Origin of the sequence: Pseudomonas putida, from assembly GCF_016406145.1 — a bacterium.
GTDB classification, from domain to species: domain Bacteria; phylum Pseudomonadota; class Gammaproteobacteria; order Pseudomonadales; family Pseudomonadaceae; genus Aquipseudomonas; species Aquipseudomonas putida_E.
This window is the reverse complement of the sequence record NZ_CP066306.1, coordinates 4,456,005-4,569,383: the sequence shown is the minus strand read 5'-3', so window position 1 is coordinate 4,569,383 and position 113,379 is coordinate 4,456,005. Positions and strand designations below refer to the sequence as shown.

At 61.8% G+C, this 113,379-nt stretch carries 109 protein-coding genes and 1 pseudogene (2 of these 110 running past the window's edge); 77 read left to right on the top strand and 33 right to left on the bottom strand.

Annotation, left to right across the window (positions count from 1 at the left end):
* A protein-coding gene (recJ, locus tag JET17_RS21070; RefSeq protein ID WP_012315958.1) for a single-stranded-DNA-specific exonuclease RecJ crosses the window boundary here: on the top strand, window positions 1-822 show its final stretch. 888 nt of this gene lie to the left of the window's left edge; 822 of the gene's 1,710 nt are visible here — the last part of the coding sequence; its start codon lies beyond the left edge, outside the window; its stop codon occupies window positions 820-822.
* Between the two features lie 286 nt (window positions 823-1,108).
* Here the strand turns inward: recJ and JET17_RS21065 are convergent, their stop codons facing one another.
* Complete coding sequence (locus JET17_RS21065) at window positions 1,109-1,390, bottom strand: hypothetical protein (protein ID WP_012315956.1); 282 nt, start codon at window positions 1,388-1,390, stop codon at window positions 1,109-1,111.
* Between the two features lie 452 nt (window positions 1,391-1,842).
* Here JET17_RS21065 and JET17_RS21060 point away from each other — a divergent pair, with 452 nt between their 5' ends.
* Entirely contained in the window at window positions 1,843-2,949 is a 1,107-nt protein-coding gene (locus tag JET17_RS21060; RefSeq protein WP_012315955.1) for an NADH:flavin oxidoreductase/NADH oxidase, read from the top strand.
* Window positions 2,950-2,958: 9 nt separating this feature from the next.
* Here JET17_RS21060 and JET17_RS21055 read toward each other — a convergent pair whose 3' ends face one another.
* The 7 genes from JET17_RS21055 to ydcS all read right to left on the bottom strand — a co-directional run bounded on the left by JET17_RS21055 (window position 2,959) and on the right by ydcS (window position 9,181).
* Window positions 2,959-3,291 (bottom strand): type II toxin-antitoxin system HicB family antitoxin, encoded by a 333-nt coding sequence (locus JET17_RS21055; RefSeq protein ID WP_012315954.1) that lies wholly within the window; start codon window positions 3,289-3,291, stop codon window positions 2,959-2,961.
* A complete protein-coding gene (locus JET17_RS21050) occupies window positions 3,288-3,542 on the bottom strand; it encodes a type II toxin-antitoxin system HicA family toxin (protein WP_080516493.1) in 255 nt (84 codons plus the stop codon). The genes JET17_RS21055 and JET17_RS21050 overlap by 4 nt, the downstream gene beginning before the upstream one ends.
* A 168-nt stretch (window positions 3,543-3,710) precedes the next feature.
* Window positions 3,711-5,135 (bottom strand): gamma-aminobutyraldehyde dehydrogenase, encoded by a 1,425-nt coding sequence (locus JET17_RS21045; protein WP_012315952.1) that lies wholly within the window; start codon window positions 5,133-5,135, stop codon window positions 3,711-3,713.
* A gap of 17 nt (window positions 5,136-5,152) precedes the next feature.
* Complete coding sequence (locus tag JET17_RS21040; protein WP_012315951.1) at window positions 5,153-5,959, bottom strand: ABC transporter permease; 807 nt, start codon at window positions 5,957-5,959, stop codon at window positions 5,153-5,155.
* Window positions 5,949-6,872 (bottom strand): ABC transporter permease, encoded by a 924-nt coding sequence (locus JET17_RS21035; protein ID WP_012315950.1) that lies wholly within the window; start codon window positions 6,870-6,872, stop codon window positions 5,949-5,951. Before JET17_RS21035 ends, JET17_RS21040 begins: the two co-directional genes overlap by 11 nt.
* A gap of 1 nt (window position 6,873) precedes the next feature.
* Window positions 6,874-7,914, bottom strand: coding sequence for an ABC transporter ATP-binding protein (locus JET17_RS21030; protein WP_012315949.1), 1,041 nt, complete (start codon window positions 7,912-7,914; stop codon window positions 6,874-6,876).
* Window positions 7,915-8,029: 115 nt separating this feature from the next.
* Entirely contained in the window at window positions 8,030-9,181 is a 1,152-nt protein-coding gene (gene ydcS / locus JET17_RS21025) for a putative ABC transporter substrate-binding protein YdcS (RefSeq protein WP_012315948.1), read from the bottom strand.
* Window positions 9,182-9,385: 204 nt separating this feature from the next.
* Between ydcS and JET17_RS21020 the strand changes: the two genes are divergently transcribed.
* From JET17_RS21020 to wspR, 8 genes are all read left to right on the top strand, one after another.
* Entirely contained in the window at window positions 9,386-10,072 is a 687-nt protein-coding gene (locus JET17_RS21020) for a tellurite resistance TerB family protein (protein ID WP_012315947.1), read from the top strand.
* 189 nt (window positions 10,073-10,261) lie between these two features.
* Window positions 10,262-11,824: a methyl-accepting chemotaxis protein gene (locus JET17_RS21015; RefSeq protein WP_420094557.1), complete on the top strand. Its 1,563-nt coding sequence runs from the start codon at window positions 10,262-10,264 to the stop codon at window positions 11,822-11,824.
* A 5-nt stretch (window positions 11,825-11,829) separates the two neighbouring features.
* Window positions 11,830-12,336 carry a chemotaxis protein CheW gene (locus JET17_RS21010; protein WP_012315945.1) on the top strand — a complete coding sequence of 169 codons (507 nt, stop codon included), beginning with the start codon at window positions 11,830-11,832 and terminating at the stop codon, window positions 12,334-12,336.
* Window positions 12,333-13,577: a CheR family methyltransferase gene (locus tag JET17_RS21005; RefSeq protein ID WP_012315944.1), complete on the top strand. Its 1,245-nt coding sequence runs from the start codon at window positions 12,333-12,335 to the stop codon at window positions 13,575-13,577. The genes JET17_RS21010 and JET17_RS21005 overlap by 4 nt, the downstream gene beginning before the upstream one ends.
* Window positions 13,574-14,239, top strand: coding sequence for a chemotaxis protein CheW (locus JET17_RS21000; protein WP_012315943.1), 666 nt, complete (start codon window positions 13,574-13,576; stop codon window positions 14,237-14,239). Before JET17_RS21005 ends, JET17_RS21000 begins: the two co-directional genes overlap by 4 nt.
* Window positions 14,236-16,503: a hybrid sensor histidine kinase/response regulator gene (locus JET17_RS20995; RefSeq protein WP_012315942.1), complete on the top strand. Its 2,268-nt coding sequence runs from the start codon at window positions 14,236-14,238 to the stop codon at window positions 16,501-16,503. The genes JET17_RS21000 and JET17_RS20995 overlap by 4 nt, the downstream gene beginning before the upstream one ends.
* Complete coding sequence (locus JET17_RS20990) at window positions 16,500-17,513, top strand: chemotaxis response regulator protein-glutamate methylesterase (RefSeq protein WP_012315941.1); 1,014 nt, start codon at window positions 16,500-16,502, stop codon at window positions 17,511-17,513. The genes JET17_RS20995 and JET17_RS20990 overlap by 4 nt, the downstream gene beginning before the upstream one ends.
* Before the next feature lie 51 nt (window positions 17,514-17,564).
* Window positions 17,565-18,569 carry a Wsp signal transduction system regulator diguanylate cyclase WspR gene (gene wspR / locus JET17_RS20985; RefSeq protein WP_012315940.1) on the top strand — a complete coding sequence of 335 codons (1,005 nt, stop codon included), beginning with the start codon at window positions 17,565-17,567 and terminating at the stop codon, window positions 18,567-18,569.
* 40 nt (window positions 18,570-18,609) lie between these two features.
* Here the strand turns inward: wspR and JET17_RS20980 are convergent, their stop codons facing one another.
* Window positions 18,610-19,005 carry a hypothetical protein gene (locus JET17_RS20980; protein WP_012315939.1) on the bottom strand — a complete coding sequence of 132 codons (396 nt, stop codon included), beginning with the start codon at window positions 19,003-19,005 and terminating at the stop codon, window positions 18,610-18,612.
* Window positions 19,006-19,215: 210 nt separating this feature from the next.
* Between JET17_RS20980 and prfB the strand changes: the two genes are divergently transcribed.
* From prfB to JET17_RS20945, 7 genes are all read left to right on the top strand, one after another.
* Window positions 19,216-20,311 (top strand): peptide chain release factor 2 gene (gene prfB / locus JET17_RS20975; RefSeq protein ID WP_115274014.1). Its coding sequence is split into 2 segments (ribosomal slippage): window positions 19,216-19,287 and window positions 19,289-20,311, totalling 1,095 coding nucleotides; the frame shifts between segments, so codons are not numbered across the junction.
* An 89-nt stretch (window positions 20,312-20,400) separates the two neighbouring features.
* Window positions 20,401-21,903 carry a lysine--tRNA ligase gene (gene lysS, locus JET17_RS20970; RefSeq protein WP_012315937.1) on the top strand — a complete coding sequence of 501 codons (1,503 nt, stop codon included), beginning with the start codon at window positions 20,401-20,403 and terminating at the stop codon, window positions 21,901-21,903.
* A 143-nt stretch (window positions 21,904-22,046) separates the two neighbouring features.
* The gene (locus tag JET17_RS20965) at window positions 22,047-22,751 is read left to right on the top strand and encodes a TetR/AcrR family transcriptional regulator (RefSeq protein ID WP_012315936.1); all 705 of its coding nucleotides are present in this window, start codon (window positions 22,047-22,049) and stop codon (window positions 22,749-22,751) included.
* A 29-nt stretch (window positions 22,752-22,780) separates the two neighbouring features.
* Window positions 22,781-23,329 (top strand): hypothetical protein, encoded by a 549-nt coding sequence (locus tag JET17_RS20960; RefSeq protein ID WP_012315935.1) that lies wholly within the window; start codon window positions 22,781-22,783, stop codon window positions 23,327-23,329.
* Window positions 23,330-23,383: 54 nt separating this feature from the next.
* Complete coding sequence (locus JET17_RS20955; protein WP_012315934.1) at window positions 23,384-24,661, top strand: flavohemoglobin expression-modulating QEGLA motif protein; 1,278 nt, start codon at window positions 23,384-23,386, stop codon at window positions 24,659-24,661.
* Window positions 24,633-25,556, top strand: coding sequence for an alpha/beta hydrolase (locus JET17_RS20950; protein WP_012315933.1), 924 nt, complete (start codon window positions 24,633-24,635; stop codon window positions 25,554-25,556). Before JET17_RS20955 ends, JET17_RS20950 begins: the two co-directional genes overlap by 29 nt.
* The gene (locus JET17_RS20945) at window positions 25,553-25,879 is read left to right on the top strand and encodes a hypothetical protein (RefSeq protein WP_012315932.1); all 327 of its coding nucleotides are present in this window, start codon (window positions 25,553-25,555) and stop codon (window positions 25,877-25,879) included. Before JET17_RS20950 ends, JET17_RS20945 begins: the two co-directional genes overlap by 4 nt.
* Window positions 25,880-25,951: 72 nt before the next feature.
* On the opposite strand, the gene JET17_RS20940 is transcribed toward JET17_RS20945, so the two are convergent.
* The 3 genes from JET17_RS20940 to JET17_RS20930 form a co-directional block, all read right to left on the bottom strand.
* On the bottom strand, window positions 25,952-26,740 hold the full coding sequence (locus JET17_RS20940; protein ID WP_012315931.1) for an OmpA family protein: 789 nt from the start codon (window positions 26,738-26,740) through the stop codon (window positions 25,952-25,954).
* Between the two features lie 50 nt (window positions 26,741-26,790).
* The gene (locus JET17_RS20935) at window positions 26,791-27,204 is read right to left on the bottom strand and encodes a DUF4398 domain-containing protein (protein WP_012315930.1); all 414 of its coding nucleotides are present in this window, start codon (window positions 27,202-27,204) and stop codon (window positions 26,791-26,793) included.
* Window positions 27,205-27,475: 271 nt separating this feature from the next.
* Window positions 27,476-27,820, bottom strand: coding sequence for a hypothetical protein (locus JET17_RS20930; protein WP_012315929.1), 345 nt, complete (start codon window positions 27,818-27,820; stop codon window positions 27,476-27,478).
* Window positions 27,821-27,990: 170 nt separating this feature from the next.
* On the opposite strand from JET17_RS20930, the gene ppc reads away from it, so the two are divergent.
* The 7 genes from ppc (at window position 27,991) to JET17_RS20895 (ending at window position 35,131) form a co-directional block, all read left to right on the top strand.
* On the top strand, window positions 27,991-30,618 hold the full coding sequence (ppc, locus tag JET17_RS20925) for a phosphoenolpyruvate carboxylase (protein WP_012315928.1): 2,628 nt from the start codon (window positions 27,991-27,993) through the stop codon (window positions 30,616-30,618).
* A gap of 257 nt (window positions 30,619-30,875) precedes the next feature.
* Window positions 30,876-31,526: an adenylate kinase gene (gene adk / locus JET17_RS20920; RefSeq protein ID WP_012270800.1), complete on the top strand. Its 651-nt coding sequence runs from the start codon at window positions 30,876-30,878 to the stop codon at window positions 31,524-31,526.
* An 87-nt stretch (window positions 31,527-31,613) separates the two neighbouring features.
* Window positions 31,614-32,288 carry a tRNA (adenosine(37)-N6)-threonylcarbamoyltransferase complex dimerization subunit type 1 TsaB gene (gene tsaB / locus JET17_RS20915; RefSeq protein WP_012315927.1) on the top strand — a complete coding sequence of 225 codons (675 nt, stop codon included), beginning with the start codon at window positions 31,614-31,616 and terminating at the stop codon, window positions 32,286-32,288.
* Window positions 32,289-32,417: 129 nt separating this feature from the next.
* A complete protein-coding gene (locus JET17_RS20910; protein ID WP_012315926.1) occupies window positions 32,418-32,705 on the top strand; it encodes a hypothetical protein in 288 nt (95 codons plus the stop codon).
* Between the two features lie 3 nt (window positions 32,706-32,708).
* Entirely contained in the window at window positions 32,709-33,578 is an 870-nt protein-coding gene (locus JET17_RS20905; RefSeq protein ID WP_012315925.1) for a DUF72 domain-containing protein, read from the top strand.
* Between the two features lie 29 nt (window positions 33,579-33,607).
* Entirely contained in the window at window positions 33,608-34,438 is an 831-nt protein-coding gene (locus JET17_RS20900; protein WP_012315924.1) for an isocitrate lyase/PEP mutase family protein, read from the top strand.
* 6 nt (window positions 34,439-34,444) lie between these two features.
* The gene (locus JET17_RS20895) at window positions 34,445-35,131 is read left to right on the top strand and encodes an extensin family protein (protein ID WP_042111695.1); all 687 of its coding nucleotides are present in this window, start codon (window positions 34,445-34,447) and stop codon (window positions 35,129-35,131) included.
* A 2-nt stretch (window positions 35,132-35,133) separates the two neighbouring features.
* On the opposite strand, the gene JET17_RS20890 is transcribed toward JET17_RS20895, so the two are convergent.
* Window positions 35,134-35,754 carry a hypothetical protein gene (locus tag JET17_RS20890; protein WP_012315922.1) on the bottom strand — a complete coding sequence of 207 codons (621 nt, stop codon included), beginning with the start codon at window positions 35,752-35,754 and terminating at the stop codon, window positions 35,134-35,136.
* A 104-nt stretch (window positions 35,755-35,858) separates the two neighbouring features.
* On the opposite strand from JET17_RS20890, the gene JET17_RS20885 reads away from it, so the two are divergent.
* On the top strand, window positions 35,859-36,635 hold the full coding sequence (locus tag JET17_RS20885; RefSeq protein ID WP_012315921.1) for a class I SAM-dependent methyltransferase: 777 nt from the start codon (window positions 35,859-35,861) through the stop codon (window positions 36,633-36,635).
* A gap of 55 nt (window positions 36,636-36,690) precedes the next feature.
* Here the strand turns inward: JET17_RS20885 and JET17_RS20880 are convergent, their stop codons facing one another.
* Window positions 36,691-37,326, bottom strand: coding sequence for a TetR/AcrR family transcriptional regulator (locus tag JET17_RS20880; RefSeq protein WP_198823182.1), 636 nt, complete (start codon window positions 37,324-37,326; stop codon window positions 36,691-36,693).
* Window positions 37,327-37,507: 181 nt separating this feature from the next.
* Between JET17_RS20880 and JET17_RS20875 the strand changes: the two genes are divergently transcribed.
* Both JET17_RS20875 and JET17_RS20870 read left to right on the top strand, forming a co-directional pair.
* The gene (locus JET17_RS20875; protein WP_012315919.1) at window positions 37,508-38,608 is read left to right on the top strand and encodes an efflux RND transporter periplasmic adaptor subunit; all 1,101 of its coding nucleotides are present in this window, start codon (window positions 37,508-37,510) and stop codon (window positions 38,606-38,608) included.
* Between the two features lie 6 nt (window positions 38,609-38,614).
* Window positions 38,615-41,680, top strand: a complete 3,066-nt coding sequence (locus tag JET17_RS20870) for an efflux RND transporter permease subunit (RefSeq protein WP_012315918.1) — start codon at window positions 38,615-38,617, stop codon at window positions 41,678-41,680.
* A gap of 36 nt (window positions 41,681-41,716) precedes the next feature.
* Here JET17_RS20870 and JET17_RS20865 read toward each other — a convergent pair whose 3' ends face one another.
* The 3 genes from JET17_RS20865 to plsB form a co-directional block, all read right to left on the bottom strand.
* On the bottom strand, window positions 41,717-42,406 hold the full coding sequence (locus JET17_RS20865) for a DUF4197 domain-containing protein (RefSeq protein WP_012315917.1): 690 nt from the start codon (window positions 42,404-42,406) through the stop codon (window positions 41,717-41,719).
* A 33-nt stretch (window positions 42,407-42,439) separates the two neighbouring features.
* Window positions 42,440-42,838: a YbaY family lipoprotein gene (locus JET17_RS20860; protein WP_012315916.1), complete on the bottom strand. Its 399-nt coding sequence runs from the start codon at window positions 42,836-42,838 to the stop codon at window positions 42,440-42,442.
* Between the two features lie 75 nt (window positions 42,839-42,913).
* On the bottom strand, window positions 42,914-45,400 hold the full coding sequence (plsB, locus tag JET17_RS20855; protein WP_012315915.1) for a glycerol-3-phosphate 1-O-acyltransferase PlsB: 2,487 nt from the start codon (window positions 45,398-45,400) through the stop codon (window positions 42,914-42,916).
* A 231-nt stretch (window positions 45,401-45,631) separates the two neighbouring features.
* Between plsB and JET17_RS20850 the strand changes: the two genes are divergently transcribed.
* A complete protein-coding gene (locus JET17_RS20850) occupies window positions 45,632-45,841 on the top strand; it encodes a cold-shock protein (protein WP_012315914.1) in 210 nt (69 codons plus the stop codon).
* Between the two features lie 99 nt (window positions 45,842-45,940).
* On the opposite strand, the gene JET17_RS20845 is transcribed toward JET17_RS20850, so the two are convergent.
* The 4 genes from JET17_RS20845 to JET17_RS20830 form a co-directional block, all read right to left on the bottom strand.
* On the bottom strand, window positions 45,941-46,318 hold the full coding sequence (locus tag JET17_RS20845; RefSeq protein WP_012315913.1) for a hypothetical protein: 378 nt from the start codon (window positions 46,316-46,318) through the stop codon (window positions 45,941-45,943).
* A gap of 17 nt (window positions 46,319-46,335) precedes the next feature.
* The gene (locus JET17_RS20840; protein ID WP_012315912.1) at window positions 46,336-47,148 is read right to left on the bottom strand and encodes a putative RNA methyltransferase; all 813 of its coding nucleotides are present in this window, start codon (window positions 47,146-47,148) and stop codon (window positions 46,336-46,338) included.
* Window positions 47,148-48,299, bottom strand: a complete 1,152-nt coding sequence (gene dapE / locus JET17_RS20835; RefSeq protein WP_012315911.1) for a succinyl-diaminopimelate desuccinylase — start codon at window positions 48,297-48,299, stop codon at window positions 47,148-47,150. Before dapE ends, JET17_RS20840 begins: the two co-directional genes overlap by 1 nt.
* Window positions 48,300-48,404: 105 nt before the next feature.
* The gene (locus JET17_RS20830; protein WP_012315910.1) at window positions 48,405-50,996 is read right to left on the bottom strand and encodes a glycosyltransferase; all 2,592 of its coding nucleotides are present in this window, start codon (window positions 50,994-50,996) and stop codon (window positions 48,405-48,407) included.
* Window positions 50,997-51,128: 132 nt separating this feature from the next.
* Here JET17_RS20830 and tcdA point away from each other — a divergent pair, with 132 nt between their 5' ends.
* Window positions 51,129-51,938, top strand: coding sequence for a tRNA cyclic N6-threonylcarbamoyladenosine(37) synthase TcdA (tcdA, locus tag JET17_RS20825; protein ID WP_012315909.1), 810 nt, complete (start codon window positions 51,129-51,131; stop codon window positions 51,936-51,938).
* Window positions 51,939-51,959: 21 nt separating this feature from the next.
* On the opposite strand, the gene JET17_RS20820 is transcribed toward tcdA, so the two are convergent.
* From JET17_RS20820 to JET17_RS20800, 5 genes are all read right to left on the bottom strand, one after another.
* The gene (locus JET17_RS20820) at window positions 51,960-52,370 is read right to left on the bottom strand and encodes a SufE family protein (RefSeq protein WP_012315908.1); all 411 of its coding nucleotides are present in this window, start codon (window positions 52,368-52,370) and stop codon (window positions 51,960-51,962) included.
* On the bottom strand, window positions 52,367-53,572 hold the full coding sequence (locus JET17_RS20815; protein WP_012315907.1) for a cysteine desulfurase: 1,206 nt from the start codon (window positions 53,570-53,572) through the stop codon (window positions 52,367-52,369). Before JET17_RS20815 ends, JET17_RS20820 begins: the two co-directional genes overlap by 4 nt.
* Window positions 53,573-53,654: 82 nt before the next feature.
* Window positions 53,655-54,689 (bottom strand): 2,3,4,5-tetrahydropyridine-2,6-dicarboxylate N-succinyltransferase, encoded by a 1,035-nt coding sequence (gene dapD, locus JET17_RS20810; RefSeq protein WP_012315906.1) that lies wholly within the window; start codon window positions 54,687-54,689, stop codon window positions 53,655-53,657.
* A gap of 42 nt (window positions 54,690-54,731) precedes the next feature.
* On the bottom strand, window positions 54,732-55,079 hold the full coding sequence (locus JET17_RS20805; RefSeq protein ID WP_075043977.1) for an ArsC family reductase: 348 nt from the start codon (window positions 55,077-55,079) through the stop codon (window positions 54,732-54,734).
* A gap of 124 nt (window positions 55,080-55,203) precedes the next feature.
* Window positions 55,204-55,503, bottom strand: a complete 300-nt coding sequence (locus JET17_RS20800) for a HigA family addiction module antitoxin (protein ID WP_012315904.1) — start codon at window positions 55,501-55,503, stop codon at window positions 55,204-55,206.
* Between the two features lie 224 nt (window positions 55,504-55,727).
* Here JET17_RS20800 and JET17_RS20795 point away from each other — a divergent pair, with 224 nt between their 5' ends.
* On the top strand, window positions 55,728-57,374 hold the full coding sequence (locus JET17_RS20795; RefSeq protein WP_012315903.1) for a Na+/H+ antiporter: 1,647 nt from the start codon (window positions 55,728-55,730) through the stop codon (window positions 57,372-57,374).
* Window positions 57,375-57,434: 60 nt separating this feature from the next.
* Here JET17_RS20795 and dapC read toward each other — a convergent pair whose 3' ends face one another.
* Genes dapC through map form a run of 3 tightly spaced genes read right to left on the bottom strand, consistent with a single transcriptional unit; the run spans window position 57,435 to window position 62,183 of the window.
* Entirely contained in the window at window positions 57,435-58,631 is a 1,197-nt protein-coding gene (gene dapC / locus JET17_RS20790; protein ID WP_012315902.1) for a succinyldiaminopimelate transaminase, read from the bottom strand.
* 30 nt (window positions 58,632-58,661) lie between these two features.
* On the bottom strand, window positions 58,662-61,364 hold the full coding sequence (locus JET17_RS20785) for a [protein-PII] uridylyltransferase (RefSeq protein WP_012315901.1): 2,703 nt from the start codon (window positions 61,362-61,364) through the stop codon (window positions 58,662-58,664).
* Window positions 61,365-61,400: 36 nt separating this feature from the next.
* Complete coding sequence (gene map / locus JET17_RS20780; RefSeq protein ID WP_004375406.1) at window positions 61,401-62,183, bottom strand: type I methionyl aminopeptidase; 783 nt, start codon at window positions 62,181-62,183, stop codon at window positions 61,401-61,403.
* 304 nt (window positions 62,184-62,487) lie between these two features.
* Between map and rpsB the strand changes: the two genes are divergently transcribed.
* The 22 genes from rpsB to ispD all read left to right on the top strand — a co-directional run bounded on the left by rpsB (window position 62,488) and on the right by ispD (window position 87,580).
* Window positions 62,488-63,225, top strand: a complete 738-nt coding sequence (gene rpsB, locus JET17_RS20775) for a 30S ribosomal protein S2 (protein WP_012315900.1) — start codon at window positions 62,488-62,490, stop codon at window positions 63,223-63,225.
* Between the two features lie 185 nt (window positions 63,226-63,410).
* Window positions 63,411-64,274, top strand: coding sequence for a translation elongation factor Ts (gene tsf, locus JET17_RS20770; protein WP_012315899.1), 864 nt, complete (start codon window positions 63,411-63,413; stop codon window positions 64,272-64,274).
* 176 nt (window positions 64,275-64,450) lie between these two features.
* The gene (pyrH, locus tag JET17_RS20765; RefSeq protein WP_008094912.1) at window positions 64,451-65,194 is read left to right on the top strand and encodes a UMP kinase; all 744 of its coding nucleotides are present in this window, start codon (window positions 64,451-64,453) and stop codon (window positions 65,192-65,194) included.
* Window positions 65,191-65,748: a ribosome recycling factor gene (frr, locus tag JET17_RS20760; RefSeq protein ID WP_008094910.1), complete on the top strand. Its 558-nt coding sequence runs from the start codon at window positions 65,191-65,193 to the stop codon at window positions 65,746-65,748. The genes pyrH and frr overlap by 4 nt, the downstream gene beginning before the upstream one ends.
* Window positions 65,749-65,763: 15 nt before the next feature.
* On the top strand, window positions 65,764-66,519 hold the full coding sequence (gene uppS / locus JET17_RS20755; protein ID WP_012315898.1) for a polyprenyl diphosphate synthase: 756 nt from the start codon (window positions 65,764-65,766) through the stop codon (window positions 66,517-66,519).
* Entirely contained in the window at window positions 66,519-67,334 is an 816-nt protein-coding gene (locus tag JET17_RS20750) for a phosphatidate cytidylyltransferase (protein ID WP_012315897.1), read from the top strand. The genes uppS and JET17_RS20750 overlap by 1 nt, the downstream gene beginning before the upstream one ends.
* The gene (gene ispC / locus JET17_RS20745) at window positions 67,331-68,521 is read left to right on the top strand and encodes a 1-deoxy-D-xylulose-5-phosphate reductoisomerase (protein ID WP_012315896.1); all 1,191 of its coding nucleotides are present in this window, start codon (window positions 67,331-67,333) and stop codon (window positions 68,519-68,521) included. The genes JET17_RS20750 and ispC overlap by 4 nt, the downstream gene beginning before the upstream one ends.
* 61 nt (window positions 68,522-68,582) lie before the next feature.
* The gene (rseP, locus tag JET17_RS20740; protein ID WP_012315895.1) at window positions 68,583-69,935 is read left to right on the top strand and encodes an RIP metalloprotease RseP; all 1,353 of its coding nucleotides are present in this window, start codon (window positions 68,583-68,585) and stop codon (window positions 69,933-69,935) included.
* A 70-nt stretch (window positions 69,936-70,005) separates the two neighbouring features.
* Complete coding sequence (bamA, locus tag JET17_RS20735) at window positions 70,006-72,360, top strand: outer membrane protein assembly factor BamA (RefSeq protein ID WP_012315894.1); 2,355 nt, start codon at window positions 70,006-70,008, stop codon at window positions 72,358-72,360.
* 44 nt (window positions 72,361-72,404) lie between these two features.
* A complete protein-coding gene (locus tag JET17_RS20730) occupies window positions 72,405-72,908 on the top strand; it encodes an OmpH family outer membrane protein (protein ID WP_012315893.1) in 504 nt (167 codons plus the stop codon).
* Window position 72,909: 1 nt separating this feature from the next.
* Window positions 72,910-73,965: a UDP-3-O-(3-hydroxymyristoyl)glucosamine N-acyltransferase gene (gene lpxD / locus JET17_RS20725; protein ID WP_012315892.1), complete on the top strand. Its 1,056-nt coding sequence runs from the start codon at window positions 72,910-72,912 to the stop codon at window positions 73,963-73,965.
* Window positions 73,966-74,078: 113 nt separating this feature from the next.
* Window positions 74,079-74,519, top strand: a complete 441-nt coding sequence (gene fabZ / locus JET17_RS20720; protein WP_012315891.1) for a 3-hydroxyacyl-ACP dehydratase FabZ — start codon at window positions 74,079-74,081, stop codon at window positions 74,517-74,519.
* Window positions 74,516-75,292, top strand: a complete 777-nt coding sequence (gene lpxA / locus JET17_RS20715; protein ID WP_012315890.1) for an acyl-ACP--UDP-N-acetylglucosamine O-acyltransferase — start codon at window positions 74,516-74,518, stop codon at window positions 75,290-75,292. Before fabZ ends, lpxA begins: the two co-directional genes overlap by 4 nt.
* A gap of 1 nt (window position 75,293) precedes the next feature.
* Window positions 75,294-76,421, top strand: a complete 1,128-nt coding sequence (gene lpxB, locus JET17_RS20710) for a lipid-A-disaccharide synthase (protein WP_012315889.1) — start codon at window positions 75,294-75,296, stop codon at window positions 76,419-76,421.
* Between the two features lies 1 nt (window position 76,422).
* Window positions 76,423-77,046, top strand: a complete 624-nt coding sequence (gene rnhB / locus JET17_RS20705; RefSeq protein ID WP_012315888.1) for a ribonuclease HII — start codon at window positions 76,423-76,425, stop codon at window positions 77,044-77,046.
* A gap of 89 nt (window positions 77,047-77,135) precedes the next feature.
* Window positions 77,136-80,660 carry a DNA polymerase III subunit alpha gene (gene dnaE / locus JET17_RS20700; protein WP_012315887.1) on the top strand — a complete coding sequence of 1,175 codons (3,525 nt, stop codon included), beginning with the start codon at window positions 77,136-77,138 and terminating at the stop codon, window positions 80,658-80,660.
* 105 nt (window positions 80,661-80,765) lie between these two features.
* Entirely contained in the window at window positions 80,766-81,713 is a 948-nt protein-coding gene (gene accA, locus JET17_RS20695; RefSeq protein ID WP_042111686.1) for an acetyl-CoA carboxylase carboxyl transferase subunit alpha, read from the top strand.
* 55 nt (window positions 81,714-81,768) lie between these two features.
* On the top strand, window positions 81,769-83,049 hold the full coding sequence (gene tilS, locus JET17_RS20690; protein WP_012315885.1) for a tRNA lysidine(34) synthetase TilS: 1,281 nt from the start codon (window positions 81,769-81,771) through the stop codon (window positions 83,047-83,049).
* 269 nt (window positions 83,050-83,318) lie between these two features.
* On the top strand, window positions 83,319-84,947 hold the full coding sequence (locus tag JET17_RS20685) for a CTP synthase (protein WP_012315884.1): 1,629 nt from the start codon (window positions 83,319-83,321) through the stop codon (window positions 84,945-84,947).
* Between the two features lie 195 nt (window positions 84,948-85,142).
* On the top strand, window positions 85,143-86,432 hold the full coding sequence (gene eno / locus JET17_RS20680) for a phosphopyruvate hydratase (protein ID WP_012315883.1): 1,290 nt from the start codon (window positions 85,143-85,145) through the stop codon (window positions 86,430-86,432).
* A gap of 162 nt (window positions 86,433-86,594) precedes the next feature.
* Window positions 86,595-86,876 (top strand): cell division protein FtsB, encoded by a 282-nt coding sequence (gene ftsB / locus JET17_RS20675; RefSeq protein ID WP_012315882.1) that lies wholly within the window; start codon window positions 86,595-86,597, stop codon window positions 86,874-86,876.
* Window positions 86,873-87,580, top strand: coding sequence for a 2-C-methyl-D-erythritol 4-phosphate cytidylyltransferase (gene ispD, locus JET17_RS20670; RefSeq protein WP_012315881.1), 708 nt, complete (start codon window positions 86,873-86,875; stop codon window positions 87,578-87,580). Before ftsB ends, ispD begins: the two co-directional genes overlap by 4 nt.
* Before the next feature lie 137 nt (window positions 87,581-87,717).
* On the opposite strand, the gene JET17_RS20665 is transcribed toward ispD, so the two are convergent.
* The gene (locus JET17_RS20665) at window positions 87,718-88,611 is read right to left on the bottom strand and encodes a LysR substrate-binding domain-containing protein (RefSeq protein WP_190273346.1); all 894 of its coding nucleotides are present in this window, start codon (window positions 88,609-88,611) and stop codon (window positions 87,718-87,720) included.
* A gap of 110 nt (window positions 88,612-88,721) precedes the next feature.
* Here JET17_RS20665 and JET17_RS20660 point away from each other — a divergent pair, with 110 nt between their 5' ends.
* The 8 genes from JET17_RS20660 (at window position 88,722) to rpoS (ending at window position 95,944) form a co-directional block, all read left to right on the top strand.
* Complete coding sequence (locus JET17_RS20660) at window positions 88,722-89,834, top strand: S-(hydroxymethyl)glutathione dehydrogenase/class III alcohol dehydrogenase (RefSeq protein ID WP_012315879.1); 1,113 nt, start codon at window positions 88,722-88,724, stop codon at window positions 89,832-89,834.
* Window positions 89,835-89,842: 8 nt separating this feature from the next.
* On the top strand, window positions 89,843-90,697 hold the full coding sequence (gene fghA, locus JET17_RS20655; protein WP_012315878.1) for an S-formylglutathione hydrolase: 855 nt from the start codon (window positions 89,843-89,845) through the stop codon (window positions 90,695-90,697).
* A gap of 144 nt (window positions 90,698-90,841) precedes the next feature.
* Window positions 90,842-91,315, top strand: a complete 474-nt coding sequence (ispF, locus tag JET17_RS20650) for a 2-C-methyl-D-erythritol 2,4-cyclodiphosphate synthase (RefSeq protein ID WP_012315877.1) — start codon at window positions 90,842-90,844, stop codon at window positions 91,313-91,315.
* Window positions 91,312-92,370, top strand: coding sequence for a tRNA pseudouridine(13) synthase TruD (gene truD / locus JET17_RS20645; protein ID WP_012315876.1), 1,059 nt, complete (start codon window positions 91,312-91,314; stop codon window positions 92,368-92,370). Before ispF ends, truD begins: the two co-directional genes overlap by 4 nt.
* Window positions 92,358-93,107, top strand: coding sequence for a 5'/3'-nucleotidase SurE (gene surE / locus JET17_RS20640; RefSeq protein WP_012315875.1), 750 nt, complete (start codon window positions 92,358-92,360; stop codon window positions 93,105-93,107). The genes truD and surE overlap by 13 nt, the downstream gene beginning before the upstream one ends.
* A gap of 38 nt (window positions 93,108-93,145) precedes the next feature.
* Window positions 93,146-93,784: a protein-L-isoaspartate(D-aspartate) O-methyltransferase gene (locus tag JET17_RS20635; RefSeq protein WP_161872020.1), complete on the top strand. Its 639-nt coding sequence runs from the start codon at window positions 93,146-93,148 to the stop codon at window positions 93,782-93,784.
* Window positions 93,785-93,970: 186 nt separating this feature from the next.
* Window positions 93,971-94,828, top strand: coding sequence for a peptidoglycan DD-metalloendopeptidase family protein (locus tag JET17_RS20630; RefSeq protein ID WP_012315873.1), 858 nt, complete (start codon window positions 93,971-93,973; stop codon window positions 94,826-94,828).
* 108 nt (window positions 94,829-94,936) lie between these two features.
* On the top strand, window positions 94,937-95,944 hold the full coding sequence (gene rpoS / locus JET17_RS20625) for an RNA polymerase sigma factor RpoS (protein ID WP_012315872.1): 1,008 nt from the start codon (window positions 94,937-94,939) through the stop codon (window positions 95,942-95,944).
* A 503-nt stretch (window positions 95,945-96,447) separates the two neighbouring features.
* Here rpoS and fdxA read toward each other — a convergent pair.
* On the bottom strand, window positions 96,448-96,771 hold the full coding sequence (gene fdxA / locus JET17_RS20620; RefSeq protein ID WP_012315871.1) for a ferredoxin FdxA: 324 nt from the start codon (window positions 96,769-96,771) through the stop codon (window positions 96,448-96,450).
* 140 nt (window positions 96,772-96,911) lie between these two features.
* Window positions 96,912-99,485, bottom strand: a complete 2,574-nt coding sequence (gene mutS, locus JET17_RS20615) for a DNA mismatch repair protein MutS (protein ID WP_012315870.1) — start codon at window positions 99,483-99,485, stop codon at window positions 96,912-96,914.
* Window positions 99,486-99,624: 139 nt separating this feature from the next.
* On the opposite strand from mutS, the gene JET17_RS20610 reads away from it, so the two are divergent.
* The 12 genes and pseudogenes from JET17_RS20610 to JET17_RS20555 all read left to right on the top strand — a co-directional run bounded on the left by JET17_RS20610 (window position 99,625) and on the right by JET17_RS20555 (window position 108,813).
* A complete protein-coding gene (locus JET17_RS20610; RefSeq protein ID WP_012315869.1) occupies window positions 99,625-100,371 on the top strand; it encodes a LexA family transcriptional regulator in 747 nt (248 codons plus the stop codon).
* A 474-nt stretch (window positions 100,372-100,845) separates the two neighbouring features.
* Window positions 100,846-101,181 carry a phage holin family protein gene (locus JET17_RS20605; protein ID WP_012315868.1) on the top strand — a complete coding sequence of 112 codons (336 nt, stop codon included), beginning with the start codon at window positions 100,846-100,848 and terminating at the stop codon, window positions 101,179-101,181.
* Between the two features lie 13 nt (window positions 101,182-101,194).
* Window positions 101,195-101,692 (top strand): hypothetical protein, encoded by a 498-nt coding sequence (locus JET17_RS20600; RefSeq protein WP_012315867.1) that lies wholly within the window; start codon window positions 101,195-101,197, stop codon window positions 101,690-101,692.
* Entirely contained in the window at window positions 101,689-102,249 is a 561-nt protein-coding gene (locus JET17_RS20595) for a phage baseplate assembly protein V (RefSeq protein WP_012315866.1), read from the top strand. Before JET17_RS20600 ends, JET17_RS20595 begins: the two co-directional genes overlap by 4 nt.
* A gap of 87 nt (window positions 102,250-102,336) precedes the next feature.
* The gene (locus JET17_RS20590) at window positions 102,337-102,663 is read left to right on the top strand and encodes a GPW/gp25 family protein (protein WP_012315865.1); all 327 of its coding nucleotides are present in this window, start codon (window positions 102,337-102,339) and stop codon (window positions 102,661-102,663) included.
* Window positions 102,660-103,541, top strand: coding sequence for a baseplate assembly protein (locus JET17_RS20585; RefSeq protein ID WP_012315864.1), 882 nt, complete (start codon window positions 102,660-102,662; stop codon window positions 103,539-103,541). Before JET17_RS20590 ends, JET17_RS20585 begins: the two co-directional genes overlap by 4 nt.
* A gap of 1 nt (window position 103,542) precedes the next feature.
* Window positions 103,543-104,151, top strand: coding sequence for a phage tail protein I (locus tag JET17_RS20580; protein WP_012315863.1), 609 nt, complete (start codon window positions 103,543-103,545; stop codon window positions 104,149-104,151).
* Window positions 104,144-104,941: pseudogene (locus tag JET17_RS27415) on the top strand (phage tail protein); the annotation flags it as partial. The gene JET17_RS20580 and the pseudogene JET17_RS27415, both read left to right, overlap by 8 nt.
* 1,350 nt (window positions 104,942-106,291) lie before the next feature.
* Window positions 106,292-106,741, top strand: a complete 450-nt coding sequence (locus JET17_RS20570) for a hypothetical protein (RefSeq protein WP_012315861.1) — start codon at window positions 106,292-106,294, stop codon at window positions 106,739-106,741.
* A 69-nt stretch (window positions 106,742-106,810) separates the two neighbouring features.
* Window positions 106,811-107,977: a phage tail sheath family protein gene (locus JET17_RS20565; RefSeq protein WP_012315860.1), complete on the top strand. Its 1,167-nt coding sequence runs from the start codon at window positions 106,811-106,813 to the stop codon at window positions 107,975-107,977.
* Between the two features lie 13 nt (window positions 107,978-107,990).
* On the top strand, window positions 107,991-108,500 hold the full coding sequence (locus JET17_RS20560; protein ID WP_012315859.1) for a phage major tail tube protein: 510 nt from the start codon (window positions 107,991-107,993) through the stop codon (window positions 108,498-108,500).
* 10 nt (window positions 108,501-108,510) lie between these two features.
* Window positions 108,511-108,813: a phage tail assembly protein gene (locus JET17_RS20555; protein ID WP_012315858.1), complete on the top strand. Its 303-nt coding sequence runs from the start codon at window positions 108,511-108,513 to the stop codon at window positions 108,811-108,813.
* 136 nt (window positions 108,814-108,949) lie between these two features.
* Here JET17_RS20555 and JET17_RS20550 read toward each other — a convergent pair whose 3' ends face one another.
* Window positions 108,950-109,243: a hypothetical protein gene (locus tag JET17_RS20550; RefSeq protein ID WP_150105135.1), complete on the bottom strand. Its 294-nt coding sequence runs from the start codon at window positions 109,241-109,243 to the stop codon at window positions 108,950-108,952.
* 231 nt (window positions 109,244-109,474) lie between these two features.
* Here JET17_RS20550 and JET17_RS20545 point away from each other — a divergent pair, with 231 nt between their 5' ends.
* The 5 genes in view from JET17_RS20545 to JET17_RS20525 are tightly spaced (at most 27 nt apart) and all read left to right on the top strand, a layout consistent with a single transcriptional unit that may run on beyond the window.
* Window positions 109,475-110,791: a hypothetical protein gene (locus tag JET17_RS20545; RefSeq protein WP_150105134.1), complete on the top strand. Its 1,317-nt coding sequence runs from the start codon at window positions 109,475-109,477 to the stop codon at window positions 110,789-110,791.
* Between the two features lie 9 nt (window positions 110,792-110,800).
* Entirely contained in the window at window positions 110,801-111,646 is an 846-nt protein-coding gene (locus JET17_RS20540; protein WP_012315856.1) for a phage tail protein, read from the top strand.
* Window positions 111,621-111,827, top strand: coding sequence for a tail protein X (locus JET17_RS20535; protein WP_012315855.1), 207 nt, complete (start codon window positions 111,621-111,623; stop codon window positions 111,825-111,827). The genes JET17_RS20540 and JET17_RS20535 overlap by 26 nt, the downstream gene beginning before the upstream one ends.
* A 4-nt stretch (window positions 111,828-111,831) precedes the next feature.
* Window positions 111,832-112,866, top strand: coding sequence for a phage late control D family protein (locus JET17_RS20530; protein ID WP_012315854.1), 1,035 nt, complete (start codon window positions 111,832-111,834; stop codon window positions 112,864-112,866).
* Window positions 112,867-112,893: 27 nt separating this feature from the next.
* Window positions 112,894-113,379, top strand: partial view of a glycoside hydrolase family 19 protein gene (locus JET17_RS20525; protein ID WP_012315853.1) — the 5' portion only. The gene runs 63 nt beyond the window's last position; the window shows 486 of its 549 coding nt (coding positions 1-486); it begins with the start codon at window positions 112,894-112,896; the stop codon falls past the right edge of the window.

The window sequence follows — 113,379 nt, the reverse complement described above, 5'->3', positions numbered from 1 at the left end:
GGTATCGAGTGCCTGTTGTGCGAGGACGAGGCGCTGGCCCTGGACATGGCACAGCAGCTCGACGGCCTGAACCAGGACCGCAAGTCGATCGAGCAGGGCATGCAGCGCGAAGCCTTGGCCCAGCTCAAGGATTTGCCGGTCGAGTCCATGCCTTACGGCCTATGCCTGTTCGATGCCGAATGGCACCAGGGCGTGATCGGTATTCTCGCCTCGCGCCTGAAGGAGCGTTACCACCGCCCGACCATCGCCTTCGCCGATGCCGGTGAGGGCATGCTCAAGGGCTCGGCGCGGTCGGTACCGGGCTTTCACATCCGTGATGCGCTGGATGCAGTGGCAGCGCGCCATCCGCAGTTGATCAGCAAGTTTGGCGGCCATGCCATGGCCGCGGGCCTGTCGCTACCTGAAGGCAATTTCCCCGCGTTTGCCGAGGCGTTCGACGAAGAAGTGCGGCGCCAGCTGCGTGAAGAAGACCTCACCGGGCGCCTGCTGTCGGATGGAAGCCTGGCGGTGGAGGAGTTCCACCTTGACCTGGCCAAGGCCTTGCGCCACGCCGGGCCCTGGGGGCAGCACTTCCCCGAACCGTTGTTCCATGGTGTGTTCCAGTTGGTGGAGCAGCGTGTGGTCGGCGAGCGCCACCTTAAAGTGGTGCTCAAGAGCGAATGTGGTTCGGTACGCCTGGATGGCATTGCCTTCGGCATCGACCGCGAGGTTTGGCCGAACCCGACCGTGCGTTGGGTGGAGCTTGCCTACAAGCTGGATGTTAACGAGTTTCGAGGTAATGAAAGTGTGCAGTTGATGATTGCGCATATGGAGCCGCGCTGAAAGCACTACAATTGCCTGACTTGGTCTTTGCGGGGGGCGGCGCTCGATTTCCCTGGCTCGATGCGGAACAGTGGGTGAGTCTGGTGTTCACCCTGAAAGAAGGTGGTCTTCCCGACAGTAAAGTGGGTGCCGTCTGTGGTCATCGAATTCCCTCCTGAAGTTTCTCGATTGCCTGTTCTGGCCTCTTTGTGGGCAAGCCAGCTCCCACAGGTCATCTGCAAGTTTTGAGGTCTGTGATGCGCCTGTGGCCGCAGGTTTACCCGCGAAGAGGCCAGTGAATCCAACCTCAATGCAGGGTAGTAGTACGCTCCAAGGCCAATGACAGCGCATCTGCTTGGCCCCAGGCAATCTGCAGGGCACGCAGCCCATTCACAAGCGATTCCCGGGAGCTGTCATCTTCGACGGCATCGAGGACTCGATGGCAATGGTTGTAAGCGAGCATCAGGTAGTGGGTGACGTTCATCAACACGTGATCGATTGGCACGATGCCATCGCTCACGGCGTTGGTCAGGGTCTTGTCGGAGGGAAGGTCGAAATGGTGGGGCGGATCGGGGACTAGTTTTTTCATAGTGAACGACTCGTAAGGTTACTGATTGACCGACCTGTCCGATTCCACACGGATGGGTGGCAGTTGTACGCGGTGTGGAATCCAGGCTACGAGTAAACCCGGTAGGCTTTGCGGCCTCCCGCGCACAACTGCCATGACGACAGCAACTCAGTAATTGACAGGATTCCACTCCCGGACGCCAAACATCAGCGACACGAAAAGCCTAAAGGGTGGGGTTTCCAGGGACAATCAGCCGCGAGTCGACAAGATTCGTAGGATATTTTCCTGATCTAGGTATCGCTAGCTCATATGTGTAGGAAACATCTGATGCGCGCGTCGGAGCAGTCAGCAATCTCAGGGAACCTTCCCCCCCACCAATCTGGTCTAGTCTGATTAATGACCGGCACCGGGCCAGGGATGTGCACTTGAATGCCCGGGCCGGATCACCATTGGAGTCCTTGGGAGGTGCCCTCATGAGCCTGCTGCTCGAGCCTTACACCCTGCGTCAGCTGACGTTGCCCAACCGCATCGCTGTCTCGCCGATGTGCCAGTATTCCGCTGTCGATGGCCTGGCCAACGACTGGCACCTTGTCCATTTGGGTAGCCGCGCCGTCGGTGGTGCCGGGCTGGTCATCACCGAAGCGGTCGCTGTGACCGCCGATGGCCGGATCACTGCCGAGGACCTTGGTCTGTGGAACGATGAACAGGTCGCCCCACTGCAACGCATCACCCGCTTCATCACCGCGCAGGGCGCCGTGCCGGGCATCCAGCTGGCCCACGCCGGGCGCAAGGCCAGCACCCATCGCCCCTGGCTGGGCAAGCATGGCAGCGTCAAGATCGAGGAAGGAGGCTGGCAGCCGGTGGGGCCGTCGAAAATTGCCTTCGACCCTGAACACACGGCACCGCGTGAGTTGAGCAAAGACGAGATCCAGGATGTTGTAGCCGAGTTTGTCAAAGCCACCGAACGGGCATTGCAAGCGGGCTTCAAGGTAGTCGAGATCCACGCCGCCCATGGCTACCTGCTGCATCAGTTCCTCTCGCCGCTAAGCAATCAGCGCCGTGACGAATATGGCAGCTGTTTCGAAAACCGCATCCGCCTTACGCTGCAGGTGACCGAGGCGGTGCGTAAGGTTTGGCCGAAGGAACTGCCGCTGTTCGTTCGCGTGTCGGCGACCGACTGGGTGGAAGACGGCTGGAACCCCGACGAAACAGTAGAACTGGCCCGTCGCCTGCGAGCGCTCGGAGTCGACTTGATCGATGTGTCCTCCGGCGGTACTTCGATGAATGCCGAAATCCCCACCGGCCCCGGCTACCAGACCCGCTTCGCCGAGCGTGTACGCAAGGAATCGGAAATCGCCACCGGTACGGTGGGCATGATCACCGAACCGGCCCAGGCTGAACACATCCTGCGCACCGGGCAGGCCGACCTGATCTTCCTCGCCCGCGAGCTGCTGCGCGACCCTTACTGGCCGTTGCATGCCGATGATGACCTGGGCGGTAACAGGGCTACGTGGCCGGCGCAGTATCAACGGGCTACCAGCCGGGCGAATCCGATACATGAGTCGGATCTGCGGGACTGATTGACCACCTCAGCTGTAAGCGGCCTTGCTCAGAATATCGCTGACCCACTGATTGATGCTTTTTTCCGCCAGCTCGGCCTTTGCGGCCACGCTGGCGTGAAGGGTGGGCTCAAGGCGCAGACTCAGCTTCCCTGAATAGGTCTTTTGCGGCTCACGGCCAAGGCGTTTACAGGTTTCGAGATAGTCATCAACGGCCTCCTCGAATGCTTGTCGCAATTCACTGATCGATTCGCCGTGAAAACCAATCACGTCACGTATGCCCGCAACGTGTCCAATCAGCAACTGGTCCTCGTCACTGTATTCGATTCTTGCGGCATAGCCGCGGTAGGTCATGACATTCATGGTGTTACTCCGGCCTGCTCAAGGAACTGGCGGGCGTCGCGCAATTGATAGGTTTTGGCATGTTTGTCCGGGTGAGGCCGATGGAAGGTGGCAACGGCCCCATTGAGCTCAAAGCGAACTCGCGAACCTCGACCTTCGATGACATTTGTGCCAGCTGATCTCAACAGTGACTCCAGCCGGACCCATTCCAAGGTCTTGGGCACTGGTTTCCTGAAAATGGCTTCAAGGGCCGATCTTTGATGATTATTCATGGTATCAGACTATGATACCAGTCGTTTTTTTCACAACAGCCGGACTGTAGGAGATAGGGGACCGTGCTTGAAGGAAAGGTCCTAGGTATTCATGCGAGGACGATCGCCACTTTGTACCGGCCTCCTTGCTGACTTGTCTCAGGAGAGGCCGGTAGCTTCACATCACGCTCAATGCTTGATCATCACGTGCCGCACACAGGTGTAATCCTCCAGCCCATACATCGACATGTCCTTCCCATACCCCGAATGCTTCTGCCCGCCATGGGGCATTTCGCTGACCAGCATGAAGTGGGTATTGACCCAGGTGCAGCCATACTGCAACCGGGCCGCCAGGCGGTGGGCGCGGCCGGTGTCGCGGGTCCACACCGATGAAGCCAGGCCGTACTCCGAGTCGTTGGCCCATTCCAGCGCCTGCGCTTCGTCAGTGAAGCGTGTCACCGACACCACCGGGCCAAACACCTCGTGGCGCACGATCTCGTCATCCTGCAGCGCATCAGCCAGCACTGTTGGCTCGAAGAAGAAACCATCCCCCGGTAGTGCCTTGCCTCCGGTGACCAGGCGAATGTGCGGCTGGGCGATGGCGCGCCCGACCAGGCCGGCTACCTTGTCACGGTGCTGGGCGCTGATCAGCGGGCCGAGTTCGGTGTCTTCGGCATCCTGCAGGCCGGTTTTTAGGCTGGCCACGGCTTTGCCGAGGCGTTCGACGAAGCGTTCGTAGATGCCGGCCTGCACATACAGGCGGCAGGCCGCAGTGCAGTCCTGTCCTGCGTTGTAGAAACCGAAGGTCCGGATACCGTCGATGGCGGCATCGATGTCGGCATCATCGAATACCAGCACCGGCGCCTTGCCGCCCAGCTCCATGTGCATGCGCTTTACGCTGTCGGCCGTGGCGCCGATGATGTGCGCGCCGGTGGGGATCGATCCGGTCAGCGAGACCATACGCACCTTGGGATGGGTAATCAGTGGGTTGCCGACTGTCTGGCCGCGGCCGAAGAGGATGTTGAGCACGCCGGCAGGCAGTACGTCCTTGGCCAGTTCGCCGAGGCGCAGGGCGGTCAGCGGGGTCAGCTCGGACGGTTTGATGACCACGGTATTGCCAGCGGCCAAGGCGGGGGCGATCTTCCACGCCAGCATCATCAGCGGGTAGTTCCAGGGTGCGATCGAGGCCACTACGCCCAGCGGGTCGCGGCGGATCATCGAAGTGTGCCCGGGCAGGTACTCACCGGCCGCCAAGCCACCAAGGCAGCGGGCGGCGCCGGCAAAATAGCGGAACACATCGGCGATGGCCGGCATCTCGTCGTTCAGGGCCGCTGCGAACGGTTTACCGCAATTCTGCGACTCCAGCCTGGCCAGCTCATCGGCATGCGCCTCAATCGTGTCAGCCAGCGCCAGCAGGGCCAGCGAGCGCTCCTTGGGGCTGGTCTGCGACCAGCTGTCGAAGGCCAGGTCGGCGGCGCGCACTGCAGTATCGACCTGGGCCTCGGTGGCTTCGTTGATCTGTGCCAAGGCACTGCCTTCAGCGGGGTTGAGCACGGTCCAGGCCGGGCCATCGCCAGCGACCAGGCGACCGTTGATCAGCATGTTGGTTTGCATCGGGGGCTCCTTGTGGGTCATTTGCCGCTGCCCGCAACGCTTTCACCGCCGCGGGTCAGGTAGTAGGCGCCGAGGATCGGCAGCATGGTCACCAGCATCACCAGCATGGCAACCACGTTGGTCACCGGCACTTCGCGCGGGCGGCTGAGTTGGTTGAGCAGCCAGATGGGCAAGGTACGCTCGTTACCGGCAGTGAAGGTGGTGACGATGATCTCGTCGAACGACAGGGCGAAGGCCAGCATGCCGCCGGCCAGCAGCGCCGAGCCTAGGTTGGGCAGGATGATGTAGCAGAAGGTCTGCCAACCATCGGCCCCCAAGTCCATAGAGGCTTCGATCAGGCTTTGCGAGGTGCGCCGCAGGCGGGCAATCACATTGTTGTAGACGATCACCACACAGAAGGTGGCGTGGCCGACCACGATGGTGAACAGCCCAGGCTCGATACCCAGGGCCTTGAACGCCGACAACAGGGCTATGCCGGTAATGATGCCAGGCAGTGCGATCGGCAAGATCAGCATCAGCGAGATGCTCTCCTTGCCGAAGAAGCTGCGCCGGTACAGTGCCGCCGCGGCCAGGGTGCCGAGCACAAGCGCGATGAGCGTGGCCAGGCTGGCCACCTGCAGCGACAGCTTGATGGCCTCGAGCACGTCCGGCCGGGCGAATGCCACGGCGATCCATTTGAGGGTGAAGCCCTTGGGCGGGAAGCTGAACGCCGCATCTTCGGTGTTGAAGGCGTACAGGAAGATGATGAGGATCGGAAAGTGCAGGAACAATAACCCGCCCCAAGCCGCCAGGCGCAGGCCGGTGGAGGCTTTTTCAGAGTGCATCGAAGGCCCCCAGACGCTTGACGATGGACAGGTACACCGCGATCAGCACGATCGGCACCAGGGTGAACGCCGCGGCCATCGGCATGTTGCCGATCGCGCCTTGCTGGGCGTAGACCATGCTACCGATGAAGTAGCCGGGTGGGCCGATCAGCTGCGGCACGATGAAGTCGCCCAAGGTCAGCGAGAAGGTAAAGATCGAACCGGCAGCGATGCCGGGGATCGACAATGGCAGGATCACCTGTATGAAGGTCTGCGCCGGCCGCGCGCCGAGGTCTGCCGATGCCTGCAGCAGTGAAGGCGGCAGGCGCTCCAGGGACGCCTGCACGGGCAGGATCATGAACGGCAGCCAGATGTACACGAACACCAGGAAGCGCCCAAGATGCGAGGTCGACAGCGTGCTGCCGCCCACCGCGGGCAAGGTCAGGAGGGCCTGCAGCAGGCTCTCCAGGTGCAGTTGCTGAATGAACCACTGAGCCACACCACCCTTGGCCAGCAGCAGTGTCCATGCGTAGGTCTTGACGATGTAGCTAGCCCACATCGGCAGCATTACGGCGATATAGAAGAACGCCCGGGTCTTGCCGCGGGTGTAGCGCGCCATGTAATAGGCGATGGGGAAAGCCAGCACGGCGCAGGCCAGCGAGACTGCCACGGCCATGGTCAAGGTGCGCAGGATGATGTCGAAGTTCGACGGGTTGAACAGCGCGGCGAAGTTGCCCACGGTCAGTTGCGGGGTGACTGCCATGGTGAAGTCGTCGAAGGTGTAAAAGCCTTGCCACAAAAGGTTGAGCAGCGACCCTAGGTAGATCGCGCCGAACCAGGTCAGCGGTGGGGTCAGCAGTAACAGCAGGTACAAGTTGGGGCGTCGGTAGAGCAGGTTGGAAAACCTGCGTAACGGGCTCAGGGCCAGGCTCATGTCACTGGCCCTCGGTCAGGACAGTTTCCTGCAGTACCGTCATCGCTTCACGCGGCCAGTGTGCCTGCACCCGTTGGCCGGGCCGCCAGTCTTGTGGCTGCTCGTGCCAGCGGTCGTTGGCCTGGCTGACCGCCAGCAATTGGCCGCTGTCCAGCTGCACTTCATAGCGGGTGGCACTGCCCTGGTACTGGATGTCGCGCAGCAGGCCGCTGACCTGTACATCGTGGCTGGCCTCGGGCTGGCCGAGCAGGCGAATATGCTCGGGGCGAATGGAGAAGGGCGTGCGGCTGCCGCTGAGGTGTTGGGCCAGATCGCCGCGTACTACGTTGGAGGTGCCGACAAACTCGGCGACGAAGGTGGTAGCCGGTTTCATGTACAGATTGCGCGGTGCATCGACTTGTTCGATGCGGCCGCGGTTGAACACCGCCACCCGGTCTGACATCGACAGCGCTTCTGTCTGGTCATGGGTGACGAAAATGAAGGTGATACCCAACTGGCGCTGCAGCTTTTTCAATTCGCCCTGCATCTGTTCGCGCAGTTTCAGGTCGAGGGCGCCGAGCGGCTCGTCGAGCAGCAGCACCCGCGGCCGATTGACCAAGGCGCGGGCCAGGGCCACGCGCTGGCGCTGGCCTCCGGAAAGTTGTGCCGGTTTGCGCTCCCCATAGCCTGCCAGGGCCACCATAGCCAGGGCTTCTTCGGCGCGCGCATGGCGTTCGGCCTTGGCTATGCCTTTGACCTTCAGCCCGTAGGCGATGTTGTCGCGCACGTTCATGTGCGGGAACAGTGCGTAGTCCTGGAAAACGGTGTTGACGTCGCGCTGGTAAGGCGGCACGCCAGCGGCTTCGACGCCATGGATGCGGATCGAGCCGCTGTCCGGCTGCTCGAAACCGGCTATAAGGCGCAGGCAGGTGGTCTTGCCCGAGCCTGAAGGGCCGAGCATCGAAAAGAACTCCCCATCGATGATGTCGATGCTGACCTGGTCAACGGCCTTGACCTCGCCGAAGGTGCGTGACACCTGGGTGAACTGGACGGCTAGGGGCATTGGGGGCTCCAGGTTAAAGCCGGGGCGCTCTGCGCCCCTTTCGCGACACAAGGCCGCTCCTACAGAAATCTGGCGGCCCCTGTTCCTTCAGCTGATGCAACGATGCTCTTGGTCGCTAGCGCCCGCCCATGATCGCAATGTAGTCCTGGGTCCAGCGGCTATACGGCACGAACTTGCCGCCCTGTGCCTGCGGTGTCTTCCAGAAGGCGATTTTGTCGAAGTTGTCGAAGCCATTGGTCTTGCAGCCCTCGGCCCCCAACAGCACATTGCCGTTGCAGGCAGCAGGTACTGCTGGCAATGAGCCGAACCAGGCCGCTACATCGCCCTGTACCTTTGGCTGCAACGACCAGTCCATCCATTTATAGGCACAGTTGGGGTGCTTGGCTTCGCTGTGCAGCATGGTGGTGTCGGCCCAGCCCGTGGCACCTTCCTTCGGCAGGGTGGAGGCCACCGGCTGGTTCTCCGCCTTGAGGCTATTGACCATGTAGCCCCAGGAACTGGAGGCGACCACGCCTTCGTTCTTCACATCGCTCATCTGCACCGTGGCGTCATGCCAGTATCGATGGATCAGCGGTTGCTGCTGGCGCAGCAGTTCGAGCACTGCCTTGTACTGGGCTTCGTTCAGTTCATAGGGGTCCTGAATGCCCAGTTCGGGCTTGGCCGATTTCAGGTACAACGCAGCATCGGCAATGTAGATGGGCCCGTCATAGGCCTGCACGCGGCCTTTGTTCGGTTTGCCGTCGGGCAGGTCTTGCGGCTCGAACACCACGCTCCAGCTGGTGGGTGGCTGCTTGAACGTGTTGGTGTTGTACAGCAGAACGTTCGGCCCCCACTGATACGGGGTACCGTAGACCTGTTTGTCGACCACGTACCAGCCACCGTCCTGCAGGCGCGGGTCGAGGTTTTTCCAGTTGGGAATCAGCCCGGTATTGATCGGCTGCACCTTCTTGCCGGCGATCAGGCGCAGCGAGGCATCGCCGGAGGCGGTTACCAGGTCGTAACCGCCCTTGTTCATCAGGCTGACCATTTCGTCGGAGGTGGCTGCGGTCTTGACGCTGACCTTGCACCCGGTTTCCTTTTCGAAGCCTGTGACCCAGTCATAGGCCTTGTCGCTCTCACCGCGCTCGATATAACCGGGCCAGGCGACGATATCCAGCCGGCCTTCACCGGCGCCCAGGGCCTTGGGCAACTCGGCGGCCTGCAGGCCTGCACTGGCCAGCAGTGCGCCGGTCACGGCGCCGAGCAATGCGGTCTTGTGCGCTGACATGGTGTTCCCTCTTTTAGATCCTGGTCGGGGCAGTCATCAAGAAAGCAGTGGAGCGATAGCTATAAGCGTAATGCGCTTGGGGCGAAGTCGAGTCTAGTTGGCTTTTTGCCTACCGATGCAACATCCGGAAGCAAATCCACGGGTGGCCATGGGCTCTGCAGGCCTTACTCTGGACGTTACTTTCCGCAGCGTGGAGACATGTGAATGAATACTCGGGGTCTGCTCGATCAACTGCTCAAATCCGGCCAGGAACTGTTGAACAAACAGGCCGGCGCAGGCAAGCCGGCTGCAGGCTCAGGAGGCTTGGGCAGCCTGCTTTCCGGCGCCGGGGGCGGTGCGCTAGGGGCTGGCGCCCTGGGCTTGCTGTTGGGCAGCAAGAAGGCGCGCAAGTACGGGGGCAAAGTGATCACCTACGGTGGCCTCGCCGCGCTCGGCGTACTGGCCTACAAGGCCTATGGCAACTGGCAGGCCCGCCAGGGCGCAGGGCAGGGGGCCGAACCGCAAACCCTTGATCGCCTGCCGCCGGCCCAGGTCGAGCAGCATAGCCAGGCGGTATTGCGGGCGTTGGTGGCAGCGGCCAAGTCCGATGGCCACATCGACGAGCGCGAGCGGGCGCTGATCGAAGGGGAATTCACCCGCCTGGACAGCGACCGTGAACTGCAGCACTGGTTGCACGCCGAGCTGAACAAGCCACTGGACCCTGCCGAAGTCGCGCGCGCCGCACAAACGCCGGAGATGGCTGCCGAGATGTACCTGGCCAGCCTGATGATGGTCGATCAGGAGAACTTCATGGAGCGTGCGTACCTGGACGAACTGGCCCGTCAGCTTCGCCTGGACCCGGCGTTGCGCCAGGAACTGGAGAGTCAGGTCCGACTTGCCGCAGGTCAATGATGGGTAAATGGCCTGGCCACCAGGCAGGGATGCCTGATTAACACCTTATATTCAGCCGCATAAGCGTAGGACGCCTGGGCTATACTTCGGCGATTTTTCCCGCTCGTTGTGAATTCCTGAGGGCTGAATGTGAAGAACTGGACCTTGCGCCAACGGATCCTGGCAAGTTTCGCCGTGATCATCGCCATCATGTTGCTGATGGTCGTAGCCGCTTACTCGCGGCTGGTGGCGATCGAAAGTGCCGAGGAGGCAGTTGGTACCGACAGCATTCCCGGGGTCTACTACAGTTCGATGATCCGCAGTGCCTGGGTCGACAGCTACGTCACCAGCCAGCAGCTGGTGGGGTTGTCCGACCACCGTGAGATCACAGCAGCCGACATGGAGCTGTTCAAAAGCTTCGATGAACGCCTCAAGCAACACCTGGCCAGTTACCAAGGCACCATTCACGACAAGGACGACCAGGACCATTTCGACACCTTCATCCAGATGGAGGCAAACTACACCCATATCATCGGCCAGGTGATTGAAGCCTACCGTCGGCATGATTATGCCGAGGCAGAGCGGTTGATCAAGGACGTTCTGACACCGGCCTGGTCGGAGGGCCGTAATCATCTCAACACGATGATCGAGTACAACCGCGAAGCCGCCGATGCCGCTAACCACCAGATCGTCGGTGCCGTAAGCACTGCCAAAGGCAGCATGATCGTTTCGCTGCTGTTGGCGATCATCGCGGCGGGCATCTGCGGGCTGCTGTTGATGCGCGCCATCACCGCGCCTGTACAGCGCGTGGTGCATGCCCTCGACAAGCTGCGCTCGGGCGACTTGAGCATGCGCCTGAGCCTGGACCGCAAGGACGAGTTCGGCGCCATCGAAAGCGGCTTCAACGAGATGGCCGAGGCGCTGGCCAAGCTGGTGTCCCAGGCCCAGCGCTCTTCGGTACAGGTGACCACATCGGTCACTGAAATTGCGGCCACCTCCAAGCAACAACAGGCCACCGCCACCGAAACCGCTGCGACCACCACGGAAATTGGTGCCACTTCCCGTGAAATTGCCGCTACCTCGCGCGATCTGGTGCGCACCATGACCGAAGTCACCAGCGCCGCCGATCAGGCATCGAGCCTTGCCGGTTCCGGTCAGCAAGGCCTGGCGCGCATGGAGGACACCATGCACCAGGTCATGGGCGCAGCCGACCTGGTCAATGCCAAGCTGGCGATCCTCAACGAAAAGGCCAGCAACATCACTCAGATGGTGGTGACCATCGTCAAGGTCGCCGACCAGACTAACCTGCTGTCGCTCAATGCCGCCATCGAAGCGGAAAAGGCCGGCGAGTACGGGCGCGGTTTTGCCGTCGTGGCCACCGAAGTGCGGCGCCTTGCGGACCAGACGGCTGTCGCCACGTACGACATCGAGCAAATGGTTCGGGAAATCCAGTCGGCGGTATCGGCAGGGGTCATGGGCATGGACAAGTTTTCCGAAGAAGTACGCCGAGGCATGTTCGAAGTGCAGCAAGTGGGCGAGCAGCTGAGCCAGATCATCCATCAGGTACAGGCGCTGGCGCCACGGGTGTTGATGGTCAACGAAGGCATGCAGGCCCAGGCTACCGGTGCCGAGCAGATCAACCAGGCACTGGCTCAGCTCAGCGATGCCAGCACGCAGACAGTGGAATCGCTGCGCCAGGCCAGCTTCGCCATCGACGAGTTGAGCCAGGTGGCCGCGGGCCTGCGCGGTGGTGTATCGCGCTTTAAAGTCTGACCGCCATGAGTGACATGTACACGCATGCGGCAGCAGCGGCCAGCGCCAAGGGCAATCTGTACCTGCTATTTCGTCTCAACGACCAACGTTTCGCCCTTGATGTGCGCGAGGTGGTCGAAGTGCTACCTCGCCGGCCACTCAAGCCGATCGCCCAGGCGCCGGCCTGGGTTGCTGGCATAGTTGCCCATCGTGGCGTGCTGGTGCCGGTGGTCGACCTGTCGGCCCTGAGTTTTGGCCAGCCTGCCACTGCGCGCACCAGCACACGGCTGGTGCTGGTGCACTATCGGGGCGAGCATCAGTTGGGACTGATCCTCGAACAGGCTACCGAAACCTTGCGCTGCCTCGCTGATGAGTTTCAGCCGTATGGGCTGGACAACCCCGAAGCGCGTTACCTGGGCCCGGTTCGTCAGGACGCCAATGGCCTGCTACAGCGTATCGAGGTCGATGACTTGCTGTCAGACACTGTGCGCGAACTGCTGTTCCCACAAGAGTCGGGGCAGGTGTCGGTATGAGCGAGCAACGGTTTTTCCGCTTTCTGCAAGAGCGCATCGGCCTGGATGTCGAATCTGTCGGCGTGCCCATGGTCGAGCGTGCCCTGCAGCAGCGCTGTGTCGCGGTCAATGCCCAAGACCTGCAAGACTATTGGCTGTGCTTGCAGCAATCCTTAGATGAGCAGCAGGCGCTTATCGAAGCGGTGATCGTCCCGGAAACCTGGTTCTTCCGCTACCCAGAGTCGTTTACCGCGCTGGTCGGGCTGGCCCACAAACGCCTGGCCGAACTCGCCGGCGAGCGGCCGCTACGCTTGCTGAGTTTGCCGTGCTCCACGGGTGAAGAACCTTATTCCCTGGCCATGGCACTGCTCGATTCAGGCATGAACCCGGCTGCGTTTCGCATCGACGGTATCGACATCAGTCCCAATTCGGTGGTCAAGGGCGTGCAGGCGGTCTACGGTCGCAACTCGTTCCGCGGCGTTGATCTGGCCTTTCGCGAGCGCCACTTCCACGCGCTCGCCGAAGGCCATGAACTGAATGAGCGGGTGCGTGCACAGGTGAACCTGGCCGTGGGCAATGTGCTCGACCCGGCGCTGGGCAGCCGTGACGGTTATTACGACTTCGTGTTCTGCCGCAACTTGCTGATCTACTTCGACGTGGCGACCCAGCAGCGAGTATTCGAGGTGCTCAAGCGTCTTACCCACGAGCACGGCGTACTGTTTATCGGGCCGGCCGAGGGCAGCCTTCTGGCAAGGCTGGGTATGCGGCCGCTGGGCATTGCCCAGTCGTTCGCCTACGTCCGCCAGACGTTGGAAGCGCCAGCGCAGCCGCGGGTCAGCCAACCGGCGCCACTCGCACCGAGCCGCCCTGTGCCTGCACCTGCGCCCATTTCGCGGCCATTGCGTTCGGTTCCGGTTGCCCCGCCCACAGTGGTGCAGCGCGAGAGCGAAAGTGAACTGCTGGCCCTCATTGCGAGGCAGGCCAACGCGGGTGAGGGCGCGCAAGCGCGTGCCAATTGCCAGCGCTACCTGCAGCAGTTCGAGCCCAAGGCTCAGGTGTATTACTGGCTGGGACTGCTCAGCGATACCGAAGGCGATGCCCGGCAAGCCCAGATGCACTACCGCAAAGCCCTGTATCTGGAGCCGCAGCACCCTGAGGCGCTGTTGCACCTGGCCATGTTGCTGGCGGCCCAGGGCGACGAAGCCGGCGCTCGCCGCTTGCACGAACGCGCGGCACGCGCTGGCATGGGGGCTGAACGATGAGCGTCGAACACGCAATTGCGCTGCTCGCCCAGGACGATGAGCGTATCGACGATTGCTGGAACCGGATCGGCGTGCACGGTGACAAGCAATGCCCGCTGCTGCAAAGGCATATCCATTGTCGCAATTGTGAAGTCTATGCTGCGGCCGCCACCCGTCTGCTGGACCGCTATGCACTGGCCCAGGACGATCAGTCGCATGAGGCGGCGCAGGTCGAGTCCAGCGTCGGGCGCTCGCTGCTACTGTTTCGTCTAGGGGAGGAGTGGCTGGCCCTGGCGACTGCCTGCCTGGCCGAGATCGCCCCGGTGCAGCCGGTGCATTCCTTGCCGCATCAGCGTTCCAGGGTGCTGCAAGGGGTGGCCAATGTGCGTGGTGCACTGGTGCCGTGCCTGTCGCTGAGCGAACTGCTGGGGCTGGCGCTCTTTACGGAGCCTGCGCGCAGCAGCCGGGCGATGCCGCGCATGTTGATTCTGGCGGCGGCAGGCGGGCCAGTGGTACTGGCGGTGGACGAGATCGACGGTATTCATCGCCTGGAGCCCGCACTACCGGGCGCCACTGAAGATACTGCACCGTTCACCGCAGCCGTGTTGCAGTGGCGCGGGCGCAGCGTGCGTGTGCTGGACGATCAACAACTACTGTCTGCCGTGCAGCGGAGCCTGTCATGACCCCTGAGCAAATGCGCGACGCATCGTTGCTCGAGCTGTTCAGCCTGGAAGCGGAAGCTCAGACCCAGGTGCTCATCACAGGGCTGATGGCGCTGGAGCGCAACCCGACCCAGGCCGATCAGTTGGAAGCCTGCATGCGTGCTGCGCACTCTTTGAAGGGGGCTGCACGCATCGTTGGCATTGACGACGGGGTCAGCGTGGCCCATGTGATGGAAGATTGCCTGGTAGCGGCCCAGGAAGGCCGACTGCTGCTGCGCGCTGAACATATCGATGCCTTGCTGCGCGGTACCGACCTGCTGCTGCATGTCGCCACGCCCGGGGACCCGGCCGGTGAGAGCGCGGTACCCGGTTTTCTGGCCCAGATGTCTGGCCTGCTGGATCCTCCCATTGCACCTGTGCCTTCCAGGGAGCCGGCCCCGCAACCGTTACCTGCGGCCGACCTGATTACCCCCGAGGTTGAGCCAGAAGCAGAGCCTCTTGTGCCGCGCAAGGCAGGTAAACGTGGCGCGCAAGGCAGCGAGCGGGTGTTGCGGGTAACTGCCGATCGACTCAATAGCCTGCTCGACTTGTCGAGCAAGTCGCTGGTCGAGACTCAGCGCCTCAAACCCTACCTGGCCACCCTGCAGCGCCTCAAGCGCATGCACGGCCAAGGCATGCGCGCCCTCGATGGCCTGAAAGCCCAATTGGAAGGCAGCGGCCAGAGCCTGCCGGTGTTGGAAGCACTGGCCCAGACGCAACGGCTGCTGATGGAAACCCAGCAGATCCTGCAACAGCAGACTGCCGACCTCGACGAATTCGGATGGCAGGCCAGCCAGCGGGCTCAGTTGCTGTACGACACGGCTCTGGCCTGCCGTATGCGCCCGTTTGCCGATGTGCTTACCGGCCAGAGCCGTATGGTGCGAGACCTGGGTCGCTCGCTGGGCAAGCAGGTGCGTCTGCAGATAGACGGTGAAAAGACCCAGGTCGACCGCGATGTGCTGGAAAAGCTCGAAGCGCCGTTGACCCATCTGCTGCGCAATGCAGTCGACCATGGTATTGAACTGCCTGAGCAGCGACTGCTGGCGGGCAAACCGGAAGAAGGTGCGATACGCCTGCGAGCCTCCCATCAGGCCGGCCTGTTGATCCTTGAACTGAGCGATGACGGCGCCGGCATCGATCTGCAACGGCTGCAGCGCAGTATCGTTCAGCGCGGCTTGTCCCCGGCGGATACCGTGGCGAAGATGAGCGAGGCGGAGCTGCTGACCTTCCTGTTCCTGCCGGGCTTCAGCATGCGTGACAAAGTGACCGAAGTCTCCGGCCGCGGTGTTGGCCTGGACGCTGTGCAGCATCTGGTCCGGGACCTGCGCGGCTCGATCGAGCTGACCCAGCAGGCCGGCCAGGGCTGCCGCTTTCACCTGGAAGTGCCGTTGACCCTTTCAGTGGTACGCAGCCTTGTGGTGGAAGTCGGGGGGGAGGCTTATGCGTTCCCTCTGGCGCATATCGAGCGCACCTTGGAAGTGACTGCCGAGCAGATCGTACAAATCGAGGGGCGTCAGCATTTTTGGCATGAGGGCCGGCATATCGGTCTGGTGGCGGCCAGCCAGTTGCTCAACCGGCCCACCGCGCAAGGTGATGAAGGCGGTTTGCGGGTCGTGGTGATCCGCGAACGTGAACAGCTTTACGGTGTGGCCGTGGAGCGGCTGATCGGTGAGCGGGTGCTGGTAGTGATGCCGCTTGATGCGCGGTTGGGCAAGGTCCAGGACATTTCCGCGGGGGCGCTGCTGGACGATGGCTCGGTGGTGTTGATCGTCGATGTCGAAGACTTGCTGCGTTCGGTCGAGAAGCTGCTCAGTACCGGCCGCCTGGAGCGCATCGAGCGCGGCCTGCAGGCCGGCCGTGGCGTCAGCAGCAAGCGCATCCTGGTAGTCGATGACTCGCTCACCGTTCGCGAGCTGCAACGCAAGCTGCTGAGCAATCGGGGGTTCGAGGTGGCGGTGGCAGTCGATGGCATGGACGGTTGGAATGCGTTGCGTAGCGAGGATTTCGACCTGCTGATCACCGACATCGACATGCCGCGCATGGACGGTATCGAGCTGGTTACCTTGGTACGCCGCGACCAGCGCCTGCAGTCGTTGCCCGTGATGGTGGTGTCGTACAAGGACCGCGAGGAAGATCGCCGGCGAGGCCTGGATGCTGGCGCCGACTACTATTTGGCAAAAGCCAGCTTCCACGACGATGCGTTGCTCGACGCTGTGGTTGAACTGATCGGAGGTGCTCAAGGATGAAGATCGCCATCGTCAACGATATGCCCATGGCGGTAGAAGCGTTGCGCCGGGCCCTGGCCCTGGAGCCTGCGCATGAGGTGATCTGGGTGGCCAGCAATGGCGCCGAGGCCGTGCGCCAGTGTGCCCAGGCAACGCCTGACCTGATTCTCATGGACCTCATCATGCCGGTGATGGATGGTGTGGAGGCGACCCGGCGGATCATGGCCGAGACGCCGTGTGCCATCGTCATCGTTACCGTCGACCGCAAGCAGAACGTGCATCGCGTGTTCGAGGCCATGGGCCATGGGGCCCTGGATGTGGTCGACACCCCGGCGCTCGGCGCGGGTGATGCGCGGGAGGCGGCTGCTCCGTTGCTACGCAAGATCCTCAACATCAGCTGGTTGATCGGCCAACAGCGGCCCAGCGCGACCAAAACGGTCGCCGCGCCGTTACGCGATGCCGCCCAGCGCCGCGGCTTGGTGGCGATCGGCTCTTCGGCCGGGGGGCCTGCGGCCCTCGAGGTGCTCCTAAAGGGGCTGCCCAAGGCGTTCCCGGCATCCATAGTGCTGGTCCAGCATGTTGACCAAGTGTTTGCTGCAGGCATGGCCGAGTGGCTCGGCAGTGCCTGTGGCATGCCGGTGCGCCTGGCCCGTGAAGGGGAGCCGCCGCAGCCCGGGCAGGTCCTGTTGGCGGGCACCAATCACCATATACGCCTGCTGCATAACGGCCAGTTGGCCTACACTGCCGAACCTATCAACGAAATCTACCGCCCCTCGATCGATGTGTTCTTCGAGAGTGTGGCGCGCTATTGGCGCGGGCAGGCGGTGGGTGTGTTGCTTACAGGCATGGGCCGCGATGGTGCCCAAGGTCTGAAACTGATGCGCCAGCAAGGCTTCCTGACCATTGCTCAGGACCAGTCCAGCAGCGCAGTCTACGGAATGCCCAAAGCCGCCGCGGCAATCGATGCAGCGGTGGAAATCCGTCCGCTGGAGCGAATCGCCGGGCGCCTGATGGAAATCTTTGCACAATGACGATATGTATTGAATCACACCGCCTCTGCGGCCGTGATCAGGTGAATAGGGATGATTGATCTACCGATCGAAGGGTTTGCGACCGCCAATGAAAATTCGGCGATGGTCTTGCTGGTCGACGATCAGGCGATGATCGGTGAAGCGGTGCGTCGTGGCCTGGCCCACGAGGAGAATATCGATTTCCATTTCTGCGCCGACCCCCATCAGGCCGTGGCCCAGGCCATGCGCATCAAACCCACGGTGATCCTCCAGGACCTGATCATGCCGGGCCTCGACGGCCTTACCCTGGTGCGCGAATACCGCAACAATCCGGCTACCCGGGACATCCCGATCATCGTTCTGTCGACCAAGGAAGACCCTTTGGTCAAGAGTGCGGCCTTCGCTGCCGGAGCCAACGACTACCTGGTCAAGCTGCCGGACACCATCGAACTGGTGGCCCGCATCCGCTACCACTCCCGCTCTTACTTGACCCTGCTGCAGCGTGACGAGGCCTACCGGGCGCTGCGCGTGAGCCAGCAGCAACTGCTCGACACCAACCTGATGCTGCAGCGGCTGATGAACTCCGATGGCCTCACGGGTCTGTCCAACCGCCGCCATTTCGATGAGTACCTTGAACTGGAGTGGCGCCGGGCCATGCGTGAGCAGCAGCAACTGTCGCTGCTGATGATCGATGTCGACTACTTCAAGGTCTACAACGACAGCTTCGGGCACCTGGCGGGTGATGAGGCGCTGCGCAAGGTTGCAGAGGCCATTCGCGGCTCTTGTTCGAGGCCTACCGACCTGCCGGCGCGCTACGGTGGCGAGGAATTCGCGCTGGTATTGCCCAACACCTCCCCGGGCGGTGCGCGGCTGGTCGCAGAGAAGCTGCGCCAGACCGTACATGGCCTGAATATCCCGCATACCGCGCCGCAAGACGATTCGCGACTGACCGTGAGCATCGGCCTGGCGACCCAGACGCCGGCGATCGGCAGCCATTGCCGGCAGCTTATATCCGCTGCCGACAAGGGCTTGTACCTGGCCAAGAACAGTGGTCGGAACACAGTGGGTATCGCATGAGGCTCTTGGCTGGCACGGGCGGGGTAGCCGCCAGTCAAGTTTACTTAGCTTCTTTTCTTTTGAGCTTGTAAGTGCGATCTGCAGAGCGGACGATGAGCTCCGTTTCTTCGCCTGCCATCTTGAACCTGACGACCGCCCATATTCTGTAGCTGGCGGCCTCTGTCAGGACGGCACCGGGTGCATAACCTTCAAGGGTTTCTTCGCGTTGGGGGTCTGCAGGTGATCGTCCCGTTCCCCAATTATCGCCGTAACACCCGACGGTGACGCGTTCGAGTCCGGGAATCTCCTCCTTCAACCCCGGGTAATGCACTTTTACAGGGTTTCGGGCGGGCGCTGGGTCGAACTCTAGCGTGTCGTTCACGGCGTTCGTGAATTCAGGAGGAAGAATTTCGAAACCTTCCAGAATTTTCAATGCGCGGTCAAAGTGATCACTCATTTTCATTGCTCCCATTGAGGCGGCGGAGTATCCGCATGCCTGATGGCAAGTCTTGCGTTGCTCGACGCCTGGGGGCTACTGGCAGAATTACCAGGAAATCACGCGCGGTCGTGATCCGGCGCTGTGCGGGCTGCTCAACGGGCTACCGTGCTTGTCTGTATGGGTTATACTCGCGGGCTTTTCACCGAATTCGTACGAGAGCCGCGCGCCATGGAAATCCAACCGATCCTGAACACCATCAAGGACCTCACCGAGCGTTCCCAGTCCATTCGGGGGTATCTTTGACTACGATCAAAAAGCTGATCGCCTGATCGAAGTCAACCGCGAGCTGGAAGACCCGGCCGTCTGGAACAAGCCCGAGTACGCCCAGGCCCTGGGCCGCGAGCGTGCCATGCTGGCGCAGGTCGTCGAGACCCTGGACAAGATGTCCGGCGGCCTGGCCGATTGCCAGGATCTGCTCGACATGGCCGTCGAGGAAAATGACGAAAGCGCCGTGAGCGACGTCGTGACCGAGCTGCAAGGCCTGGAAGAAAAACTGGCCCAGCTTGAGTTCCGTCGCATGTTCAGCGGCGAGATGGACATGAACAATGCCTACCTGGACATCCAGGCCGGCTCCGGCGGTACCGAAGCGCAGGACTGGGCCAACATCCTGCTGCGCATGTACCTGCGCTGGGCCGACAAGCGCGGTTTCGACGCTACCATCATCGAGCTTTCCGAAGGTGAAGTCGCCGGCATCAAGGGCGCCACCGTGCACATCAAGGGCGAATACGCCTTCGGCTGGCTGCGCACCGAAATCGGTGTGCACCGCCTGGTACGCAAGAGCCCGTTCGACTCCGGTGCCCGTCGCCACACCTCGTTCTCGGCGGTGTTCGTGTCGCCCGAGATCGACGACAAGGTCGAGATCGACATCAACCCGTCCGACCTGCGCATCGACACTTACCGTTCCTCCGGTGCCGGTGGCCAGCACGTGAACACCACCGACTCGGCGGTACGTATCACCCACGTGCCGACCAACACCGTGGTGGCGTGCCAGAACGAACGCTCCCAGCATGCCAACAAGGACACCGCCATGAAAATGCTGCGGGCCAAGTTGTACGAGCTGGAGATGCAAAAACGCAACGCCGCCTCCCAGGCGCTGGAAGACAGCAAGTCGGACATCGGCTGGGGCCACCAGATCCGCTCCTACGTGCTGGATGACTCGCGTATCAAGGACCTGCGTACCGGCGTCGAGCGCAGCGACTGCAACAAGGTGCTGGATGGCGACATCGACCAGTATCTGGAAGCGAGCCTCAAGCAGGGGCTGTAAGCCGCACACCACCGCCGCGATGCCCGCACGCCGGCATCGCGTGCCCTGCCCGAAAAGGGCAACGAATACCTGATGGAAAGAATGACGACATGAGCGACCTCAAGACCGAATCGCAAGACCTGCAACAGGAAGAAAACACCCTGATCGCCCTGCGCAAGGAAAAGCTTGCCGCTGAGCGCGAGAAGGGTCAGGCCTTCCCCAACGACTTCCGCCGCGACAGCTACTGCAACGACCTGCAGAAGCAATACGTCGACAAGACCAAGGAAGAGCTGGAAGCTGCAGCGATCCCGGTCAAGGTAGCCGGTCGCATCATGCTCAACCGTGGCTCGTTCATGGTGATCCAGGACATGACCGGGCGCATCCAGGTCTACGTCAACCGCAAGACCCTGCCGGAAGAAACCCTGGCCGCGGTCAAGACCTGGGACCTGGGCGACATCATCGCCGCCGAAGGCACCCTGGCCCGTTCCGGCAAGGGCGACCTGTACGTCGAAATGACCAACGTACGCCTGCTGACCAAGTCGCTGCGCCCGCTGCCGGACAAGCACCACGGCCTGACCGATACCGAGCAGCGCTACCGCCAGCGTTATGTCGACCTGATGGTCAACGAAGAAACCCGCCACACCTTCCGCGTGCGTTCGCAGGTGATCTCGCATATCCGCAAGTTCCTCATCGACCGCGACTTCCTCGAAGTCGAAACGCCGATGCTGCAGACCATTCCTGGCGGTGCCGCGGCCAAACCGTTCGAGACCCACCACAACGCCTTGGACATGGCCATGTTCCTGCGTATCGCGCCGGAGCTGTACCTCAAGCGCCTGGTGGTCGGTGGTTTCGAGAAAGTGTTCGAGATCAACCGCAACTTCCGTAACGAAGGCGTTTCGACCCGGCACAACCCCGAGTTCACCATGCTCGAGTTCTACCAGGCCTACGCTGACTACCGCGACAACATGGACCTCACCGAGGAACTGTTCCGTGAGCTTGCCCAGCTGGTCCTGGGCAGCACCGATGTACCGTATGGCGACAAGGTGTTCCACTTCGGTGAGCCGTTCGTGCGCTTGTCGGTGTTCGACTCGATCCTCAAGTACAACCCGGAGCTGACCGCAGCCGACCTGCAGGACGTTGACCGCGCCCGCGACATCGCCAAGAAAGCCGGTGCCAAGGTGTTGGGCCATGAAGGCCTGGGCAAACTGCAGGTGATGATTTTCGAAGAGCTGGTCGAGCACAAGCTGGAGCAGCCGCACTTCATTACCGAATACCCGTTCGAAGTTTCGCCGTTGGCCCGCCGTAACGACGACAACCCGGCCGTGACCGACCGCTTCGAGCTGTTCATCGGTGGCCGCGAGATCGCCAACGCCTACTCCGAGCTCAACGACGCCGAAGACCAGGCAGAGCGCTTCCTGGCCCAGGTGGCCGAGAAGGACGCCGGTGACGACGAAGCCATGCACTACGATGCCGACTTCGTTCGCGCCCTGGAGTACGGCATGCCACCGACTGCTGGTGAAGGCATCGGCATCGACCGCCTGGTGATGCTGCTGACCAACTCGCCGTCGATTCGCGACGTGATCCTGTTCCCGCACATGCGCCCACAGGCTTGAGTGAATTGAACAAGCCGCCTTTCGGGGCGGCTTTTTCTTGCCTGAAGCCTTATGTTGTTTGTCAGGGCCTTATCGCCGGCATGCCGGCGATAAGGCCGGTGCAGTCACCCCAAGATCAATGAGGTACACCCGTGACCCCCGCAATGGCCCAGCAAGGCGCCGCCGGCATTGCCACCGCCGTCGCCGAAAGCGTGCAATACCAGGGTCGCAAGACCGCTCGCCAAGGCAGCGAACAGCGCCGCCAGCTGATCCTCGACGCCGCCATGCGCATTGTCGTGCGTGATGGTGTGCGTGGTGTGCGCCACCGTGCGGTCGCCGCCGAGGCCGGTGTGCCGCTGTCGGCCACGACCTACTACTTCAAGGATATCGAGGACCTGCTCACCGATACCTTCGCCCAGTACGTCGAACGCAGTGCCGCCTACATGGCCAAGCTGTGGGCCAATACCGAAGTGGTGCTGCGCCAGCTACTTGCCCAGGGTGATGGCAGTGCGCAATCAAGGGCGCGTCTGGCTGACGAAGTGGCGCAGATGACTGCCGACTACGTTTCCCGTCAGTTGGCCAACCGCCGCGACTTCCTGATGGCCGAGCAGGCCTTCCGCCAGGAGGCTCTGCTGTGCCCGCGCCTGGCCGAGTTGGTGTGCGCCCACGAGCAGATTCTGCTGCATGGCACGCGCCAGCTGTTGCATGTGGTCGGTTCGCAGCAACCGGAACAGGACGCCCAGATGTTGACGGCGATTATCGAGCAGATGGAATATCAGGGCCTGCTCAAGGATGCCGATGCGCAAGCCGATGGGCAGATGCTCGCTATGCTTACCCGTTACCTGCACCTGGTGCTGGCATCGGCCTGAGCCTAGAACGAACTTTCAAGGAGAACTTGATGAAAGCCTGGCGTGTGGTGTTGTTGACGTTGTCATTCCTCCTGCTGGGCGGTTGTCTGGTGACCTTCCATGAGCCGCTGCCGAGCAATCAGGCGGCGCCCAAGGCCCTGCTCGGCAAGTGGAGCAGCAAGGACGCCTGGGGCGAGCCACTGAAGCTGGCCATCAGCCGCAGTGGCGCCGATGCCTACAAGGCCGTGGCCACGGCCAAGGGCAAGAAACCCGAAGAGTACGTATTCACCGTGTCACGCCATGGCAACCGCTGGTACCTCTCCGCCGGTGTACCCAAGCGCCTGGGCGGCCATTTCCTGATTGGCGGTTTCGATATCGTCGATGGCAAGGAACTGGTGATCTACAACCTTGATGTGGAACAGGTGCAGCAGGCGGTCGAGAAAAAAGAGCTGAGCGGGCGTAGTACCGAGGTGCCGGAGGACAATGGCGAGGGCGTGTTGATCGACAGCCCGTCGGCGCGGGTGCTGGCCTATCTGGATGACCCGGCCAACTCCGACCTGTTCGTCGAGGTGGCGCGCTTCCAGCGCAGCGGCAAATGACCGTGCCGGCGATGGGGCCAGTACAGGTGCCTTGTTCTAGAAAGGAGTTCCCCGGTGGACGAGTACCAGCAGACCATACGCGCACTGTCCGATCGCATCGTCACCGCGCAAACCCCGATCCGTGTGCTTGATGCGGTCAAGTGGGACGACAACATCCGCCAGGGCTTTCTGAAGGCCAAGGGCAAAGAGCCGCCTGCAGTGGACCGCGCCTATTACCAGTCGCGGCCGCTATCGTTCGACTCTAGTGCGGTCAAGGCCGAGTTCCAGAGCATCGAGCGCGATATCACCCGTCAATTGGGGCAGTTCAACCCGGTGGGGCAGATCATGCGGCGCATGTGCAAGGAGTACCGCATGGTGGTGCGCATGCTCGAGGCACGCGGCACCGAGGATTTCGGCCTGATCTCCCAGGAACTCTATGGCGCGGCGTCCGATGCTTTCCACGCTGGCGACCCGACGCTGGCCGACCTCGGTCTGATGCTTTCCGATTACCTGAACAACATCGACGGCCGTGGTGACCTCAAGGACGAGCCGAAAAACCTCACTGCCAAGGAGGCCGTGGACATCCTCCAGCGTCGCCTGAACAAGGTGTTCGGCGAGGCCGAGGAAACCATCCGGGTGTTCGAGTCCGACGGGATCGTCGCCGACGCGGCGGCGGGGGCCGACTATATCAAGGTGCGCGCCGACGCCATGTTCAACAGCCGTGATGTGCGCGCGCTGGAAGTGCATGAGGGGCTGGTGCATGTGGGCACCACGCTTAATGGCCTGAACCAGCCGATCTGCACCTTCCTGGCCAAGGGCCCGCCTTCATCGACGGTGACTCAGGAGGGCTTGGCGATTCTCATGGAGGTGATCGCCTTCGCCTCTTACCCCAGCCGTCTGCGCAAGCTCACCAACCGCACGCGCGCCATCCATATGGTCGAGGAGGGCGCCGATTTCCTTCAGGTATTCGAGTTCTTCCGTGCCCAGGGCTTTGAAATGGCGCAGAGCTACAGCAATGCAAGCCGGGTATTCCGCGGCTCGGTACCTGATGGACTGCCATTTACCAAGGATCTGTCCTACCTCAAGGGTTTCATCATGGTTTACAACTACATTCAGTTGGCCGTGAGAAAGGGCAAGCTCGAGCAGATTCCGCTGCTGTTCTGCGGCAAGACTACCCTCGAAGACATGCGCACCTTGCGTCAGCTGGTCGAAGAAGGCTTGGTGGAACCGCCCAAGTACCTGCCGGAGCAGTTCCGCGACCTCAATGCGCTGTCGGCCTGGATGTGCTTCTCCAACTTCCTTAACCACCTGAGCCTGGATCGCATTGAAGCCGACTACGCGAACATTCTTTGAGCGCTGCCGCTGCCTGGCACTGGGTTTGGCGCTGTTGGGCCTGGGCGGGTGCAGCAGCCTGTTGTTCTACCCGGAACCGGGCCAGCCGTTCACGCCCGAGCGTGCCAAGCTGCAGTACCGCGATGTCACCCTGACCACCGCCGACGGCGTCCGCCTGCATGGCTGGTGGCTGCCGGCCAAGGCGGGTGTCGAGGTCAAGGGCACGGTGCTGCACTTGCACGGCAATGGCGGCAATCTGGCCGGGCACCTGGGCGGTAGCTATTGGCTGCCGGAGCAGGGCTATCAGGTGCTGATGATCGATTACCGGGGCTATGGCCTGTCCCAGGGCAAGCCCGGCTTGCCACAGGTCTACAATGACATCGCAGCGGCCATGGCATGGCTCGACCAGGCCCCCGAGGTCAAGGGCAAACCCTTGGTATTGCTGGGGCAGAGCCTGGGCGGGGCAATGGCCATCCACTACCTGGCAGCCCACCCCGAGCAGCGCCAGCGCTTCAGCGCACTGGTGTTCGATGGTGTGCCGGCCAGTTACCGTGATGTCGGGCGCTTTGCGTTGAGTACATCGTGGTTGACCTGGCCCTTGCAGGTGCCATTGTCCTGGCTAGTACCCGATGGTGACAGCGCGATCCGTTCGGTCGAGCGCTTGAGCAGCCCACCCAAACTGTTCTTCCATAGCATCGACGACAACCTGGTACCAATGAACAACGGCATCCGCTTGTACCAGCACGCACCGCCCCCAAGGGTGCTGCAGCTGACTCGAGGCGGCCATGTGCAGACCTTTGCCGACCCGGTCTGGCGCCAAGTGATGCTGCGTTTTCTTGATGACCCCAGCCATTTCAACGGCCTGCGACGGCTGGCAGAAGTGCCCAACTACCCTGACGAGAAGAGCAAGCAATGAGTGAAGAACGCAACGCCATCCCGCTGATCCTGACCGGTGTCGGCAGCATCATCGTGACGGTGGGGGCTCTGTGGTATTACGGCTACCTGCATTTCGCCAAGCCGGAGGATGCGTTGTTGCTGCAGGATTTCACCATGCTCAAGACCGTGCCTGGTGAGGACTACAAGGTTTCCCTCGACCCAGCGCCGCAGGTGGCGCAGTGTGTGGACGGTGTGCTGGTGCTGTTCGACACAGCGCAAAAGGGCCTTACCGGGGTACTGGTCGACAACCGCAAGCGTGCGGTGCGTTGCATGGGTGAGCAGACCCCGCAACAAGTGCAATGACCAGCTCGAACCAACGATGAAAAATGAAGAACCCCGCCATGAAGGCGGGGTTCTTTTGTCGACCTGTGAGCCTTACTGCACCTGGCTCACCGAACGCGGCGCTACCGGCTGGTTGTCGTTGGAGATGGTCACCTCCACCCGGCGGTTCTGCGCACGGCCCGAGTTGCTGCTGTTGTCAGCAACCGGGTATTCCTTGCCGTAGCCCTGAGCGACGATGCGCGCAGGGTCCACGCCTGCGCGTACCAGTGCCATGCGCACGGCACCGGCGCGACGCTCGGACAAGGACTGGTTGTAGTTAGCCGAGCCGACGCTGTCGGTGTAGCCCTCTACGATTACCTTGCGCTCAGGGTTTTCCTGAAGGAACTGGGCCAGCTTGGTGACGTTGGGCAAGGCGCTGCTCTTGAGTTCAGCCTTGTTGAAGTCGAACAGTACATCGCCGAAGGTCACCAACGTACCGCGGTCGGTCTGCTTGGCGTTCAGGCTGTCCTGAAGCTTGGCGATCTGCGCGTCACGGGCATCGAGCTTGGCCTGGGCACGTTGGGCCGAGGCGTTTTTCAGCTCGTTTTCGGCCGAGCGCAGAGCAATGGTCTGCTTGGCCACTTCAACGCGCTGGTTGGTCAGGTAGGCCAGCTGGTCGACTTTCTTGCTGTCCTCACGCTCCATGTAGGCTTTGTCGGCCTTGTTCAGCCAGTCCTGTGCGTCCTTGGTTTCAAGGGCTGCGATTTTGCTCGCCTGCGGGTCGCTCTGCAGCGACGAGAAGTTGGTACGGGCCGACTCCAGGTTGGCGTTCGGGTCGTGCGAGCAGGCAGCGAGACCGACGCTCAGGGCCAGCAGGGCGGGAATCATGACGTGTTTGCGCATAGTGTTCATCCTTTGATCGAGTGCGAAGGCTAAGGCAGGCTTGGCGGCGCTCACTGAGCGCTACGCAGGCCTTCCTGACGTACGTCCTGAACGCCCTGGCGGGCGTCCTGCACGGCCTTCTGGGCCTTGGCCGCCTGGGCCTTGCGTTCAGCGAGGCGAGCGTCCCATTCGGCCTGCTCGGCCAGACGCTTGGCGTCCTCGTAGTTCTTGTCGTGCATGGCGATTTCGGCCTGCTTGAACTTGTCCTGCGCCGCTTTCATTTCAACGGCGGCGAACTCGGTACCGCCAGCGCTGACGGCGGAGTTCACGGCGGACTGGGTGACGGCATACTGCTCAGTGGGCGGGTTGCCCGCACAGCCGGCCAGGACCAGGCTACTGCCCAGGGCCAGCGCGGCCAGCTTGAACCCGCGCACATGAGTGGAGGAAAGTTTCGAAGTGCGGGTCTTCATGGTGGTCAGCTCCATTGGATCACTCCTGATAACGACGATGTCCGTAGCAGTCCATCCCATCGCTCAATCCCTGGCATCGCCGTGTGCGTCAGCTCAACAGTGCACGACGACAGTGTGCAGGGTTTTAGCGTGATGGCTATTGGCTGTGACTGGGTCGTTTTTTGAATAGTTCAGAAAAAAATGCCAACTATTTCTGACTGATCGGTCAGTGGTGTGGGTGCGGAACTTCCACTGTCAGAAGCGGTATTCCGGGCTGGAGTGCAGCCCGGAACAGGAGGCAGGCGCGTCAGTTTCCGCTGTTCTCGCCGGGGTTGCTGAGCGTGTGCAGATGGCGCCTTGAAAGCGCCAGAAAACGCGGTGTAGAGCCTATATCTTCGTACAGCGGATCGCCTTCTTCATCGGTGGAAATGACCTTGTGGCCCTGCACGTAGGGGAAGCTGGCTTCAAGCTCCTCGAGCGCGGCTGCGACCAGCTCACCGAGCAGTTCCTCGGCGGTGCGCTTGGGGTACATGTCGATGAGCGCTGCCAGGCGCGCCTCCGACTCAAGGTCAAGGTGCAAGGTATGGCCGGTCGGGCTCAGGGTGCCTGCGGCGTTTTGTTCCCAGTGCTGGGCGAGTTCGCGGATTTTCATGATGACCTCTGTAAACGCCTCGGAAAGGCTGCACTGCATCGGACTGCTGTGGTTTTACTTTAGTTTGCTTTACCGGTTGTGGCTTGCCATGGCGGCCCCGCTGTGGGCACTCTTGGGCCAGTGCTGTTTCCTGAGCAGAGCGCGGGCGAGCCGCGCCGAAGAGAGGGCCAATGACTGATATCGATGTGCGCTTGCGTGAAGATGTCCATGTTTTGGGGGAGCTGCTCGGCGAAACCATACGCCAGCAGCACGGTGACGCGTTCCTGCAGAAAATCGAGGACATTCGCCATAGCGCCAAGGCGGACCGGCGCAGCGCCGGCGAACAGCTGAGCTCTACCTTGGCGAACCTGGCTGAAGAAGACTTGCTGCCGGTGGCACGTGCCTTCAACCAGTTCCTCAACCTGGCCAACATGGCTGAGCAGTACCAGCTGATCCGTCGCCGCGATGCCGAGCAGCCAGAGCCTTTCGAGGCGCGGGTGCTGCCTGAGTTGCTGGCGCGTCTCAAGCGGGCCGGGCACAAGGACGATGCCTTGGCCAGGCAGTTGGCCAAGCTCGATATCCAGTTGGTGCTCACTGCGCATCCCACCGAAGTGGCGCGCCGCACATTGATCCAGAAGTACGATGCCATTGCCGGTCAGTTGGCCGCGCAGGACCATCGCGACCTGACCCCGGGCGAGCGCCAGCAAGTACGCGAGCGCCTGCGCCGTTTGATCGCTGAGGCCTGGCACACAGAAGAAATCCGCCGTACCCGACCAACGCCGGTAGACGAAGCCAAATGGGGCTTCGCGGTGATCGAGCATTCCCTGTGGCATGCCATCCCCAGCCATCTGCGCAAGGTGGACAAGGCGCTGTTCGACGCCACTGGCCTGCGCCTGCCACTGGAAGCGGCACCTGTGCGCTTTGCCTCGTGGATGGGCGGTGATCGTGATGGCAACCCCAACGTGACCGCCGCCGTGACCCGCGAAGTGTTGCTGCTGGCACGCTGGATGGCGGCCGACCTGTTTTTGCGCGATGTCGACGCGCTGGCGGCAGAGTTGTCCATGCAGCAGGCCAGCAGCGCTGTGCGCGAGCGGGTAGGGGACACCCCCGAGCCCTACCGCGCTGTCCTCAAACAATTGCGTGACCGCTTGCGGGCGACGCGCGCCTGGGCCCATGCGTCGCTCACCGCTACCCAGCCGGCCAGTGCCGATGTGCTGGTGGACAACCGTGACCTGATCGCGCCGCTGGAGCTGTGCTACCAGTCCCTGCACGAATGCGGCATGGGCGTGATTGCCGATGGGCCATTGCTAGACAGTCTGCGGCGTGCGGTGACTTTTGGCCTGTTTCTGGGGCGGCTGGACGTGCGCCAGGACGCCGCCCGACACCGCGACGCACTGTCGGAGATCACCGATTATCTGGGCATGGGCAGTTATGCGGACTGGGATGAAGACAAGCGTATCGCGTTCCTGCAGGCCGAATTGAAAAACCGCCGGCCATTGCTGCCGGCCCACTTCACGCCCCAGGCGGATACCGCCGAAGTGCTCGCCACCTGTCGCGAGATCGCTGCGGCGCCGGGCGCATCCCTCGGTTCGTATGTCATCTCCATGGCGGGCGCTGCATCGGACGTATTGGCGGTGCAGTTGCTGCTCAAGGAAGCCGGCCTGACCAGGCCGATGCGCGTGGTGCCGCTGTTCGAAACCCTGGCCGATCTGGACAACGCGGGGCCAGTGATGGAGCGGCTGCTCGGCCTGCCTGGCTATCGCGCGGGCTTGCGCGGGCCGCAGGAAGTGATGATCGGCTACTCCGATTCGGCCAAGGACGCCGGGACCACCGCCGCGGCCTGGGCCCAATATCGGGCGCAGGAAAATCTGGTACGCATCTGCCGTGACCATCAGGTCGAACTGCTGCTGTTCCATGGCCGTGGCGGCACTGTCGGCCGCGGCGGTGGCCCGGCCCACGCGGCGATCCTCTCGCAACCACCGGGGTCAGTGGCGGGGCGGTTCCGCACCACCGAGCAAGGCGAGATGATCCGCTTCAAGTTTGGTTTGCCAAGTATCGCCGAGCAAAACCTCAATCTGTACCTGGCTGCGGTGCTGGAAGCCACCTTGCTGCCGCCGCCGCCACCTGAACCGGCCTGGCGCGCCTTGATGGACCAACTGGCCGCCGATGGCGTCAAGGCTTACCGCAGCGTGGTACGGGAGAACCCGGATTTCGTCGAGTATTTCCGCCAGTCCACACCCGAGCAGGAGCTGGGTCGCCTGCCGCTGGGCAGCCGCCCGGCCAAGCGCCGTGCCGGTGGAATCGAAAGCCTGCGGGCCATTCCATGGATCTTCGGCTGGACCCAGACCCGCCTGATGCTGCCGGCCTGGTTGGGATGGGAGACCGCATTGAGCAATGCGCTGGCACGGGGGCAGGGTGAGTTGCTGGCGCAGATGCGTGAGCAGTGGCCGTTCTTCCGTACCCGCATCGACATGCTGGAGATGGTCCTGGCCAAAGCGGATGCGCAGATTGCCGAGGCCTACGACGAACGTCTGGTGCAACCGGAGTTGCTTCCTTTAGGTGCACATCTGCGCGACCTATTGTCGCAGTCCTGTCAGGTGGTACTGGGCTTGACCGGGCAGCAGGTGCTACTGGCGCACAGCCCGGAAACGCTGGAATTCATCAGCCTGCGCAACACCTACCTGGACCCGCTGCATCGGCTCCAGGCCGAGCTGCTGGCGCGCTCACGCAGCCGTGAAGCCGCTCTGGACAGCCCGTTGGAGCAGGCCCTGCTGGTGACAGTGGCAGGGATCGCCGCAGGCCTGCGCAACACAGGCTGAGACAATGCCTGGGTGCCCACGCGCAAGGCCTTCATGGGGGCCAAGCCAGGGCAGGGAAGGTGGTTGCGCCGGGCGCAACCGCCTGCAGCCTTGGCTACAGATGGCCCATTCCTGCAACTTTGGGACGCTTGTCTGGCTGACGGGCGCTGTGTATCTTGAGCAGCCTTCTGACCGATTTATGGTCATACCCGATTTTCCGGACTTGGCCCTGGTTGCCGAATCCATTGAATTTCATAAAAAAATTTGAGGAGCACGAGATGCGCGTAATTCTGCTGGGAGCTCCCGGGGCCGGTAAAGGTACTCAGGCAAAATTCATCACCGAGAAGTTCGGTATCCCACAGATCTCCACCGGTGACATGTTGCGTGCTGCCGTCAAGGCAGGTACCCCGCTGGGCCTGGAGCTCAAGAAAGTCATGGATGCAGGCCAGCTGGTTTCCGACGAGCTGATCATCAGCCTGGTGAAGGAGCGCATCGCCCAGCCAGACTGCGCCAACGGCTGCCTGTTCGACGGTTTCCCACGCACCATTCCACAGGCTGAAGCAATGGTCGCTGCCGGTGTCGACATTGATGCAGTGGTCGAGATCGCCGTCGACGACGAAGAGATCGTCGGCCGCATGGCGGGCCGCCGCGTGCACCTGGCCTCGGGCCGTACCTACCACATTCAGTACAACCCGCCGAAAGTGGAAGGCAAGGACGACGTTACCGGCGAAGACTTGATTCAGCGCGACGACGACAAGGAAGAAACCGTGCGTCATCGCCTGTCGGTCTACCACACCCAGACCAAGCCGCTGGTGGACTTCTACCAGAAGCTGTCGGCCGCCAACGCTGGCAAGCCGAAGTACAGCCACATTGAAGGCGTGGGTTCGGTCGATGCAATCACCGCCAAAGTGCTGGCAGCCCTGAGCTGATCCATCACCGTGCGTCACGACGGCCCGCTTGCGGGCCGTTGTCGTTTATACTGCCGCTCTTTTCACTTGCTCCTGGATACCCGTTCGATGACCACCCTGCTGGCCCTGGATACCGCCACCGAAGCCTGTTCCGTCGCGCTGCTGCATGATGGCAAGGTAACCAGCCATTACGAGGTGATCCCGCGCATGCACGCGCAGAAGCTGCTGCCGATGATCAAGCAGCTGCTGGGTGATTCCGGCGTGGCGCTCAATGCCCTTGATGCCATTGCCTTCGGCCGTGGCCCCGGCGCCTTCACCGGCGTGCGCATTGCCATCGGCGTGGTGCAAGGCTTGGCTTTCGCCCTGGAGCGCCCGGTACTGCCGGTGTCCAACCTGGCCGCGCTGGCTCAGGGGGCGTTGCGCGAACATGGCGCGCAGCAGGTAGCGGCTGCCATCGATGCGCGCATGGATGAGGTGTACTGGGGTTGCTACAAGGCGGTGCATGGCGAAATGCGCCTTCAAGGCCTGGAAGCGGTGCTACCACCGGAGCGCGTGGCGTTGCCTGATGGCAGCAGCGGCGATTGGTACGGTGCCGGTACCGGCTGGGGCTATGCCGAGCGTCTGGCCGTACAGGCCAGTGCCAGCAACCCTTCGGCGTTGCCCAATGCGCTGGACATCCTCAGCCTGGCCAGCTTCGCCTGGGCACGCGGCGAGGCAATTGTTGCCGATCAGGCGCAACCGGTTTACCTGCGCGATAATGTAGCTACGCCCAAAGCCCGCTGACGGCTGTCCGTCGGTTATCGCGCTTGTCGATAAAACCTTTGGTGCAAACTGTGGTCCAGTTATCACTAGAGCATTAGCGATGGAGCCCTGATGCTGCTAAATTGCCATCATTGGTCCTGAGTGCTCATCATGCGTATCGACGGTTTCTCATCGCAGTCCTATCCGGTAAAGCGCGCGCCGCGCAAAGCGGCGGTGCGCGATGACAGCATCGACGATGCCGAGCTCGTCGAAGAGGTCGATGCTGGTCAGGAAGCGGCGCCGCGCCGTCGCCCCGGTGGCCTGCCTGCACGTCAGCAGGACATGGTTTTCCCACGTGCCCGTGACCGCCGCACGGCCACTGCGCTGGCCAGCTACCTCAGTACTGCCGGTTTTACCGATTGGGACATGGAAGTGCTGGGGCTGGACCTGTACATTTGAGGGATGAGTTCATCCCATCTGCCTTATTTCCTGGGTTGCCCGTCATGGAGCGAAAGCGCCTGGCGCGACTACCTGTATCCCGCTGACGCCCGCACCGGCGAATTTCTTGGCCTTTACAGCCAGGTGCTGAATGCAGTTGAGGGCAACACCACCTTCTATGCCCGCCCAGCGTCGAGCACTGTCGACCGTTGGGCGCAGGTCATGCCTGCGCACTTTCGTTTTACTGCCAAGTTTCCCCGTGATGTCAGCCATGAAGGCGACCTGCGCGATCGACTGGAAGCAGCATTGGACTTCACCCGGCTGATGGCGCCCCTCGGCCAGCGGGTGTCACCGTACTGGTTGCAATTACCGGCTCAGTTCGGCCCGGCTCGCCTGGCTGAGCTGGGGCATTTTCTCGATGAACTCGGCGTGCCTGTGGCGGTGGAAGTGCGTAACCAGGCTTTTTTCACCAAGGGTGAGGAGGAGCGGCTGCTCAACCGTTTGCTGCACGATCGCGGTGTTGAACGTATTTGCCTGGACCCGCGTGCATTGTTCAGCTGTACCTCGCGTGAGGCCGCCGTGCTCGATGCGCAAGCCAAGAAGCCCAAGGTTCCCCCGCGCCCCGCAGCTTTCAGCCAGCATCCACAGGTCCGTTTTATCGGCCACCCCGTGCTCGATGCCAACGAAGCGTTTCTTTCGCCCTGGGTTGAAAAGGTCGCCAGCTGGATCGAGGAAGGCCGTAGCCCGTACATCTTCCTGCACACCTCGGACAACCGCCTGGCAGCCGCGTTGGCTCAGCGTTTTCATCAGCGGCTGATGGCGCGCTTGCCGGGGTTGGCAGCTTTGCCGGAATTGCCACGGGCCCCTGAGGTCGAACAACTGGGGCTACTTTGACCCTTACCGACCAGCCGGAGGTTGTGATCATGGATGTACAAACCCTGCGTGCCGAAGCCTTCAAAGCTCTGCATGAGCGAGAAGGCGCGTTCGTCATCCCCAACCCGTGGGATGCCGGCTCCGCCAAGCTCCTGGCAAGCCTCGGCTTCGAGGCGCTGGCTACCACCAGTGCAGGCCTTGCCTTCAGCCTTGGGCGAGCGGATGCCGAAGCGGCGCTGAGCCTGGACGAGACACTCGACAACGCCGGGATGATCGTCGATGCCACTGCCTTGCCCGTTGCCGCCGACCTGGAAAATGGTTTTGGTGACCTGCCGGATGACTGTGCCCACGCCATCCTGCGTGCCGCCGAAGCAGGGTTGGTCGGCGGCTCGATCGAAGATGCCAGTGGGCGCAGCGACGCGCCGATCTATGACCTGAGCCTGGCTGTGGAGCGGGTGAGGGCTGCAGTGCAGGCGGCGCGCAGCCTGCCATTTCCCTTCATGCTCTGCGCCCGAGCGGAAAACCTGCTGCATGGGCGTATGGACCTGGATGACACCATCCTGCGTCTGCAGGCTTATGCCGAAGCGGGCGCCGACGTGCTCTATGCGCCGGGTTTGCGCACTGTCGAAGAGATTCGCGCGGTGGTACAGGCCGTGGCGCCGAAACCTGTCAATGTGCTGATGGGGCTGGCGGGTGTGCCATTGAGCGTCAATCAGTTGCAGGACTTGGGCGTACGCCGCATCAGCGTGGGCTCTTCACTGGCCCGCGCGGCGCTCGGTGCGTTTCAGCGCGCGGCATTGGAGATTCGTGACCAGGGTACGTTCAGCTATGGTGAGCAGGCGCTGCCGTTCGCCCAGCTCAACGACCTGTTCCGGCGCTGAAGCGCGGTGCGCGCATTGGTGCTCCTGTGCGGGCTGCTGTTGGTAGCAGGCTTTTTGTGGCAGTCGGGTTGGCGCCTGCCGCAGGCCTGGGATCCGTGGGCAGCACTGGACGTTCGTCAGCCGCCGAACCTGCTGACGCCCTATAAGCTTTCGCGTCTGCGCGATGATCCGCAGTTGTGCCGCCAAGCGTTGGCGACCACCAGCCTGCGCTATCGGGCGCAGGCTGATAGCCCTGCATCGGCCAATTGCCCGTTGCGAAACGTCTGGCGTATAGAGCAAGGCGAGGCGCGGTTGAGTAGCAGCTTCCTGGCCAGTTGCCCGTTGGCGGTGGCCTATGCGCTGTTCGAAAAGCATGGCTTGCAACCTGCAGCGCAGCAGGTGTTTGGCCAGCCGGTGGCGCAGGTCGATCATCTGGGCAGCTTTGCCTGCCGCAACGTCTATAACCGCAAGCAGGGCCGGCTCAGTCAGCATGCCACGGCCAATGCGCTGGATATCAGCGGCTTTCGCCTGCAGGACGGGCAGCGGATCGTGCTGGCGCGGGACTGGCAGGCAGGCGGGCAAAAGGCGGCCTTCCTGCGGCAAGTGCAGCAAGCGGCCTGTAAGAGCTTCAGTACGGTGCTGGGACCGGATTACAATGCTGCCCACCGCAATCACTTTCACCTGGACATGGGGCTGTGGCAGATCTGCCGTTAAGCTCAGGCGTGGATGCGAACGTTGTTCAGCACTACCGGGCGCGCCCAGTGGATGTCGAATTCCAGATCGTTCTGCTGCTTGGCCATTGTCGCTGCGTCGAACGGCTCCGGCGCGGGGTCGAGCAGATCTGTCTCGAACTCGGCGATAGGCAGGTGCAGCGGGCGCGGGGAGGGTGCAGGGCCTGGCTCGGCGAGCGGCTGACCCTGGCTCATGACTACCGGGCGCAGCCAACTGTTGCTGATGTCCAGTTGGCGCTGCTGCTGAATCATCTCGGCGGCGCTGAATGGCTCCGGCGCTGGCTCCAGCAGATTGGCTTCCAGTTCGGCTTTGGGCAGGAACAGGGGCTCGGGTGGTGCAACGATGGTGTCGAGCACGGGGCAGGCGCGTTGGGCATCGATCAGGGCCAGGGCCCTGGCTCCGCCAATTGGCTCGCCGCTGATTTTGTCGTATTGCACCAGCGCCTGATGGGTGCTGTCTGCCTCATTCCCTTGCTGCTCGGCCATGGCGCGGGCAAAGAAATCCTGCCACAGGTGGCTGACGCCCCCCAGTGCCTGGGTATTCTGCCGACCGTAGTTGCCGACGGGCGACAGGTAGGTCAAGCCGATGGGAAGAGTATCTGTCATGGCAGTCGCGCGCGTTGTGCTCTGGCAGAATAGCGGGATATTGCCTGTATCGGCCGATGGTGCCGATTCATTAAGGGCTTGGTTCGATTTTTCAGGTGTGGATGATGGAAGAGCAAGGCATGGGTATCAGAGTCGAAGCGATGTCGCCTGAGTATGCGCACCAGGCTACGGCATGGGCCGAGCGCCTGGGTCTGCCGCTGCAGGACGATGCCGCCGGTTTCGCTGTGCAGGTGGGCGCCGATGGCTTGCAGATCCAGCAGTTGGGGCCGCAGGCTCCAGGGCCGGTGCGGGTCGACTTCGTCGATGGCCAGGCAGCGCATCGGCGCCAGTTTGGCGGTGGCAACGGGCAGATGATCGCCAAGGCCGTGGGCATCGCCCAAGGCGTGCGGCCGCAAGTGCTCGATGCCACGGCAGGTTTGGGCAAGGACGCGTTCGTGCTGGCCAGCCTGGGTTGCCAGATGACCCTGATCGAGCGCCAGCCGCTGATTGCCGCCTTGCTGGAGGACGGCCTGACGCGAGCCCGGTCGGATGACGAGGTCGGGCCTATCGTCGGCCGCATGCGCCTGCTGACAGGCAACGCCATCGAGCGTATGCGCAACTGGGAAGGGGAGGCGCCGCAGGTGATCTACCTTGATCCCATGTTCCCGCACCGGGACAAAAGCGCCCTGGTGAAAAAGGAAATGCGCGTGTTTCGGCCATTGGTGGGCGATGACCTGGATGCCCCGGCTTTGCTCGAAGCCGCGCTGGCGCTGGCCAGTCATCGAGTGGTGGTGAAGCGGCCACGCAAGGCACCGATCATCGACGGGCCAAAGCCGAGTCATAGCCTGGAAGGCAAGTCGAGCCGGTATGACATTTATCCCAAGAAGGCGTTGAAGGCCTGATCAGGATCTTGTGCTGACTCTACCGGCTCTATCCTCGGCACTGTCAGCCAAGCCCTCAGGGTCGAAACGCCCGAATGAATACACCCACCACCTCGCGCACATGCGCCTCGGCCTCATCTCCCTCCAATGGCCCTGCACACCCCAGCAGCAATCGGTAATCGGGCGCTCCTTTGACTAGGCAGAAGAAGTGCTCGGCCGCGTGCAACGGGTTGTCGATGCGCAACAGGCCGCGCTCGGCGACCCCGCGCAGGCCAAACAGCCCTTCCATGCCCGCCAGCACCCGTTTTGGCCCGGCTTCGTAAAAGAACTCGCCAAAGCTTGGGTCCTGACTGCCCTGCGCCATGATCAGGCGGCTCAACTTGACCGCCTCATCACTGCTGATCAGCGCCTGGAACCCACGGGCAATGTTCAGCAACACCTGTTCGACGGCCGCGCCCTCGGGGTACTCGAACATCAGGTCGGGTAGCTGATTCTGGCAGGTAGCCATGACCGCAGAGCCAAACAGCGTCTGCTTGTCGTTGAAGTGGCTATAGACCGTCAGTTTTGAAACACCCGCCGCCGCAGCGACTGCATCCATGCTGGTGTTGGCATAGCCGAGGCTGAGGAACAGCGTCTTGGCCGCTTCGAGGATCGCCTCGCGCTTGGCCAGGTCCTTGGGGCGACCTGGGCCGATGGGTGCGTCGTTGGGCATTGGAATCCGTGTCTGGTTTAAGGGGCCCCCATCTTACCGGCTCGGTTGCCTTCCGGCTTCAGGGAATGGCCCATCGTTAACGTTGATTTTCTTTCCGACGCTGGCTTCCCGGCTTCGGTTCCCTGATTTAATATACTCGACAGTATAAATATTCGATGCGCTCGTCGCGAAAGGATTCATCATGTTGCGTCATGCCTTGTGCCTCGCTCTGCCTGCCGCTGCCGCCTTGTTGCTGGCGGCCTGTGGGCAGGAAGCCGCCCCGCCCACTGCTCCGCGCCCAGCGCTGGTGGTCCAGCCGCAACCGGCCCAAGCCTCAGCCGACAGCTACCCTGGCGAGGTGCGAGCGCGTTTCGAGCCGGAGCTGGCGTTCCGCATCGCTGGCAAGGTCAGCAAACGCCTGGTCGAGGAGGGGCAGCGGGTCCAGGCCGATCAGCCACTGGCAGAGCTCGACCCCCAGGACGTGCGCCTGCAACTTGAGGCCAATCGTGCCCAGTTGGCGGCCGCCGAAGCCAACCTGGCGCTGGTGCGCGCCGAGCGTGACCGCTACCGCAAGCTGCTGGATCGGCAGATGGTCAGCCATTCCCTGTACGACAACGCCGAGAATCTCTACCGGGCCGGGCTCGCGCGGCTCAAGCAGGCCAAAGCGGAGTTCGACGTGGCTGGCAATCAGGCCGGATACGCGGTGTTGCGTGCGCCCCAGGCCGGCGTGATCGCCAAGCGTCAGGTCGAGGTCGGCCAGGTGGTGGCTGCCGGGCAGACGGTATTCACGCTGGCGGCCGACGGTGAGCGCGAAGTCGTCATCGGCCTGCCGGAGCAGCAGTTCGCCCGCTTCGCCGTTGGCCAGCAGGTCAGTGTCGAGCTGTGGTCGCGGCGCAATGAGCGCTTCCAGGGCCGTATCCGTGAGCTGTCGCCCGCAGCCGACCCTCGTTCACGTACCTTCGCCGCACGCATCGCCTTCAACTCGGCCAAGGTGCCCGCCGATCTTGGGCAGAGCGCGCGGGTATTCATCGCCCATGACGGGCTGATCCCGCTGGCTGTACCTCTCTCGGCGATTACCGCTGAAAACGGCCAGGCGTACGTCTGGCGAGTCAACCAGGACCGTCGACTGGAGCGTGCCGCCGTGCGCCTGGGGCCTTATGGCAGTGACACTGTCCCCGTACTTGAGGGCCTGAACCCTGGCGACTGGGTGGTTGCCGCCGGCGGCCACGTGCTGCGCGAAGGGCAGGAGGTGCGGCCGGTGGACCGTACCAACCGTGTGGTGAACCTGACGGCCAAGGAGTAAGTCCCGATGGGTTTCAACCTTTCCGCCTGGGCGCTGCGCAATCGCCAGATCGTACTGTTCCTGATGATCTTGCTGGCTGCCATTGGCGCCATGTCCTACACAAAGCTGGGGCAGAGCGAGGATCCACCTTTTACCTTCAAGGCCATGGTCATCCGTACCCTGTGGCCGGGGGCCACGGCCGAGGAAGTGTCGCGCCAGGTCACCGAGCGCATTGAGAAGAAGCTGATGGAAACAGGCGAGTACGAGAAGATCGTCTCGTTCTCCCGTCCCGGCGAATCGCAGGTGACCTTCATGGCCCGGGACTCGCTGCATTCCAAGGACATCCCCGAGCTGTGGTACCAGATCCGCAAGAAGGTCGCGGATATCCGCCACACCCTGCCCCCGGAAATCCAGGGGCCGTTCTTCAACGACGAGTTCGGTACCACCTTCGGCAACATTTATGCGCTCACCGGCACCGGTTTCGACTACGCGGTGCTGAAGGACTATGCCGATCGCATCCAGATCCAGCTGCAACGGGTCAAGGACGTGGGCAAGGTCGAACTGATCGGCCTGCAGGACGAGAAAATCTGGATCGAGCTGTCCAACCTCAAGCTTGCCACCCTGGGCGTGCCGCTGGATGCTGTGCAGCAAGCGTTGCGAGAGCAGAACGCGGTGAGTACCGCCGGCTTTTTCGAAACCCCCAGCGAGCGTTTGCAACTGCGCGTCAGTGGGCAGTTCGACAGTGTCGAGCAGATTCGTCAGTTTCCCATTCGGGTAGGGGATCGTACCTTCCGTATCGGCGATGTCGCCGAGGTGTACCGTGGCTTCAACGACCCGCCTGCGCCGCGCATGCGCTTCATGGGTGATGACGCGATCGGCCTGGCCGTGTCGATGAAGGATGGCGGCGACATCCTGGTACTGGGCAAGGCACTGGAAGGTGAGTTCGAACGCTTGGCGCGCAACCTGCCGGCCGGCATGCAGCTGCGCAAAGTCTCCGACCAGCCGGCGGCGGTCAAGGCGGGCGTGGGTGAGTTCGTCCGGGTGCTGGTCGAGGCGCTGGTCATCGTGCTGTTGGTGAGTTTCTTCTCACTTGGCCTGCGTACCGGTCTGGTGGTGGCCTTGGCGATACCCCTGGTGCTGGCAATGACGTTTGCCGCCATGCACTATTTCGGCATCGGCCTGCACAAGATCTCGCTGGGTGCGCTGGTATTGGCCCTGGGCCTGCTGGTGGACGACGCGATCATTGCCGTGGAGATGATGGCGATCAAGATGGAGCAGGGCTTCGACCGGTTCAAGGCTGCCAGTTACGCCTGGACCAGCACGGCCTTCCCGATGCTGACCGGTACGCTGATTACCGCTGCCGGGTTCCTGCCGATCGCTACGGCAGCGTCGAGTACGGGTGAGTACACCCGCTCGATCTTCCAGGTGGTGACCATCGCGTTGCTCACCTCATGGGTGGTGGCCGTGGTGTTCGTCCCTTACCTGGGTGAACGGTTGCTGCCGGACCTGGCCAAACTGCATGCTGCCCGACATGACGGTAATGGGCATGCGCCTGACCCCTATGCCACACCTTTCTACCAGCGTGTGCGACGTGTGGTGGAGTGGTGCGTGCGACGGCGCAAGACGGTCATCCTGCTGACTATCGCAGCCTTTGTCGGCAGCATTGCGTTGTTCCGCTTCGTGCCGCAGCAGTTCTTCCCGGCGTCAGGCCGCCCAGAGCTGATGGTCGACCTGAAACTTGCCGAGGGTGCGTCGCTGGGCAATACCACCGAGCGGGTCAAGCAACTGGAGGCCCTGCTCAAGCAGCAGGATGGCATCGACAACTATGTGGCCTACGTGGGCACGGGGTCGCCACGTTTCTATCTGCCATTGGACCAGCAACTGCCCGCCGCCAGCTTTGCCCAGTTCGTCGTGCTGGCCACGTCCATGGAGGAGCGCGAGCGCTTGCGCAGTTGGCTGATCAACACTGTGGACCAGCAATTTCCTGACCTGCGTGCCCGCGTCACCCGCCTGGAAAACGGCCCGCCCGTGGGCTACCCGGTGCAGTTTCGGGTGACGGGCGAGCATATCGAGAAGGTGCGCGCCTTGGCCCGCGAAGTCGCGGACAAGGTGCGTGAAAACTCGCATGTGGTGAACGTGCACCTTGACTGGGAAGAGCCGAGTAAGGCGGTGTTCCTGGCGATCGACCAGGACCGTGCACGCGCACTTGGCGTAAGTACCGCGCACCTGTCGAGCTTCCTTCGAAGCTCGCTTACCGGCACCACGGTAAGCCAGTACCGGGAGGACAACGAGCTGATCGAGATTCTTCTGCGCGGCACGCAGAAGGAACGTGGCGAGCTGGGCAACCTTGGCAGCCTCGCGTTGCCCACCGACAACGGCCAGAGCGTGGCGCTATCGCAGGTAGCGACCCTGGACTACGGCTTCGAGGAAGGCATCATCTGGCACCGTAACCGCTTGCCGACGGTGACTGTACGCGCCGACATCTATGACAAGGAGCAGCCGGCGACCCTGGTCAGGCAGATTGCCCCGACCTTGCAGGAGATCAAGGGCAAGCTGCCTGATGGCTACCTGCTGGAAGTGGGCGGCACAGTCGAGGACTCCGAGCGTGGGCAGAAGTCGGTGAACGCCGGTATGCCGTTGTTCATCGTAGTGGTGCTCAGCTTGCTGATGATCCAGCTGCGCAGCTTCTCGCGCACGGTGATGGTGTTCCTCACGGCGCCACTGGGGCTGATCGGCGTGACCTTGTTCCTGTTGGTGTTCCGCCAGCCGTTCGGCTTCGTCGCCATGCTTGGCACCATTGCCCTGGCGGGGATGATCATGCGCAACTCGGTGATCCTGGTGGACCAGATCGAGCAGGATATCGCCTCGGGGCTGGACCGTTGGCAGGCGATCATCGAGGCTACCGTGCGACGCTTCAGGCCGATCGTGCTGACCGCACTGGCGGCGGTGCTGGCGATGATTCCGTTGTCCAGAAGCGTGTTCTATGGGCCGATGGCGGTGGCGATCATGGGCGGGTTGATCGTTGCCACGGTGCTCACCCTTTTGTTCCTGCCGGCATTGTATGCGGCGTGGTTCAGGGTGAAGAAGGGCTGAAGGCTGCGGGGGAGGGCTTAGCCCTCCCTTCGCGGGTCACAGGGCGCCAAATACCTTTTTGGCCAGGCTGGTAGCCGCCTGTGCAGGGTTCTGACGAATGCTCTGTTCTTGTTTGGCGATCATTTCAAACAGGCCGTCGAGGGCTTTTTCGGTTACATAGCTCTCGACATTGGCACTCTTGGCATCGCCCAGGCCCAGGGCTGACGCCTGGCCAGCAAAGCTGTTGTATTGTTGAACCACGCCAACCTTGTCGGTCGCCGCCTTGACGATGGGCAAGAACTTGGCGCGGATCTGCTCACGGCTGCTCTTGTTCAGATACTGGGTGGCCGAATCGTCACCGCCGCTCAAAATGCCCTTGGCGTCGGTCACACTCATGTTCTTCACCGCGTCCACCAGGATCGCCTGTGCCTGCGGCACCGCAGCTTCAGCGGCCTTGTTCATGCTGTCTTCCAGGGCGGTAACCTGATCACCTTTGCCAAACATTTTCATGGCTTTGGCGGCTTTGCCGAGGTTGCCTGGCAACTCGATGCGTACGTCGGGGTTATTGCTGAACCCGCCTGGGGTGCTCAGTTGCTTGACGGCGAGCTGCGCCCCTTGGGTAAGGGCATCCTTCAGGCCGCCGGCGGCGTCTTTCTGGCTCAGATCGCCAAGTGACAAGGCCAGTGCGCTGGCCGACAGCAGCAGGCCGGCGCACAGGGTGGTGAAGCGCAGGGAGGAGCGAATCATGAAGCTTTCCTTTTGAACTGAAGTAGGCGGGTATCAGCGCACCGGATCGACTTTGATCCGTATTGGCTGCTCGTCGCTGCCGTCGAGTTTGACGCCATGATGCTCTGTGTTGATGAACAGCAGCTTGCCGTCCAGCTCGATGCGGGCGCTAACCGCATAGCGGTGGCCTGGCTTGACCTGGGCTGGGTCATAAGTGAGGTGGAAAGGCAGCGGCACGTTGCCTTTGACCGGGCCGGCCTGGCGGGCCAGTGTCACGGCAGGGGCGTCCATCAGCGACACGTCTTGCAGTTCAACACTCAAGGTAGCGCTGGGCGGCAGGGCAATGCGCTGCAGGTAGAAGACTTCACCGTCCAGGCTGGCCTGTGGCGATGGGGTGTGGCTGGAACAGGCTGCAAGCAGGGATGCGCAACACAGCATAACGAGCTTTTTCATGGAATCTCCGTTGTCCTTGGGCTGGCTTGTGGCCAAGCCCAAGGACTTTAACGGATTTTTCCGGCTGATGATGCCTTAGAGGATCGATGCTTCCAGCGCATGTTCACGGTGCAGGGCCACCTGCCGGATCGAAAGTCGCAGTTCTGCCGACAGCACGCGCTTGGCTACCCCTTCGGCGAGTTCGCCGAGTTTGTCGTGGTAGCCCAGTTTGCCGTTGCCATCCGGGCGCAGCACCCCTTGCTCGACCAAGGTCTGGATGAAGTGGCGGAACAGTGTCTTGTCAAAGAACTCGGGGGCGTTGAGGCCATGCAGTATCGACAGGCGCTGGGCCATCATCACGCAGAGGTCTTCCAGTGCTTCGGCGCTCAGGGTGTTCTGGCCGCTGTTGAGCAGCAGCGAGGTGGCCATGTAGAAGCGCTGCAGGGTCTGGGTGATGGTGCGGGCCAGCAGCGTTAGCAAAACGAACTGACGCGAACTGGGGGCCGGGCGCACGTACAAGTCGTTTTCGCGGCGCAGCAGGCCCTGTTCGACCAGTGCCGCCAGCCACTGATCGATAACCTCGTCCAGTTGCTCGGGTGCCCAGCGCAGGAATAGCTCGGCCTGCAAATACGGATACAACGCGTGTACATACTGCCCGAGCAGATCACGGCTCATCCGTGAGCTGCTGTGGAAGAAGCTTGCCAGTAACGCCGGCAAGGCAAAGATGTGCAGGACGTTGTTGCGGTAATAGGTCATCAGCACCGCATTGGCTTCATCCAGGTAGAGGATGCGGCCAAGGGCGTCTTTCTGTTCCGCCAGCAGATTCATACCCCTGACATGTTCGATCAGCGCCTGGCCGTCACCTTCGGGCAGGGTGGTGTGCTGCGAATAGGGGACCTTGCGCAATAAGGTCAGGTACAGATCCAGCACACGGGTCAGGGCACTTTCGTCCAGGGCCAGGCGGCTGGTGGAGAGCAGTGCCAGGGCCACCAGGTTGACCGGGTTGACCGCTGCGGCTTCGTTGAGGTGGCGGGCTACGGTTTCACCCAGGCGGGTGGTGGTCTCGTTCAGCCAGGCCGGACGGAACTGCGGCCCAAGTGCCTGCTCGCGCCAGCCGGGTTGCTGTTGGTCGAGAAAGCCTGCCAGGCGGATCGGTTCGCCGAAGTTGACGTAGACCTGACCGAAACGCTGCTTCAGCGCGCCGATGACCTTGAAAATGTCGAAGATCGACTCCTTCTTCTTGCTGGCGCCACGCAGCTCACCCAGGTAGGTGCGGCCTTCCAGTACCCGTTCGTAGCCGATGTATACCGGCACGAAGACGATCGGTGTGCGCGATGAGCGCAGGAAGCTGCGCAGGGTGATCGCCAGCATCCCGGTGCGCGGTTGCAGCATGCGCCCGGTGCGCGAGCGCCCGCCCTCGACGAAGTATTCGACCGGGAACCCTTTGGTGAACAGGGTGTGCAGGTATTCGTTGAACACTGCGGTGTACAGCGGGTTGCCCTTGAACGTGCGGCGCATGAAGAAGGCGCCGCCGCGGCGCAGCAGGCCGCCGATCACTGGCATGTTGAGGTTGATGCCGGCAGCGATGTGCGGTGGCGTCAGGCCGTTGCGAAACAGCAGGTACGACAGTAGCAGATAGTCGATGTGGCTACGGTGGCAGGGTACATAGATGACTTCGTGGCCCGGTGCGATGCCTTGCACCTGCTCGATGTGGTTGACCTTGATACCGTCGTAGATCTTGTTCCAGAACCAGCTGAGCACCACTTCCAGGAAACGGATCGCGGTGTAGGTATAGTCCGAGGCGATTTCGTTGCCGTAGCGCAGGGCCTGTGCTTCAGCCTTGGCCACGGGAATATTTTCCCGCTGGGCTTGTTCGTTGATGGCCTGGCGAACCAGTGGTGCGTGCACCAGGCCTTTCACCAGGTTGCGCCGGTGCGAGATGTCCGGCCCGATCACCGCAGTCTTGAGGTTGCGAAAGTGCACGCGCATCAGGCGTTGGGCCATGCGCACGGTGCGCTCATGGCCTTTGTTGTGCTGCACCAGGTCACGCACCTGGATCGGCGCCGAGAATTGCACGCGGGTCTTGCGCCCCAGTATCAGGATGGTCAGTAGCCGGCGCAGGCGCCCGGTTACCGCCCAGCTGTCGGCGAACAGCAATTTCCACGGGCTCGATTCGCTTGCAGGCGTCTGGCCCCAGAACACACTGACCGGGATGATCTGTGCGTCTTCCTCGGCATGCTGGCTGACCGCTGCAATCACACGCTCAAGGGTAGGAGGCGCGCCGCGCTTGTCGTGGCGGCCGAGCCAGTCCGGGTCGGGGGTGAGGTAGAAGAAGCCGGCCGGCTCGTGCAGCGTGCCCACAGCTACCGGCAGTACCGGACGCGGCAGCCCCGCCTTGGTGCACTCGTGGTCGAGTACGGCCAGGTCGGTGAGCGATGGCGAGGGCAGTGCATAGAACACCGGGCGGCTGCGGTCGAGCTGCAGGCTCATGGCGGACTGGTTGATGGTCTCGGAGCGCACCCACAGGTACAACAGGCGACGCAGAGCGCCGAAGATCAGGCGGCGCAGGGGAGAACGGGTCATGGGGTGTGTGCCCTGGGTGTGATTTTTAGTGAGTGTGCAATCAGTTAGTCTGCCGTATCTGCGTAAGTTCAGCAAAATCCTGCAAAGGGCGCGGCGGTCATGAAAATTATTTGTTCTGTGTCATATACTCGGCCTGCCACTTGCAGGATATTTCGGCAAGCGGCGTCGGCACGGGGAGGAAACCCTGTGTCTACAAGGCGATCTTCACAATAAAAATCCGGAGTAGTTCAGATGTCGTCTCGTGAGACTGGGAATGTAAAGTGGTTCAACGATGCCAAGGGCTTTGGCTTCATTCAGCGCGAAGGTGGTGCGGATGTGTTCGTCCATTATCGGGCGATCCGCGGTGAGGGGCATCGTACCCTGGTCGAAGGGCAGCGGGTCGAGTACTCCTGCGTGCAGGGCCAGAAAGGCCTGCAAGCCGAGGACGTGGTAGGGCTCTGAGTCCCAAACCACAAGCCTCAAGCCTCAAGCTGCAAGTTGACCGTGTAACTTGCAGCCTGATGCGAACCCTCTTGTAGCTTGCCGCTTAAAGCTTGCCGCTCACGAGGTACGCCAGGTGATTTCCTCTTCACCGTCAGCACTGATGCGGATCCAGCGATCGGCATCTTCCTCGCCATCTTCTTCGACCCAGCCACCCGGCGCGCAGCGCACTTCCACGCCCAGTGCGGTGAATGCGGCGCGGGCGCAGGCGACGTCATCATCCCATGGGGTCTGGTCGCTTTCCAGGTAAAGGCTGTTCCATTTCCCTACAGCCTTGGGTAACCAGGTGACCGGAATGTTACCGGCCTTGCATTTGAAGGTCTGGCCTTTCTGCTGCCATTCGCTGCAGGGGCCGATCGCTTCGCCGAGCCATTGGGCAATCTGCTTGTGGTCGACGTCAGCGTCCTTCAGGTAGATCTCGATATCAGGTTGGCGCATAAGGGCTCCGGGTGTGCTCAGTCTTGGCGCACGAAATAGTCATAACGCATGGAAACCGTGACGTCGAAGGGCTCGGGCTGGTCTATCACCCGCGCGCGTTTCTCGGCACTGGCGCGCCAGCCGTGCGGGGTCATGGCCAGCAGGTCGGCGCGGGCTTTGGGTGCAGCCAGGCTCAGCCGGAACTCCAGGGTCTCGCTGTGGGCATGGGCCATGCCCTGCGGTACCAGGGCCAAGTGTTTGTCGTCGGCGTAAGGGCGAACTTCATCGTAGAGCACTTCGCGCAACTCCATCAGGTGGCCGCTGGTCGGGCCCACCCGCATCAGGCCGCCACCCGGACTCAGCAGGCGCTGGGCCTCGGCCCAGTCCAGCGGGCTGAAGACGCTGGCGATGAACTGGCAACTGGCATCGGCCAAGGGTACGCGGGCCATGCTGGCGACCATCCAGGTGACTGAAGGCTCGCGGCGGCAGGCGCGTTTGACGGCTTCGCGCGAGATGTCCAGGGCGTAGCCGTCAGCCTGTGGCAGGGCCTGGGCGAGCTGCGCTGTGTAGTAGCCTTCGCCGCAGCCGATGTCGAGCCAGGCGCCGGGCTGGCGCTCGGTGGCCAGTTCGGCCAGGCGGCGGGCCACGGGCGCGTAATGGCCGGCATCGAGGAAGTCCCGGCGTGCTTCGACCATGGCCTGGTTGTCGCCAGGGTCACGGCTGTTCTTGTGCTGCACAGGCAGCAGGTTCAGGTAACCCTGGCGGGCACGATCGAAGCGGTGGCCGGCCGGGCACACCACGCCGTTGTCGAGCCGCGTCAGGGCCGCATGGCAAATAGGGCAGGCGAGCATCAGGCGAGCAACCGCACCAGGGTCTGGTAGTAGATCTCGGTCAGCAGGTCGAGGTCGCTGGCCAGAATGCGCTCGTCGACCTGGTGGATCGTTGCATTGACCGGGCCCAGTTCGACGACCTGGGTGCCCATGGTGGCGATGAACCGGCCATCGGACGTACCACCGCTGGTGGACGGCTGGGTATCACGGCCGGTGACGCCCTTGATGCTGGCCGACACGGCATCGAGCAGTTCACCGGGCTCGGTCAGGAATGGCAGGCCCGAAAGCGCCCAGTCGATCGACCAGTCCAGTTCATGCTTGTCGAGGATTGCCGATACCCGCGCCTGCAGGCCTTCGACCGTCGACTCGGTGGAGAAGCGGAAATTGAACACCGCGATCAGATCACCCGGTACCACATTGGTGGCGCCGGTACCGGAGTTGAGGTTGGAGATCTGGAAGCTGGTCGGTGGGAAGAACGCGTTGCCTTCATCCCAGTGTTCGGCGGCCAGCTCCGCCAGCGCTGGCGCGGCCAGGTGGATCGGGTTGCGCGCCAGGTGCGGGTAGGCCACGTGGCCTTGTTTGCCGCGCACGGTCAGTTTGGCGCCGAGCGAGCCCCGGCGGCCGTTCTTGACCACGTCACCGAGCAGGGTAGTGCTCGACGGCTCGCCGACGATGCACCAGTCCAGGCGCTCGTTGCGCGCGATCAGGCGCTCGACCACGGCCTTGGTACCGTGATGGGCCGGGCCTTCTTCATCGCTGGTGATCAGGAAGGCGACCCTGCCGCGGTGGTTCGGGTAGTCCTGCACGAAACGCTCACTGGCGACCACCATGGAGGCCAGGCTGCCCTTCATGTCGGCGGCGCCGCGACCGCAGAGCATGCCGTCGGCATCGATCAGTGCCTCGAACGGCTCATGCTGCCACTGCTGCACCGGGCCGGTGGGGACCACATCGGTGTGGCCGGCGAAGCACAGCACCGGGCCGTCCTGGTTACCATGGGTGGCCCAGAAGTTGTCGACGTCCTCGATGCGCATCGGTTCGAGCTGGAAGCCCACGGCACCCAGGCGCTTCATCATCTGCGCCTGGCAGTCGGCGTCGACAGGGGTGACCGAGGGGCGACGGATCAGGTCGCAGGCCAGTTGAAGGGTAGGCGAGAGCTCGGCTGGGGCCGTCATGGGGAACTCCGGGGCAAGGCAAGGCGGAAAAACGAGGGGCGTTATCTTATATCAAACAAGGGTTGTCGGCACGGGGCATTGGGCCGCTGGCCCGCCCCGGCATCCTCAAGCCTCCTGGGGCTCGGCCATCTTGTGCTCGGGCTTGGGCAATGACGACAACAGAGCCATGACCAGCGCCGCCAGGTATGGCAGTGACTGCACCAGCAGCATCGCGACCCAGAACCGCATGTCCGAGCTCGGCAAACCTTGCACCAGGTAGATCCCGGCTGCCGCCCCCCACAGCAGCAACATGATGAACAGTTCTTCGCGCGCTTCTGAAATCGCTACCAGTAATCCATGGCTATCGGCATTTTTCGGTGTGCGGAAGAACGGCATGCTGCTGGTGAAGAACCCGTACAGCACCGCCTTGGCGATGGTATGCGACAGCGCAAGCCCCGCCAGCGCCGCTGCGAATGCGTCCTTGAGGTTGACCCCGACTGCTCGGCGATAAAGGAAGATGATCTTGGCTACCTTGAAGAAAAACAGTGCCAGAGGCGGGATGGCGAAGATCATCAGAGGTGGATCGACCCGGTGCGGCACGATGATCATCGCCGCCGACCAGAGCAGGGCACCGACGGTGAAAAAGATGTTCATGCCATCGGCGACCCATGGCAGCCAGCCGGCCAGGAAATGATAGCGCTGGCCACGGGTCAGCTCACTGCCCTTACCACGTAGCAGGGCCGCAGCGTGGTGCTTGATGATCTGGATGGCGCCATAGGCCCAGCGGAAACGCTGCTTCTTGAAGTCGATGAAGGTATCGGGCATCAGGCCCTTGCCATAGCTGTTGTGGGCGTAGGCGGCCGACAGGCCTTTTTCGAACACCCGCAGGCCCAGTTCGGCGTCTTCGCAGATGCACCATTCGGCCCAGCCCAGTTCTTCGAGCACGGTGCGCCGGGTCATGGTCATGGTGCCGTGCTGAATGATTGCGTCACGGTCGTTGCGGGTGACCATGCCGATGTGGAAGAAGCCCTTGTACTCGCTGTAGCAGAGCTTCTTGAAGGCGCTCTCGTGCTGGTCGCGGTAGTCCTGCGGCGACTGCACCACGGCGATCTTCGGGTCGGCGAAGTGCGGCACCATGTGCTTGAGCCAGTTGCGGTCCACGCAGTAGTCCGAGTCGATCACTGCGATCACTTCGGCATCCTTGGCGGTGTGCGGCAGCAGGTAGTTAAGCGCACCGCCCTTGAACCCGGCCAAAGGGGCGACGTGGAAGAACTTGAAGCGCTCACCGAGCTTTTCGCAGTGGGCCTTGAGCGGCTCCCACACGGCTGGGTCCTTGGTGTTGTTATCGATCACCAGCACTTCGTAGTCCGGATAGTCCAGCGCGGCCAAGGCGTCGAGCGTCTGTTTGACCATCTCTGGCGGTTCGTTGTAGCACGGTACATGCACCGAGACTTTGGGCCGGTAGGCGCTGTCGGCCTGCACCGGCAGAAACTCCCGGCGGCGTTTGTGAGTCCAGGCCGCCTCGGCCAACTCGTGCGCCTCGGTCAATAGCACGATGAACACGCCGAGTGCGCCCAGCGCCAGCAGTACGCCGACAGTCAGGCTGAACCAGGTGCTGTACTGCTGGCTGTAGTCGTAACCGATCCACACCAGCACTGACCCACAGAGGAAGGTAATGAAGGTGAGGAACGTCCGGCCGCGTTGGCGCAAGGCCGAGCCGTCGATCAGCAGTACGGTCAGGGCGATCATTGCCAATACCACCGAGGCGACCGCTAGTGCACGCCATTGCGGTATCGCCACCACCGGCCCTTCAAAATTGAATTTCTGCTGACGTTCGGCATTGAATACGCCCCAGTAGGCGCCCACCGAGCCCTCGTCACTGGCTTTCCAGGGTTGGTCGTAGGCTTCGATGACGAAATAGTTGTAGCCACGGCGGTTGAGGGTGTTGACCAGCGTGCGCAGGTAAATGGCCTGGTCGGCCTGGGTGGCGTCGGCGCCGCCGCGCATGCGGCCGTTGCTCGGCCAGCCGACTTCCGAGAGCAGCAATGGCTTGCGCGGGAACTGCTGTTTAAGCTCACGGGCCCGATCAAGGACGAACTCCACGGAGTCCTTCATGGGCACGAACTCCCAGTAGGGCAGGATGTGCGCGGCAATCAGGTCGACATGCTTGGCCAGTTCCGGGTGTTCCTTCCAGATGTGCCACTGTTCACTGGTGGTTACCGGCACCTTGACTGCGGCTCGCACCCGGTCAAGGTACTGGATGAGTGCTTCGGGCGTGACCTCTTCGCGGAACAGCGCTTCGTTGCCGACCACCACGCGAACCACACTGCGCGATGTGTTGGCCAGTTCGATGGCCGTGGCGATCTCCCGCTCGTTGCGCTCCAGGTCCGGGCTGATCCAGATGCCCAGGGTGACGCGAAGCCCAAGCTCCTCTGCCAGCCGCGGGATATCGGCCTGGGTGCCTTCGACGGTGTAGATACGGATGCTGTCGGTCAGCTTGTTCATCTGCTCCAGGTCTTGGCGCATCTCGGCGTCGCTGGGATATTGGCCTTTTTGCGGGCTTTCCCCCAGACGGAATGGCGAGTACGAGAAACCTGATATCTGCTCAGGCCAGGCCGGTGCGGAAACCGGCCGATTGACCAGCGCCCAGAACCCGGTGAACAGTGCGGCGATGGCCAAGACAATCACCAGGTTCAAGCCGAATTTGCGAGATGACATTGTCGTCCATATCTGTCGAAGTAGTAGGACATTAAAGCAGGATCAGTAGGTGTTTTCCTAACGATGGAGGTCATTGGCGCTGCTGGCCTATAATGCGCGCCGTTTTAGCGGTATGAGCCTCGGGGTACGAACATGAGCACAGAAGATCCACGCTTTGCAGGCGTTGCCCGGCTGTACGGCGACGAAGGGCTGCAACGCCTGAACCAGGCCCATGTGGCGGTCGTCGGTATCGGTGGGGTGGGCTCCTGGGTGGCCGAGGCGCTGGCGCGCAGTGGTGTGGGTGAGATCACCTTGTTCGACCTGGATGATGTCTGTGTCAGCAACACCAACCGCCAGGCCCATGCCCTGGAAGGGCAGGTGGGGCGCCCCAAGGTCGAGGTGATGGCCGAGCGCCTGCGGGCGATCAACCCGGCCTGCACGGTGCATGCGGTGGCTGACTTCGTCACCCGCGACACCATGGCTGAGTACATCACCGAGCAGCTCGATTGCGTTGTCGACTGCATTGACAGCGTGATGGCCAAGGCGGCGCTCATTGCCTGGTGCCGGCGGCGCAAGATCGCGATCGTTACCACCGGCGGAGCAGGTGGGCAGATCGACCCCACACAGATTCAGATCGGCGACCTCAACAAGACCTTCAACGACCCGTTGGCATCGCGGGTGCGTTCAACCCTGCGGCGCGATTACAACTTCTCGCGCAACGTCAGCCGCAATTATGGCGTGCCGTGCGTGTTCTCCAGCGAACAGCTGCGCTACCCCAAGGGCGATGGCAGCGTGTGCCTGCAGAAGAGCTTTGTCGGTGAGGGTGTGCGCCTGGACTGCGCCGGGGGCTTTGGCGCGGTAATGATGGTGACCGCGACCTTTGGTATGGTGGCGGCGAGCAAGGCAGTGGAAAAGCTGGTGGCTGGCGCCCGGCGGCCTTCAGAACGGGTCAAGACCGAGTAAGGCACGCGGTCGGTGCTGGGTTCAGTAGCCTGAAACCAGCTCGGCCATCCGCAGTAGCACCGCATGCAAGCCATTGCTGCGCGATGGCGACAATTGCCGCTCCAACCCCAACCGGGTAAACCACTCGCGCAGGTCAAGCGCCGCCAGCTCACGACTGTCGAGCCCCTGCACCCGCACCAGTAGCAATGCCAGCAGGCCACGCAACAAACGCGCATCACTGCTTGCCTTGAACTGCCATTGGCCCTCGTGCTGTTCAGCTACCAGCCATACCAGGCTTTCACAGCCATGAACGCGGTTGTTCTCGCACTTCTGGGTATCGCTCAGCGGTTCCAGTTGCTCACCCATCTGCATCAGAAGCCGTGCACGCTGCTCCCATCCACAGGCTTGCTCGAAGCGCTCCAGTGCTTCCTGGGCGTGTGCTGGCAGGCTCACCGCAACAGCTCCAGGCCTTGATCGAGGGCATCGAAGAAGCGTTGCAGGTCATCGCTGTCGTTATACAGGCCCAGCGATACCCGAATCGCGCCTTCGAGCCCCAGCCCCTTGAGCAGTGGCATGGCGCAGTGATGGCCGGCACGTACGGCAATGCCCTGCTCTGTCAGCAGGTGGGCGATGTCGGCATTGTGCACGCCTTCGATGACAAAACTGGCCAAGGCAGCCTGTGGTGTGCCCAGCACCTGCACCCCATCACGGTCGGCAAGCCCGCGCAGCAGGTGATGGTGAAGGTGGGTCTCGTGGTTCTCGACGGCTTGGCCATCGAGGCTGGCCAGGTAATCGAGCGTCGCCCCCAGGCCGATCACCCCGGCGATCGGTGGTGTGCCTGCCTCGAAGCCCAGCGGTGCCGGGCGGAAGCTGGCACTTTGGTAGTCAGCCAGTTGTACCATTTCACCGCCGAACTGCCAGTGGCGCAGCAGTTCCAGCGCCTGCGCACGGCCATAAAGTACGCCGACGCCTTCCGGGCCATAGAGCTTATGGCTGGAGAACACATAAAAATCACAACCCAACTGCTGCACATCGTGGCGGCCATGCACCACGCCCTGGGCGCCATCGACCACAGTCAGCGCCCCTTGGGCGCGGGCATGGGAGAGTAACGCTGGCAGCGGCTGCCAGGTGCCGAGCACATTGGACAACTGGCTGACCGCAAGCACGCGAGTACGTGGGCCAACCAACTGTAGCGCCTGGTCAAGGTCGATGCGGCCATGCTCATCCAGTGGCAGTACCACCAGGCGCAGGTTGCGCCGCCGCGCCAGTTGTTGCCAGGGCAGCAGGTTGGCGTGGTGCTCCAGCGCGCTCACAGCGATTTCGTCGCCTGCCTCGAAGCGGTGTTCCAGGCCATAGGCCAACAGGTTCAGGGCCGAGGTGGCGCCGTGGGTGAAGATGACCTGCCGCGATTCGGCGGCGTTGAGCCAGGCGGCGATCTTGTCACGGCTGGTTTCGAACGCTTGTGTCGCCAGTGCGCCGGGCAGGTGCTGGGCACGGTGCACGTTGGCTGCGCCGTGGCCGTAATAGTGGCTCAGGGCATCGAGCAGGGCCTGGGGCTTCTGGGTGGTGGCGGCGCTGTCCAGGTAGGTCTGGTGCTGCCGTTGCAGTGCGGCGATGGCGGGGAAATCGGCACGCCAGGGGGAGGGCTGGAACATGATCACGGGGCCTGGAATGAAAATCGGGTCTGGCGTGAGTGCGCCAGACCCGATCTTAACACTTCGAACCCTTCGGGAGTTCTCAGTTGTGGGCGTGCAGCGCCTCGTTCAGCTCGATCGCCGATTTGTGCGTCTTGCACTCTACGGCGCCGTTGAGCGAGTTGCGGCGGAACAGCAGGTCGGTCTGGCCAGCCAGGTCGCGCGCCTTGACCACTTTGACCAGCTCATTGTTCTCGTCGAGCAGGTTGACCTTGGTGCCGGCAGTGATGTACAGGCCGGCTTCGACGGTGTTGCGGTCGCCCAGCGGGATGCCGATGCCGGCGTTGGCGCCGATCAGGCAGCCTTCACCGACCTTGATGACGATATTGCCGCCACCGGACAGGGTGCCCATGGTCGAGCAGCCGCCGCCCAGGTCCGAGCCCTTGCCAACGAATACGCCGGCCGAGACACGGCCTTCGATCATGCCCGGGCCTTCAGTGCCGGCATTAAAGTTGACGAAGCCCTCGTGCATGATGGTGGTGCCTTCGCCGATGTAGGCGCCCAGGCGCACACGGGCGGTGTCGGCGATACGCACGCCGGCCGGGACCACGTAGTCGGTCATCTTCGGGAACTTGTCCACCGAGAACACTTCTAGCAGCTCGCCTTTGAGGCGCGCCTCAAGTTGCAGCTCGGCCAGCTCGGCCAGGTCGACGGCGCCCTGGTTGGTCCAGGCAACGTTCGGCAGCAGCGGGAAGATGCCTGCCAGGCTCACGCCGTGTGGCTTGACCAGGCGGTGCGACAGCAGGTGCAGCTTGAGGTAGGCCTCTGGGGTCGAAGCCAGGGCAGCGTCTTCGGCCAGCAGGGTGGCGACCAGCGGCTTGTGGCTTTCGGCAAGGCGGGTCAGCAGGGCAGCCTGGGCGGCATCGATGCCTTTGACGGCTTCGGCCAGTTGCGCGGCCTGGGCATTGCTGAAGGTGATGGCCTGGTTGCCACCTTCATAACCGAGGATCGGCGCGACGGCGGCGACCAGCTCGGCGCTCGGCTTGAGCAGTGGCTGTGCGTAGAACACTTCCAGCCAGGTGCCCTGGCGGTTCTGGGAGCCGACACCAAAGGCCAGGCTGAACAGGGTATTGGACATGTGATTACCTCGTGCGAAATAGGGTGCGATGCGTAAATGGACTCAGGCCAGCGCAGCGGCGTACAGGTCAGGTTTGAAACCGACCAGGGTGCGTGCGCCAAGGTCGAGCACCGGGCGCTTGATCATCGACGGCTGCGCCAGCATCAGCTCGACGGCCTTGGCCTGGTCGAGGTCGGCCTTGCTGGCATCGTCGAGTTTGCGGAACGTGGTGCCGGCACGGTTGAGGATGACTTCCCAGCCGTGCTCGTCGCACCAGCGGTTCAGGCTGTCACGGTCGATGCCTTGAGTCTTGTAGTCGTGGAATTCGTAGGCGATGGCTTGGTCTTCGAGCCAGGTGCGCGCTTTTTTCATGGTGTCGCAGGCTTTGATGCCGTAGAGCGTGTAGGTCATTGTGTGCATTGGGGCCACAGGCTGCCCCAATCTCTCCATTTCCGAATGTCAGTCGCGCGATTATGCGGGAACCATCCTCGGTACGCCACGCCCGAGGCGCCCTGTTAACTGCTCAGGATGTGTCTCAAGCGACCAGGCGTTGAACCGACCCGATGATTTCATCGCCATGTTGCTGCTCGGCAGTGCGCAGATCGAAGGCGCTCTGCAGGTTGAGCCAGAACTCGGGGCTGGTGTCCAGGCAGATGGCCAGACGCAGTGCCATGTCGGCGGAAACACCGCCCCGTTCACGCAGGATGTTATTGACAGTTGGGGTGGCGACGCCCAGTGCCCTTGCCAACGCGGCAGCACTCAAGCCCATTTCTTTCTGATAGTCCTCACGCAGGACTTCACCGGGATGGATTGGACGCATACCGTTCTTGAGCATGGTGCACCTCAATGGTAATCGACTATTTGAACGTTGACCGTGCCGTGGGGGCAAGCATCAGCATCAGCATCACTTCGGCAGGTGTGTATCATCATGTTACATATTCATCCGCCTCCTGCGACTTTCGTGCAGCGGCCCATGATTACCCCACCCCGCTAACATATTGCTTCTGTGGCGATTTTTCGCCCGGGATTGATATCGGTTCACAAAGGAAGCTTTAACGGATGCAGTCAGCTTATACCGTCCTCATCCTGCTGACGCTGGTCAGCGTGTCGAAACTGGTCGGTCGGGTGATCCCCTTGCCGCTGCCGCTGGTGCAGATCGGTGCCGGTGCGCTGTTGGCCTGGCCTACCCTGGGGCTGCATGTGGCCCTGGACCCTGAGCTGTTCCTTTTCCTGTTCCTGCCGCCATTGCTGTTTGCCGACGGCTGGCGCATCCCCAAACGCGAACTGTGGCGCATCCGCGGGCCGGTGGTGGCACTTGCCGTGGGGCTGGTGCTGTTCACGGTGGTCGGCGCCGGCTACTTCATTCATTGGCTGCTGCCGAGCATCCCGCTGGCGGTGGCCTTTGCCCTGGCGGCTGTGTTGTCGCCTACCGACGCCGTGGCAGTCTCGGCCATAACCCAGGACCGCCTTCCCACTCCGCTGATGCACATGCTTCAGGGTGAGGCGTTGATGAACGACGCTTCTGGCCTGGTGACCTTCAAGTTCGCGCTGGCAGCGGCGATCACCGGCGTATTTTCTTTGGCCGATGCCAGCTTCAGCTTTGTCCTGGTTGCCATCGGCGGGCTGGCGGTTGGAGTTGCCCTGAGCTGGCTGATTGGCAGGCTGCGCGCCTGGATGATCGCACGTGGCTGGGATGACCCGGCCACCCACGTGGTATTCATGCTGCTGCTGCCGTTTGCCGCCTATGTGCTGGCCGAGCGCCTTGGGGTGTCGGGCATCCTCTCGGCGGTCGCCGCCGGCATGATGCAGAGCTGGCTGGACCTGCTTCCGCGCCAGACCAGCACCCGCCTGCTCAACCGTAGCGTCTGGTCGCTACTGGAATTCGCCTTCAATGGCCTGATCTTCCTGCTATTGGGCCTGCAATTGCCGGACATCATCAAGGCGGTGGTCAGCCACGAGCCTACCCTCTGGCCGACACTGGCATGGCGCTGCCTGGATGTGCTGGCGATCTTTGCGGCGCTGATCCTGCTGCGGTTCGTCTGGGTGCAAAGCATCTGGCGGGCGGTCGGGGTAGTGCGTCGCTGGCGCGGCAAGCCTGCCCTGGTACTGATGCCCACGGCGCGCTCATGCTGGCTGCTGACCCTTGGCGGGGTGCGTGGTGCAGTGACGCTGGCGGGTGTGATGTCGATACCGCTGCTGATTGGGGCGGACCAGGCTTTCCCGGAGCGCGACCTGCTGATTTTCATCGCTGCCGGCGTCATCTTGCTGTCGCTGGTCAGCGCCTGCGTGGCTTTGCCCTTTCTCTTGAGAGGTGTCACCCGAAGCCCGGACGAGCGGCTGCATCAGGAGGTGCAGGAAGCCTGGCGGCGCACGGCCGAGGCTGCGATTCATGCCCTGGAGGCCGAGGACGTGGTTGATGCCAGCGCACCTCAGGATGCGGCGCAGGCGACCCTGGCGACGGAGCTCAAGGCAAGGTTGATGGCCGAGTACCGCGATGAGCTGGACAGTTACAACGACACGGCCGAGGCGAGGGCCTTGGCGGAGCAGATGGACTTGCTGGAGCGACGTCTGCGCCTGCGGGCGCTTCGGGCGCAGCGGTTGGAATTGTATAACCTGCATCGCCAGCACCTGGTAGGCGATGAGGTAGTGCGGCAGGTGTTGGGTGAGCTGGACTTGAGCGAGGCGAACCTGGGGGCAGTCAAATAAGCCGCTGTAGCTCAAGCGCCGGCGAGCCGGCGTTTGCGCTACAGCGCGGCGCTCGGTCAATCAACGGTTTTGCACAAACGCACGAATCCGCTCAGCCGCCTCTATGCACTCGGCCAATGGTGCGACCAGTGCCATGCGTACCCGCCCGGCCCCCGGATTCACGCCATCCACTTCGCGCGACAGGTACGAACCAGGTACCACCGTCACATGCTGGGCTTCGAACAGGTCACGCGTGAAGTCGGCATCGCACCCCGGTACCTTGGCCCACAGGTAGAAACTGCCATCAGGCCGCTGTACGTCCAGCACGGGCTGCAGGATATCCAGCACGGCATCGTATTTGGCGCGGTATAGGTCGCGGTTTTCGCGCACATGTGCTTCATCCTGCCAGGCGGCGATGCTGGCCAGCTGGGTCTGCACCGGCATGGCGCAGCCATGGTAGGTGCGGTACAGCAGGAACGGCTTGATGATGGCCGCGTCGCCGGCAACGAAGCCCGAACGCAGGCCCGGCAGGTTGGAGCGCTTGGACAGGCTGTGGAATACCACGCAACGCTTGAAGTCACTGCGGCCCAGTTCGGCACAGGCACTGAGCAGGCCCGGTGGTGGGGCGTCTTCGTCGAAGTACAGTTCGCTGTAGCACTCATCGGCGGCGATCACGAAATCATGCTCGTCGGCCAGTGCGATCAGCTTCTTCAGGGTGTCCATCGGTACCAGTGCGCCGGTGGGGTTGCCCGGTGAGCACAGGAACAGGATCTGGCAGCGTTTCCAGACCTCGGCGGGTACGGCATCGAAGTCCGGGTTGAAACCGTTGTTTTCCAGGCACGGCAGATAATGCGGGGTGGCGCCGGCGAGCAGGGCCGCGCCTTCGTAGATCTGGTAGAACGGGTTGGGGCTGACCACCAGGCCATCATCGGCGCGGTTGACCACAGCCTGGGTGAAGGCGAACAGCGCTTCACGGGTGCCGTTGACCGGCAGCACATGGCGGTCCGCGTCCAGCCAGCCGGTCGGCACGCCGAAGCGGCGTTCGCACCATTGGCCGATGGCCTGGCGCAGCTCTGGCAGGCCGATGGTGCTGGGGTAGACCGCCAGCTTGTCGAGGTTGTCGGCCATGGCCTGGGCGACGAACGCCGGGGATGCGTGCTTCGGCTCACCGATCGACAGGGCGATGGCGCGCTTGTCCGCCGCGGGCTTCACGCTGCCCAGCAGGGCGCGGAGTTTCTCGAAGGGGTAGGGCTGAAGCTGGGTCAGGGCATGGTTCATCGGCGCAAGGTCTCGTCAATCGTCTAATCGTTAAAAGGTCACGCGAGTCGGGCTGGCATCGCTAGCCTGGCCGGCCTGCAGTTGCTGCACGATCGCTTCCTGCAGGCGGCTGCACAGCTGCGGGTCGGACAGCGGCTGGTTGTCGGCATCGGTAATGAAGAATACGTCTTCCACGCGTTCGCCGAGGGTGGCGATCTTGGCGTTCTGCAGTGACAGGTCGAACTCCAGGAAGATCCGCCCGATCCGCGCCAGCAGCCCGGGGCGGTCCGGCGCGGTGATCTCAAGGATGGTTACCGCCCGCTGTGCATCGTTGAGGATGGTCACCTGCGGCGGGAAGTTGAAATGCTTGAGTTGGCGGGGTACCCGTCGCTGGATGATGGTCGGGTAGTCCTCGGGGTTGCGCAGCGCCTCGGTCAGGCCGTCGCGGATCTGCTTGACCCGTTGCGGGTTGTCGCCGATGGAGCCGCCGTCATTGTCGAGCACGATGTAGGTGTCGAGTGTGAACTGGCTGCTCGAGGTGATGATGCGCGCGTCATGGATGTTCAGGTTGAGCTGCGACATGGCCGCCACGGTCACAGCGAAGAAATCGTGCTGGTCGGGGGCGTAGATGAAGATCTGCGTGCCGCCCTCGAACTCCCGCTGTGTGGTTTCCTTGATCAGTACCAGCGGCCCGCCGTCGGCGGGCTGCTGCAGGATCGCGTCACTGTGCCAGGCCACATCGGCGGCGTTGTGCTTGAGGAAGTAGTCGTCACCCAGTTGCGACCAGAGTTGCTCGACGTCGTCCGGGTCGGTGCCCTCGCGTACGAGGATATCCAGCGCAGCACTCTGTGTCTGGCGGATCTGCTCCTCGCGGTCCAGCGGGTTTTCCAGGCCGCGACGCAAGGCGCGTTTGGTCTCGCTGTACAGCTGGCGCAGCAGGCTGGCTCGCCAGGAGTTCCACAGGCTGGGATTGGTGGCGTTGATGTCGGCCACGGTCAGCACGTAGAGGTAGTCCAGGCGCGTCTCGTCGCCGACATGCAGGGCGAAGTCGTTGATCACCTGCGGGTCGGACAGGTCCTTGCGCTGGGCGGTGGTGGACATCACCAGGTGGTTTTGCACCAGCCAGACGATCAGGCGGCTGTCCCAGGCGGGCAATTGATGGCGCTCGCAGAACTTCTTCGCGTCCACAGCGCCCAGCTCGGAGTGGTCGCCCTGACGGCCTTTGCCGATGTCGTGGTACAGCCCGGCCAGGTAGATGAGCTCAGGCTTGGGCAGGCGGCCCATAAGCTTGCTGGCCAGCGGGAATTTTTCGGACACCGGCGTGTACTGCAGCTTGCGCAGGTGCTTGATGAGGTTGAGGGTGTGCGCATCGACCGTATAAATGTGGAACAGGTCGTGCTGCATCTGCCCGACGATCAGGCCGAACTCTGGCAGGTAGCGGCCGAGGATGCCGTAACGGTTCATCCGCCGCAGGTTGCGATGGATGCCGATTTCGCACTTGAACAGCTCGATGAACAGGCTGGTGTTGCGAATATCGTTGCGGAAGGTGTCGTCGATCAGGTGCCGGTGCTCGCGCAGCAGGCGCACGGTGTCCGCGCGCACGCCCTTGATTTCCGGGTGCTGCGCCATCAGCACGAAGATCTCCAGCATGGCGAACGGCGTGCGCTTGAAAACGTTCGCGTTGACGGCCTCGATATAGCCGTCGTGCAGCCGGAAGCGCGCATTCAGCGGCTGGGTGGTACCACTGTCATCGTCGGCTAGGATGACTTCCTCGAAGTGCTGGATGATCAGGTCGCACAACTGGCTGATGCTCATCACCACCCGGTAGTACTGCTGCATGAACTGTTCGATGGCGCGTTTGGGGTTTTCGTCGCTGTAGCCCAGCAGTGCGGCGATGCTGCGCTGGTGGTCGAACAGCAGGCGATCTTCGGCGCGGCCGGCGAGCATGTGCAGGGCGTAGCGCACCTTCCACAAAAAGTCCTGGGAGGAGGCCAGCAGTTCGTTTTCGCTTTCCAGCAGGAAGCCTTCGCCAGCGAGGGCGTGCAGGTTCAGGGTGCCGTACTGGCGACGGGCTACCCAAAGGACTGTCTGGATGTCGCGAAGGCCACCGGGCGAGCCTTTTACATTGGGCTCGAGGTTGTACTCGGTGTCGTTGTACTTGTGGTGGCGGGCCTTGAGCTCTGCGCGCTTGGCCAGGAAGAACTCCTTGCTCGGCCACATGTGCGCGGTGCTGGTGACTTCGAGCATGCGCTGGCGCAGGGCTTCGCGGCCGGCGATGGTGCGGCTTTCCATCATGTTGGTGATGACCGTAAGGTCGGCGCGGGCCTGTTCGGCGCACTCGTCGACGGTACGCACGCTCTGGCCCACTTCAAGGCCAATGTCCCACAGCAGTGTCAGGAAGCGCTCGATGGCGTCGCGGTACTGCTCGTGTTCGGCGTCGCGCAGCAGGATCAGCAGGTCGATGTCCGAGTGCGGGTGCAGTTCACCGCGCCCATAGCCCCCGACCGCTACCAGGGCTATGCCGTCAGCGTCGCCCCAGTCGAACTGTTTCCAGGCCTGTTGCAGGATGTTGTCGACTAGCCAGGCGCGGTCCTCGATCAGCCGACGGATGTCGCGGCCGTCACGGAAACGCCTGTCGAGCACCTCGCCGGCCTGGCGGATGGCCTTCTTGAAAGCGGCGATGGGGCTCGCCTTGAGGGCCAGTTCCGCCTGGAACTGGCCGCGGTCGAACAGCTCGGGATCCACCTGGGGCATGCATCGCGTTCCTGTCGTAGAGGCTTTGGCGTGAACTCAGGCCGAAGTGCGCGGGATGGTGTCGTCCTTGCGCAGGGTGAAGATCTCGTAGCCGGTGGCGGTCACCACCAGGGTGTGCTCCCACTGCGCCGAGAGCTTGCGGTCCTTGGTGATGGCGGTCCAGCCGTCGCCCAGCACCTTGGTGTCGGCCTTGCCCTGGTTGATCATCGGTTCGATGGTGAAGGTCATGCCCTCTTTGAGCTCCATGCCGGTGCCGGCACGGCCGTAGTGGAGGATCTGCGGTTCTTCGTGGAACACCTTGCCGATGCCGTGGCCGCAGAATTCACGCACCACCGAAAAGCCGTTCTTTTCGGCGTGCTTCTGGATCACTTCACCGATATCGCCCAGGCGGCAGCCAGGCTTGACCAGCTCGATGGCCTTGTACATGCACTCCTGGGTGACTTTGGACAGGCGCTCTGCCCATACCGGCACGGTACCGACGTGGAACATGCGGCTGGTGTCGCCGTGGTAGCCGTCCTTGATCACGGTGACATCGATGTTCAGCGTGTCCCCGTCCTTGAGCGGCTTGTCGTTGGGGATGCCGTGGCACACCACGTGGTTGATCGAGGTGCAGATCGACTTGGGGTAGCCCTTGTAGTTGAGCGGTGCCGGAATGGCCTGCTGCACGTTGACGATGTAGTCGTGGCACAGGCGGTCGAGCTCTTCGGTGGTGACACCGGGCTTGACGTGTTCTTCGATCATTTCCAGCACTTCGGCGGCCAGGCGGCCGGCGATGCGCATCTTCTCGATGTCTTCTGCGGTCTTGATGGTAACGGTCATTACAGGCTCTCTACGGCGCCGCAGGCGGCGCGAACAAACGGAAAAGGCCCTTATTCTATCAGAGGGCGGCTGCGAACCCAGCATCAAGCTTGAGGCTGGATTCGCAGTTCGCTTCTGCGGGTTCCGTTCGTTGGCGGTCTGTGGTATAACATGCGCCGCTTTCGGGGACGACCCCGTCTGCTCAAACCCACACACGTGTCGACACGATGACCTGGGTGCCCCGCATTCTCGAAGTTCTTGTTCAGGTGCGTGGGTTGGTCATTGGGATACGTGGAGGCCCAACCCGACTTATCAAGGAACTATCATGTCCCAAGTCAACATGCGCGATATGCTGAAGGCCGGTGTGCACTTCGGCCACCAGACCCGTTACTGGAACCCGAAAATGGGCAAGTACATTTTCGGCGCGCGTAACAAGATCCACATCATCAACCTGGAAAAAACCCTGCCAATGTTCAACGACGCTCTGTCGTTCGTAGAACGCCTGGCCCAGGGCAAGAATAAGATCATGTTCGTCGGCACCAAGCGTTCCGCCGGCAAGATCGTCGCCGAGCAAGCTGCTCGTTGCGGTTCGCCATACGTTGACCACCGCTGGTTGGGCGGCATGCTGACCAACTACAAAACCATCCGCGCTTCGATCAAGCGTCTGCGCGACCTGGAAACCCAGGCCGAAGACGGCACTTTTGCCAAGCTGACCAAGAAAGAAGCCCTGATGCGTTCGCGCGATCTGGAAAAGCTGGACCGCAGCCTGGGTGGTATCAAGGACATGGGCGGCCTGCCTGATGCCCTGTTCGTGATCGACGTTGACCACGAGCGCATTGCCATCACCGAAGCCAACAAGCTGGGCATCCCGGTTATCGGCGTTGTCGATACCAACAGCAGCCCAGAAGGTGTTGACTACATCATCCCAGGTAACGATGACGCCATTCGCGCTATCGAGCTGTACATGACTTCGATGGCTGACGCCGTCATCCGCGGCCGCAACAACGTTGCTGGCGGCACCGAAGTCTACGCTGAAGAAGCGGCTGCACCTGCTGCCGAGTAATAGACGCTAGCGTCTGCTTGGCACGCAAAAAGGGGGCTTCGCCCCCTTTTTGCCACCTTGAAATCCTGCTGTCAGCAAGCGCCCCGCATTATGGGCCGGCTGAGGTTGAAACAGCGGATTTGCAGAATTGAACGCCCGTGATGAGCGGGTGGAATGGTTGAAAAACTTTCCAAGAGGATTTTGAAATGGCAGCAATTACTGCAGCGCTGGTCAAAGAACTGCGCGAGCGTACCGGCGAAGGCATGATGGATTGCAAAAAGGCCCTGGAAAAGGCCGGCGGCGACATCGAAAAAGCCATTGACGACATGCGTGCCTCGGGCGCCATCAAGGCCGCCAAAAAGGCTGGCAACGTCGCTGCCGAAGGCGCGATCGCCGTCAAGACCGACGGTAAATCCGCCGTCCTGCTGGAAGTCAACTCGCAGACCGACTTCCTGGCTCTGCAAGACGACTTCAAGAACTTCGTCGCTGAAAGCCTCGAAGAAGCTTTCGCCCAGAAGCTGACCGATGCCGCTCCGCTGATCGCCTCGCGCGAAGCTGCTCGTGAAGCCCTGGTCGCCAAGTGCGGCGAGAACGTCAACATCCGTCGCCTGGTGCGCGTTGAGGGTGACGTTGTCGGTGCTTACCTGCACGGTAACAAGATCGGTGCTGTTGTCGTCCTCAAGGGCGGCGACGTCGAGCTGGCCAAGAACATTGCCATGCACGTTGCAGCTTCGAACCCAGAGTTCCTGGATGCGTCGGAAATCTCCGCCGAGGCCATCGAGCGCGAGAAGAACGTCTTCCTGCAGCTGAACGCCGACAAGATCGCCGGCAAGCCGGGAAACATCGTTGAAAACATGATCAACGGCCGTATCACCAAGTTCAAGGCCGAAGCCTCGCTGAAAGAGCAAGCCTTCGTCATGAACCCGGAAGTCAAAGTCGGCGAGCTGGCCAAGAAGGCCGGTGCTGAAATCGTTTCCTTCACCTACTTCAAAGTAGGCGAAGGCATCGAGAAGCCGGTCGACGACTTCGCTGCTGAAGTTGCCGCTCAGGTAGCTGCCGCCAAGCAGTAAGACAGACTCGTCTGTCGCCCCAAAGAGGCTGCCCGCTCACGCGCGCAGCCTCTTTGTCAAAGCGGGAGCGGTTTTCAAGGCCGTGCTCGCTGACGCAGTCGCTGCGTCACGTTAGAGTTACACGCAGGCTCAAGCAGCCCGCCAGAATTTTACAAACGCCGCAGGAGAGATTCGCAATGGCTCAGCAGGGCAGTGGTTATCAGGCTCGCTATAAACGCATTCTACTCAAACTTAGCGGCGAGGCCCTGATGGGCTCGGAAGAGTTCGGGATCGACCCCAAGGTCCTGGATCGCATGGCCCTGGAAGTTGGCCAGCTGGTCGGCATCGGTGTCCAGGTCGGTCTGGTGATCGGCGGTGGCAACCTGTTCCGTGGCGCGGCGCTCAGTGCAGCCGGCATGGACCGTGTTACCGGCGACCACATGGGCATGCTGGCGACCGTAATGAATGGCCTGGCCATGCGCGATGCGCTGGAGCGGGCGAACATTACCGCCATCGTCATGTCGGCCATTTCCATGGTGGGTGTGACCGATCACTACGACCGTCGCAAAGCCATGCGCCACCTGAACGCCAAAGAAGTCGTAATCTTCGCTGCCGGTACTGGCAACCCGTTCTTCACCACCGACTCCGCCGCCTGCCTGCGTGCCATCGAAATCGATGCCGACGTGGTATTGAAGGCAACCAAGGTCGATGGTGTATACACTGCAGATCCATTCAAGGACCCGCATGCCGAGAAGTTCGATCATCTGACCTACGATGAAGTGCTGGATCGCAAGCTGGGTGTAATGGACCTCACGGCAATCTGCCTTTGCCGCGACCACAAGATGCCGCTGCGCGTCTTCAACATGAACAAACCCGGCGCCTTGCTCAACATCGTGCATGGCGGCGCGGAAGGAACTCTGATCGAGGAAGTTCAAAAATGATCAACGACATCAAGAAAGACGCTCAGGATCGCATGGGCAAGTCCATCGAGGCTTTGGGCCGCAACCTGGCGTCAATCCGCACCGGTCGCGCCCACCCAAGCATCCTGGACAGCGTCAAGGTTCCGGCGTGGGGCAGCGAAATGCCGCTGAACCAGGTCGCTGCAGTCTCTGTTGAAGATGCGCGCACCCTGAAGATCGTCGCCCACGACAAGAACCTCAGCGCTGCCATCGAGAAGGCCATCCTGACTTCCGATCTGGGCCTTAACCCGTCCAGCGCCGGCACCACCATCCGTGTACCGATGCCGGCCCTGACCGAGGAAACCCGCAAGGGTTACACCAAGCAGGCCAGCGCCGTTGCCGAAGATGCCAAGGTTGCCGTGCGCAACGTGCGTCGTGATGCCCTGGCCGACCTGAAGAAGCTCACCAAGGACAAGGAAATCAGTGAAGACGAAGAGCGTCGTGCTGCTGACGAGATCCAGAAGCTGACCGACAAGTTCGTCGCCGAAATCGACGCTGCGTTCAAAGCCAAGGAAAAGGACCTGTTGGCCGTCTAAGGCCGAGGTTTTTTAATGGAAAAGACCAAGCTGGCGGCACCGTCTTCGGTGCCGCGACACGTCGCGATCATCATGGATGGCAATAATCGCTGGGCGAAGAAGCGCCTGTTGCCCGGCGTAGCCGGGCACAAGGCCGGCGTCGATGCCGTACGTGCGGTTATCGAGGTCTGCGCCAAGTCCGGCGTCGAGGTGCTCACCCTGTTCGCCTTCTCCAGTGAGAACTGGCAGCGCCCTGCCGAAGAAGTGGGGGCGTTGATGGAGCTGTTCTTCTCGGCGCTGCGCCGTGAGGCCAAACGCCTGAACGAGAACAATATCAGCCTGCGCATCATTGGCGATCGTTCGCGTTTCCATCCAGAGCTGCAGGCCGCCATGCGCGAGGCCGAGGCGCAGACCGCCGGCAGTAATCGCTTCATCCTGCAGATCGCCGCCAACTATGGTGGCCAGTGGGATATTGCCCAGGCCGCGCAGCGGCTGGCCCGTGAGGTTCAGGCCGGCCACCTGCGTCCGGATGACATTACTCCCGGGCTTTTGCAGGCCTGCCTGGCGACAGGCGAATTGCCGTTGCCGGACCTGTGCATCCGCACCGGTGGCGAGCACCGCATCAGTAACTTCCTGCTGTGGCAGCTGGCTTACGCCGAACTCTATTTCTCCGACCTGTACTGGCCGGACTTCAAACACGAGGCCATGCGCAATGCCCTGGCCGATTTCGCTTCGCGCCAGCGCCGCTTCGGTAAGACCAGCGAGCAGGTCGAGGCTGGAGCTCGTGCTTAATGCTTAAACAACGCATCATTACCGCGCTGATCCTGCTGCCGGTCGCGCTGGGTGGTTTCTTCCTGCTCAACGGCGGGGATTTCGCTCTGTTCATCGGCTTCGTGGTGACCTTGGCGGCCTGGGAGTGGGCGCGCCTGGCCGGGCTGATGGCTCAGCCGCTGCGCATTGCCTATGCCGCTGTCGTCGCCGGTGCGCTGATGCTGCTCTACCTGATGCCGGACCTGGCGCCGTGGGTGCTTGGTGCGTCGGTCATCTGGTGGGGCATGGCTACCTGGTTGGTGCTGACCTATCCGCGCAGCAGTGAGCTGTGGGTCAGTGCTGCCTGCCGTCTGCTGATCGGTCTGCTGATCCTGCTACCTGCCTGGCAAGGGCTGGTGCTGCTCAAGCATTGGCCGCTGGGTAATTGGCTTATCCTCTCTGTGATGGTGCTGGTGTGGGCGGCCGATATCGGCGCGTACTTCTCGGGCCGTGCTTTCGGCAAGCGCAAGCTGGCTCCGCAAGTCAGCCCGGGTAAAAGCTGGGAAGGTGTCTATGGCGGCCTGGCGGTCAGCCTGGTGATTACGCTTGCGGTCGGCATCACTCGCGATTGGGGCGTCGGCCAGATTCTGCTGGGGCTCGTGGGGGCTGCGCTGGTGGTCATGTCATCGGTGATTGGTGACCTGACCGAGAGCATGTTCAAGCGCCGCTCCGGTATCAAGGACAGTAGCAACCTGCTGCCCGGCCATGGCGGGGTGCTCGACCGCATCGACAGCCTGACCGCGGCCATCCCGGTTTTCGCGGTATTGCTGTGGGCTGCCGAATGGGGTGTGATGTGACAGCGGTACAGCGCATTACAGTCCTGGGCGCCACCGGCTCCATCGGCCTCAGTACCTTGGATGTGATCGCCCGCCATCCCGAGCGCTACCAGGTATATGCATTGAGCGGCTATACGCGCATCGATCAGCTGCTGGCCCTGTGCGTGCTGCATTGCCCTGCCTATGCCGTGGTGCCCAACGGCGAAGCCGCCGTGCGCTTGCGTGAGGGCCTGGCGGCTGCGGGCTGCGCCACCGAGGTGCTTGAAGGGGAGGCGGGTCTGTGTGAGGTTGCGGCCGCCCCTGAAGTGGATGCGGTGATGGCTGCCATTGTCGGCGCTGCTGGCTTGCGCCCGACACTGGCCGCCGTCGAGGCGGGCAAGAAGGTGCTGCTGGCCAACAAGGAGGCGCTGGTGATGTCCGGCGCGCTGTTCATGGAGGCTGTGCGCCGCAGTGGTGCGGTGCTGCTGCCGATCGACAGCGAGCACAATGCCATCTTCCAGTGCCTGCCGGGTGACTATGACCGTGGTCTGAGCCAGGTGGGTGTCCGTCGCATTCTGCTGACTGCCTCGGGCGGGCCGTTTCGCGAGACGCCTCAGGCTGACTTGGCCGATGTCACGCCGGAGCAGGCTTGTGCCCACCCGAACTGGTCCATGGGGCGCAAGATCTCGGTAGACTCGGCGAGCATGATGAACAAGGGCCTGGAACTGATCGAGGCTTGCTGGTTGTTCGATGCGGCGCCGGACAAGGTCGAAGTGGTGGTGCACCCGCAGAGCGTTATCCATTCCCTGGTGGACTACGTTGACGGTTCGGTGCTGGCCCAGTTGGGTAACCCGGATATGCGCACACCCATTGCCAACGCCCTTGCCTGGCCGGAGCGGATCGATTCCGGTGTGGCCCCGCTGGATCTGTTCGCGATTGCTCGCCTGGATTTCCAGGCCCCCGACGAACTGCGCTTTCCCTGCCTGCGCCTGGCACGGCAGGCGGCCGAGGCGGGCAACAGCGCGCCAGCGGTACTCAATGCGGCCAACGAAGTTGCGGTCGAGGCATTTCTTGAGCGGCGTATCCGCTTCCCGGAGATCGCGGGTATGATCGAACAGGTACTGGCTCAGGAACCCGTGGTGCCTGTGCCTTCGCTGGATGCGGTATTTGCTGCCGATCAGCGCGCCCGAGAGTTGTCCCGCGAGTGGTTGAGGCGCCACGGCCGCTGATGCTGCCCGGCCCAGAAGATGTGCGAGAAGTCGTTCCGCTGAACGTCATTCGGAGAAAGACATGACTGCGCTGTACATGATTATCGGCACCCTGGTGGCCTTGGGTGTACTGGTCACTTTCCACGAATTCGGTCACTTCTGGGTGGCCCGGCGTTGCGGTGTCAAGGTGCTGCGCTTTTCCGTGGGCTTCGGCCCCGGGCTGTTGCGCTGGCATGACCGCCACGGTACCGAGTTCGTGGTGGCGGCTATTCCTTTGGGTGGTTACGTCAAGATGCTCGACGAGCGTGAAGGCGAAGTACCGCTAGCGCTGGCCGACCAGTCCTTCAATCGCAAATCGGTTCGCCAGCGCATCGCCATCGTCGCCGCCGGTCCGATAGCCAACTTCCTGCTGGCCATCGTTTTCTTCTGGTTGCTGGCGATGCTCGGTACCCAACAGATCCGTCCGGTCATCGGTGCGGTAGAGCCTGGCAGCCTGGCAGCATCGGCTGGCCTGGTTGCCGGCCAGGAAATTGTTTCCATCGATGGCAAGGCGACCAGTGGCTGGTCGGCCGTCAATCTGCAATTGGTTCGTCGCCTGGGCGAAAGCGGAACATTGCAGGTTGGCGTGCGCGATGAGGGCTCAAGCGCTGAACGTCAGTTGCAGGTCAAGCTCGACAGCTGGCTCAAAGGTGCAGACGAGCCTGATCCGATTCAGTCGCTTGGGCTGCGGCCATGGCGCCCGGTAGTGGCGCCCGTGCTGGCCGAGATCGATCCCAAAGGGCCAGCGGCGGCTGCCGGTCTGAAAACCGGTGACAGGCTGTTGAGTATCGATGGGTTGGCCTTGAGTGACTGGCAGCAGGTTGTCGATAGCGTGCGCGCCCGCCCTGAAGCCAGGGTCGTGGTGCGTATCGAGCGCGACGGTACGGCGCTGGATGTACCGGTAACACTGGCTCGAAAAGGTGAGGGCGAGGCTGCCGGTGGTTACCTGGGGGCCGGGGTGAAAAGCGGCGAGTGGCCTGCCGGCATGCTTCGTGAGGTCAGCTATGGTCCGCTGGACGCGGTAGGCGAGGGCCTTTCCCGGACGTGGAACATGAGCGTTCTGACCCTCGAATCCCTGAAGAAAATGCTGTTCGGTGAGCTCTCGGTAAAAAACTTGAGCGGACCGATAACCATTGCTAAAGTGGCGGGCGCTTCAGCCCAGTCCGGCGTGGGGGATTTCCTGAATTTCCTTGCCTACCTGAGCATTAGCCTGGGGGTTCTTAACCTGCTGCCCATTCCAGTGTTGGATGGGGGGCATTTGCTGTTTTACCTGGTCGAGTGGGCGCGCGGTCGTCCATTGTCGGATCGGGTTCAAGGTTGGGGGGTCCAGATCGGTATCAGTTTGGTCATAGGGGTGATGTTGCTCGCCCTGATCAACGATCTGGGTCGACTATAAAAGCTTCGCATTGCAAACCTGCCGCCATTTGCGGCAGGTTGTTTATTGCCAGTTGGAATAAAAGGACTTCATGAAACGTCTGCTGCTAACTGCGGTCCTCTCCGCATTGATGATCGCTGAAGTTCACGCCGAGTCCTTCACCATCTCCGATATTCGTGTCAACGGCCTGCAGCGGGTATCCGCCGGCAGCGTTTTCGGTGCCTTGCCCCTGAACGTGGGCGATCAGGCCGATGATCGGCGCCTGGTGGAGTCGACCCGCTCGCTGTTCAAGACCGGCTTCTTCCAGGATATCCAGCTGAACCGCGACGGCGATGTCCTGATCATCAACGTGGTCGAGCGCCCGTCGGTGTCGAGCATCGAGATCGAAGGCAACAAGGCGATCAGCACCGAAGACCTGATGAAGGGCCTGAAACAGTCGGGCCTGGCCGAAGGCGAGATCTTCCAGCGTGCCACCCTCGAAGGCGTGCGTAACGAACTGCAGCGCCAGTACGTGGCCCAGGGCCGCTACTCGGCCGAGGTCGATGCCGAGGTGGTGCCGCAACCGCGCAACCGGGTTGCCCTGAAGATCAAGATCAACGAAGGCACCGTCGCTGCCATCCAGCACATCAACGTCGTCGGCAACACCGTGTTCGACGATGAAGAGCTGGCGCAGCTGTTCGAGCTCAAGACCACCAACTGGCTGTCGTTCTTCAAGAATGACGACAAGTACGCCCGCGAGAAACTCTCCGGTGACCTGGAGCGCCTGCGTTCCTACTACCTGGACCGCGGCTACATCAACATGGACATCGCTTCCACCCAGGTGTCGATCACCCCGGACAAGAAGCACGTCTACATCACCGTCAACGTCAACGAAGGCGAAAAGTACACCGTTCGTGACGTGAAGCTGTCGGGTGACCTGAAGGTGCCGGAAGACCAGGTCAAGTCGCTGCTGCTGGTGCAGCCGGGCCAGGTGTTCTCGCGCAAGGTGATGACCACCACTTCCGAGCTGATCACCCGCCGTTTGGGTAACGAAGGTTATACCTTCGCCAACGTCAACGGCGTGCCACAGCCCAATGACGAAGACCACACCGTCGACATCATGTTCGTGGTCGACCCGGGCAAGCGTGCCTACGTCAACCGCATCAACTACCGCGGCAACACCAAGACCGAAGACGAAGTGCTGCGCCGCGAAATGCGCCAGATGGAAGGCGGCTGGGCTTCGACCTACCTGATCGACCAGTCCAAGACCCGCCTGGAGCGCCTCGGCTTCTTCAAGGAAGTCAACGTCGAGACCCCGCCAGTGCCGGGCACCGACGACCAGGTCGACGTCAACTACAGTGTCGAAGAGCAGGCATCCGGCTCGATCACCGCCAGCGTGGGCTTCGCCCAGAGCGCCGGCCTGATCCTGGGCGGTTCGATCAGCCAGACCAACTTCCTCGGTACCGGTAACAAGGTTTCCATCGGTCTGACCCGTTCGGAATACCAGACCCGCTACAACTTCGGTTTCGTTGACCCCTACTTCACTGCCGACGGCGTCAGCCTGGGTTACAACGCGTTCTACCGCAGCACCGACTACGACGACCTTGACGTTGACGTGGCCAGCTATGCGGTCGACAGCCTGGGTGCAGGCGTCAGCCTTGGCTACCCGATCAGTGAAACCTCGCGTCTGACTTACGGCCTCAGCGTGCAGCAGGACAAAATCAAGACCGGTCGTTATACCGTTGACGAGATCTTCGACTTCCTCGATCAAGAGGGTGATAACTTCCTGAACTTCAAGGCGTCGATCGGTTGGTCCGAGTCGACCTTGAACAAGGGCGTGCTGGCAACCCGTGGTCACTCCCAGAGCCTGACCCTGGAATCGACGATTCCGGGTAGCGATCTGTCGTTCTACAAGCTTGATTACCGCGGCCAGCTGTTCAAGCCGATCAACAACGAGTACACCCTGCGTCTGCATACCGAACTGGGCTATGGTGATGGTTACGGTGGTACTTCGGGCCTGCCGTTCTACGAGAACTACTATGCGGGTGGCTTCAACTCCGTTCGCGGCTTCAAGGACAGCAGCCTGGGCCCACGTAGTACGCCCAGCACAGGTGCAGCTAACAGGCCCGGCACTGAGTTGGACCCGGACCAAGACCCACTGCCGTTCGGTGGCAACGTCCTGGTGCAAGGTGGCGTAGAGCTGTTGTTCCCGCTGCCGTTCGTGAAGGACCAGCGTTCGCTGCGCACCTCCGTGTTCTGGGATGTGGGTAACGTGTTCGACACCAATTGCGGTTCCAAGCCTGACTGCGCCAAGGTCGGTTTCTCGGACATGGCCAGCTCCGTGGGCCTGGGTGTGACCTGGATCACCGCGCTGGGCCCGTTGAGCTTCAGCCTGGCAATGCCGGTCAAGAAGCCGGACGATGCCGATACCCAGGTGTTCCAATTCTCTCTGGGCCAGACCTTCTAAGGTCGGCCCTTGCTTAACGACAACGGTTTATCCAGGAGTGCATCGTGCGTAAGTTGACTCAACTGGCCTTACTGGCCGCGGCGCTGGTCGCCACCCCGGCTTTCGCCGAAATGAAGGTTGCCGTGCTGAACTATCAGATGGCGTTGCTCGAATCTGATGCCGCCAAGAAATACGCGGTGGATGCCGAGAAGAAGTTCGGCCCGCAGCTGACCAAGCTCAAGACCCTGGAAAGCAGCGCCAAAGGCATTCAGGACCGCTTGATCAAAGGCGGCGACAAGATGGCCCAGCCGGAGCGTGAGCGCCTGGAGCTTGAATTCAAGCAAAAGGCCCGTGACTTCCAGTTCCAGTCCAAGGAACTGAATGAAGCCAAGGCGGTTGCTGACCGCGACATGCTCAAGCAGCTCAAGCCCAAGCTCGACGGCGCTGTCGAGGAAGTGATCAAGAAAGGCGGTTACGACCTGGTCCTCGAGCGTGGCGCGGTCATTGATGTCAAGCCTCAGTACGACATCACCCGCCAAGTCATCGAGCGCATGAACCAAGCCCGTTGATATGACCGTGACCATGACGCTCGGCCAGTTGGCCGAGGCCCTCGGGGCCACTCTCAAAGGCTCCGAGGCGCTGCAGATCACCGGTCTGGCCACCTTGCAGGAGGCCGGCCCCGGTCAGTTGAGCTTTCTCGCCAACAAGCAGTACCGCAAATACCTGGATAACTGCCAGGCAGCAGCGGTGCTGCTGCAGGCTGCAGATGCCGAAGGCTTTGCCGGCAATGCGCTGATCGTGGCGGACCCGTACCTGGCCTACGCGCGCATTTCCCACCTGTTCGATCCCAAGCCCAAGGCTGTAGCGGGAATTCATCCCAGCGCCGTGGTTGCCGAGGATGCGCAGGTGGATGCCAGTGCCAGCATTGGGCCGTTCGTGGTCATCGAGAGTGGCGCACGCATTGGCGCCAACGTCAGCATCGGTGCGCATTGCGTGATCGGCGCCCGTTGTGTGGTTGGTGAGGGTGGCTGGCTGGCACCGCGGGTCACGCTGTATCACGACGTGACCATAGGCAAGCGCGTGGTCATCCAGTCTGGCGCGGTGATCGGTGGTGAGGGCTTCGGCTTTGCCAACGAGAAGGGCGTATGGCGCAAGATCGCCCAGATCGGCGGTGTCACCATAGGTGATGACGTCGAAATCGGTGTGAACACCGCTGTCGACCGGGGCGCGTTGTCCGACACGCGGATCGCCGACGGCGTCAAGCTCGACAACCAGATCCAGATCGCTCACAACGTGCAGATCGGTGAGCACACGGCCATGGCTGCCTGCGTCGGGATTTCCGGCAGCACGCGCATTGGCAAACACTGCACCATTGCCGGTGGCGTCGGCATGGTGGGGCACATTGATGTCTGCGACAACGTATTCGTTTCCGGGATGACCATGGTCACCCGTTCGATCACCGAACCGGGTGCGTATTCTTCCGGCACTGCCATGCAGCCACTGGCTGACTGGCGCAAGAGCGCTGCGCGTATCCGCCAGCTGGATGACATGTCCAAACGTCTCCAGCAGCTGGAAAAACGTGTCGATACCGTGACCTCAGGTGGCCAGCCGACATCAGAAGGCTGATACCATTTCCTGAGCAAGAGTGAACAGTCGCTAGCTGGCTCCTCTTTGGATTGCAAAAGGAGCGTGTGGTCAGCACCTGCGCTCCCTATTCTTATTACAGGCTTCCCCCCGAAATGATGGACATCAACGAGATTCGCGAATACCTGCCTCACCGTTACCCTTTCCTGTTGGTGGATCGTGTAACGGATCTGGACTTCGAGGCCCAGAGCATTCGTGCCTACAAGAATGTCAGCATCAACGAGCCGTTCTTCAACGGGCATTTCCCGGAACACCCGGTGATGCCAGGCGTGCTGATCATCGAGGCCATGGCACAGGCTGCAGGCATTCTCGGTTTCAAGATGCTCGATGCCAAGCCGGCCGACGGCACGCTCTATTACTTCGTAGGTTCCGACAAGCTGCGTTTCCGTCAGCCCGTCCTGCCCGGCGACCAGCTGGTGCTGGAGGCCAAGTTCATCGGCCGTAAGAAGACCATCTGGAAGTTCGAGTGCCGGGCACTGGTCGATGGTAAGCCAGTGTGCTCGGCTGAGATCACCTGTGCGGAACGCGAGCTATGAATTCGATTGATCCGCGGGCGATCATCGATCCGTCGGCCAAACTGGCCGATGGCGTCGAGGTGGGCCCGTGGTCGATCGTTGGTCCTGATGTTGAAATCGGGGAGGGTACCGTCATTGGTCCTCACGTGGTGCTCAAGGGCCCAACCCGGATCGGCAAGCACAATCGCATCTACCAGTTTTCCTCGATCGGCGAAGACACCCCGGACCTGAAGTACAAAGGTGAACCAACGCGGCTGGTGATCGGTGACCACAACGTGATTCGCGAGGGTGTGACCATTCACCGTGGCACGGTTCAGGATCGCGCTGAAACCACGCTGGGTGACCACAACCTGATCATGGCCTACGCCCACATCGGCCATGACAGTGTCATCGGTAACCATTGCATCCTGGTGAACAACACTGCGCTGGCCGGGCATGTGCATGTGGGTGACTGGGCGATCCTGTCCGGTTTCACCCTGGTGCACCAGTACTGCCACATCGGCGCGCATGCCTTCTCCGGCATGGGCACGGCGATCGGCAAGGATGTTCCGGCATTCGTCACGGTATTTGGCAGCCCCGCCGAAGCCCGCAGCATGAACTTCGAAGGCATGCGCCGTCGCGGTTTCAGCGACGAGGTTATCCATGCCCTGCGTCGTTCCTACAAGATCGTCTACCGCCAGGGCCTGACCGTTGAAGAAGCGGTCAAAGAGCTGGATGAGTTGGCAGGCAAACATCCAGAGGTCGACTTGTTCCGTCAGTCGATCGTGAATTCTGCTCGCGGCATTACCCGCTGACATGGCGCAACTTTGCGTAGCCCTGGTCGCGGGTGAGGCCAGCGGCGATATTCTCGGTTCCGGTCTGATGCGCGCCTTGAAGGCGCGTCATCCACAGGTGCGTTTCATCGGCGTCGGCGGCCCACTGATGGAAGCCGAGGGCATGCAGTCGTATTTCCCGATGGAACGTCTGGCGGTAATGGGCCTGGTCGAAGTCCTTGGGCGCCTGCGCGAGCTGCTCAAGCGGCGCAAGGCACTGATCCAGACCTTGATCGCCGAGAAGCCCGATGTGTTCATTGGCATCGACGCACCTGACTTCACCCTCAATATCGAATTGAAGCTGCGCCAAGCCGGTATCAAGACCGTGCATTACGTCAGCCCGTCAGTCTGGGCATGGCGGCAGAAGCGGGTACTAAAGATTCGTGAAGGCTGCGATCTGATGCTGACGCTGCTGCCATTCGAAGCACGCTTCTATGAAGAGCAGGGTGTGCCGGTAAGGTTCGTCGGCCATCCGTTGGCCGATACCATACCGTTGGCTGCGGATCGGCAGGCTGCGCGCATGGCGCTGGGGCTTGATGCAGGGCCGGTGGTTGCCCTGATGCCTGGCAGCCGTGGCGGGGAAGTCGGGCGCCTGGGTGCGTTGTTCCTGGATGCGGCGCAGCGCTTGGTCGAACTGATACCCGGTGTGCACTTTGTATTGCCATGCGCCAATGGAGCGCGGCGGGCACAGCTCGAACAGATGCTTGAAGGTCGTGAATTGCCTCTGACGCTGCTTGATGGCCAGTCGCATCAGGCGCTGGCTGCCTGTGATGCGGTGCTGATCGCGTCGGGTACCGCCACCCTGGAGGCCATGCTGTACAAGCGCCCCATGGTCGTTGCCTATCGCCTCGCGCCACTGACCTACTGGATTCTCAAGCGTCTGGTGAAAAGCCCCTACGTGTCGTTGCCCAACTTGCTCGCCCAGCGCGAGTTGGTGCCAGAGTTGCTGCAGGATGCCGCCACCAGCGAAGCCCTGGCGCAAACCCTTGCCCCCCTGGTGGCCGATGGCAGGCAGCAGACCGAACGCTTCGATGAGATTCACCGTACCCTGCGCCGCGACGCCTCCAACCAGGCAGCCGACGCGGTGCTGGCTTTGCTCAAGGACCGCTGACATGCAGATAGGACTGGATTTCAACCTGGTCGAGGACCTGGTTGCCGGTGTCGACGAAGTCGGGCGAGGCCCGCTGTGCGGGGCGGTCGTGACAGCGGCGGTGATTCTTGACCCGGCGCGGCCTATCCTCGGCCTCAACGACTCGAAGAAACTCACCGAAGCCAAGCGCGAAGCGCTGTTCGACGAGATCTGTGCCAAAGCCCTGAGCTTTTGCATCGCGCGCGCCGAGGTCGAGGAAATCGATCGGCTGAACATTCTTCAGGCCACCATGCTGGCCATGCAGCGTGCAGTGGAGGGCTTGAGTGTCACACCCAAGCTTGCACTGATCGACGGTAACCGCTGCCCCAAACTGTCGGTGCCGGCTGCTCCGGTTATCAAGGGGGATAGTCAGGTGCCAGCCATCGCTGCAGCGTCGATCCTGGCCAAAGTGACCCGTGATCGCGAGATGAGCGCATTCGAGCTGATCTACCCGGGTTATGGGATGGGCGGGCACAAGGGGTATCCGACACCGGTACACCTTGAAGCTTTGGCCCGGCTCGGGCCCACGCCCATTCATCGGCGCTCCTTTGCGCCGGTACGTGCCGCCTGGGAAGCCCGCGAAGGCATTACCGATTCTCTGATCTAGCATGTCGGGGTCGCCTTGCGGCCCCAAAACCCCCTCGCTTTTACGCTACAATCCCGCCCTTGTCGTTCAGCACTGCTACAGGATCTTCCATGTCGGTTCCCTTCGTTCACCTGCGCGTCCACTCCGAATTCTCGCTGGTCGACGGTCTGGTGCGGATCAAACCGCTGGCCAAGGCGCTGGCCGGGATGAACATGCCTGCGGTGGCGATCACCGACCAGAGCAACATGTGCGCGTTGGTGAAGTTCTACAAGGCCGCCATGGGGGCGGGTATCAAGCCGATCTGCGGTGCTGACCTGTGGCTGGCCGGTGCCGACCCTGAAGCGCCGCTGTCGCGCATCTGCTTCCTGGCGATGAACCCCAAGGGTTACCGTAACCTTACCGAGCTGATCTCCCGGGGCTGGACTGACGGCCAACGCAATGGTCTGGTCATTCTGCAGCGTGAGTGGATCGCCCCGGCTAGCGAAGGTCTGATTGCCCTGTCCGCAGGCAAAGAGGGCGATATCGGCATGGCCCTGATGGCCGGCCGGACGACTGAGGCCGAGGCGCTGCTGCACGACTGGATGGGCATGTTCCCCGAGCGTTTTTACGTCGAGGTGCAGCGTACCAATCGTGTCGGTGATGAAGAATACGTGCACGCTGCCGTGGCGCTGGCCGACAAGGTCGGCGCGCCGCTGGTGGCCACCAATGATGTGCGTTTTATCAAGCAGTCGGACTTCGACGCCCACGAAAGCCGCGTGTGCATCGGTGAAGGCTGGACCCTGGACGACCCACGTCGCCCGCGCATGTACAGCGACCAGCAGTACCTCAAAAGCGCGGATGAAATGGCCGAGCTGTTCAGCGATCTGCCCGACGCCATTGCCAACACCGTCGAAATCGCCAAACGCTGCAACATCCAGGTGCAGCTGGGCAAGTACTTCCTGCCCGATTTCCCGACGCCCAATGGCATGGGCATCGACGATTACTTGCGCCATGTCTCGCACGAAGGCCTGGAGGAGCGCCTGGCGGTGCTCTGGCCCAAGGAGACCACGCCCAATTACGAAGAGAAGCGCCAGGTCTACCTGGACCGCTTGAAGTTCGAGCTGGACATCATCATCCAGATGGGTTTCCCGGGTTACTTCCTGATCGTTATGGACTTCATCAAGTGGGCCAAGAACAACGGCGTGCCGGTAGGCCCGGGCCGTGGTTCGGGTGCCGGCTCGCTGGTGGCCTACGTACTTAAGATCACCGACCTCGATCCTCTGGCCTACGACCTGCTGTTCGAACGTTTCCTCAACCCTGAACGTGTTTCCATGCCCGACTTCGACGTCGACTTCTGCATGGATGGCCGCGACCGGGTGATCGACTACGTGGCCGACGCCTACGGGCGCAATGCGGTCAGCCAGATCATCACCTTCGGTACCATGGCCGCCAAGGCGGTGGTACGCGACGTGGCGCGGGTGCAGGGCAAGTCCTACGGCCTGGCTGATCGTTTGTCGAAGATGATCCCGTTCGAAGTGGGCATGACCCTGGAGAAGGCGTATGAGCAGGAAGAGATCCTGCGCGACTTCCTCAAGGGCGACGAAGACGCCCGCGAAATCTGGGACATGGCGCTCAAGCTAGAAGGTGTCACCCGTGGTACCGGCAAGCACGCCGGTGGTGTGGTAATCGCCCCGACCAAGCTCACCGATTTCTCGCCGATCGCCTGTGATGAAGAGGGCGGCGGCCTGGTGACCCAGTTCGACAAGGACGATGTCGAGGCCGCCGGCCTGGTCAAGTTCGACTTCCTTGGCCTGCGGACCCTGACCATCATCAAGTGGGCGATGGAGACGATCAACCGCGAGCAGGCCAAGAACAACCTGCCCGACGTCAACATCGACTTCATCCCGCTGGACGATCGCAAGACCTACGAGTTGCTGCAGAAGGCCGAAACCACGGCGGTATTCCAGCTCGAATCGCGCGGCATGAAGGAGCTGATCAAAAAGCTCAAGCCCGACTGCCTGGAAGACCTTATCGCACTGGTGGCATTGTTCCGCCCAGGCCCCCTGCAATCGGGCATGGTGGACGACTTCATCAACCGCAAGCACGGCCGCGCCGAACTTGCCTACCCGCACTCGGACTACCAGTACGAAGGCCTCAAGCCTGTTCTTGCGCCGACCTACGGCATCATCCTGTATCAGGAGCAGGTGATGCAGATTGCACAGGTCATGGCGGGGTACACCCTCGGCGGCGCCGACATGCTGCGTCGCGCCATGGGTAAGAAAAAGCCTGAGGAAATGGCCAAGCAGCGCGGCGGTTTCATCGAGGGTTGCGTCGCCAACAACATTGATGCAGACCTCGCCGGCAACATCTTCGACCTGGTGGAAAAGTTTGCCGGTTACGGCTTCAACAAGTCCCACTCGGCGGCCTACGGTCTGGTGTCTTACCAGACCGCCTGGCTCAAGACTCATTATCCGGCGCCGTTCATGGCCGCGGTCCTCTCGGCGGACATGCACAACACCGACAAGGTGGTGGTGCTGATCGAAGAAGTGCGCAGCATGAAGCTGCGCCTCGATGCGCCCGACGTGAATGCCTCGGAGTTCAAGTTCACGGTCAATGACGACGGCCGCATCATCTATGGCCTAGGCGCCATCAAAGGCGTGGGTGAAGGCCCGGTGGAGGCCATTGTCGAGGCACGCGACCAGGGTGGCCCATTCAAGGATCTTTTCGACTTCTGTGAGCGGGTCGACCTCAAGCGGGTGAACAAACGCACACTTGATGCGCTGATCCGCAGTGGCGCACTGGACCGGCTGGGCCCGCACTTTCATGATGAGATCAAGGCCTACCACGCCAGTATCGACATTAATCGCGCGACCTTGCTGTCTGCCCTCGAAGAAGCGATCAAGGCCGCTGAGCAGACCGCGCGCACTGCAGACAGCGGTCACGTCGACCTGTTCGGCGGGCTGTTCGTCGAGGAGGACTCCGATGTCTACGCCAACCACCGCAAGGTGCGTGAACTGACGCTCAAGGAGCGTCTGAAGGGCGAAAAGGATACCCTTGGCGTATATCTCACCGGCCACCCGATCGATGAATATGAAGGGGAAATCCGTCGTTTCGCCCGCCAGCGCATCATCGATCTGAAACCCTCCCGCGAGACGCAGACTATCGCCGGCATGATCATTGCGATGCGGGTGATGAAGAACAAGAAGGGCGACAAGATGGGCTTTGTCACCCTCGATGACCGCTCCGGGCGCATCGAAGCGTCGCTGTTCGCCGATGCCTTCATGGGGGCTCAGGCGTTGTTGCAGAACGATGCCATGGTCGTGGTTGAGGGTGAGGTCAGCAATGACGACTTCTCCGGTGGCCTGCGCCTGCGCGTCAAGCAGGTGATGACCATGGAAGATGCCCGTACCAAGCTGGCCGAGAGCCTGCGCCTGAAGATCACCCACGATGCCCTCAAGGGCGACCGCCTGAACTGGCTGGGCGAGCTGATCACCCGCCATCGCGGTGGTTGCCCGATCACCCTCGAATACACCGGCAGCGACGCCAAGGCGATGCTGCAGTTCGGCGACCAGTGGTCGATCGACCCGGCCGATGGCTTGATTCAGGCGCTGCGTGACCAGTTCGGGCGTGAGAACGTCTTCCTGCAATATCGTTGAACCGACGAAATTTAATCTCGACCTGAATGCGCCTGATCCCTTAAGGTAGGGCGCCAAACGGATCAACCGGCCGGCCGCCTGGCCGTAGACCCAAGACGGATGACTATGAACCCGAATTTTCTCGATTTCGAACAGCCGATTGCCGACCTGCAAGCCAAGATCGAAGGGCTGCGTTTGGTGGGTAACGACAACTCGCTGAACATCAGCGATGAAATTGCCCGTCTGCAGGACAAGAGCAACACCTTGACCGAAAGCATCTTCGGCAACCTGACCAGCTGGCAGATCGCCCGCCTGGCCCGTCACCCGCGGCGTCCGTACACCCTGGACTACCTGGAGCACATCTTCACCGAGTTCGAAGAGCTGCACGGCGACCGTCACTTCTCTGACGATGCTGCCATCGTCGGTGGTACCGCGCGCCTGGATGGCAAGCCGGTCATGGTCATCGGCCACCAGAAGGGTCGCGAAGTGCGCGAAAAGGTTCGCCGCAACTTCGGCATGCCGCGTCCTGAAGGCTACCGCAAGGCTTGCCGCCTGATGGAAATGGCCGAGCGCTTCAAGATGCCTATCCTGACCTTCATCGATACCCCGGGCGCATACCCAGGCATCGACGCAGAAGAACGCAACCAGAGCGAGGCGATCGCCTGGAACCTGCGTGTCATGGCACGCCTTAAGACCCCGATCATCGCCACCGTCATCGGTGAAGGTGGTTCCGGTGGTGCACTGGCTATCGGTGTGTGTGACCAGCTGAACATGCTGCAATACTCCACTTACTCGGTGATCTCGCCGGAAGGTTGCGCCTCGATCCTGTGGAAGACCGCAGACAAGGCCGCGGACGCTGCCGAAGCCATGGGTATCACCGCAGAGCGCCTGAAAAGCCTGAACATCGTCGACAAGGTCATCCAGGAACCGCTGGGCGGCGCCCACCGTGACCCGGCGCAGATGTCCGAAAGCATTCGCGCTGACCTGGTTCAGCAGCTGGACATGCTCGGCAAGCTCGATAATGACACGCTGCTGGCCCGTCGTTATGAGCGCTTGATGAGCTACGGTCTCTGATGCACCACTGGGGGCGCAAAGCGCCCCCAACGCTTTCAAGTCGCGTGGGGCTCAAATGATCAACCTCACTCCTTGGCTCAATGCCCCTGCCTGGTACATCGCCTTTTCCGGTGGCCTCGACTCCACCGTCCTCCTGCACTGGCTGGCCGACTACGCCCGCATCCACGCAACGCCGCCGCTCCATGCCATCCACATCCACCACGGCCTGCAACCTGCCGCCGATGCCTGGCCAGGCCATTGCACCGCGGTGTGTGAGCGGCTGGGCATCGAACTCACCGTCATCCACGTTCAGGTCCCTGCCGGGGCGAGCCTGGAGCAGGCTGCGCGCGATGCTCGGTATGCGGCATTCGAGACCGTTCTTGGCGCGGGCGACGTCCTTTTCACGGGGCAGCACTGTGATGACCAGGCCGAAACCTTGCTGTTCCGGCTTCTGCGCGGTGCCGGCCTGCGTGGCCTGGCCGCGATGCCGCAGCAGCGTCCGTTGGGTCGCGGCCACGTGGTCAGGCCGCTGCTTAACGTGTCTCGCGCGCAGTTGCATGAATATGCTCAAACCCATGGGCTGATCTGGGCCGAAGACCCGTCCAACGCAGATACGGCCTTCGCCCGCAATTTTTTGCGCGCAGAAGTGTTCCCGCTATTGCAGAAGCGTTGGCCGAAGGCCAGCCAGGCCCTGGCTCGTGGTGCCGATCATCTGGGGGAGGCGCTCGGTCTGCTCGATGAGCTGGCTCAGGCTGACCTGGCCGTGGCCCGGAAGGGGGCGCCTGCGATTTGGTCGGGGTTGGACTCCCTTGACCTCGCGAGCCTGGCGGCGCTGTCGCCAGCCCGCCAGCGCAATGCCCTGCAATATTGGTTGAGCCTGCGCACCCGTCTGCCCGATACCCGGCATTGGGCCGGTTGGGCGGCATTGCGAGATGCGGCAGTCGATTCCCAACCTGCCTGGCAGCTGACCGACGGCAAGCTTGAGCGCAGCCACGGGCGGATCTGGTGGTTGTGTGGTGACTGGCTGCAGCCTGTCGGCGGGACGTTGCGCTGGGAGACGCCCGGTAGCCCGTTGCCATTGCCCGGGAACGGCAGCGTCAGCCAGCAGGGCGCCCCGGTAGGCGATTTGCGCATCGCCTACCGCAAGGGCGGGGAAGTGCTGGACATACCAGGCCGTGGCAAGCGCGACCTCAAACGCCTGCTCAACGAGTTGCAAGTCCCGCACTTCGTGCGACCGCGCCTACCGCTGCTGTATCGTGGCGAGCGCTTGCTGGCAGTGGCCAATCTGCCGCGATTGGCGCAGGCCGATTGCCAGCTCCACTGGCAGCCTCCGACGAACGCGCAAGGTTTGAGCTGAAGGGTACATTCCGGTAGACTACCCTCCCTTCTTGATACAACTTCTGTGCGTTCCTCGGAAACACGGCAGTTGCCGATTACCACGCAGTTTTTTGCTGGGCTGATTCTGGAAATGACGAGCGAGCTCCATGCCGGGGATAACCCTGGTCTGTACAGACGCGGCAGTTTTTCGAGATGCACTGTGATTGACGCAGGTGATCGGGGGCTTCGGCCTTCCTTCGCTTTCTCCGGCGGCGCTGGCCGCCTTAACGCAGACTTCTAGGGTTTTTCATGACGCGCTACATATTCGTCACGGGCGGTGTTGTTTCTTCATTGGGGAAAGGCATTGCCTCGGCTTCCCTGGCGGCCATCCTGGAAGCGCGGGGGCTAAAGGTCACCATGCTCAAGCTGGATCCGTACATCAACGTCGATCCTGGCACCATGAGTCCGTTCCAGCACGGTGAAGTATTCGTCACCCACGACGGCGCCGAGACCGACCTCGACCTGGGCCACTACGAGCGGTTCATCCGCACGACCATGACCCAGAACAACAACTTCACCACCGGCCGCATCTACGAGCACGTACTGCGCAAAGAGCGTCGTGGTGATTACCTGGGCGCGACCATTCAGGTCATCCCGCACATCACCGACGAGATCAAGCGTCGCATCATCAAGGGCGCCGGCGATGCCGATGTGGCCCTGGTGGAAATCGGTGGTACCGTGGGCGACATCGAGTCGCAGCCGTTCCTCGAGGCGATCCGCCAGTTGCGTTTCGAAGTCGGCGCCAAGCGCGCGATGCTGATGCACCTGACGCTGGTGCCGTACATCGCCACCGCTGGCGAGACCAAGACCAAGCCGACTCAGCACTCGGTCAAGGAACTGCGCTCCATCGGCCTGCAGCCTGACGTGCTGGTCTGCCGCTCCGACCACCCGATCGATAGCTCGTCGCGCCGCAAGATCGCTCAATTCACCAACGTTGAAGAGCGTGCGGTGATTGCCCTTGAAGACGCCGACACCATCTACAAGATCCCAGGCATTCTGCATGCCCAAGGCCTGGACGATTTCGTCGTCGAGCGCTTCGGCCTGCAGTGCAACAGCGCCGACCTGTCCGAATGGGACAAGGTAGTCGACGCCAAGCTCAATCCTGAGCACGAAGTGACCATCGCCATGGTCGGCAAATACATGGAGCTGCTGGATGCATACAAGTCGCTGATCGAAGCGATGAGCCATGCCGGCATCACCAACCGCACCAAGGTCAACCTGCGTTACATCGATTCTGAAGATATCGAAAACCAGGGCACCAGCCTGCTCGAAGGCGCAGACGCCATTCTGGTACCGGGCGGTTTCGGCCTGCGTGGCGTGGAAGGCAAGATCACTGCGGTGCAGTATGCCCGTGAGAACAAGGTGCCATACCTGGGTATCTGCCTGGGCATGCAAGTTGCCGTGATCGAATTCGCCCGCAATGTGATGGGCTGGAAAGACGCCAACTCCACCGAGTTCGATCGCAACAGCGGCCACCCGGTCGTTGGCCTGATCACCGAGTGGGCCGATGCCACTGGCGCTGTCGAGACCCGTACCGAAGCCTCCGACCTGGGGGGCACCATGCGTCTGGGCGCGCAGGATTGCCAACTGGCTGCCGGCTCCAAGGTGCATGACTGCTATGGCAAGGACGTGATCACCGAGCGTCATCGCCATCGCTACGAAGTGAACAACAACCTGCTGCCGCAACTGGTCGATGCCGGCCTGGTGGTATCCGGTCGTTCCGAAGACGGTGCCCTGGTTGAAGTGGTCGAGTCCAAGGACCACCCGTGGTTCGTCGCCTGCCAGTTCCACCCCGAGTTCACCTCGACCCCGCGTGATGGTCACCCGCTGTTCAGTGGCTTCGTCAAGGCTGCTCTGGCGCAGAAGAACAAGGCCTGAGCTCAGGCTTTGTGAGTTTTCCGACGGTATAAACCGCGCAAAGCTCATTTCTCGGGTAAAGTACCGTCCGTTCTGCCCCTGACCCGCCGGTCAGGGGCTGCTTCTGCCAGGCCTGCCTGCTGCATCTACGCCTGGTGCAAGGCAAGAATTTCCTAAAGCTGCGTTGTTTTCGTCAATTCTGGAGTGCTTACAACAATGGCAAAAATCGTCGACATCAAAGGTCGTGAAGTTCTCGATTCGCGTGGCAACCCCACCGTGGAAGCCGATGTACTGCTCGACAACGGCATCATCGGCAGCGCTTGCGCGCCGTCCGGTGCTTCCACCGGCTCGCGCGAAGCGCTGGAGCTGCGTGATGGCGACAAGAGCCGTTACATGGGCAAGGGCGTGCTGAAAGCTGTTGGCAACATCAACGGCCCGATCCGTGACCTGCTGCTGGGCAAGGACCCTTCCGACCAGAAGGCCCTGGACCGCGCCATGATCGAACTGGACGGTACCGAGAACAAGGCCAAGCTGGGCGCCAACGCCATCCTGGCTGTTTCCCTGGCTGCTGCCAAGGCTGCTGCCCAGGACCAGGACCTGCCGCTGTACGCGCACATCGCCAACCTGAACGGCACCCCAGGTCAGTACTCGATGCCGGTTCCGATGATGAACATCATCAACGGTGGCGAGCACGCCGATAACAACGTCGACATCCAGGAGTTCATGGTGCAGCCGGTTGGCGCCAAGACCTTCTCCGATGGCCTGCGCATGGGCACCGAGATCTTCCATCACCTCAAGGCTGTGCTCAAGGCCCGTGGCCTGAACACTGCCGTGGGTGACGAAGGTGGCTTCGCGCCGAACCTGGCTTCCAACGAAGATGCCCTGGGCGCTATCGCTGAAGCCGTCGAAAAAGCTGGCTACAAACTGGGTACAGACGTGACCCTGGCCCTCGATTGCGCGGCCTCCGAATTCTACGAAGACGGCAAGTACAACCTGTCCGGTGAAGGCAAGTCGTTTGACGCCGAAGGCTTTGCCGACTATCTGAAAGGCCTCACCGAGCGCTTCCCGATCATCTCGATCGAAGACGGTCTGGATGAATCCGACTGGGCTGGCTGGAAGATTCTCACCGACAAGATCGGCGAGAAGGTGCAACTGGTCGGTGACGACCTGTTCGTGACCAACACCAAGATCCTCAAGGAAGGCATCGAGAAAGGCATCGGTAACTCGATCCTGATCAAGTTCAACCAGATCGGCTCGCTGACCGAAACCCTGGAAGCCATCCAGATGGCCAAGGCCGCAGGCTACACCGCAGTGATCTCGCACCGCTCCGGTGAAACCGAAGACTCGACCATTGCCGACCTGGCTGTGGGTACTGCCGCTGGCCAGATCAAGACCGGCTCGCTGTGCCGTTCCGACCGCGTCTCCAAGTACAACCAGTTGCTGCGCATCGAAGAACAACTGGGCGCCAAAGCGGTTTACCGCGGTCGTGCCGAGTTTCGCGGCTAAGCAAGAGATGGTAAAAAGACAGCAGCCGAAGCTGTCGGAACTTTCTTACTGAAATTTCTGACACATGATGCGGGTTTCTGTCGACGAAGCCTGGCCTCGGCCAGGCTTCGTGCTATTTGAGGTCTGCCTATTCGCGGCGGTCTTTTTAACCTGGATACCTTGATGCGCAGTCCCTATTGGTTGTTCCTTGTCCTGCTCCTGCTGCTTGGTGGCCTGCAGTACCGCCTGTGGGTGGGTAACGGCAGCCTGGCGCAAGTGGCTGAGCTCAAGCAGCAGATCGACGAGCAGCATGCCGAGAACGAGCGGCTGCTGGAGCGTAACCGCGTGCTCTATGCCGAGGTCCTGGAATTGAAAAAAGGTATGGAGACCGTTGAAGAACGGGCTCGTCACGAATTGGGGATGGTCAAAGAGGGTGAAACCCTCTTCCAGCTGCCGCAAAAATGATCAAAACCCTGCCGGCCTTCTGGGCCGTGATTCCTGCTGCGGGCGTAGGTGCCCGCATGGCTGCCGACCGCCCGAAGCAGTATTTGCAATTGGGTGGGCAGACCCTTCTCGAGCATAGCCTCGACTGTTTTCTCGGCCATCCGACGCTCAAGGGTGTTGTGGTCAGCATTGCTGCGGATGATCCTTACTGGCCGGGCTTGCGCTGCGCCAGCGATCCCCGCATCCAGCGTGCGTCGGGTGGGCGTGAACGCGCCGACTCGGTGCTCAATGCCCTGTTGCTGTTGCATGCCCAAGATGCGGCGGACACTGACTGGGTGTTGGTGCACGATGCGGCGCGGCCGAACCTGGCTCGTACGGATCTTGACCGTTTGTTGTCGGAATTGGCTGATGACCCGGTAGGTGGGCTGCTGGCGGTCCCTGCGCGAGACACGCTGAAGCGCGCCGATGCCAATGGGCGGGTCAGTGCTACTGTGGATCGCAGCACCATCTGGCAGGCTTACACGCCGCAGATGTTCCGCCTTGGGGCTTTGCATCGGGCCTTGGCCGAGTGCCTGGTGTCCGACGTGGTAGTCACCGATGAAGCTTCGGCCATCGAATGGTCCGGCCAGGCGCCGCGGCTGATCGAAGGGCGCAGCGACAACATCAAGGTGACCCGCCCGGAAGACCTGGAGTGGCTGCGCCAGCGTTGGGCAGGGCGCCGCTGAGATTTCCGGGTCCGCTTCGCGGCCCAATCGCCGGCAAGCCGGCTCCCACAGGTTACCCCGCTGCTCTCAAGTTCAGCGCAAACCCAGTGGGAGCCGGCTTGCCGGCGATTGGGCCGCAAAGCGGACCCGCTAAACTGTCAGGCCATTCGGTACTCCGGCATCCCCGCTAACCCTTCCTTCAGATAATCCACCAGCCGCCGAACCTTGGGCGACAGGTGCCGCTGCTGCGGATACAGCGCCCACACCGCCGTATTGGGCGGCTGATGCGCTTCCAGCAACGACACCAGTGCGCCGCTGTTTAGGTGTTCCAGTACGTAGTAATCCGGCAACTGGCATAGCCCCATTCCCAGTAAAGCGGCATCCAGCACTGCCTGGCCACTATTGCACCGCCAGTTGCCCTGCACCCGTTGGCTGATCTCGCGCCCGTCCTGTTGCAATGCCCACAGGTCCGAGCTGCCCACCAGGCAGTTGTGCCGGGCCAGTTCCGACAGGCTGTGCGGACGGCCGTAGCGCTCAAGGTAGGCGGGTGAAGCGCACAGGTACATGCGCCGTGGCGCCAGGCGCGTCGCCACCAACCTCGAATCGGCAAGCCGGCCCAGGCGAATGGCCAGGTCCATGCCTTCGTGCAGCAGGTCCAGCGTGCGGTTGCTCAACTCCACTTCGACCCGCAACTGTGGATACAGCGCCATGAAGCGCGTCACCAGCGGCACGATGAAGCGCTCGCCATAAGCCACAGCACAGGTCATGCGCAATAGCCCCTTGGGTTCGCTGGCCAGGTCACCCATGGCGCGCAGTGCTTCTTCACGGCCATCCTGCAGGCGTTGGCAATGTTGCAGGAATGTCTGCCCGGCTTCACTCAGGGTCACGCGGCGCGTACTGCGATACAGCAGGCGGGTTTGCAAGCGCTCCTCAAGGCGGGCGATCTGCCGGCTTATATGCGACGACGATACGCCCATGCGCTCGGCTGCGGCCGTGAACTGGCCCGATTCGGCCACGGCTACGAATTCATCGATGCCTTCCCACCGACTGATCATTGATTATCCCTGCACAGCAATAATGTTTTGTCTTTGCCACGATTATTCATCAAAACAAGCTGAATTACACTGCATGTCTGAACTGACCCTTTGTCTGGAGACCTTTGATGATCAAGTCCCGTGCCGCTGTAGCCTTCGAGGCCAAGAAACCTCTGGAAATCGTCGAAGTGGACGTGGCCATGCCCAAGGCTGGCGAAGTCCTGCTGCGTGTGGTGGCCAGCGGTGTTTGCCACACTGACGCCTATACCCTCTCGGGTGCCGACCCGGAAGGTATCTTCCCGTCGATTCTGGGCCATGAAGGTGGCGCGATCGTCGAGGCGATCGGTGAGGGTGTCACCTCGGTGGCGGTCGGCGATCACGTGATCCCGCTGTATACCCCTGAGTGTGGTCAATGCAAATTCTGCCGCTCGGGCAAGACCAACCTGTGCCAGGCCATACGTGCCACCCAGGGCAAGGGGTTGATGCCGGACGGCACCACTCGTTTCTCGTACAAGGGCCAACAGCTGTTCCACTACATGGGCACCTCGACCTTCTCCGAGTACACCGTGCTGCCGGAAATCTCCGTCGCCAAGATCCAGAAGGAAGCGCCGCTGGAAAAGGTCTGCCTGCTTGGTTGCGGCGTGACCACCGGTATCGGTGCGGTGCTGAACACTGCCAAGGTCAAGCCGGGTGACACAGTGGCCATCTTCGGCCTGGGCGGCATCGGCCTGTCGGCGGTCATAGGCGCAGTCAAAGCCAAGGCATCGCGCATCATCGCCATCGACATCAACCCGGCCAAGTTCGAGATCGCCCGTCAACTGGGCGCCACCGACTGCATCAACCCGAAGGAATACGATCGCCCGATCCAGGAAGTGATCGTCGACCTTACCGATGGCGGCGTAGACTTTTCGTTCGAATGTATCGGCAACGTACAACTGATGCGCGCGGCTCTGGAGTGCTGCCACAAGGGTTGGGGGGAATCGGTGATCATCGGTGTCGCCGGTGCCGGCCAGGAAATCGCCACTCGCCCGTTTCAGCTGGTGACCGGGCGCGTCTGGCGTGGTTCTGCCTTCGGTGGCGTGCGCGGCCGTACCGAACTGCCAAGCTACGTGGAAATGTCCGAGAAGGGCGAGATTCCGCTGGACACCTTCATCACCCATACCATGGGCCTTGAAGATATCAACAAGGCTTTCGACCTGATGCATGAAGGCAAGAGCATCCGCAGCGTGATCCACTTCTGAGGTGAGCCATGAGCCTGGATAACATCTCCTGCCAGAAAAGCTTTGGCGGCTGGCACAAGCGTTACCGGCATCACTCCAAGGTGCTGGGTTGCGACATGGTGTTCGCCGTTTACCTACCACCGCAGGCCGAACAGGGCGAAAAGCTGCCAGTGCTGTACTGGCTCAGCGGCCTGACCTGTACCGACGAGAACTTCATGCAGAAGGCCGGCGCCCAGCGCCTGGCCGCCGAGCTTGGCCTGATCATCGTAGCGCCAGATACCAGCCCGCGTGGCGAGCAGGTGCCGGGCGACCCTGACGGTGCCTGGGACTTCGGCCTGGGTGCCGGCTTCTACCTCAACGCCACCCAGCAGCCCTGGGCGCAGCACTACCGCATGCACGACTATGTGGTCAAGGAGCTGCCAGAGCTGATCGAAGCGCACTTCCCAGCCTCGGACCAACGCAGCATCAGTGGCCATTCCATGGGTGGGCATGGCGCGCTTGTCTGCGCCCTGCGCAACCCGGGTCGCTACAGCTCTGTATCGGCGTTTTCGCCGATCAGCAATCCGATGGATTGCCCTTGGGGGGAGAAGGCATTCAGCCGTTACCTGGGTGATGACCGGGCGCGCTGGCGCGAGTGGGATGCCAGTGTGCTGCTTGCCGAGACACCAGCGGGCGAGTGCCCGCCGTTGCTGGTCGATCAGGGCGATCGTGACGACTTCCTTGCCAAGCAGCTCAAGCCTGAAGCGTTGGAGCAGGCGGCCCGCAAAGGGGGGCATGCGCTGAGCCTGCGCCTGCAACCTGGCTATGACCATAGCTATTACTTCATCGCCAGCTTCATCGATGAGCATCTGCGTCATCACGCAGTGGCACTTGGTCGGGGGTAGGGCTGCAGCTACAAGCAGCAAGCTTCAAGCCGCAAGAAAGTGCGACCAGCGCAACGCGTGCTTTTTGCTTGTGGCTTGCAGCTTGCAGCTTGCAGCTCGAAATGCAGGTAGAATCACGCCCTGACTCAATCAGGGCGTTTTTCTATGCGTATTGGCCACGGCTACGATGTGCACCGTTTTTGCGACGGTGATTTCATTACCCTGGGTGGGGTGCGTATCCCCCACAAATACGGCCTCCTGGCCCACTCCGACGGTGACGTGCTGCTGCATGCCCTGAGCGATGCCTTGCTTGGCGCGGCGGGTCTGGGTGACATCGGCAAGCACTTCCCCGATACGGACCCGCAATTCAAGGGCGCCGACAGTCGCGTACTGCTACGCCATGTGGTCGGCATCGTCCAGGCCAAAGGCTGGAAAGTCGGTAATGTCGACGCCACCATCGTTGCCCAGGCGCCGAAAATGTCTCCGCATATCGAAACCATGCGCCAACGGATCGCCGAGGACCTGCAGGTCGAACTCGACCAGGTCAACGTCAAGGCCACCACCACCGAGAAACTGGGCTTCACCGGCCGCGAGGAGGGTATCGCCGTGCATGCGGTCGCCCTGCTGCTGCCAGCATGACCGAACTGGAACTGCTGGGCCCGCGCGCATCGGGCCAACCCCTGGGCACTGCGATACTCAAGGCTGTTGCCGAAGACTTCCAGGTCGATGAGGTGCTGGACATTCCGCTATCGGGCCAGGGCGAGCACCTGTGGTTGTGGGTGGAGAAGCGCGACCTCAATACTGAGGAAGCTGCCCGCCGCCTGGCGCGAGCCGCGGGCGTGCCGGTGCGTTCGATCAGCTATGCCGGCCTCAAGGACCGCCAGGCCCTGACGCGCCAGTGGTTCAGCCTGCATCTGCCCGGTAAGGCAGACCCCGACCTGTCGCGTGCCGAAGATGCCACTCTGCGTGTGCTCAAGCAGGTGCGTCACCAGCGCAAACTGCAGCGCGGCGCCCATTCGGCCAATGGCTTCACCCTGCGCCTTACGGCGCTGGCGGCTGATCATGCTGCCCTCGATGCCCGCCTGCAGACGCTCAAACAGCAGGGTGTGCCGAACTACTTCGGCGGCCAGCGTTTCGGGCATGGCGGCGGCAATGTCCAGGATGCCCAGCACTGGGCTGCCCGCAAGGCCCTGCCCGAGCAGCGCAACGTGCGTTCGCGGCTGCTCTCGGCTGCCCGCAGCTACCTGTTCAACCAGGTCCTGGCCGCTCGCGTTGCCGACGGCAGTTGGCAGCGGGCCCAAGTTGGTGACCTGTTGGCATTCACCGATAGCCGCAGTTTTTTTTCGGCGGGTGAACAGGAATGTTCAGATCCTCGCCTGGCCATTCTGGATTTGCATCCCACCGGCCCGATGTGGGGCGAGGGCCCGTCTCCAGCGGCCGGCGCGGCCTTGACGCTGGAGACGGCGATAGGTCAGCAGCATGCATTGCTGTGCCAATGGCTGGCCAATGCAGGCATGAGTCACGAACGGCGCATCCTGCGGCTCCCTATTGGCGGCCTGACGTGGCATTATCCCGAGCCTGATATCCTGCAACTGGAATTCGTCCTTCCGGCCGGATGCTTCGCCACCGTGGTGGTGCGCGAACTCGTCGATCTGGTGCCGGCAGGGCAGACGGACAGCCCATGCGTATTCTGATTTCGAATGACGACGGTGTTACGGCACCTGGCCTCGCCGCGCTACACGGTGCGCTGGTGGATTATGCCGAGTGCGTGGTGATCGCCCCGGATCAAGACAAGAGCGGCGCCGGCAGTTCGCTGACGCTGGACCGGCCGTTGCACCCGCAAACCCTGGCCAACGGTTTCATCAGCCTCAATGGTACGCCCACCGATTGCGTGCACCTGGGGCTCAATGGCCTGTTGCCGGAAACACCGGACATGGTTGTCTCGGGGATCAACCTCGGCGCCAACCTGGGTGATGACGTGATCTATTCCGGCACGGTTGCTGCCGCGCTGGAGGGGCGTTTCCTCGGCGGTACGTCTTTGGCATTCTCGTTACTGTCGCGTCTGCCCGACAATCTGCCGAGCGCCGCGTTCATCGCCCGCCGCCTGGTCGAGGCGCAGTCACGCCTGGAATTGCCGCCGCGTACGGTTCTCAATGTCAATATTCCCAACCTGCCGCTGGAACACATCCGTGGCATCCAGGTGACCCGTCTCGGTCACCGGGCTCGGGCGGCGGCACCGACCAAGGTGGTCAACCCGCGTGGCAAGGAAGGCTACTGGATCGCCGTGGCCGGTGATGCCGAGGACGGTGGGCCGGGTACTGACTTCCACGCGGTGATGCAAGGTTACGTGTCGATCACCCCGCTGCAACTGGACCGCACCTTCAACGATGCCTTCGAGCAGCTCCACGGTTGGCTGGAGGGCGTGCTCTGATGCGCGAACAGGACGATCTGCAGCGCCGAGGTATCGGCATGACCTCCCAGCGTACCCGCGAGCGGCTGATCCAGCGCCTGTGCGAAGAGGGCGTATCGAACCCCAAGGTGCTCGATGCCATCCGCCGTACGCCGCGCCATCTGTTCGTCGATGAGGCCCTGGCCCATCGCGCCTATGAAGACACCGCGCTGCCGATCGGGCACAACCAGACCATCTCCCAGCCATTCATGGTCGCACACATGAGTGAGCTGCTACTGGAGGCCGGTCCGCTGGACAAGGTGCTGGAGATCGGTACCGGTTCCGGTTACCAGACGGCCATCCTTGCCCAACTGGTGGAGCGGGTGTTTTCGGTGGAGCGCATCAAGGTCCTGCAGGACCGCGCCAAGGAGCGCCTGGTCGAACTGAACCTGCGCAACGTGGTGTTCCGCTGGGGGGATGGGTGCGACGGCTGGCAGGCGCTGGCCCCCTACAACGGCATCATCGTTACCGCCGTGGCGCCGGAAGTGCCGCAGGCACTGCTCGACCAGCTGGCTCCTGGGGGGCGTATGGTCATCCCGGTAGGCCCTGCTGGCGAAGTCCAGCAGTTGATGCTAATCGTGCGTGAGGAGCAGGGCTTCTCTCGCCGTGTTCTGGGCGCCGTGCGCTTTGTACCGCTGCTCAATGGCCCGGTGGCTTGAGCTGCAGGGAATATTTGTGGTGGCGACGAATTCTTGCCGCATCGCCCTGTCTATCTGGCGGGGCATCCCGGCTCTTTACTGAGCCTGTGCACCGAGCCTGCCAATGCAGTTGCGCTCGGTTATAATTGCAACATTATTGCATTTCTTTCCGTATTTTCGATTTTCGGCACCATGAGGGGAGCGCGGGTGGGGCATACAGTCATTCGGCAGCGCAAGGATTGGTTGGGTTTCAAGCTTCTGGTGATTGCACTGGCCATGGGCGCACTGCTGACTGGTTGCTCCAGCACCGGATCGGGCGGCGCACGCGTGGTCGACCGCAGCAATGCGGCGCCCAAGCGGCCGACCGTGACCTCCGGGCAGTATGTGGTCAAACCTGGCGATACGCTGTTCTCCATTGCGTTTCGCTACGGCTGGGACTACAAGGAGCTCGCAGCCCGCAATGGCATTGCTGCCCCGTACACCATCCGGCCTGGCCAGGCGATCCGCTTCAGCAGCGGCGCTACCGGCAGCACCACAGTGGTGTCCAGCCCCTCTTCTTCGAGCAAGACGACGGTCATTCGTCGCCCTGTTGAAAAACTTATCACGGCGCCTGCCAACGGCGGAAAAACGACGCCAGCAACGCGCACCACGCCTACTACGGTCGTTACCACGGTGCCCGCCGCAGAGCGCGCGGTGGGCGGTTGGACCTGGCCTGCAAATGGCGTGCTGATTGGAAAATTCGCTTCAAACGGTAGTTTGAATAAAGGCATTGATATCGCCGGTGATTTGGGACAGCCTGTTTTTGCTGCGTCTGATGGTGCGGTGGTCTACGCCGGGAGTGGCTTGCGGGGCTACGGCGAACTGATCATCATCAAGCACAGCGATACCTACGTCAGTGCCTACGGTCACAACCGCAGGCTGTTGGTTCGGGAGGGGCAGCAGGTCAAGGCAGGGCAGTCGATTGCTGAAATGGGGTCCACGGGCACTGATCGGGTGAAGCTGCATTTCGAGATTCGCCGCCAGGGCAAACCCGTCGATCCACTCCAGTTCCTGCCACGTCGTTGATTGTTGTACCCGGCCTGTTCCTCTGAAGTAGAGGGGAGAGGCTCCAGCGATGCCAGGGATGCAGGCGCCGCTCGAGTCTGAGTTCGAACTCAGCAAAGGACTATAACAATGGCTCTCAATAAAGAAGCGCCGGAGTTTGACATCGACGATGACGTGCTCCTGATGGAGACGGGCATCGTTTTGGAAACGGATGTGGTGTCAGACGAACCTGCTGTACCGTCGGTTCGGACCAGGGCCAAATCAGGCTCTACGCTCAAGCAGCATAAATACATCGATTACAGCCGGGCGCTTGATGCCACCCAGTTGTACCTCAACGAGATCGGTTTCTCGCCTCTGCTTTCGCCGGAAGAGGAAGTGCACTTCGCGCGCCTGTCGCAGAAGGGTGATCCAGCCGGGCGCAAGCGCATGATCGAAAGCAACCTGCGCCTGGTTGTGAAAATCGCCCGTCGTTATGTGAACCGCGGCCTGTCCTTGCTCGACCTGATCGAGGAGGGCAACCTGGGGCTGATTCGTGCAGTCGAGAAGTTCGACCCGGAGCGCGGTTTCCGTTTCTCGACCTATGCGACGTGGTGGATCCGCCAGACCATCGAGCGGGCGATCATGAACCAGACCCGCACCATTCGCCTGCCGATCCACGTGGTCAAGGAGCTCAACGTCTACCTGCGTGCCGCGCGGGAGTTGACCCAAAAGCTCGACCACGAACCTTCCCCTGAAGAGATCGCCACCCTGCTGGAAAAACCCGTTGCCGAGGTCAAGCGCATGCTTGGTCTTAACGAGCGGGTATCGTCGGTGGATGTTTCGCTCGGGCCAGATTCGGACAAGACCCTGCTCGATACACTCACCGACGATCGTCCTACCGACCCGTGCGAGCTGCTGCAGGATGACGACCTGTCACAGAGCATCGACCAGTGGCTGGGCGAGCTCACCGACAAGCAGCGCGAAGTGGTGGTACGCCGTTTTGGTCTGCGCGGGCATGAAAGCAGCACCTTGGAGGATGTAGGTCTGGAAATCGGCCTTACCCGCGAGCGGGTGCGGCAGATTCAGGTTGAGGGGCTCAAGCGCCTGCGTGAGATCCTGGAGAAGAATGGTCTGTCCAGTGAGTCGCTGTTCCAGTAAGCACTCCATGCCAGTATGCAAAACGCCCCGATGACCTCGGGGCGTTTTTGTTTGGTGTGCAGGCTATAGCGGCCGGCAATTATCTGAGCACGAACCAATATGTAACTTGCTACCCCAGATGCACTGAGTGTAAGCCTTTGCTTACTTGTGGTGTAAGCCAAACACGTAAAGGCCAGTAAATCATTGTCGTTTCCTGATTCGTTTTTTTCTCAACCGCCTGAAATAATTGAACTTTTTAGATTTGTGGAAATGTGTCCACGGTAATGTCTTGTGAGGGTTCGCGGTTGCCTGCTCTGCAGAAGTCGCTAGTATTCGAACTGTGCACACGGACATGCAGAGGCGTTCAGGAAGAAGGCCAAGGACATCGCAAGACGCGATTCATCAGGACGATGTTTAGGACAAGCAGGGACTACGGAAAAAATGTGGGCGGGTCAAACCGCCCCTTTTTTCGCCCGTAAAAAATGAAAAAAGGCCCGTTGCGGGCCTTTTTCGTATCTGGGCGATTAACGTTCCAGATCGGCGATCTTGCCGGGCTTGCCATCCCACTCTTCGGCGTCAGGCAGGGCATCCTTCCGCTCAGTGATGTTCGGCCAGATTTCCGCCAGCTCGGCATTGAGCTCAAGGAAGTTCTCCATGCCCGCAGGCACTTCGTCTTCCGAGAAGATGGCCTGGGCCGGGCATTCTGGCTCGCACAGTGCACAGTCGATGCACTCGTCCGGGTGAATGACCAGGAAGTTCGGGCCTTCGTAGAAGCAGTCCACCGGACAGACTTCCACGCAGTCGGTGTATTTGCATTTGATGCAGTTGTCGGTGACGACGAAGGTCATTTCTAGTTCTCTCCTCAGGCAACGGCGGCGGCCCTTCCTCTCAGGGCCGCGCGGTTTACGGGCATGTGGCTGCAGGCCAGGCTAATAACCTGCAGCACCAGCAAACCGCGGCGGATTCTACCAGCTTGTGGTGCACGCCGTTATAACAGGTTCTTTAGTTGATATAGCATTTCGATAGCTTGACGCGGAGTCATGTCGTCCAGGTCCAGCTTGCCCAGCTTTTCGATTGCCGGGTGTGGCAGGCTGGCGAACAGGTCGCTCTGGTGCGGTGCTTGTGGCTCGCCCTTGGTTTTTTTCGAGACAGCTTGTTCGTGGGGCAGGCTGCTGGTCTCCAGCCGGCCGAGGTGCTCGCGCGCACGCTGGATGACCGGCGACGGTACGCCTGCCAGTTGCGCCACGGCCAGGCCGTAGCTCTGGCTGGCGGGGCCAGGCAGCACATGGTGCAGGAACACGATGCGCTCGTTGTGTTCGGTAGCGTTCAGGTGGACGTTGGCCACCAGCGGTTCGCTTTCAGGCAGTACGGTCAGCTCGAAGTAGTGCGTGGCGAACAGCGTGTACGCACGCAGCTGTGCCAGGCGCTCGGCAGCCGCCCAGGCCAGCGACAAACCGTCGAAGGTGCTGGTGCCACGGCCGACTTCGTCCATCAGTACCAAGCTGCGGTCAGTGGCGTTGTGCAGAATGTTGGCGGTTTCGCTCATCTCGACCATGAACGTCGAGCGGCCTCCTGCCAGGTCGTCACTGGAGCCGATACGGGTGAAGATGCGATCGACCAGCGATAGTTCGCAGCTGGCCGCCGGAACGAAACTGCCGATGTGCGCCATCAGCACTATCAGTGCGGTCTGGCGCATGTAGGTAGATTTACCACCCATGTTCGGACCGGTGATGATCAGCATCCGGGTGCTGTTGTCCAGGCCCAGGTCGTTGGCTACGAACGGCGTGGTCAGTACCTGTTCGACCACCGGGTGACGCCCCTGGTCGATGCGCAGGCACGGTTCGTCGACGAAACGGGGGCAGTTCAGGTCCAGGTTGAGCGCCCGCTCGGCAAGGTTGCTCAGCACGTCCAGCTCGGCCAGCGCCGCGGCGCTGTCCTGCAGCGGTGCAAGGTGACTGATGAGTGTTTCGAGCAACGCGTCGTACAGCATCTTCTCGCGGGCCAGGGCGCGGCTCTTGGCCGACAGCGCCTTGTCCTCGAAAGCCTTGAGCTCCGGCGTGATGAAGCGCTCGGCGCCTTTGAGGGTCTGGCGACGAATGTAGTCGCCCGGGGCCTGTTCGGCCTGCTTGGTCGGCAGCTCGATGAAGTAGCCATGCACGCGGTTGTAGCCGACTTTCAGGTTGGCAAGACCGGTGCGGGCCTTCTCGCGGGCTTCCAGGTCGATCAGGAACTGGCCGGCGTTCTCACTGATCGCCAGCAGATCGTCCAGCTCGTTGTCATAGCCGGCCTTGAGTACGCCGCCGTCGCGGATCACTGCTGGCGGGTTGTCTATGATTGCCCGCTCCAGCAGGCTGGCCAGCTCCGGGTAGGTGCCGGTGATGGCCGCCAAGCGCGCCAGGTGTGGGGCTTCCAGCTCAGCCATGGCGTTCTGCAGTTCGGGCAGGGCGCCGAGGGCATCACGCAGGCGCGCCAGATCGCGCGGGCGGGCATTACGCAGGCCGATACGGGCGAGGATCCGCTCGATATCGCCAATTTCCTTGAGTTGCGGCTGCAGTTTTTCGAAGCGGTAGCCATCGAGCAGGCAGCGAATCGAATCCTGGCGCGCCTGCAAGACCTTGAGGTCGCGCAGCGGGCGGTTCAGCCAACGGGTCAGCAGGCGGCTGGCCATTGCGGTCTGGCAGCGGTCGATCACCGACTGCAAGGTATTGTCGCGACCACCTGCCAGGTTGATGTCCAGCTCCAGGTTGCGGCGGCTGGCCCCGTCGAGGATCACGGTGTCGTCCAGGCGCTCATGGCGCAAGCTGCGCAGGTGGGGCAGGGCGGTGCGTTGGGTTTCCTTGGCGTAGGTCAGCAGGCAGCCGGCGGCGCCGATGGCCAGGGTCAGCTTGTCGCAACCAAAGCCCTTGAGGTCTTTGGTTGCGAACTGCTGACACAGAGCCTTGCGTGCCGAGTCGCGGTCGAAGTCCCAAGGGGCTCGTCGGCGTGCGCCCGGACGTTTCTCGGCCGGCAGGTCGCGGGGCCAGTCGTCGGGGATCAGCAGTTCGACAGGGTTGATGCGTTCAAGCTCGGCCAGCAGGTTTTCCCAGCCCTTGATCTCCTGCACGCTGAAGTTGCCGCTGGTGATATCCAGCACCGCCAGGCCAAACAGGCGCTCGTCCCCCAGCAGTGCGGCAATCAGGTTGTCGCGGCGCTCGTCGAGTAACGCTTCGTCGCTGACTGTGCCGGGGGTGATGATGCGCACCACCTGACGTTCTACCGGGCCCTTGCTGGTGGCGGGGTCGCCGATCTGCTCGCAGATCACCACCGACTCGCCGAGCTTGACCAGCTTGGCCAGGTAGCCTTCCAGCGAGTGGAAAGGAATTCCGCACATGGGGATCGACTGGCCGGCTGACTGGCCACGGGCTGTCAGGGTGATATCCAGCAGTTTTGCGGCTTTTTTCGCATCTTCATAGAAGATTTCGTAAAAGTCGCCCATGCGGTAGAACATCAGCTGGTCCGGGTGCTGGTTTTTCAGCTTCCAGTACTGCTGCATCATCGGTGTGTGTGCGGAAAGATCAGACATTCAGGGCCTTACAGCGGGTATCTGGTTGGCGATTTTGAAACCGGCAATGGTACAGGCTTTTTGGCCGAGATGCAGGCGCCGGGCGCGCGCCTTCGCGCCCCGGCTGCATGGATTGCATTTCCTGCAGCGGCGCTGCATTATGCAAGCTATGCAAAAACGCAATGTAGCCACCGTACTCAGAGAGTTGCTCGCCCGCCACGGCCTGTCCCCCACAGAGCTGCACCGGCGCACGGGCGTGCCTCAATCCACCCTGTCGCGGATCCTCAGCGAGAAGATCGCCGATCCCTCGGATAGGCACGTGTCGAAAATTGCCGATTATTTCGGCGTCAGCACTGAACAGCTGCGCGGCCGCGCCGAACTTGGCGCCTCACGCGAAGCCGCCTTGCCCGCACACGGCCATGCCGACCTCAGCGACATCAGCCTGTGGGACGATGAAACGCCCGTCGAGGACGACGAGGTGTCAGTACCCTTTCTTCGTGAGGTCGAATTGGCAGCAGGATCTGGAAGATTCGTCATCGAGGAAAGCGAGCGCGCCCGCCTGCGCTTTGGTAAGCGCAGCCTGCGCCATAATGGTGTGCAGTTCGATCAGGCCAAGTGCGTGACCGTTCGCGGCAACAGCATGCTGCCGGTACTGCGCGATGGGGCGACGGTCGGGGTCAATACCGGCAAGTGTTCGATCGGTGACATCATTGATGGCGACCTCTACGCCATCAACCACAATGGCCAATTGCGCGTGAAGCAGGTGTATCGGCTGCCCACCGGTATCCGCCTGCGCAGCTTCAATCGCGACGAACACCCTGATGAAGACTACAGCTTTCAGCTGTTGCAGGAGGAGCAGATCAGCTTGCTCGGGCATGTGTTCTGGTGGGGCATGTACGCACGCTGACCAGGCGTTTTTCAAAAAGACCCGCTTTAGCGGGTTTTTTTTGCTTGGTGAAAAGTCCTACAGGTCTGAGCTTAAAAGGCTTTCATGCATTTCAGCAAATGCAGTCACAAAAATTAATGAATAAATGCATTGACTGGATATGCATTAATGCATAGTCTGTGTCTCAAGCCGGACGTAAACCGGTTGTTACACAGGCAGCGATGAACAGGCCTCAACTGTTCAGAGGGTTGGCAACTGGCCCGGGTGTGCAGCGTAAAGCACCACGAACAGTTATCCGGCGGGCAGGCAGCCGTGGTCGGAGTCACCAATTTGAAGCGTAACCGTCCGGCGTCACCAGTCGTGGCCGGCGGTTAGACAACGCATTACTGAAAAGCCTGGGCACCGGGCTTTTTGGAATGCCGGTTTCCCAGGCGCAGAGTACCCACCACCAACCTACCGGCCACTGCCGGTGGGCATTACACAGGAGACAGGACAGTGACGAACGAGCAGCAAGCGTTACTGGAGATGCCGCTCTGGCTGGTAATCGTCCTGGCATTGCTGGGCGGCCTCAGCGGCGAAATGTGGCGGGCCGACAAGGCGGGAGTCACCGGCTGGTCACTGCTACGACGGCTGGTATTGCGCTCCGGGGCCTGCATGGTATGCGGGGTTTCGACAGTGATGTTGCTGTACGCCAGCGGCTTTTCTATCTGGACGGCCAGTGCATTTGGTTGCCTGACCGCAGTGGGCGGGGCCGACGTCGCCATGCGCCTTTACGAGCGCTGGGCCATCAGGCGGCTGGGCTTACGTGACACCGCGTCGAGCGATGAGTGACAAGGAGATATGCATGAGCGAATTAGCCACATTACATGCAGCGGTTACCGCAACCATTCGTGAACTCATACCAGAGCTGGCATACGTCGATGCTTATACAGTCGTAGGAAATACTCCCGAGCAGCCGGCATTGCGACACGGCATCGTGCGGATGATGGCAGATGCCGCTCCGCGTGATGGCCGCTCGGTGCTGATTGCTACCTTCGAGGCAGATATCACCGCCGATAGCACCAACCCCGAGTCTCGCCTGCAAGGGAGCATGCTGGCCGCGCAACTGATGGACCTGCTGCGCCAGCAGCACTGGGCCCTGGATTTCGTCGAGGCCAGTCGTAATGCCCACGCGCAATTCGAGGGCAGTGCATGGACGGTGCGCTGGGACCAACCGGTGCTCCTCGGTGATCCTCGTTGGCATTGGCCGGACCAGCCGCCCGGGAGCCTGATGCTGGGCCTTGCACCCGAGGTCGGGCAGGGCAACCAAGACCGCTACATCGCGCCCGAGGATCTGGCATGAGTTACGTGAGTGCAATGCATGATCGCATGCTGGCGTGCATGATCATTCCCTGTCGGGTGGTCGCCGTAGATCTTGCAGCCGCCCGGTTGCGGGTCTCCGATGGCAGCGGGTGGACCAGCGCCTGGCTGCGCTGGCATGCACAGGCCGCAGGCAAGGCCCGTCATTGGCGGGCTCCCACCCTCGGTGAGCAGGGGGTGTTGCTCAGCCCTAGTGGCGAGCTGGCCCAAGGCACCTTCATCCCTGGCCTTTACGGCAACGCAGGCCTCCCGCCAGCACAGCTCGACCATACGGAAGTCTGGCAGTTCGAGGATGGCGGCTCGCTGACTTATGACTGGCAGGCCAGGCGTTACGACATCCAACTACCCAGCGGCACCGTCAGTATCAAGGTTGGCGCCAGCTCCGTGGAGATTAGCGATGATGCCATCACGCTCAAGGCTGCTGCGATCCGCCTTATCGGCAACGTCGTCATCGACGGTCCGCTGAGCGTTAGTGGGGACATCAATAGCGGTGGGCGGGTCATTGATACCGCCGGCAACACCGCCAATCACAAGCACTGAACCAAGCCCGCCGCAGCGGGCTTTTTCATCCCTGGAGAATGCCATGCATACCCATTCACCGGACGCACGCCCAGCAGGAGGTGCGCCATGATCGGCATGGACCGCCGCACCGGCCTGCCACTGGCCGGCGTTGCCCACCTGCGCCAGTCCATCGAAGACATCCTTGCCACACCGCTGGGCAGCCGTCGCATGCGTCCTGAGTACGGCAGCCAGTTGCGCCGTTTTGTCGACCTGCCGGTCAACGATGGTTGGAAAAGCGCGGTGCAAGCGGAAGTCGCCCGTGCATTGGGCCGTTGGGAGCCGCGCTTGCAGCTAGACCGGGTAAAAGTTGTGGCGGTGCTTGAGGGGCAGGTCAGCCTGGTCCTAAGTGGACGTTATCTGGGGGATGAAGCAGTACTGGAGGTACGCTTATGAGCCTGGTAGACCTGTCGAAACTGCCTGTGCCTCAACTGCTTGAGGACCTCGATTACGAAAGCCTTTACCAGGCTGATCTGCAAACCTTCCGCGAATACCTTGGCGAGGGCTGGACTGCCAGCCTGGAGAGCGACCCGGTAACCAAGCTGCTGGAGGTTGGCGCCTACCGGAAACTGCTCAATCGGGCCCGTGTCAACGATGCGGCCAAAGCGCTGCTTCTGGCCTATGCCCAAGGCACTGACCTGGACCAGTTGGCAGCGAATGTCGGCCTGCAGCGTCTGGTTATTCAGGCCGAGGACCTCACTAGCGTGCCGCCCGCTGCTGCGCTGCTCGAATCGGACGATGCGCTGCGCGAGAGGGTGCAGCTGGTCTATGAAGGCCTGACCACCGCCGGCCCTCGCAACAGCTACATCTTGCATGCCCGCAACTCTTCGGGGCAGGTGGCTGACGCCACCGCCGAAAGCCCGTCGCCGGCCGTGGTGGATGTGACCGTACTGAGCCTGGAGGGTAACGGTACAGCCAGCGCCGAACTGCTCGCGCAAGTGGCGGCCTATCTCAATGACGACGATATCCGTCCGGTGGCCGATCGCCTCAATGTGCGCAGCGCCATGGTGCTGCCGTACCGCATTGATGCCGTGCTCTACATGGCTGATAGCGGCCCTGAGTATGAAGCGATCCTTGCCCAGTGCCAGCGCAGGCTCCAAGCCTGGGTGAACCCACGACGGCGCCTGGGGTTGGACGTATCCCGGTCGGGCATCGACGCACAATTGCATATCGACGGCGTGAGCCGGGTCGAGCTGACCGATTGGACCGACATCCGCCCTACCAAGGCGCAGGCCGCTTGGTGCACTGGCTTTACGCTCAAGCGGGGTGGTTGACATGCAGAGCCTGTTGCCGTTGAACCGCACACCACTGGAGCGGGCCATCGAAACCGCTGCCGACGAAGACCTTAGGGCCAGCCTGCGCCTGCTCTATAACCCCGACACCTGCCCATCCCACTTGCTCTACCAGTTGGCCTGGGCCTGGTCGGTGGACCGCTGGGAAGATAGCTGGAGCGAGGTGATCAAGCGCTCGGTAATCCGCTCGGCGTTCTTCGTCCATGCCCATAAAGGCACCTTGGGTGCGCTCAGGCGGGTGGTTGAGCCGTTTGGCTACCTGATCGAGGTGAAGGAGTGGTGGCAGGTTACACCGCCGGCGCCGGCAGGCACTTTCGCTTTGAAGATCGGCGTTACCGATGCCGGCATCAGCGAAAGCACCTACCAGGAGTTGTCGTCGCTGATCGACGACGCCCGGCCGGTCAGCCGCCACCTCACCGGCCTGGTCATCAGTCTTGAAAGCCGTGGCGCGCTTCATGTCGGCTGCGCCATCCAGGATGGCGACGAACTGGACATCTATCCGCCGGCGCCTCGTGACATTGAGGTTGTGGGCACCATCGGCCGCGGCGGCCGCGAACATACAATCGATACCTTGGACATTGCACATGGTTGACCAGACTTCTCAGTTCTACGCCATCCTTACTAACGTGGGCGCGGCGAAACAAGCAAACGCGGATGCTTTGGGCATCGCGTGGAAAATCACTCAAATGGGCGTAGGTGACGCCAACGGCACAGACCCGACTCCCAATGCCACTCAGACCAGCCTCATCAACGAATGGCGCCGTGCGCCGTTGAATCAGCTTAAGGTGGATGACAATAACAACGCGATCATCATTGCCGAGCAGGTCATCCCTGCTGACGTCGGCGGTAAGTGGATTCGTGAGATCGCGCTTTATGATGCCGATGGCGACATGGTTGCTGTGGCCAACTGCGCGCCGACCTATAAACCGTTGCTAAGCCAAGGCTCAGGACGTACCCAGGTGGTGCGAATGAACTTGGTGGTCAGCAGTGCTAGTAATGTGCAGCTGAAAATTGACCCGGCCGTAGTGCTGGCTACCCGAGAGTGGGTGACCGAGGAGTTGGCCAGGCAGGATTTCAAGCATTCGGTGCTGGCGGCGACTACCGCCAATATCCCGCTGAACGGGTTGCAGACGGTCGACGGGGTGGCGCTGACCGCCGGCGCACGGGTCTTGGTGAAGAACCAGACAATTGGTAAGGATAATGGTCTGTACCTTGTGGTGGCGGGCGGGCCCTGGGCACGCTGCAGCGACGCGGATACCAGCGCCAAGGTGACACCGGGCATGCTGGTGCTGGTCGAGCGCGGCGCGCTGAACGGCAACAGCGCTTGGCAGCTGCTGACCGATGCGCCGATTACCTTGGGCGTCACCGCCTTGGCCTATGAAATGGCATTTGGACGTAGTGGTGTAGCCGCTGGCACCTATCGCAGTGTGTCGGTAGATGCCTACGGCCGGGTAACCGCAGCGACCAGCCCGAGCACGGTGGTGGGTTATGGCCTGACAGACGTGTACACAAAGACCCAGGTTGACACAGCTGTGGCGGTTAAGGCGCCGCTGGCTAGTCCGACGTTCACTGGCGTGCCAGCGGCACCTACTGCTGCGACCGGAACCGATACTACGCAATTGGCTAACACCTCTTTCGTGCACGCAGCCATTACAGCGGCCGGGCCGGTGTTCAATAATTCTGATGATGTCACCGACTGGAATGCGGTTATCGCCTCCGGATGGAATCCGAAAATTCTAGGCCGTAACAACGCCAACTCCCCAGGCCAGGAAGTGTCGTACTGGTACTGCCTAGTACTGTCCTACGGCGGGGGCAGCATCACCCAGGTAGCATTTCCCTACGGGGCGGGAACCCTCAACGGTGGAATCAAAACTCGTAGCCGCTACCAAGGCACATGGAATGACTGGGTTACTCCGTATACCAATACGAACGTTGCATCGGTCATCAAGAGCCTAATGGCTGCTACCACTTCAGCAGCAGCACTTGCCGCTATTGGCGCCGCGCCGGTGGTCAGCCCTGTGTTCACGGGCGTTGCAGCTGCACCTACTTCAGATCAATTCGATAGCACGACCAAAATCGCTACTACTGAGTTCGTGCAGCGAGCTATAGGCGGTTACCAAAATGGCTACGCCTATACGACGGCTGGCCAAACAATTACTGCTTCGCGTGTGAATTGTCTAATCAACTTGAATACGGCGGCGTCCAACATCACGCTCCCACTACTTTCCAGTGTGCCTATTGGTTCGAAGGTTTATATCCGTGCAAGTAATACCGCCACTATCAAAGCCCAAGGCACAGACGTGATTTATGTCAATACCGCAAAGACCACTGAGTCGTGGGTGGAAGTTGGTCGCAACAGCAATATCACCCTGATTTCTGCAGGTGCCATATGGTTCATAGCTGGCAACGCCTCGCTGACTCATGACACGAGCTTATTCGGCGTACTTAAAGGCAGCAATGGCTATCAAAAGCTGCCTAGCGGACTGATTTTGCAGTGGTGTAACGGCCAGATCGCTGCCGCTCAGGGCTCGGCCCGCATCACCCTCCCCGAAACGTACACGACAAGCCTTGTCGCCTACTCCTTGGGTACCGCTAATGCAGGCCACTGGGTTACCGGGCAGAACGCAAGTACTAGCGGTATAGACGTCATCGCCCGGACAGTGAGCGGGGGAAGCATCATTGTTCCCTCCGGCATTGTTGGATACACCTCAATCTTCATCGGGTACTGATCTATGACTGTTCAATTCTTCGCCTCTAAAAGCACCAGAGGGTTTTACAGCTCTGATTCAGCCAGCAGCATTCCAGTCGATGCCGTGGAAATCACAGAAGCATACCGAAATCAATTGCTCGAAGGTGAGCGAGCAGGGAGGGTGATTGTCTGGGGGGACAGCGAGCCTTTCCTGGAGGACCCACCGCCTCCAACCGGGGAGGAGCTGGCGGTGGTTGAGCGCCGCTGGCGCGATATGCAATTGCTGGCTACTGACGGGATTGTGGCGCGTCATCGTGATGAACGTGATATCGGCGGACCCACTACCCTGAACACTGCCCAGTTTTCGGAACTTCTGGAGTACCGGCAAGACCTGCGCAACTGGCCTCAGGCTGATGCGTTTCCTCTCTGCATGCGAGGCCGACCGCCGGCGCCTGAGTGGATTGCTCAGTTGACCAATGACGCCCCCGCCTGAAGGGGCGTTTTCTTTTCCGCTGTACCACATGGCCCTGCACTGCGGGGCCTTTTCACATCTGGAGTAAACATGGCTGGATTCTTTCATGGCGTTACCGTAACTAACATCGACACAGGCGCGCGCACTATCGCCTTGCCGTCCTCCTCGATCATCGGCCTTGTCGATACCTTCACCGAGAGTGCTGATGCCACGGCGAAGGCCAACGATCTCGTACTGATCACCAGCGAACGCGAAGCTGTCGCCGCCTTCGGTGAAAACGCGGCCATTACCCAGGCCTGCCGCGCCGTATATTCCCGAGCGAAGGCGGTCATCGTCGCCTGTGGTGTGCTCAAGCTCGAAGATCCCGCCGAGCAGACTTCGGCGATCATCGGGACCGTGCAGGCTGACGGGAAACGCACTGGCCTGCAGGCGCTGCTCGACGGCAAGAGCCGTTACAACGCTCAACCACGGTTGCTGGTGGCGCCACGCCACAGTGCGACCCTGGCCGTGGGCACCGCACTGGTAGCCCTGGCCGACAAGCTGCGCGGTATTGCCATCATCGACGGCCCTAATACCACCGATGAGGCGGCCATCGACTACGCCAAGAACTTCGGCGCCAAGCGTGCCTTTTTGGTCGACCCAGGTGTGCAGTACTGGGACAACGTCGAGCAAGCCACTGTCAATGGGCCGGGGTCGGCCTGGGGCGCCGGCTTGTTTGCCTGGACCGACAGTGAATACGGCTTTTGGGCGTCCCCATCGAACAAGGAGTTCGTCGGTATCAGCGGTACAACGCGCCCGGTGGAGTTCCTCGACGGCGATGACAGCTGCCGAGCCAACCTGCTGAACAACGCCAACATCGTCACCATCATCCGGGACGACGGCTTCCGCCTGTGGGGCAATCGCACCCTGTCGAGCGACCCGAAATGGGCCTTCGTCACCCGTGTACGAACCATGGATATCGTCATGGACGCAATCCTTTACGGGCATAAGTGGGCGGTCGACCGCTCCATTACTGCGACCTACGTCAAGGACGTCACCGAAGGTCTACAGGCTTTCATGCGCGATCTGAAGAACCAAGGCGCGATCATCAACTTCGAGGTTTTCGCTGACCCGGAGCTGAACACCTCCAGCCAGCTGGAGCAGGGCAAGGTGTACTGGAACATCCGCTTCACCGACGTGCCGCCTGCTGAAAACCCCAATTTCCGCGTTGAAGTCACTAACCAGTGGCTGACCGAAGTCCTCGATTCCGCCGCTTAAGGAGCGCACTTTCATGGCAATGATCCCCGAAACCCTGGCCAACCTGAACCTGTTTGTCGACGGTGTCAGCTTCCAGGGCGATGTTCCCAGCCTGACCCTGCCCAAACTCACGCTGAAGATGGAAGAGTACCGTCCTGGTGGCATGGACATGCCCGTCGAGATGGACCTTGGCATGGAGAAGCAGGAAGCCGCCTTCACCACGACCGGCGTGCGCCGTGAGGCGTTGAGGTTCTTTGGCCTTGCCGATGGCAGCGGCTTCAATGGCACGTTCCGCGGCGCCTTCAAGGGCCTCAAGGGCAAGATTACCCCAGTGGTGGTCACACTGCGTGGCTCGCTCAAGGAGATCGACATGGGCGACTGGAAGTCCGGCGACAAGGCCGAGATCAAGCACAGTGTCGGCCTGACCTACTACAAGCTCGAAGTCGATGGCCGCCTGGTTTATGAGATCGACGCGCTGGGCATGAAGCGTGTGATCGACGGCGTCGACCAACTGGCCGCTCAGCGCGCTGCGTTGGGCCTGTAGGGAGGTGATCATGGCTCTAGCAAAAAAAACTCCGCAATGGCTGACTCTGAGCGCCGAGCGCGTCACCGTCCGCCTCTCCCGCGCCAGCGAGGTCAATGGCGTGCAGGTCGACAGCCTGTCACTCCGGGCACCGACCGTACGTGATATCCGCAATGCCCAGACCGGGGGGACCGCTGACGAGGAGCAGCGCGAACTGAACCTGTTCGCATCGCTGGCAGAGGTAGGCATCAATGACCTTGAGGGGCTTGCGCTCAAGGACTACAGCCGCCTGCAGGCGGGGTACTTTCGCCTGGTGCAGGACGACGAATTTTGACCCGGCCCGGCAGAAGGTCGCCGCCCGGCGGCTGGCCAAGGAGCTGAACTTTCCAGCGAGCGAAATCATGACCATGTCGTACAGCGACATGGTCTGGTGGCTCACGGAGTGAAAGGAGAAAAGCATGGCGAACAACTCAGCGGCAACAGATGCGTCGCAACAGCCACTCTCTGACCCTGAGCACGACCGGATCAACCTTGCGCAGGTATTCAGTCATCAAAACCGAATACTTGGGCGCGTTGTGCGGTCGCTGAGGCAAGGGGCACCAGTGAGCGAGGACGCCGAATCGTCTATCGTGCCCATGGTCGAGGTTGTAGATGGTGCGGGCGCAGATACCTTGGAGCAGAACAGTAAAGGCCGGGCGAGCCCTGTTGCCGGGCCTTTCTCGATAGGTGAAGCCTCCAGGAGGCGACCACCACTTGTCGAACATGATGATTACCCCCTGGGCGCCGATGCTACACCTTCGACCGAGCCAGGCCATGGCTCTCGGCAACGCGGTTCACAAACATTGGTCGCCGCAAAGGCGGCGGCTCGGGACGTGAGGCTGGGTGCGCTACTGAAGGTAGGTTCCACCGCAGCTACTGCTTCGACTGCTCAAGAATGGGGTGAAGGGCTGGGAGGTGCGACTGGAGGCTTTGCAGGAAGTGTGCTAGGTGCAGCCTTGAGCAAGTACGCCGGCAGAAATGCCGAATATGGCAAGGTGGTGGGGGGCTTCTTTGGCGAAAAAGTGGGGGCGGCGCTTGGTAAGCGTGTTGCTCCTCACTCCGAACCGGGGGTACTAGGAGAGGTTGCTGCGCCTACCACGACCGCCCCATCGACGGAAGCTGAAACCTCGCAGAGTTCACTCGGGCAAGGCATGCTGACTGGTGTGAGCATTGGCTCCATTGCGCGCGCTCATCAGTCCGGTAAACAGTCTTCAGCGATGAACTGGAATAGGCTGAAGGGCTGGTTGGGCAAAGGCAGCCCCGCAGCCAATGATCCTTATCCTCTCGGGGCAGATGCAGGCCCTTCTCCTACAGAGATCGGTAAACGTGCGCCGCCTTGGAGGACGGTTGGCGAAGTCTTCAAGGAGGAAGGCAAGAGTGTTTTGCTGGAAGCGGCCCTGAAGGCAGGACACACCTACGCGACTGCCAAGACAGCAGAGGAGGCTTGGGCCGGCTACGGCGGTGCTATTGGAGGACTGGGCGGTTCAGTTGCAGGGGCAGTGGTGCTCAAAAGGATCTTGCCTTTTGTAAGCCCGTCAGTGGGTACCACGCTTGGGGGGGAGGTCGGTGACAAGGCCGGTACCGCGCTTGGCGGTTGGCTCGCGCGGAAACTGTCCAAGGACGAGCCCCATCCACCTGCAAGTACTCCCTTGCCAGCCGTTTCTCTTCTGGCTTCGCCCAAGCCGCTCGTCACGCCAATTCCGACCAACGAGTTGTTTGGCCTTCAGCTAGGTACGGTAACTGTCAAACGCCTGTTGTCGACGCCGGAACTGGCGCGACAAAAGTGGGTGGCTAAGCGCTCTTTGCCGCAGGTGTCACTGCTGGACACGCCCAAGCATTCGCTCACCCCCCTGCCTCAGACGGCGTTTCTTGAAGACCAGGTCGGTACCCGGATCACCAGGCACCTGCTGGCACACCCCGCTGCGGCTCAGCCCAGGGCAGTCCAGCCGCAGCGGCCGGCGCCAGTGTCGCTGCTCCGGCCTGCCTCACCCGAGGCGTTGAATGAAGCAGCAGGCGATCGTCTATTCCCCTTGCGCGTACCCCCGGCGGCACCCGCACTTCCAGACCCTGACGGTCCCTTGCCCCCTCAGGCCAAACAGTCTCCGCCGATCGCTCAACATTACACCTTCAACGCCAACCTGCCGGTAACGATCAACGGCTGCCTCGACGATCCGGCCGTCCTGCAACGGTTGGAGGCGATGGTGCAACGCACGCTACAGGAGCTGATCAGCCGCAAGGCGGCTACGCAGCTTTCTGATCCCATCTACGCGTGAGGATATTTCATGACCTATCTGGAACAGCTCCAAGGCGCCTTGCATGCGCTGGTCAAGGCAGGCGAGGAGGGGCGTCGACGTGCCGACGCCATGCTCGAACCGATGGCCCAGGCGGTCGACCATGCCAAGGAGGCAGCCGCTGAACTCGAAGCTCTGCCATGGATCGGCCCGGAGATAGGCAAACGCCTGCAACGTACGATGCGCGCCATCGACTCTGCCAAGCAGCGTGTTGACATGGTGATCGCCAAGTACAACCAGTCCTTCGAGGTGGTGCGCAAGGTGCGTGATCGCGTCAATGCCTTCGCCGAGCATCTGGGCAAGGCGGGTACGGCAATCCGCCGCGTGATTGGCGATGTGCGGGCGCTGGCCAGCGGCGTGCTGTCGACTTTTGGCTTGGTACCTCAGGCCACTCCTGCGGCAGAGGCGATCACACCGTTTGCGCATCTGCTGGTGCTGCAGCCATTGAAGGCAAACGCGCCACCGTACTATTTCAACCTCGATACCGCCGCCTTCGACCAGTTGCGCCGGCAAACCCGTTTCCGCTGGGCTGCCCAGGAGCGCCTGGCCCGTGCCACCGCGCAGCAAGCGGTCAGCCTGGGCGAAGAAACCATCAGCATCCGTGGCGCCATCTTCCCCGGTTTCAAGGGGGGCGTGGGGCAGTTGCAGGCGCTGCGAAGCATCGGCCGTCAGCTTTTGCCATTGTCGTTGACCACAGGCTACGGCGAAGTGCTCGGCACTTGGTGCATGACCAGCATCGAAGAAGAGCAGGGCGCCTTTCTGGCCGGTGGCATTCCTCGCAAACAAGGCTTTTCACTGGAGTTCGTGAGTTATGGACAAGACTTGCAAAACATCTGAAGGAGATGTGCTCGACACCCTCTGCCACCACTATTACGGGCACCTCAATGGCAGCGTGGAGGCGGTGCTGCAAGCCAATCAGGGGTTGGCAGACGAGGCCCAGCCGTTTCGCAGCGGGGTGATGATTCGCTTGCCAACGTTGACGCTGGCGCCGGCCAACGTCGTACAGCTCTGGGACTGAGGCCATGCAACCGCAATTTCGCATCCAGGCCGATGGCCAGGACATTACTTCGTTGATCAATGATCGTCTGTTGCTATTGCGCACCACTGACAAGCCTGGGTTGGAGTCGGACGACTTCGAGTTACGCATCGATGCGCGAGACGGCACCGTGGCGTTGCTTGCCCGTGGCGCGGTGATTGAGGTGCATATGGGCTACGCCGGTCAACCGCTGACCCGGTTGGGGCGTTACACCGTCGATGAGGTGGAGCTGTTCGGTCCACCGGACACCCTGTTGATTCGCGGTAAGGCAAGTGACTTGAGCGGCAGCGGCAGAACCGTGCGCAGTGGCAGTTGGGAGGTAGTGACGCTGCAACGCATAGTCGCCGAGATTGGAGTGCGTAATGGCTGGCAGGCGATCTGCCCGGTGCTTATTCAGGTACCGCGCGTCGACCAGTACAACGAATCGGATTTCAACTTCATCACCCGCCTGGCCCGCCAGTATGACTGCACCGCCAAACTGGCCAACAGCCAGTTGCTGGTGCTGCCACGCCAGGCGGGGCGCAGCGCCAGTGGCAAGCCCCTGGACGTGGTCGGCATCGCCCATCACCAGGTCAGCCAGTGGCATTTGCGGCTGGACGACAAGGCGGGGCGCCAGGCTGTGCGTACTCGCCATCAGGATACTGCCAGTGGTGAATCGAAGACCCTCGAACTGGTCAATGCCGAGGCTGGAGGCGCCCAGCGGCCGGTGCATACGGACCGACACCTTTACCCCAACCGTGCTGCAGCCGAACAGGCGGCCAGGGCGCGGCTAGCCAGTTTCAATCGCGAAAGCGCCAGTGTGCGCCTGGATCTGCCTGGGCGCACCGACCTGTTTGCCGAGCGCAGCATCGATTTGCATGGCTTTGTCGAGGGTATGAACGGGCAGTATCAGATCGACTCGGTGGAGCAGGTATTCACCCTGTCGGGCTGGCGTACAACCGTACAGGGGAATGGTGGCAAGGCAGGCAAGTTGAAGGCCAGAGGCCCCGCCCCGCGTCGTGAGGCAGTGACCAAGGCCTGAGGAATGAACCACGCAAGGAGGTCAGATATGCTTACAGAAGCGCAATTGCTACAGATTTTGCCCAACGCCCGTTATGTCGCAGGTGTTTTTCTTCCTGCGCTGAACATCACCCTGCCACGGTGGGAGATCGATAACCCCAAGCGGTTGGCTGCGTTCATCGCCCAGGTCGGCCATGAGTCCAGCCAGTTACGTTATGTGAAGGAACTGGGCAGCAATAGCTACCTGGCCCGTTACGACACTGGAAGCGTGGCCCGGCGCCTGGGCAATACACCGCAGGAGGACGGCGACGGCCAGTTTTATTGTGGACGGGGCCTGATCCAGGTGACCGGTCGCAGCAACTACCAGGCCTGTAGTCGGGCATTGTTCAACGACGAGCGTCTGCTAGCCCAGCCGCAACTGCTGGAGCAGCCGCGCTGGGCGTGTGAGTCAGCGGCGTGGTTCTGGCATTCCCGGGGGTTGAATGGGTTGGCGGACCTGGGCGAGTTCAACCGTATCACGCGCCATATAAATGGT

Bases quoted from the DNA above. Each gene is read 5' to 3' on its own strand.
- JET17_RS20785 (WP_012315901.1), bottom strand. From the start codon at position 61,364: ATGCCCCAGGTGGATCCCGAGCTGTTCGACCGCGGCCAGTTCCAGGCG.
- JET17_RS20540 (WP_012315856.1), top strand. From the start codon at position 110,801: ATGACCTATCTGGAACAGCTCCAAGGCGCCTTGCATGCGCTGGTCAAG.
- mutS (WP_012315870.1), bottom strand. From the start codon at position 99,485: ATGTCTGATCTTTCCGCACACACACCGATGATGCAGCAGTACTGGAAG.
- JET17_RS20865 (WP_012315917.1), bottom strand. From the start codon at position 42,406: ATGATTCGCTCCTCCCTGCGCTTCACCACCCTGTGCGCCGGCCTGCTG.
- rpoS (WP_012315872.1), top strand. From the start codon at position 94,937: ATGGCTCTCAATAAAGAAGCGCCGGAGTTTGACATCGACGATGACGTG.
- JET17_RS20550 (WP_150105135.1), bottom strand. From the start codon at position 109,243: ATGTTCGACAAGTGGTGGTCGCCTCCTGGAGGCTTCACCTATCGAGAA.
- accA (WP_042111686.1), top strand. From the start codon at position 80,766: ATGAACCCGAATTTTCTCGATTTCGAACAGCCGATTGCCGACCTGCAA.
- JET17_RS20890 (WP_012315922.1), bottom strand. From the start codon at position 35,754: ATGACAGATACTCTTCCCATCGGCTTGACCTACCTGTCGCCCGTCGGC.
- map (WP_004375406.1), bottom strand. From the start codon at position 62,183: ATGACCGTTACCATCAAGACCGCAGAAGACATCGAGAAGATGCGCATC.
- fghA (WP_012315878.1), top strand. From the start codon at position 89,843: ATGAGCCTGGATAACATCTCCTGCCAGAAAAGCTTTGGCGGCTGGCAC.
- bamA (WP_012315894.1), top strand. From the start codon at position 70,006: ATGAAACGTCTGCTGCTAACTGCGGTCCTCTCCGCATTGATGATCGCT.
- JET17_RS20940 (WP_012315931.1), bottom strand. From the start codon at position 26,740: ATGCGCAAACACGTCATGATTCCCGCCCTGCTGGCCCTGAGCGTCGGT.
- tsf (WP_012315899.1), top strand. From the start codon at position 63,411: ATGGCAGCAATTACTGCAGCGCTGGTCAAAGAACTGCGCGAGCGTACC.
- JET17_RS20935 (WP_012315930.1), bottom strand. From the start codon at position 27,204: ATGGAGCTGACCACCATGAAGACCCGCACTTCGAAACTTTCCTCCACT.
- JET17_RS20750 (WP_012315897.1), top strand. From the start codon at position 66,519: ATGCTTAAACAACGCATCATTACCGCGCTGATCCTGCTGCCGGTCGCG.
- JET17_RS21015 (WP_420094557.1), top strand. From the start codon at position 10,262: ATGTTGCTGATGGTCGTAGCCGCTTACTCGCGGCTGGTGGCGATCGAA.
- JET17_RS20870 (WP_012315918.1), top strand. From the start codon at position 38,615: ATGGGTTTCAACCTTTCCGCCTGGGCGCTGCGCAATCGCCAGATCGTA.
- dapC (WP_012315902.1), bottom strand. From the start codon at position 58,631: ATGAACCATGCCCTGACCCAGCTTCAGCCCTACCCCTTCGAGAAACTC.
- JET17_RS20590 (WP_012315865.1), top strand. From the start codon at position 102,337: ATGATCGGCATGGACCGCCGCACCGGCCTGCCACTGGCCGGCGTTGCC.
- JET17_RS20990 (WP_012315941.1), top strand. From the start codon at position 16,500: ATGAAGATCGCCATCGTCAACGATATGCCCATGGCGGTAGAAGCGTTG.
- JET17_RS20795 (WP_012315903.1), top strand. From the start codon at position 55,728: ATGCAGTCAGCTTATACCGTCCTCATCCTGCTGACGCTGGTCAGCGTG.
- ydcS (WP_012315948.1), bottom strand. From the start codon at position 9,181: ATGTCAGCGCACAAGACCGCATTGCTCGGCGCCGTGACCGGCGCACTG.
- tilS (WP_012315885.1), top strand. From the start codon at position 81,769: ATGATCAACCTCACTCCTTGGCTCAATGCCCCTGCCTGGTACATCGCC.
- JET17_RS21065 (WP_012315956.1), bottom strand. From the start codon at position 1,390: ATGAAAAAACTAGTCCCCGATCCGCCCCACCATTTCGACCTTCCCTCC.
- JET17_RS20570 (WP_012315861.1), top strand. From the start codon at position 106,292: ATGACTGTTCAATTCTTCGCCTCTAAAAGCACCAGAGGGTTTTACAGC.
- JET17_RS21000 (WP_012315943.1), top strand. From the start codon at position 13,574: ATGAGCGTCGAACACGCAATTGCGCTGCTCGCCCAGGACGATGAGCGT.
- frr (WP_008094910.1), top strand. From the start codon at position 65,191: ATGATCAACGACATCAAGAAAGACGCTCAGGATCGCATGGGCAAGTCC.
- JET17_RS21030 (WP_012315949.1), bottom strand. From the start codon at position 7,914: ATGCCCCTAGCCGTCCAGTTCACCCAGGTGTCACGCACCTTCGGCGAG.
- JET17_RS20685 (WP_012315884.1), top strand. From the start codon at position 83,319: ATGACGCGCTACATATTCGTCACGGGCGGTGTTGTTTCTTCATTGGGG.
- JET17_RS20840 (WP_012315912.1), bottom strand. From the start codon at position 47,148: ATGCTCGCCTGCCCTATTTGCCATGCGGCCCTGACGCGGCTCGACAAC.
- JET17_RS20860 (WP_012315916.1), bottom strand. From the start codon at position 42,838: ATGAAAAAGCTCGTTATGCTGTGTTGCGCATCCCTGCTTGCAGCCTGT.
- eno (WP_012315883.1), top strand. From the start codon at position 85,143: ATGGCAAAAATCGTCGACATCAAAGGTCGTGAAGTTCTCGATTCGCGT.
- rpsB (WP_012315900.1), top strand. From the start codon at position 62,488: ATGTCCCAAGTCAACATGCGCGATATGCTGAAGGCCGGTGTGCACTTC.
- JET17_RS20660 (WP_012315879.1), top strand. From the start codon at position 88,722: ATGATCAAGTCCCGTGCCGCTGTAGCCTTCGAGGCCAAGAAACCTCTG.
- wspR (WP_012315940.1), top strand. From the start codon at position 17,565: ATGATTGATCTACCGATCGAAGGGTTTGCGACCGCCAATGAAAATTCG.
- JET17_RS21010 (WP_012315945.1), top strand. From the start codon at position 11,830: ATGAGTGACATGTACACGCATGCGGCAGCAGCGGCCAGCGCCAAGGGC.
- dapD (WP_012315906.1), bottom strand. From the start codon at position 54,689: ATGTCCAATACCCTGTTCAGCCTGGCCTTTGGTGTCGGCTCCCAGAAC.
- JET17_RS21050 (WP_080516493.1), bottom strand. From the start codon at position 3,542: ATGAATAATCATCAAAGATCGGCCCTTGAAGCCATTTTCAGGAAACCA.
- JET17_RS20945 (WP_012315932.1), top strand. From the start codon at position 25,553: ATGAGTGAAGAACGCAACGCCATCCCGCTGATCCTGACCGGTGTCGGC.
- JET17_RS21060 (WP_012315955.1), top strand. From the start codon at position 1,843: ATGAGCCTGCTGCTCGAGCCTTACACCCTGCGTCAGCTGACGTTGCCC.
- fdxA (WP_012315871.1), bottom strand. From the start codon at position 96,771: ATGACCTTCGTCGTCACCGACAACTGCATCAAATGCAAATACACCGAC.
- JET17_RS21020 (WP_012315947.1), top strand. From the start codon at position 9,386: ATGAATACTCGGGGTCTGCTCGATCAACTGCTCAAATCCGGCCAGGAA.
- ispD (WP_012315881.1), top strand. From the start codon at position 86,873: ATGATCAAAACCCTGCCGGCCTTCTGGGCCGTGATTCCTGCTGCGGGC.
- JET17_RS20905 (WP_012315925.1), top strand. From the start codon at position 32,709: ATGAGTTCATCCCATCTGCCTTATTTCCTGGGTTGCCCGTCATGGAGC.
- uppS (WP_012315898.1), top strand. From the start codon at position 65,764: ATGGAAAAGACCAAGCTGGCGGCACCGTCTTCGGTGCCGCGACACGTC.
- JET17_RS20830 (WP_012315910.1), bottom strand. From the start codon at position 50,996: ATGTCATCTCGCAAATTCGGCTTGAACCTGGTGATTGTCTTGGCCATC.
- lysS (WP_012315937.1), top strand. From the start codon at position 20,401: ATGAGCGACCTCAAGACCGAATCGCAAGACCTGCAACAGGAAGAAAAC.
- fabZ (WP_012315891.1), top strand. From the start codon at position 74,079: ATGATGGACATCAACGAGATTCGCGAATACCTGCCTCACCGTTACCCT.
- ftsB (WP_012315882.1), top strand. From the start codon at position 86,595: ATGCGCAGTCCCTATTGGTTGTTCCTTGTCCTGCTCCTGCTGCTTGGT.
- JET17_RS21055 (WP_012315954.1), bottom strand. From the start codon at position 3,291: ATGAATGTCATGACCTACCGCGGCTATGCCGCAAGAATCGAATACAGT.
- JET17_RS20555 (WP_012315858.1), top strand. From the start codon at position 108,511: ATGGCTCTAGCAAAAAAAACTCCGCAATGGCTGACTCTGAGCGCCGAG.
- JET17_RS20610 (WP_012315869.1), top strand. From the start codon at position 99,625: ATGCAAGCTATGCAAAAACGCAATGTAGCCACCGTACTCAGAGAGTTG.
- JET17_RS20980 (WP_012315939.1), bottom strand. From the start codon at position 19,005: ATGAGTGATCACTTTGACCGCGCATTGAAAATTCTGGAAGGTTTCGAA.
- pyrH (WP_008094912.1), top strand. From the start codon at position 64,451: ATGGCTCAGCAGGGCAGTGGTTATCAGGCTCGCTATAAACGCATTCTA.
- JET17_RS20585 (WP_012315864.1), top strand. From the start codon at position 102,660: ATGAGCCTGGTAGACCTGTCGAAACTGCCTGTGCCTCAACTGCTTGAG.
- tcdA (WP_012315909.1), top strand. From the start codon at position 51,129: ATGAGCACAGAAGATCCACGCTTTGCAGGCGTTGCCCGGCTGTACGGC.
- JET17_RS20875 (WP_012315919.1), top strand. From the start codon at position 37,508: ATGTTGCGTCATGCCTTGTGCCTCGCTCTGCCTGCCGCTGCCGCCTTG.
- JET17_RS20900 (WP_012315924.1), top strand. From the start codon at position 33,608: ATGGATGTACAAACCCTGCGTGCCGAAGCCTTCAAAGCTCTGCATGAG.
- truD (WP_012315876.1), top strand. From the start codon at position 91,312: ATGACCGAACTGGAACTGCTGGGCCCGCGCGCATCGGGCCAACCCCTG.
- lpxD (WP_012315892.1), top strand. From the start codon at position 72,910: ATGACCGTGACCATGACGCTCGGCCAGTTGGCCGAGGCCCTCGGGGCC.
- lpxB (WP_012315889.1), top strand. From the start codon at position 75,294: ATGGCGCAACTTTGCGTAGCCCTGGTCGCGGGTGAGGCCAGCGGCGAT.
- JET17_RS20885 (WP_012315921.1), top strand. From the start codon at position 35,859: ATGGAAGAGCAAGGCATGGGTATCAGAGTCGAAGCGATGTCGCCTGAG.
- JET17_RS20530 (WP_012315854.1), top strand. From the start codon at position 111,832: ATGCAACCGCAATTTCGCATCCAGGCCGATGGCCAGGACATTACTTCG.
- JET17_RS20535 (WP_012315855.1), top strand. From the start codon at position 111,621: ATGGACAAGACTTGCAAAACATCTGAAGGAGATGTGCTCGACACCCTC.
- JET17_RS20850 (WP_012315914.1), top strand. From the start codon at position 45,632: ATGTCGTCTCGTGAGACTGGGAATGTAAAGTGGTTCAACGATGCCAAG.
- JET17_RS20565 (WP_012315860.1), top strand. From the start codon at position 106,811: ATGGCTGGATTCTTTCATGGCGTTACCGTAACTAACATCGACACAGGC.
- surE (WP_012315875.1), top strand. From the start codon at position 92,358: ATGCGTATTCTGATTTCGAATGACGACGGTGTTACGGCACCTGGCCTC.
- ppc (WP_012315928.1), top strand. From the start codon at position 27,991: ATGACTGATATCGATGTGCGCTTGCGTGAAGATGTCCATGTTTTGGGG.
- JET17_RS20800 (WP_012315904.1), bottom strand. From the start codon at position 55,503: ATGCTCAAGAACGGTATGCGTCCAATCCATCCCGGTGAAGTCCTGCGT.
- JET17_RS21045 (WP_012315952.1), bottom strand. From the start codon at position 5,135: ATGCAAACCAACATGCTGATCAACGGTCGCCTGGTCGCTGGCGATGGC.
- ispF (WP_012315877.1), top strand. From the start codon at position 90,842: ATGCGTATTGGCCACGGCTACGATGTGCACCGTTTTTGCGACGGTGAT.
- JET17_RS20635 (WP_161872020.1), top strand. From the start codon at position 93,146: ATGACCTCCCAGCGTACCCGCGAGCGGCTGATCCAGCGCCTGTGCGAA.
- tsaB (WP_012315927.1), top strand. From the start codon at position 31,614: ATGACCACCCTGCTGGCCCTGGATACCGCCACCGAAGCCTGTTCCGTC.
- JET17_RS20805 (WP_075043977.1), bottom strand. From the start codon at position 55,079: ATGACCTACACGCTCTACGGCATCAAAGCCTGCGACACCATGAAAAAA.
- JET17_RS20965 (WP_012315936.1), top strand. From the start codon at position 22,047: ATGGCCCAGCAAGGCGCCGCCGGCATTGCCACCGCCGTCGCCGAAAGC.
- JET17_RS21040 (WP_012315951.1), bottom strand. From the start codon at position 5,959: ATGCACTCTGAAAAAGCCTCCACCGGCCTGCGCCTGGCGGCTTGGGGC.
- JET17_RS20815 (WP_012315907.1), bottom strand. From the start codon at position 53,572: ATGTTCCAGCCCTCCCCCTGGCGTGCCGATTTCCCCGCCATCGCCGCA.
- JET17_RS21035 (WP_012315950.1), bottom strand. From the start codon at position 6,872: ATGAGCCTGGCCCTGAGCCCGTTACGCAGGTTTTCCAACCTGCTCTAC.
- JET17_RS20930 (WP_012315929.1), bottom strand. From the start codon at position 27,820: ATGAAAATCCGCGAACTCGCCCAGCACTGGGAACAAAACGCCGCAGGC.
- dnaE (WP_012315887.1), top strand. From the start codon at position 77,136: ATGTCGGTTCCCTTCGTTCACCTGCGCGTCCACTCCGAATTCTCGCTG.
- JET17_RS20845 (WP_012315913.1), bottom strand. From the start codon at position 46,318: ATGCGCCAACCTGATATCGAGATCTACCTGAAGGACGCTGACGTCGAC.
- plsB (WP_012315915.1), bottom strand. From the start codon at position 45,400: ATGACCCGTTCTCCCCTGCGCCGCCTGATCTTCGGCGCTCTGCGTCGC.
- JET17_RS20560 (WP_012315859.1), top strand. From the start codon at position 107,991: ATGGCAATGATCCCCGAAACCCTGGCCAACCTGAACCTGTTTGTCGAC.
- JET17_RS20995 (WP_012315942.1), top strand. From the start codon at position 14,236: ATGACCCCTGAGCAAATGCGCGACGCATCGTTGCTCGAGCTGTTCAGC.
- JET17_RS21005 (WP_012315944.1), top strand. From the start codon at position 12,333: ATGAGCGAGCAACGGTTTTTCCGCTTTCTGCAAGAGCGCATCGGCCTG.
- JET17_RS20880 (WP_198823182.1), bottom strand. From the start codon at position 37,326: ATGCCCAACGACGCACCCATCGGCCCAGGTCGCCCCAAGGACCTGGCC.
- rseP (WP_012315895.1), top strand. From the start codon at position 68,583: ATGACTGCGCTGTACATGATTATCGGCACCCTGGTGGCCTTGGGTGTA.
- rnhB (WP_012315888.1), top strand. From the start codon at position 76,423: ATGCAGATAGGACTGGATTTCAACCTGGTCGAGGACCTGGTTGCCGGT.
- JET17_RS20595 (WP_012315866.1), top strand. From the start codon at position 101,689: ATGAGTTACGTGAGTGCAATGCATGATCGCATGCTGGCGTGCATGATC.
- JET17_RS20580 (WP_012315863.1), top strand. From the start codon at position 103,543: ATGCAGAGCCTGTTGCCGTTGAACCGCACACCACTGGAGCGGGCCATC.
- adk (WP_012270800.1), top strand. From the start codon at position 30,876: ATGCGCGTAATTCTGCTGGGAGCTCCCGGGGCCGGTAAAGGTACTCAG.
- JET17_RS20600 (WP_012315867.1), top strand. From the start codon at position 101,195: ATGAGCGAATTAGCCACATTACATGCAGCGGTTACCGCAACCATTCGT.
- JET17_RS20960 (WP_012315935.1), top strand. From the start codon at position 22,781: ATGAAAGCCTGGCGTGTGGTGTTGTTGACGTTGTCATTCCTCCTGCTG.
- lpxA (WP_012315890.1), top strand. From the start codon at position 74,516: ATGAATTCGATTGATCCGCGGGCGATCATCGATCCGTCGGCCAAACTG.
- dapE (WP_012315911.1), bottom strand. From the start codon at position 48,299: ATGACGGCCCCAGCCGAGCTCTCGCCTACCCTTCAACTGGCCTGCGAC.
- JET17_RS20910 (WP_012315926.1), top strand. From the start codon at position 32,418: ATGCGTATCGACGGTTTCTCATCGCAGTCCTATCCGGTAAAGCGCGCG.